The 115,343-nt window shown below is 71.9% G+C and carries 83 protein-coding genes and 1 rRNA gene (1 of these 84 running past the window's edge); 21 read left to right on the top strand and 63 right to left on the bottom strand.

Features of this window, described 5'->3' with window-relative positions; all coding sequences use genetic code 11:
- The 4 genes from ACFZBU_RS30750 to ACFZBU_RS30735 all read right to left on the bottom strand — a co-directional run.
- Positions 1-1,700 carry the 5' portion of a hypothetical protein gene (locus tag ACFZBU_RS30750; RefSeq protein ID WP_391586955.1) on the bottom strand. 520 nt of this gene lie to the left of the window's left edge, so 1,700 of the gene's 2,220 nt are visible here — the first part of the coding sequence; the start codon lies at positions 1,698-1,700; its stop codon lies beyond the left edge, outside the window.
- A gap of 37 nt (positions 1,701-1,737) precedes the next feature.
- Positions 1,738-2,577: a nucleic acid/nucleotide deaminase domain-containing protein gene (locus tag ACFZBU_RS30745; RefSeq protein WP_391586954.1), complete on the bottom strand. Its 840-nt coding sequence runs from the start codon at positions 2,575-2,577 to the stop codon at positions 1,738-1,740.
- 60 nt (positions 2,578-2,637) lie between these two features.
- Positions 2,638-3,222: an SUKH-4 family immunity protein gene (locus ACFZBU_RS30740; RefSeq protein ID WP_391586953.1), complete on the bottom strand. Its 585-nt coding sequence runs from the start codon at positions 3,220-3,222 to the stop codon at positions 2,638-2,640.
- A gap of 122 nt (positions 3,223-3,344) precedes the next feature.
- The gene (locus tag ACFZBU_RS30735) at positions 3,345-4,742 is read right to left on the bottom strand and encodes a hypothetical protein (protein ID WP_391586952.1); all 1,398 of its coding nucleotides are present in this window, start codon (positions 4,740-4,742) and stop codon (positions 3,345-3,347) included.
- Positions 4,743-5,212: 470 nt separating this feature from the next.
- Between ACFZBU_RS30735 and ACFZBU_RS30730 the strand changes: the two genes are divergently transcribed.
- The gene (locus ACFZBU_RS30730) at positions 5,213-5,638 is read left to right on the top strand and encodes a hypothetical protein (RefSeq protein WP_391586951.1); all 426 of its coding nucleotides are present in this window, start codon (positions 5,213-5,215) and stop codon (positions 5,636-5,638) included.
- A 358-nt stretch (positions 5,639-5,996) separates the two neighbouring features.
- Here ACFZBU_RS30730 and ACFZBU_RS30725 read toward each other — a convergent pair whose 3' ends face one another.
- The 3 genes from ACFZBU_RS30725 to ACFZBU_RS30715 form a co-directional block, all read right to left on the bottom strand.
- Positions 5,997-6,674 (bottom strand): hypothetical protein, encoded by a 678-nt coding sequence (locus ACFZBU_RS30725; RefSeq protein ID WP_391586950.1) that lies wholly within the window; start codon positions 6,672-6,674, stop codon positions 5,997-5,999.
- 166 nt (positions 6,675-6,840) lie between these two features.
- On the bottom strand, positions 6,841-7,704 hold the full coding sequence (locus tag ACFZBU_RS30720) for an SDR family oxidoreductase (protein ID WP_391586949.1): 864 nt from the start codon (positions 7,702-7,704) through the stop codon (positions 6,841-6,843).
- 86 nt (positions 7,705-7,790) lie between these two features.
- On the bottom strand, positions 7,791-9,281 hold the full coding sequence (locus tag ACFZBU_RS30715; protein WP_391586948.1) for an MFS transporter: 1,491 nt from the start codon (positions 9,279-9,281) through the stop codon (positions 7,791-7,793).
- Between the two features lie 151 nt (positions 9,282-9,432).
- Here ACFZBU_RS30715 and ACFZBU_RS30710 point away from each other — a divergent pair, with 151 nt between their 5' ends.
- Positions 9,433-10,170 (top strand): TetR/AcrR family transcriptional regulator, encoded by a 738-nt coding sequence (locus ACFZBU_RS30710; RefSeq protein WP_391586947.1) that lies wholly within the window; start codon positions 9,433-9,435, stop codon positions 10,168-10,170.
- A gap of 121 nt (positions 10,171-10,291) precedes the next feature.
- Complete coding sequence (locus ACFZBU_RS30705) at positions 10,292-11,023, top strand: TSUP family transporter (RefSeq protein WP_391586946.1); 732 nt, start codon at positions 10,292-10,294, stop codon at positions 11,021-11,023.
- Positions 11,024-11,042: 19 nt separating this feature from the next.
- Here the strand turns inward: ACFZBU_RS30705 and ACFZBU_RS30700 are convergent, their stop codons facing one another.
- Positions 11,043-11,375 (bottom strand): helix-turn-helix domain-containing protein, encoded by a 333-nt coding sequence (locus ACFZBU_RS30700; RefSeq protein ID WP_391586945.1) that lies wholly within the window; start codon positions 11,373-11,375, stop codon positions 11,043-11,045.
- A gap of 197 nt (positions 11,376-11,572) precedes the next feature.
- Between ACFZBU_RS30700 and ACFZBU_RS30695 the strand changes: the two genes are divergently transcribed.
- Positions 11,573-12,886, top strand: a complete 1,314-nt coding sequence (locus tag ACFZBU_RS30695) for a DUF445 domain-containing protein (RefSeq protein ID WP_391586944.1) — start codon at positions 11,573-11,575, stop codon at positions 12,884-12,886.
- A gap of 128 nt (positions 12,887-13,014) precedes the next feature.
- Here the strand turns inward: ACFZBU_RS30695 and ACFZBU_RS30690 are convergent, their stop codons facing one another.
- On the bottom strand, positions 13,015-14,619 hold the full coding sequence (locus ACFZBU_RS30690; protein ID WP_391586943.1) for an acyl-CoA synthetase: 1,605 nt from the start codon (positions 14,617-14,619) through the stop codon (positions 13,015-13,017).
- Positions 14,620-14,922: 303 nt separating this feature from the next.
- Here ACFZBU_RS30690 and ACFZBU_RS30685 point away from each other — a divergent pair, with 303 nt between their 5' ends.
- Complete coding sequence (locus ACFZBU_RS30685) at positions 14,923-16,569, top strand: protein kinase (protein ID WP_391586942.1); 1,647 nt, start codon at positions 14,923-14,925, stop codon at positions 16,567-16,569.
- Between the two features lie 92 nt (positions 16,570-16,661).
- On the opposite strand, the gene ACFZBU_RS30680 is transcribed toward ACFZBU_RS30685, so the two are convergent.
- The 5 genes from ACFZBU_RS30680 to ACFZBU_RS30660 all read right to left on the bottom strand — a co-directional run bounded on the left by ACFZBU_RS30680 (position 16,662) and on the right by ACFZBU_RS30660 (position 22,863).
- Complete coding sequence (locus ACFZBU_RS30680) at positions 16,662-17,462, bottom strand: crotonase/enoyl-CoA hydratase family protein (RefSeq protein WP_391586941.1); 801 nt, start codon at positions 17,460-17,462, stop codon at positions 16,662-16,664.
- Positions 17,463-17,539: 77 nt separating this feature from the next.
- Positions 17,540-18,667: an acyl-CoA dehydrogenase family protein gene (locus tag ACFZBU_RS30675; protein WP_391586940.1), complete on the bottom strand. Its 1,128-nt coding sequence runs from the start codon at positions 18,665-18,667 to the stop codon at positions 17,540-17,542.
- Positions 18,668-18,700: 33 nt separating this feature from the next.
- On the bottom strand, positions 18,701-19,891 hold the full coding sequence (locus ACFZBU_RS30670; protein ID WP_391586939.1) for an acyl-CoA dehydrogenase family protein: 1,191 nt from the start codon (positions 19,889-19,891) through the stop codon (positions 18,701-18,703).
- Positions 19,892-20,001: 110 nt separating this feature from the next.
- The gene (locus ACFZBU_RS30665) at positions 20,002-22,224 is read right to left on the bottom strand and encodes an acyl-CoA dehydrogenase (RefSeq protein ID WP_391586938.1); all 2,223 of its coding nucleotides are present in this window, start codon (positions 22,222-22,224) and stop codon (positions 20,002-20,004) included.
- 144 nt (positions 22,225-22,368) lie between these two features.
- Entirely contained in the window at positions 22,369-22,863 is a 495-nt protein-coding gene (locus tag ACFZBU_RS30660) for a pyridoxamine 5'-phosphate oxidase family protein (RefSeq protein ID WP_391586937.1), read from the bottom strand.
- Between the two features lie 154 nt (positions 22,864-23,017).
- On the opposite strand from ACFZBU_RS30660, the gene ACFZBU_RS30655 reads away from it, so the two are divergent.
- Positions 23,018-23,833, top strand: coding sequence for an SDR family NAD(P)-dependent oxidoreductase (locus tag ACFZBU_RS30655; protein ID WP_391586936.1), 816 nt, complete (start codon positions 23,018-23,020; stop codon positions 23,831-23,833).
- A gap of 310 nt (positions 23,834-24,143) precedes the next feature.
- A complete protein-coding gene (locus ACFZBU_RS30650) occupies positions 24,144-25,001 on the top strand; it encodes a 3-hydroxybutyryl-CoA dehydrogenase (protein ID WP_391586935.1) in 858 nt (285 codons plus the stop codon).
- Positions 25,002-25,095: 94 nt separating this feature from the next.
- Here ACFZBU_RS30650 and ACFZBU_RS30645 read toward each other — a convergent pair whose 3' ends face one another.
- Complete coding sequence (locus ACFZBU_RS30645; RefSeq protein ID WP_391586934.1) at positions 25,096-26,766, bottom strand: MDR family MFS transporter; 1,671 nt, start codon at positions 26,764-26,766, stop codon at positions 25,096-25,098.
- A gap of 226 nt (positions 26,767-26,992) precedes the next feature.
- Between ACFZBU_RS30645 and ACFZBU_RS30640 the strand changes: the two genes are divergently transcribed.
- Both ACFZBU_RS30640 and ACFZBU_RS30635 read left to right on the top strand, forming a co-directional pair.
- On the top strand, positions 26,993-27,181 hold the full coding sequence (locus ACFZBU_RS30640; RefSeq protein WP_391586933.1) for a LapA family protein: 189 nt from the start codon (positions 26,993-26,995) through the stop codon (positions 27,179-27,181).
- A 22-nt stretch (positions 27,182-27,203) separates the two neighbouring features.
- Complete coding sequence (locus ACFZBU_RS30635; protein ID WP_391586932.1) at positions 27,204-28,328, top strand: hypothetical protein; 1,125 nt, start codon at positions 27,204-27,206, stop codon at positions 28,326-28,328.
- A 196-nt stretch (positions 28,329-28,524) separates the two neighbouring features.
- On the opposite strand, the gene ACFZBU_RS30630 is transcribed toward ACFZBU_RS30635, so the two are convergent.
- Both ACFZBU_RS30630 and ACFZBU_RS30625 read right to left on the bottom strand, forming a co-directional pair.
- Entirely contained in the window at positions 28,525-30,411 is a 1,887-nt protein-coding gene (locus ACFZBU_RS30630) for an ABC transporter permease/substrate binding protein (RefSeq protein WP_391586931.1), read from the bottom strand.
- A complete protein-coding gene (locus ACFZBU_RS30625; RefSeq protein WP_391586930.1) occupies positions 30,404-31,789 on the bottom strand; it encodes a glycine betaine/L-proline ABC transporter ATP-binding protein in 1,386 nt (461 codons plus the stop codon). Before ACFZBU_RS30625 ends, ACFZBU_RS30630 begins: the two co-directional genes overlap by 8 nt.
- Before the next feature lie 600 nt (positions 31,790-32,389).
- On the opposite strand from ACFZBU_RS30625, the gene ACFZBU_RS30620 reads away from it, so the two are divergent.
- The 3 genes from ACFZBU_RS30620 to ACFZBU_RS30610 all read left to right on the top strand — a co-directional run bounded on the left by ACFZBU_RS30620 (position 32,390) and on the right by ACFZBU_RS30610 (position 35,125).
- Positions 32,390-33,169 (top strand): hypothetical protein, encoded by a 780-nt coding sequence (locus ACFZBU_RS30620; RefSeq protein ID WP_391586929.1) that lies wholly within the window; start codon positions 32,390-32,392, stop codon positions 33,167-33,169.
- A 109-nt stretch (positions 33,170-33,278) separates the two neighbouring features.
- Positions 33,279-34,580 carry an adenosylmethionine--8-amino-7-oxononanoate transaminase gene (gene bioA / locus ACFZBU_RS30615; protein ID WP_391586928.1) on the top strand — a complete coding sequence of 434 codons (1,302 nt, stop codon included), beginning with the start codon at positions 33,279-33,281 and terminating at the stop codon, positions 34,578-34,580.
- Between the two features lie 167 nt (positions 34,581-34,747).
- Entirely contained in the window at positions 34,748-35,125 is a 378-nt protein-coding gene (locus tag ACFZBU_RS30610; RefSeq protein WP_391586927.1) for a hypothetical protein, read from the top strand.
- Between the two features lie 87 nt (positions 35,126-35,212).
- Here ACFZBU_RS30610 and der read toward each other — a convergent pair whose 3' ends face one another.
- The 3 genes from der to cmk are packed head-to-tail and all read right to left on the bottom strand — an operon-like array spanning position 35,213 to position 38,075.
- Positions 35,213-36,682 (bottom strand): ribosome biogenesis GTPase Der, encoded by a 1,470-nt coding sequence (der, locus tag ACFZBU_RS30605; protein WP_391586926.1) that lies wholly within the window; start codon positions 36,680-36,682, stop codon positions 35,213-35,215.
- 44 nt (positions 36,683-36,726) lie between these two features.
- Positions 36,727-37,392, bottom strand: coding sequence for a lysophospholipid acyltransferase family protein (locus tag ACFZBU_RS30600; RefSeq protein ID WP_391586925.1), 666 nt, complete (start codon positions 37,390-37,392; stop codon positions 36,727-36,729).
- The gene (gene cmk / locus ACFZBU_RS30595; RefSeq protein ID WP_391586924.1) at positions 37,389-38,075 is read right to left on the bottom strand and encodes a (d)CMP kinase; all 687 of its coding nucleotides are present in this window, start codon (positions 38,073-38,075) and stop codon (positions 37,389-37,391) included. Before cmk ends, ACFZBU_RS30600 begins: the two co-directional genes overlap by 4 nt.
- Positions 38,076-38,244: 169 nt before the next feature.
- On the opposite strand from cmk, the gene ACFZBU_RS30590 reads away from it, so the two are divergent.
- A complete protein-coding gene (locus ACFZBU_RS30590; protein WP_391586923.1) occupies positions 38,245-39,330 on the top strand; it encodes a prephenate dehydrogenase in 1,086 nt (361 codons plus the stop codon).
- Positions 39,331-39,468: 138 nt separating this feature from the next.
- On the opposite strand, the gene ACFZBU_RS30585 is transcribed toward ACFZBU_RS30590, so the two are convergent.
- The 19 genes from ACFZBU_RS30585 to ACFZBU_RS30495 all read right to left on the bottom strand — a co-directional run bounded on the left by ACFZBU_RS30585 (position 39,469) and on the right by ACFZBU_RS30495 (position 75,698).
- Positions 39,469-41,562 (bottom strand): hypothetical protein, encoded by a 2,094-nt coding sequence (locus tag ACFZBU_RS30585; protein ID WP_391586922.1) that lies wholly within the window; start codon positions 41,560-41,562, stop codon positions 39,469-39,471.
- A gap of 22 nt (positions 41,563-41,584) precedes the next feature.
- Positions 41,585-43,492, bottom strand: a complete 1,908-nt coding sequence (locus ACFZBU_RS30580) for a hypothetical protein (protein ID WP_391586921.1) — start codon at positions 43,490-43,492, stop codon at positions 41,585-41,587.
- A gap of 1 nt (position 43,493) precedes the next feature.
- The gene (locus ACFZBU_RS30575) at positions 43,494-45,680 is read right to left on the bottom strand and encodes a hypothetical protein (RefSeq protein WP_391586920.1); all 2,187 of its coding nucleotides are present in this window, start codon (positions 45,678-45,680) and stop codon (positions 43,494-43,496) included.
- A gap of 25 nt (positions 45,681-45,705) precedes the next feature.
- The gene (locus ACFZBU_RS30570; RefSeq protein WP_391586919.1) at positions 45,706-46,773 is read right to left on the bottom strand and encodes a hypothetical protein; all 1,068 of its coding nucleotides are present in this window, start codon (positions 46,771-46,773) and stop codon (positions 45,706-45,708) included.
- Positions 46,770-49,214 carry a hypothetical protein gene (locus ACFZBU_RS30565; RefSeq protein ID WP_391586918.1) on the bottom strand — a complete coding sequence of 815 codons (2,445 nt, stop codon included), beginning with the start codon at positions 49,212-49,214 and terminating at the stop codon, positions 46,770-46,772. Before ACFZBU_RS30565 ends, ACFZBU_RS30570 begins: the two co-directional genes overlap by 4 nt.
- Positions 49,211-53,185: a tubulin-like doman-containing protein gene (locus tag ACFZBU_RS30560; protein WP_391586917.1), complete on the bottom strand. Its 3,975-nt coding sequence runs from the start codon at positions 53,183-53,185 to the stop codon at positions 49,211-49,213. Before ACFZBU_RS30560 ends, ACFZBU_RS30565 begins: the two co-directional genes overlap by 4 nt.
- 76 nt (positions 53,186-53,261) lie before the next feature.
- Entirely contained in the window at positions 53,262-55,577 is a 2,316-nt protein-coding gene (locus ACFZBU_RS30555) for a VWA domain-containing protein (RefSeq protein ID WP_391586916.1), read from the bottom strand.
- A 397-nt stretch (positions 55,578-55,974) separates the two neighbouring features.
- Positions 55,975-56,961 carry a pseudouridine synthase gene (locus ACFZBU_RS30550; RefSeq protein ID WP_391586915.1) on the bottom strand — a complete coding sequence of 329 codons (987 nt, stop codon included), beginning with the start codon at positions 56,959-56,961 and terminating at the stop codon, positions 55,975-55,977.
- Positions 56,961-57,791, bottom strand: coding sequence for an SMC-Scp complex subunit ScpB (scpB, locus tag ACFZBU_RS30545; RefSeq protein ID WP_391586914.1), 831 nt, complete (start codon positions 57,789-57,791; stop codon positions 56,961-56,963). The genes ACFZBU_RS30550 and scpB overlap by 1 nt, the downstream gene beginning before the upstream one ends.
- Positions 57,788-58,813: a segregation/condensation protein A gene (locus ACFZBU_RS30540; protein ID WP_391586913.1), complete on the bottom strand. Its 1,026-nt coding sequence runs from the start codon at positions 58,811-58,813 to the stop codon at positions 57,788-57,790. Before ACFZBU_RS30540 ends, scpB begins: the two co-directional genes overlap by 4 nt.
- A gap of 132 nt (positions 58,814-58,945) precedes the next feature.
- Complete coding sequence (locus tag ACFZBU_RS30535; protein ID WP_391586912.1) at positions 58,946-59,509, bottom strand: hypothetical protein; 564 nt, start codon at positions 59,507-59,509, stop codon at positions 58,946-58,948.
- Positions 59,494-60,468, bottom strand: a complete 975-nt coding sequence (locus ACFZBU_RS30530; protein ID WP_020555592.1) for a ParA family protein — start codon at positions 60,466-60,468, stop codon at positions 59,494-59,496. The genes ACFZBU_RS30535 and ACFZBU_RS30530 overlap by 16 nt, the downstream gene beginning before the upstream one ends.
- Before the next feature lie 354 nt (positions 60,469-60,822).
- Positions 60,823-61,719: a tyrosine recombinase gene (locus ACFZBU_RS30525; RefSeq protein WP_391586911.1), complete on the bottom strand. Its 897-nt coding sequence runs from the start codon at positions 61,717-61,719 to the stop codon at positions 60,823-60,825.
- Positions 61,720-61,934: 215 nt separating this feature from the next.
- Entirely contained in the window at positions 61,935-63,050 is a 1,116-nt protein-coding gene (gene ald, locus ACFZBU_RS30520) for an alanine dehydrogenase (protein WP_391586910.1), read from the bottom strand.
- A gap of 200 nt (positions 63,051-63,250) precedes the next feature.
- Entirely contained in the window at positions 63,251-65,371 is a 2,121-nt protein-coding gene (locus ACFZBU_RS30515; protein WP_391586909.1) for a tetratricopeptide repeat protein, read from the bottom strand.
- 191 nt (positions 65,372-65,562) lie between these two features.
- Positions 65,563-66,204: an NUDIX domain-containing protein gene (locus tag ACFZBU_RS30510; RefSeq protein ID WP_391586908.1), complete on the bottom strand. Its 642-nt coding sequence runs from the start codon at positions 66,202-66,204 to the stop codon at positions 65,563-65,565.
- A 117-nt stretch (positions 66,205-66,321) separates the two neighbouring features.
- On the bottom strand, positions 66,322-67,047 hold the full coding sequence (locus ACFZBU_RS30505) for a hypothetical protein (RefSeq protein ID WP_391586907.1): 726 nt from the start codon (positions 67,045-67,047) through the stop codon (positions 66,322-66,324).
- 93 nt (positions 67,048-67,140) lie between these two features.
- A complete protein-coding gene (locus ACFZBU_RS30500) occupies positions 67,141-74,895 on the bottom strand; it encodes an RHS repeat-associated core domain-containing protein (protein WP_391586906.1) in 7,755 nt (2,584 codons plus the stop codon).
- A gap of 338 nt (positions 74,896-75,233) precedes the next feature.
- Complete coding sequence (locus ACFZBU_RS30495; RefSeq protein WP_391586905.1) at positions 75,234-75,698, bottom strand: ATP-binding protein; 465 nt, start codon at positions 75,696-75,698, stop codon at positions 75,234-75,236.
- Positions 75,699-75,926: 228 nt separating this feature from the next.
- Between ACFZBU_RS30495 and ACFZBU_RS30490 the strand changes: the two genes are divergently transcribed.
- Positions 75,927-76,793, top strand: coding sequence for a helix-turn-helix domain-containing protein (locus tag ACFZBU_RS30490; protein ID WP_391586904.1), 867 nt, complete (start codon positions 75,927-75,929; stop codon positions 76,791-76,793).
- The gene (locus ACFZBU_RS30485; protein WP_391586903.1) at positions 76,783-76,962 is read left to right on the top strand and encodes a DUF397 domain-containing protein; all 180 of its coding nucleotides are present in this window, start codon (positions 76,783-76,785) and stop codon (positions 76,960-76,962) included. The genes ACFZBU_RS30490 and ACFZBU_RS30485 overlap by 11 nt, the downstream gene beginning before the upstream one ends.
- 113 nt (positions 76,963-77,075) lie before the next feature.
- Here the strand turns inward: ACFZBU_RS30485 and ACFZBU_RS30480 are convergent, their stop codons facing one another.
- On the bottom strand, positions 77,076-78,752 hold the full coding sequence (locus ACFZBU_RS30480; RefSeq protein WP_391587152.1) for a CTP synthase: 1,677 nt from the start codon (positions 78,750-78,752) through the stop codon (positions 77,076-77,078).
- Between the two features lie 637 nt (positions 78,753-79,389).
- Between ACFZBU_RS30480 and ACFZBU_RS30475 the strand changes: the two genes are divergently transcribed.
- Complete coding sequence (locus ACFZBU_RS30475) at positions 79,390-81,210, top strand: glycoside hydrolase family 15 protein (RefSeq protein ID WP_391586902.1); 1,821 nt, start codon at positions 79,390-79,392, stop codon at positions 81,208-81,210.
- Positions 81,211-81,591: 381 nt separating this feature from the next.
- Here the strand turns inward: ACFZBU_RS30475 and ACFZBU_RS30470 are convergent, their stop codons facing one another.
- The 6 genes from ACFZBU_RS30470 to ACFZBU_RS30445 form a co-directional block, all read right to left on the bottom strand.
- A complete protein-coding gene (locus ACFZBU_RS30470) occupies positions 81,592-82,725 on the bottom strand; it encodes a glycosyltransferase family 4 protein (RefSeq protein ID WP_391586901.1) in 1,134 nt (377 codons plus the stop codon).
- A complete protein-coding gene (locus ACFZBU_RS30465; RefSeq protein ID WP_391586900.1) occupies positions 82,709-84,595 on the bottom strand; it encodes a lipid II flippase MurJ in 1,887 nt (628 codons plus the stop codon). The genes ACFZBU_RS30470 and ACFZBU_RS30465 overlap by 17 nt, the downstream gene beginning before the upstream one ends.
- A 130-nt stretch (positions 84,596-84,725) precedes the next feature.
- Positions 84,726-85,661, bottom strand: coding sequence for a hypothetical protein (locus tag ACFZBU_RS30460; protein WP_391586899.1), 936 nt, complete (start codon positions 85,659-85,661; stop codon positions 84,726-84,728).
- Positions 85,658-86,815 carry a copper transporter gene (locus tag ACFZBU_RS30455; RefSeq protein ID WP_391586898.1) on the bottom strand — a complete coding sequence of 386 codons (1,158 nt, stop codon included), beginning with the start codon at positions 86,813-86,815 and terminating at the stop codon, positions 85,658-85,660. Before ACFZBU_RS30455 ends, ACFZBU_RS30460 begins: the two co-directional genes overlap by 4 nt.
- On the bottom strand, positions 86,812-87,987 hold the full coding sequence (steA, locus tag ACFZBU_RS30450; protein ID WP_391586897.1) for a putative cytokinetic ring protein SteA: 1,176 nt from the start codon (positions 87,985-87,987) through the stop codon (positions 86,812-86,814). Before steA ends, ACFZBU_RS30455 begins: the two co-directional genes overlap by 4 nt.
- Positions 87,988-88,323: 336 nt before the next feature.
- On the bottom strand, positions 88,324-88,998 hold the full coding sequence (locus ACFZBU_RS30445) for an antibiotic biosynthesis monooxygenase (RefSeq protein WP_391586896.1): 675 nt from the start codon (positions 88,996-88,998) through the stop codon (positions 88,324-88,326).
- 239 nt (positions 88,999-89,237) lie between these two features.
- Between ACFZBU_RS30445 and ACFZBU_RS30440 the strand changes: the two genes are divergently transcribed.
- Together ACFZBU_RS30440 and ACFZBU_RS30435 are read left to right on the top strand one after the other, a co-directional pair.
- Positions 89,238-89,645 (top strand): hypothetical protein, encoded by a 408-nt coding sequence (locus ACFZBU_RS30440; protein WP_391586895.1) that lies wholly within the window; start codon positions 89,238-89,240, stop codon positions 89,643-89,645.
- Between the two features lie 208 nt (positions 89,646-89,853).
- Entirely contained in the window at positions 89,854-90,648 is a 795-nt protein-coding gene (locus tag ACFZBU_RS30435) for a metal-dependent hydrolase (RefSeq protein ID WP_391586894.1), read from the top strand.
- A gap of 157 nt (positions 90,649-90,805) precedes the next feature.
- Here ACFZBU_RS30435 and ACFZBU_RS30430 read toward each other — a convergent pair whose 3' ends face one another.
- The 7 genes from ACFZBU_RS30430 to ACFZBU_RS30400 all read right to left on the bottom strand — a co-directional run bounded on the left by ACFZBU_RS30430 (position 90,806) and on the right by ACFZBU_RS30400 (position 99,552).
- Entirely contained in the window at positions 90,806-92,419 is a 1,614-nt protein-coding gene (locus ACFZBU_RS30430; RefSeq protein WP_391586893.1) for an FAD-dependent oxidoreductase, read from the bottom strand.
- 314 nt (positions 92,420-92,733) lie between these two features.
- A complete protein-coding gene (locus ACFZBU_RS30425; protein ID WP_391586892.1) occupies positions 92,734-93,810 on the bottom strand; it encodes a LacI family DNA-binding transcriptional regulator in 1,077 nt (358 codons plus the stop codon).
- A 145-nt stretch (positions 93,811-93,955) separates the two neighbouring features.
- Entirely contained in the window at positions 93,956-95,293 is a 1,338-nt protein-coding gene (locus ACFZBU_RS30420) for an enolase C-terminal domain-like protein (RefSeq protein ID WP_391586891.1), read from the bottom strand.
- Complete coding sequence (locus tag ACFZBU_RS30415) at positions 95,293-96,225, bottom strand: NAD-dependent epimerase/dehydratase family protein (RefSeq protein ID WP_391586890.1); 933 nt, start codon at positions 96,223-96,225, stop codon at positions 95,293-95,295. Before ACFZBU_RS30415 ends, ACFZBU_RS30420 begins: the two co-directional genes overlap by 1 nt.
- A complete protein-coding gene (locus ACFZBU_RS30410) occupies positions 96,222-97,100 on the bottom strand; it encodes a carbohydrate ABC transporter permease (protein ID WP_391586889.1) in 879 nt (292 codons plus the stop codon). The genes ACFZBU_RS30415 and ACFZBU_RS30410 overlap by 4 nt, the downstream gene beginning before the upstream one ends.
- Before the next feature lie 48 nt (positions 97,101-97,148).
- Positions 97,149-98,102, bottom strand: coding sequence for a carbohydrate ABC transporter permease (locus ACFZBU_RS30405; RefSeq protein WP_391586888.1), 954 nt, complete (start codon positions 98,100-98,102; stop codon positions 97,149-97,151).
- A 28-nt stretch (positions 98,103-98,130) separates the two neighbouring features.
- The gene (locus ACFZBU_RS30400) at positions 98,131-99,552 is read right to left on the bottom strand and encodes an extracellular solute-binding protein (RefSeq protein ID WP_391586887.1); all 1,422 of its coding nucleotides are present in this window, start codon (positions 99,550-99,552) and stop codon (positions 98,131-98,133) included.
- A gap of 318 nt (positions 99,553-99,870) precedes the next feature.
- Here ACFZBU_RS30400 and ACFZBU_RS30395 point away from each other — a divergent pair, with 318 nt between their 5' ends.
- The gene (locus ACFZBU_RS30395; protein ID WP_391586886.1) at positions 99,871-102,408 is read left to right on the top strand and encodes a hypothetical protein; all 2,538 of its coding nucleotides are present in this window, start codon (positions 99,871-99,873) and stop codon (positions 102,406-102,408) included.
- Between the two features lie 97 nt (positions 102,409-102,505).
- Here ACFZBU_RS30395 and ACFZBU_RS30390 read toward each other — a convergent pair whose 3' ends face one another.
- From ACFZBU_RS30390 to ACFZBU_RS30365, 6 genes are all read right to left on the bottom strand, one after another.
- Complete coding sequence (locus ACFZBU_RS30390) at positions 102,506-103,018, bottom strand: hypothetical protein (RefSeq protein WP_391586885.1); 513 nt, start codon at positions 103,016-103,018, stop codon at positions 102,506-102,508.
- Between the two features lie 664 nt (positions 103,019-103,682).
- The gene (recN, locus tag ACFZBU_RS30385; RefSeq protein ID WP_391587151.1) at positions 103,683-105,413 is read right to left on the bottom strand and encodes a DNA repair protein RecN; all 1,731 of its coding nucleotides are present in this window, start codon (positions 105,411-105,413) and stop codon (positions 103,683-103,685) included.
- 134 nt (positions 105,414-105,547) lie between these two features.
- Positions 105,548-106,435 (bottom strand): NAD kinase, encoded by an 888-nt coding sequence (locus tag ACFZBU_RS30380; RefSeq protein WP_020549773.1) that lies wholly within the window; start codon positions 106,433-106,435, stop codon positions 105,548-105,550.
- 73 nt (positions 106,436-106,508) lie between these two features.
- Positions 106,509-107,312: a TlyA family RNA methyltransferase gene (locus tag ACFZBU_RS30375; RefSeq protein ID WP_391586884.1), complete on the bottom strand. Its 804-nt coding sequence runs from the start codon at positions 107,310-107,312 to the stop codon at positions 106,509-106,511.
- A 113-nt stretch (positions 107,313-107,425) separates the two neighbouring features.
- Positions 107,426-107,701, bottom strand: coding sequence for a hypothetical protein (locus ACFZBU_RS30370; RefSeq protein WP_391586883.1), 276 nt, complete (start codon positions 107,699-107,701; stop codon positions 107,426-107,428).
- Positions 107,698-108,390, bottom strand: coding sequence for a histone (locus ACFZBU_RS30365; protein ID WP_391586882.1), 693 nt, complete (start codon positions 108,388-108,390; stop codon positions 107,698-107,700). Before ACFZBU_RS30365 ends, ACFZBU_RS30370 begins: the two co-directional genes overlap by 4 nt.
- A 302-nt stretch (positions 108,391-108,692) precedes the next feature.
- Between ACFZBU_RS30365 and ACFZBU_RS30360 the strand changes: the two genes are divergently transcribed.
- A complete protein-coding gene (locus ACFZBU_RS30360) occupies positions 108,693-109,034 on the top strand; it encodes an alkyl sulfatase C-terminal domain-containing protein (protein WP_391586881.1) in 342 nt (113 codons plus the stop codon).
- A gap of 78 nt (positions 109,035-109,112) precedes the next feature.
- Here ACFZBU_RS30360 and ACFZBU_RS30355 read toward each other — a convergent pair whose 3' ends face one another.
- Positions 109,113-110,138 (bottom strand): HAD-IIA family hydrolase, encoded by a 1,026-nt coding sequence (locus ACFZBU_RS30355; protein ID WP_391587150.1) that lies wholly within the window; start codon positions 110,136-110,138, stop codon positions 109,113-109,115.
- A 41-nt stretch (positions 110,139-110,179) separates the two neighbouring features.
- Positions 110,180-110,653: a tetratricopeptide repeat protein gene (locus ACFZBU_RS30350; protein ID WP_391586880.1), complete on the bottom strand. Its 474-nt coding sequence runs from the start codon at positions 110,651-110,653 to the stop codon at positions 110,180-110,182.
- Positions 110,654-110,756: 103 nt separating this feature from the next.
- Between ACFZBU_RS30350 and ACFZBU_RS30345 the strand changes: the two genes are divergently transcribed.
- Positions 110,757-112,016, top strand: a complete 1,260-nt coding sequence (locus ACFZBU_RS30345; RefSeq protein ID WP_391586879.1) for a DUF1015 family protein — start codon at positions 110,757-110,759, stop codon at positions 112,014-112,016.
- A 164-nt stretch (positions 112,017-112,180) separates the two neighbouring features.
- Here ACFZBU_RS30345 and ACFZBU_RS30340 read toward each other — a convergent pair whose 3' ends face one another.
- Together ACFZBU_RS30340 and rrf are read right to left on the bottom strand one after the other, a co-directional pair.
- A complete protein-coding gene (locus ACFZBU_RS30340; RefSeq protein ID WP_391586878.1) occupies positions 112,181-113,107 on the bottom strand; it encodes a hypothetical protein in 927 nt (308 codons plus the stop codon).
- Positions 113,108-115,256: 2,149 nt separating this feature from the next.
- A 5S ribosomal RNA gene (rrf, locus tag ACFZBU_RS30335) occupies positions 115,257-115,343 on the bottom strand; the annotation flags it as partial.

Below are 115,343 nucleotides of genomic sequence, written 5' to 3'. Positions count from 1 at the left end.
ACCAGACGTTGGAAGGCGGCCTCCAGCGCGCCGCGCGGGCCGTGGTAGGCGGCCTCCAGGACGTCCACGCCGCCCCACCGGTTCAGCGTGGTGACCCGGCCGCCGTAGGTGCTCGCGAGCGCGCGCAGCGGGACGGGCCCGGAGCCGGCGACGACGCGGCCGGCGATCGTGCCGTCGGCGCCGGCGACGGCACGGATCACGCCGGTGTCGTCCACGAGCAGCACCCGGCCGGCCAGGCCGCCGCGGCCTGCGGTCGCCGCCAGGACCGGGCCCGGCCAGCGGTCCGGGCGGTGTGCGTCGCCGTCGCCCCAGCGGGCCCACTCGGCCCGCCAGCCCGGCGCGGTGGATCGTTCGGCGAGCATGCGCGCGACGGCGTCGTCACGGCCGAGCCGGTGTACCGCGAGCAGCGCCGCGCGGGCCGCCGGCGCGGGTTCCCCGAGCAGCGTGCCGAACGCGCCGCGGAACGCGGCCTGGGCGGGCTGCTCCCACTGTCCGGTGGCCACCAGCGCGGTGGCCACCGTCTGCGGCCGGGCCAGCGCCTGCACGACCGGGTCGGCGGCGAGCGCCGCGGCGTCGCCGATCCGCACGCTGTGCGCCAGGATCGCCGAGATGCGCTCCTCGCCCGCGTCGTACAACCCCGCGAGGTCGGTGATGCCCGCGTCCGCCGCATGCCGCAGCGCGGCGTGCACCCGGGCCGGGCGGCCGGGGTCGGCGCCCTCCGGGCGTTGCCCGAGGACGAATGCGGCGAGCGGCCCGGCCGGCAGCGCCCACGTGTCGCCGCCCTCGAACACCGCGGGCAACACGCGCGTCGCGTGCTCGATCGTCGCGGCGGCGGACCGCGGGCCCGGCGTCGGGTACAGCGTGGTCAGCGCCCGCTCCCACTGGCGGGCCGGCAGCGGCAGGTCGAGCCCGGACAGGGCGGCCACGGCCGCGCGCACGTCCTCGGGCAGCGTCGCCCACCAGGCCCGGTGGATCCGCGCCGCCCGCTCCGGCAGGTCGCCCGGCACCCCGTCGCCCGGCGTCGCGGGCAGCCCTCCCCCGTCCACGCGGGCGGCCAGTCGGGCCAGGCCGGGGTGCGGAAAGGCGGCTTCGGCGCCGAACGGCGAGGCGGGGGGCGATCCGGTCGCGAGTTCGGTGTACCAGCGCTCGAACCGACCGGGGTGGGTCCAGCGGGGCTCGTCCAGGTCCAGCGTGGCGGGCGCGGCGACGCGGGTGAAGGCCGCCCGGGTGTCCGGCTGCGCGCACTCCACCAGGAGTCGCACGTGCGGCAGTTCGAGCAGCGGGTCGAGTAACTCGGCCACGATCCGGGCGCCTTCCCCGGGTGCGCCGGGTACGCCGGCGTGGTCCGGGTCGGCGACCGCGATCACCGTGCGCCGCGGGTCGAGCGCCACCGCGGCGATCAGTTGGCGGGGTGTGCGGGCCGCGACGCCCAGGTGGGCGGCCAGTTCGGCGACGACGCCGGGCACGGTGAGGGTGTGCGCCGGCACGAAGGCGTGCAGTCGGCGGGCGGGCGGCGTGTCGTCCGTACCGGTGGCGGCGTACAACCAGGCCAGCAGGTGCGACTTGCCCGCACCCGACGAGCCGCGGACCAGGCACAGCCGGGGCGACCGCTCGTCGTCCAGCCAGCCCAGCAGCGCACGGGCGGCCGGCTGTCGGCCGGCGCCCATGTGCGGCAGTCGATGCCCGTCGTTGTCGACCACGGTGTCCGTCCCCCGATTCGTGCCGCACGCTGCCCGGTCAGCGATGGTCGCCCTGCTCCGCGACGTGTGTCATCAGGGCCCGGACGCCGTCCTCGCGCGACTGCGCGCTCTCCCCGTAGCCGAAGCTGTGGGTGAACTCGGCGTGCGGAAACAGTCGGCCCATCCACAGCGCACAGTAGTGGCCCGGCATCAGGCAGGGCTCCAGCTCGCAGTACACCCGCAAAACGTCCTCGGCCGGCACACCCCCGGCCGACAGGCGGTACCACAGCAGTTCCTCGGGGTGCGGCAGTCCCGGGCGGGACACCTCGGTCACGATCTGCTTGTTCCCGTCCGCGTCCACGATCTCGAACGCGGCCGAACCGGCGATGTTCAGCGGGAGTCGCACATCGTCGAGCACCCTGGGCCACCACGCCTCGCGCTCGGCGAACGCGTCCGGGTCCAGCGCGAGCAGTTCCTCGCGCAGTTCGCGAAACAGCGGGAAGCCCTCGACCGGCTCGCCCACCGCGGCGATCCGGGGCAGTGCCTGATCGAGCGTCAGCAGCCCGGCGGCGAACGCCTCCACGCTGCTCGCCACGGGCATCTCCGGCAGGTCGACGCCCAGGAACAGGGCCCGCACCGACCCGTCGGCGGCGACGTAGAGCTCCGCGCCCTGATCGGTGCCGAGCCGGACCCGCTCGCGCACCGCGGGATCGGGCAGCGACTCCCCCACCGCGTCGGCGAACCCCCCGAGCGTCGGCGGGTGTTCGTCGTCCGCGCCGATGAAGTACGCGCCGACCTGCACGGGCATCGGCACACCGGCGAGCTGCGCCGAGTCGGAAAAGCGCAGTCCGTCCCGGCCGAAGCGTTGATGGAGGGCGGCGGAAAGGTCAGAGTTCATGGTGATTCGAGTATCCCTCTTTCGACGGCGGGCCCGAGGCGCGGCCGGACGGCCGTGCGGTCAGCGCAGCGGATACAGGCCGTCGACGTACGAACCGAAATAGGAAATCCACAGGTTTTCCCCGCGATACGGGATCGGATCGAGCGGCTCGATCCGATCCCGAATGGATTGTGCGACGCGGCGGTACTCCTCGTTGCCCGGGCCCGTACTCCCCGGTTCCGTGCGCGGGGTCCGCGTCCACAGGAGGTACAGCATCGTGCACAACGAGGAGAGGTCGCCGTTGATCTCGCAATACTCGGATCCGCCGTCCGCGAAGGCGTGGATCCGGCCGGTCTCCAGTTGGAGGAAGATGTACCACTGCTGAATTCCGCCCAGGACGAGCACCGGGCCGACACCGTCGAGTTCGGGCAGGTCGACCCCGTCGTCCGGGTCGCCGAGGTCGAGCAGGCGCGAAGGCTGCGCGCCGGGTTCGCCGGCCAGGGCCGGGGCCATCTGGAACAGCCCCTGCGGGATCCCCACGTCGCACAGGAAGTCCAGGTCCTCGACCCGCCCCGGGACCTCGGCGAGTTCGGCGCGCGAGGCGCGCACCACCCGGCCCTCGGGGAAGACCTCCAGCAGTCCGCGGCGGTCGATGTCGAAGATCATGAATCACTCCAGCTGTGTCCGGCGCTTCCGGCCCCTTCCCGGGCCTTCGAGCCGCCTGCCCGGGCCGTCGAACCGTCCGCCGCCGTTCCGGCGGGTTCGAACCTGCGGATGCCCACGGATGCCTACGGATACTGGTACGTGTATACACCGGCCAGCGGACCGGTGTTGCCCGCGGCATGCTGCTGCTGAAGGTCGTGCATGTACAGGTTGAAGGGGCCGTTGCGGTCCGCGCCGTCGAGCCGTCGCGAATCGAAGTCGGCGACGTGGCTCACCTCCAACGGAGCGTTTCGGCCGCTGCCGTTGAGATGCATGTCCACCCAGATGTCGCACCCGGCGCCACCGGTCTTCGGGAAGGGTTGGCACGGTGCCCGCTCGGTATACAGCCGAGTGACGTCGTTCTGCATGCCGTTGTGCACCATCGGCAGGCCGATGGCCCGCTCGGAATGGCCGCCGTTGTTGCCGCTGCTGCCCACCAGGATGAAATCGCCGCCGCGTCCGGAAGGATCCTGGTAATACAACGAGGCGTAGTTGTTGCCGCCGTAGTCGTTCTGCGCCCGACGCACGTCCTCGACGGCCTGGGACAGGTCCGTGGGCTGTTGCAGGGGCTGCGATTGCACCGGGGTGCGCGGCGTGGCATTCCCGGTGTTGTTCTGCTCTTCCTTCGCGTACTTGTCGTAGCGGCCCTTGCCGCCCGGCACCGGCACCCGTTTCGGCTTGCCACGCGGGGTGACCTCGGGATTTCCTTCCTTGTCGGTCTTGATGTTGACCTTTATCGTGCCGTCCGGATTCAGCACCCGGTCGATACCGGAATTGCCGCCCCCCGGTCGGGCCGGAACGAGTTTCCCGTTGACCAGTTGATGGACCCGGCCGTCCTCGTCGACGAAGTACACCGGTGTCCGGCCCTGCCCGGGCCGATTCTGTCCGGAGCCGCCCGGATTCCTGCCGTCGCCGGCGCCGGTCGGGCCGCCGTTGCCGCCGGGCTTCTTCGCGTCCGGGCCGCCGATCCGCGTCCCGAACCGCTTGAGGTTCGCCTCCTCGGTCGCGGTCGTGCGCTTGGCACCGGTACGCACGTTGCCGGCGGTCTTGGCCACTGCCTGCTGGAGCGCGCCGCCCGCCCGGGAGTGGCCGGTGGACAACGGCTCGAAGACCTTGCCGAAGGTCTGGCCGAGACTGTCCTTGTTCCAGAACGAGCCCTTGGCCTGGAGTACACCGGCCAACTTGGTGTGCGCGGCCTCGATCCGGGCGGCGGAGGCGTCGATGCCCCGGGCGCCCGACTCCACGTGTTCGGGCACGTGCTTGAACCCGTTGGCGCCCGTGGGCGGCGGACCGGCCGGCTTGCCGCCGGGGGCGCCGCCGTCCGTGCCCGGTGGGCCGCCGGGTTTGCCCGAGGTGTCGCCGGCGCCGGGCCGCTTGGGCGCCTTGGGTACGGCCGCCGGTGCGTCGCCCGGCTTCGATGCGCCGGGCGCGTCGTGCCCGCTGCCCGCATCGCCGCCCTTCGGACCCTTCTTGGTCTTGCTCATCGCCGATCGCCTCCCCGTGGGCCGTCGCGCGCGTTCGACGCCCCGGGAGGAGGCGGGCCCGACCCGCCGTGATGCGCACGTTCGCGGACGATCCATCGATCGGGCCGCCGCACGAACTACCCCCGTAGTGACCGAACGACGGTGTCAAACCTACGTTCGGTGTCCCGCGAGGCCAACCGGCTTCGAGTCAAGTAATGCAAAACGGAGGGAAGTTCGGGGGTTTCCCTCGCGTCGCGCAGGCCGGCCGGCACGGCCCCGCCCCGCGCGCGGCCCGGCCCGGGTGGTCGGGAGATACCCCGGACCCGACGCCACGCCCGCCCGGCGGCACCGTCGCGGACTGGACGCCGGGGGTGGACGGGTGACAGCGTCGGCGGCCCGGATCACCCGAGTTGCCGGAACCCGACCGCGACTCCCGGCACTCGATCGCGATCCCGGCGCGTCCGGGACCGTCCCCGAAGCGGAGGAAGCAGATGACCACGCCCGGTACGTCGGAACGGCCGTCCGAAGTCGTCCTGGAGCCGTTGCGACGCCATCTCCGGCATGCGTCGGGCGAGTTCTGGATCGGCCCGGGCTGGTACCACCTCGCCCTGCGCTGCCACGAGGCGCTGGTGGCGGAGTTCCCCGACTACGAACTGCTCGCCGTGAAACAGAAATGGGCAGCCCTGACCGTCCAGGCCTTCCCCCGACCGTGGACACCCAACCGGGCCGACTGGACATCGGCGGAGGCCACCCGACTTCGCGTCGTGACAGCCGAGTTCAATCGCCTTTCCCGAACCGTCTGCGAGAACTGCGGTCGCCCCGGCTCGCTCCGCACCACCCGATACCTGCACCTGACGCTGTGCGACGACTGCGAGACGTCGGTACCGCCCGGCGGACTTTGGCGGACCACGCCCTGACACTCCGGCTGGGCCGTGTCCGGTGGATCCTGGTGGATGAGGTCGCGTCGTCCGGTGCCGTGGCTCGGCGTGCCGGAGAAGCAGCCGCATGGTGGTTCCCTTCGGCTGTTTCTCCGGTGCGGCGAGACGAGCGCAGCGAGGAGCCCGAAGGGCGGATGCCAGGCGGCGCGGCCCCACCAGGATCCGCCGGACACGGCCTAGGCCCGCAGGTACCGTCTCGCCACGACCGCGGGCGCGGTGGCCGGCCACCGCGCCCGCGCCCGGCACGACTCCCGCCGTGCGGGCCTGGATTCGGCTCCGCGATGTCGTCCCGCGCCCTCTCGGCACCCGGTCGTCCCCGCCCGGCCCGAGCGCGTGGCTACAGGCGGTCGTACCAGCCCGGGTGGCTGTTGTGCAGGGCGGCCAGGGCCAGGACTATGCGGGCGTCGACCCGGCCGGGGGGTAGTTCGTAGGAGTCGGTCGTGCCGACGCTGCCCAGGTATTCGAAGACGCGGGTGCCGTCGTGGCGCCAGATCGTGCGCAGCGGCAGCCGCGGGGCCTTGCCGCCGAGCACGGCCACGGCCATCATCAGCCCCCACAGCGGAGACAGCGCCCACCACGCGATCCACCCGAACGTGGTGCCCTTGTGCGCGTGCAGTGTGGGGCCCTCGGCCGGGCGGATCGTCCAGGAGGTGCGGCGCAGCCGGCGGATGCTGCCCTGTTCGCGATGCACCGTGGCCAGGTGTTCGCCGGCCGGTCCGGTGATGCTGTAGACCGCGTAGTCGCCGGCGGTGGAGTACGTGCCCACCGCGGCGATCCGGTGCCGGCGTGCCCGGTCGGCCCACAGGGTCAGGTGGCGGGAGGGGGAACTGCCCATGCCGTCGGTGGGCGCGGCCTCGATGTAGGCGATGTCCTCGTAGTGCCGTTCACCCTGTGGGCGGACCCGGACGATCGGGCCGACCCACGTGTGTTCGGGAACGTCCCTGGCTTCATCAGCCTGGAGCGCGCGGCGTACCTCGATTGCGGCACCCGCGCCGGTGTGAAGCGCGACGGTCATGTGCGTCCAGAGTTCGGTAAACGGCCGGTCTGAACAGCAGGGTAGACAGCCTGGCGACTCCGTGGGGAGCGAGGGAGCGAGAAGCCCGCCACAGCACGGACCGACCGGCCGGCGAAGGCCGGTCCGGTCGGTCCGATGTCGTCATGTCCGGGTGATTGTCGGGGATTTACCCGCGCCGGCCCGAGTCGAGCGCGAAGTCCGCGCGGTGGTCGACGGCCCAGCTGCGGAAGCTGCGGCCGGGCTTGCCGGTGATCGCCTCGGTGGTGCCGGACAGCGGCTCCGGATCGACGGCGGACTCCCACAGATCCAGCAGTGCGTTCGCGTAGCCGGGGTCCATGTGGCGGGTCAGTCCGGCGAGCGCCTGGTCGCGGGTGACCTCGGTGAACGGCAGGTCGCGGCCCAGGACATCGGCCAGGATCGCGATCTGCTCGACGAAGGACATCGATTCGGGGCCGTTCAGGTCGAGCGTCTCGCCGAGGTGGTCTCCGGCCAGGAGCACCGCGGTCGCCACGTCGGCGATGTCGTCCTCGTGGATCGGGGCGATCTGGGCGTTCGGGTAGGGCAGTTGGATGCTTCCGGTGCCCATCAGCTGGTACTTCCAGCCGATCGAGTTGCCGGCGAACGCACCGGGGCGGAGCACCGTGTACGGGATTCCGGACTCGGCGACCGCGACCTCGACCGTGTGGTGGCCCGCCGCGAGCGGGTTGCTCTGCGGGTCGGGGGTGTTCGTCGAGGACGAGGACAGCAGCACGATGTGTCGGACGTCGGCGGCCTGGGCGGCCTTGACGAAGTCGGCGATGCCGGCGGCCTCGGCGTAGAGGAACACGCTGGTGATGCCCTGCAACACCGCGGCGGCGTTGTCGGGTTCGCGCAGCGAGAGGCGGACGGCTTCGACACCGGGAGTCGGTTCGAGTTCGGCCGGGTCGCTGCTCGCAATCCGGACGGACCGGCCGGCGGCGACAAGGCGGGCGATGACACCGCGCGCGACACTGCCGCGGGCTCCGGTGACGAGGATGGTCGTGCTGGTCATGGTGACTCGTTCCTTGCTGGTTCGGTGGTGTTGCCGGGGGTTCGGGAGATGCGGGGCGATCGGGCCTCGGCGCTTTGTGCGCGGGCTTACGCCTCGTGCGGCCGGGCGTGCCGAGGGAGCAGGAATACCAGGCCGCCGGCGAGCAGGCCGAGGCAGGCCACCGCAAGGGCGCCGAAGGCCATCGCGGAGGAGGCGCTGTGGTGTTCGGCGAGTTGGAAGAACAAGGTGGTGATGCCGGCCGCGCCGAGGGCACCGGCGAGTTGCTGCATCGCGGACAACGAGCCGGAGGCGCTGCCCAGTTCGTGCTCGGCGACACCGGCCAGGATCACGTCGAACAGGGGGGCGAAGACGGCGCCCATCCCGATACCGGCGACGAACAGCGGGGCGATCAGGGCGACGCTGGTGGTGTCCGAACCGTAGTGGGTGACCACGGCGGCGAGGGCGACCAGGCCGACCATGTGCACGCCGACGCCGATCAGAAGCAGGTTGCGGCCGAGCTTGGCCATCACCTGGAAGCCGGCGATGGAGGCGACCACGATGCCGACCGCGATCGGGGCGAGGGTGAGGCCGGCCCGGAGCGGGCCGTAGTGCAGGTGCAGTTGCACGAACAGGGACGTGATCAGCATGAATCCGGTGGTGCCGGCGAAGAACGCGAGGCCGAAGAGCATGCCGGACTTGTACGCGCGGTTGCGCAGCAGCGTGGCCTCGATCAGCGCGTGGGTGCTGCGGCGCTCACGCAGGATGAAACCGGCGAATGCGACGACACCGGCGGCGAGGCAACCGAACGACCACAGCGGCCAGTCGGCTTCGGGGCCCTGGATGAGCGGCAGGATGATCAGCGTGGAGGCGGCGGTCAGCAGCGCGGCGGCGGCGAGGTCGATCCGCACCGCGGGGTTCGGGTCGTCCCGGGGGATGTAGCGGAGGCCGCCGAGCACGGCGGCGAGGCCGAGCGGGACGTTCATCAGGAAGATCAGCCGCCAGCCGGTGCCGAACAGGTCGAGGTGGATGAGCGCGCCGGCCAGGATCGGGCCGCCGACGGCGGACAGGCCGAGCACCGGACCGAACGCGGCGAACGCCTTGCCGGTCTCGCCGGGCGGGAAGACCGACTTGAGGATGCCGAAGCCCTGCGGGATCAACAGGGCGCCGAAGGCCCCCTGGGCGATGCGGGCGGCGACGAGCAGTTCGGGCGAGGGGGACAGCGCACAGAGCAGGGACGCCGCGGCGAAGCCGCCGGCGCCCAGCAGGAACAATCGGCGTCTGCCCCAGCGGTCGCCGAGTCTGCCGCCGACCACGAGCAACACGCCGAACGCGAGCGTGTAGCCGGAGGCGAGCCACTGCAACAGCGAGGCACCGCCGCCGAGATCGTCCCGGACGGAGGGGCCGGCGACGTTGGTCACGGTGCTGTCGAGCAGGTCCATCACCTCGGCTACGAGCACGATCGCCAGGATCACCCAACGCCGGGCGTATGCGGCCGGGAGCGGGGTCTCGGCGGCGGCCGGCGCGGCCGGGTCGGCGGTCGGCTTCGGGGCGATGTCGTCGAGTGCGTCGGCGGTGGTGGACGCGGGTGCGGGGGTCATCGGTACTCCTCGGATCGGGGCCGCGCGGCCCCTGACGAGGCGATGGATGCGGCGGGGCGAGCGGTGTGTCGAGCTGCGTTCGCTACGAACGTCGTTCGTTACGAACAATGTACGTAGCGAACAGCGTTCCGTCAACGTCTATACTCGGGGCATGGCGAAATCACCCGGCGAACCACGCCCGTCCACCACTTCCGCACCGGTCAGTCGGCGGACCCGACCGGCCAAGGCAGCACTCAGCGCGGACGCACTCGTGTCCGCCGCGCTGGCGATCCTGGACGCCGACGGCCTGGACGCGGTGACCATGCGCCGGGTCGCGCAGGCGCTCGACACCGGCGCCGCCTCGCTCTATGTGTATGTGGCCAACCGCGACGAGCTGCTCGCGCTGATCTACGACCGGGTGCTCGGCGAGATCCCGCTGCCGACCGTGGCCGCGGTCGGCGAGCCGTTCCCGAACTGGCGCACGGAGCTGACCACGCTCATCCGCACGGCGATCACCGTGCTGGGCGGCCATCGCGGGATCGCGACCGTGGCGCTGGGCGACGTACCGACCGGTCCCAACGCGCTCGCGCTGGCCGAGGCGATCCTGGGACTGCTGGCCGGCGCGGGCATCGACGACCTGACCCGCTCCCTCGCACTGGATCTGATCAACCTGCACATCACCGCCGCGGCGGCCGAGGAGTCGGCGTACGCCGCCAAGGGCGCCGAGGGACAGACCGAGGAGAGCGCGGTCGCGGCAATGGACGAGGCGTTCGGGCGGTTGTCCGCTACGGACTACCCGCACCTGGTCTCGATGCGCGCGACGCTGACCGCGGGGTCCGGCGACGAACGCGACGCCTGGGGCATCGAGGTCCTGCTCAACGGCATCCTGGGCACCCCGGCCCGCGGCTGATCCGACGCCGGGCCGCCGCCGGCGCGGGCCGGATCCTACCCGGTTGGACCACGGCACCACCGACCGACGATCTCCGGTATAGCTGTCGGGTCGTCAGATCCCCCCGACCCGAGGATCACCCGTGTCCGATGCCTGGTCCCTCGCCCTGCTCATCGGCGGGATCGTCCTCCTGGGTTCCTCGGTGCAACGCCTCACCGGCATGGGCTTCGCGCTGGTCGCGGCGCCCGGCCTGGTGCTGCTGCTGGGACCGGCCCAGGGCGTGGTGCTGTGCAACGGCGGTTCGGGGGTGGTCAGTGCGATCGGGCTGGCCGCCTCGTGGCGCCGGGTCCGGCTCGCCGCGATGTTGCCGCTGGTGGTCGCGGCGGCGTGCACCGTGCCGCTCGGGTCCTGGGTGGCCACCCGACTGCCCGAGCCCTGGCTGCTGGTGGGCATCGGCGCGGCCGTCTGCCTGGCCGTCGGCTTCGTCATGCGCGGCGTCCGGATACCCGCCCTGCGCGCCCGCAGGGGCGCCGTGATGGCCGGCGCCGCGAGCGGCTTCATGAACTCCTCGGCGGGCGTCGGCGGCCCCGCGATGTCCCTGTACGCGCTCAACGCCGGTTGGACCGCCGCCGAGTTCGTGCCCAATGCACAGTTCTACGCCGTCGTCGTGAACGCCTTCTCCCTCGCCGCCAAGTCACCCCCACACCTGACCACCCCGGCCTGGGCCGCCGTCGTCACAGCCCTGCTCGCCGGCGCCGCGATCGGCCACTTCCTCGCCGCCCGCACCCCCGAACACCAGGCCAAACGCGCCGTCCAATGGCTGGCCCTCACCGGCGGCGCCACCACCCTGACCAAGGGCCTGTTGACCCTGTGACGCCGAATCGGCACGGGGCTCAGGCCACTTGAAAGGACACGTCGCCGATGTTCACGGTCACGTCGAGGCGACCGCCCAACGCAGCCGCGTACGAGCGCAGAGTCTCCAACTCCATGGCGTCGAGGTCCCCGGTCTCGATCTGGGAAAAAACGCGCGATTGCGACACGCCGAGCACGGCCGCCACCTCTGCCTGCGTCTTTCCCAACGCCTTGCGGAGTTCCTTCAGATGGAAACCGACGACGTAGGCGTCCAGGTCCGCCCGGGCGCGTGACCGCACGCCCGGGTCGGCGAGCGTGGGGTCGACCCGGTGGGCATCGGCCTTGACGTCCTGCCGGCGGCGTGCGGGACTCATGATCGCTCCTCCTTCCGCTCCTCGCGGTATCCCGAACCCTCCAACGGTTCGAGGAGGCCGGTTTCCCACGACAGCGGACAAATATGACCCCCGAGTTATATCCATCGCCTCCCACGAGTGCACACATGAGGAGAGCCACGTCGTCGTTGTGGTGTCGTGAGCACATCCGACGTGGGCAGATCATCAGAATGACGGTCATGGAAGATCTCGCCGAACCCGTGTCTCCCGCTCCACACCGTCCCGCCCCCGGCGGGGTGGTTCGCACCTCGGCGGAGGTGGAGAAACTTCGGGGCGTGCGGCGGATGAAGGTGATCGCCACCGGGTTCCTGGTGTTCGCGATCGTGTTGTACGTGCTCGCGCGGTGGGCCGAGGCGCGGGGGGCCGGGGCCTGGGCCGGATATGTGCAGGCCGCGGCGGAGGCCGGGATGGTCGGCGCGATGGCCGACTGGTTCGCGGTGACCGCGTTGTTCCGCCGACCGCTGGGGCTGCCGATTCCGCACACCGCGATCATCCCGACCCGCAAGGACGCGTTGGGGCGCAATCTCGGCGAGTTCGTCGGGGAGAACTTCCTCTCCGACGCCGTGGTGCGGCAGCGGCTGCGCCGGATGCACGTCTCCCGGCGGGCCGGCACCTGGCTGGCCGCCCCCGGGCACGCCGAGCGGGTCACCGACCAACTGGGCGTACTGGCCCGCGCGGCGCTGACCGTGCTGCGCGACGAGGACGTGCAGAGCGTGTTCGGGCAGGCGATCACCCGTCGGGTCTCCGCCCAGGCGGTGGCCCAGCCGATCGGCGAACTGCTCGACCGGCTGGTGCGCGACGGTGCACATCGGGGCCTGGTCGACCTGGTCGCGACGAAGGCGCACGACTGGCTGGAGCACCATCGCGAGGCCGTCCTGCGGGTGGTCGACGAGGAGTCCCCCGGTTGGTCGCCGCGCTTCCTGGATCGGCAGATCGCCAACAAGGTGCACCGCGAACTGGTGCGATTCGCGGGTGCGGTGCGGGACGACCCGGGGCATCCGGCCCGGGTCGCGGTGGACAACTTCCTCGCCGAGGTGGCCCGCGACCTCCAGCACGATCCGGCGATGATCGCCCAGATAGAGAGGCTGCGGGACCGCACCGTCGCGCACCCGGCGGTCCAGGAGTTGATCGCATCGGTGTGGGGCGCCGCCCGGGCGATGCTGGTCGAGGCCACCGAGGACCCGGACAGCGAACTGCGCAGCCGGGTCAACGCCGCCGTGCGCTCGCTGGCCGGCCGGCTGGCCGAGGACTCGCGCGTGCGGGGCAAGGCGGACCGCTGGATCGAGCAGGCCGCCGTGTACGTGGTGACCACCTACCGCGACGAGATCACCGCGCTGATCACCGACACCGTCGGCGCCTGGGATCCGAAGGAGACCAGCCGCAAGATCGAGATCAACGTCGGGCGCGACCTCCAGTTCATCCGGATCAACGGCACCGTCGTCGGCGCCCTGGTCGGCCTGCTGATCCACACCCTGACCCGGGTACTGAGCTGAGCCCGGGGCCGGTCGCCCACCCGGGCACCGCGCCGAACCCCGCACAGGCCCCACTCGCCCCGCCGGCCGACCCGCACCCGGGCGCCGACCCCGACCCCGACCCGGGCCCCCGGCACCGACCCACCCGCCTACCCGGACAGTTCCTCCGCCCGCGCCTTGGCCGCCCGCAGGTCCACCTTGCCCGCCGCCGTGCGCGGGATGGACTCGACGAAGTGGATGCGCTTGGGCGTCTTGTAGCCCGCGATCTGGGTGCGGGCGTGCGCCGTGATCGCCTCCGGCGCGGGCGCGGTGCCCTCGCGCACCACCACGAGCGCGGTGACGGCCTGTCCGAAGCGCGGGTCCGGGACGCCGACCACGACCGCGTCGAACACGTCCGCGTGCGACTTGAGCGCGCCCTCCACCTCGTCCGGATAGACCTTCTCGCCACCGGTGTTGATGGTCGCGCTGCCGCGCCCGAGCAGGATGATGCTGCCGTCCTTCTCCAGCTGCGCGAAGTCGCCCGGCAACACCCAGCGGCGCCCGGCCGCGTCCTTGACGAAGGTGGCCCGGGTCTTCTCCTCGTCGCCGTGATAGCCCAGCGGGATGTGCCCGCTGACCGCCAGTCGGCCGACGTCGCCGGAGCCCGGCTCGACCGGCATCAGGCGGTCGTCGAGCACGGTCGTGGTCGCCGACGAGGCGAACCGCGTGCCCGCGCCCGGCGCGCCGGTCTGCCGGGCCGCGGCGCCCGTCTCGGAGGCACCGAAGCTGTCGATCACGAAGACGCCGGCCTGTTCCAGGGCGGTGCGCACCGCGGTGCTCATCGGTGCCCCGCCGTTGCTGATCGCCTTGAGCGCGGACAGGTCGTAGGTGTCCGGGTTGGCCGCGAGCCAGTCCGCGAGCGGCCTGCCCATCCCGTCGCCGACCACCGCCATCGACAACGCCCGCTCCCGGGCCGCCAGCGCCATCACGGTGTCGGCGTCGAAGGCGCGCCCGGTCCACATCAGGAACGTGTTGCCCATGTAGAAGGTGTTCCACATCGACCACTGCCCGCCGCCGTGCATCATCGGCGCCAGGCCCAGCGTGGTCATCCCGGCCGACTCCCGCACCGTGTCCGCGAGTTCATCGGGCGTCTCCAGCCTGGGCCGAGCGCCGCGACCGGCCTGCAGGGCCGCGAAGAAGATGTCCTCGCCACGCCACAGCACACACTTGGGCATGCCCGTGGTCCCGCCGGTGTACAGGCCGTACAGGTCGTCCCCGCTGCGTGCGCCGAAGCCGCGTTCGGGCGAGGCCGCGGCGAGGGCGTCCTCGTAGGCCACCATGCCCTCGGCCGGTTCGGTCGAGCCGTCCTCCAGGATCAGCACATGCCGCAGCGCCGGGAAATCGGCCCGGATCGCCTGCGTCGCACCCGCGAACGAACGTTCGGCAATCACCGCGACCATGCCCGAGTTCTCGTACAGGTAGCGCAACTCCGCTTCGACATAGCGGTAGTTGATGTTGATCGGCACGGCCCGTGCCTTGTGACAGCCGATCATCGCCTCGACCCACTCGGCGCGGTTCCACGCGTGGATCCCGACGAAGTCGCCGGGCTCGATCCCGGCGTCGCGCAGGTGGTGTGCGACGCGGTTGGCCCGCTCGTCGAGTCCACGGTAGGTCAGTCGCACCTCGCCCGCGATCAGCGCGGTGCGGTCCGGAATCGCGTCCACCACGATCTCGAAGAGGTCGGCGAGGTTGAACGACGGGCTGACGGGCGTCATGGTCGGCTCCCACGGCGGATGAACGGGCGCTTCCGAAGCCGGATCCGAACACGGATCCGGTCCGGGTCGAAGCAGGGTCGAGTCAACTTACCCTTGACTCGATCAAAAGAATAGGTTCGCCATGATCCGGCAAAGCGCTGTCGGGGCCTCCCCGCCGGGCGGTACTTTCGCGCCGGGAAAGTCCCGAAATCACCGGCGGCTCCACGCCCGCGGTTCCGCACCGGCCCGCGCACCCGCACGCCCGCGAAGGCCCGCGAAGACCCGCGCGTCCAGGCACGCCACGCACCCGAATCCGGGGGAGACATGCGCGTTTTGGGGGGACGGTACGAACTGGCTCAGCCGGTCGGCCACGGCGGCATGGGCGTGGTCTGGCGCGGCGTCGACCGCGAACTCGGCCGCACCGTCGCGGTCAAGGTGCTGCCCGCCGAGCTGACCCGGCAGCAGGAGTTCCGGGACCGGTTCCGGCGCGAGGCCCGCACGGTCGCCGCGCTCTCGCACCCGGGCGTCGCCACGCTGTACGACGTCGGCGAGGACACCACGGACGGCGAACCGACGCCCTTCCTGGTGATGGAGTTCGTCGACGGTCGCACGCTGGCCGAGGCGCTGCACGAGGGCCCGCTGCCGATCGGCCGTACCGTGGCGATCGCCCGCGACGTGGCCGACGCGCTGGTGCACAGCCACGGCCACGGCGTCGTGCACCGCGACCTCAAGCCGGCCAACATCATGCTGACCTCGTCCGGCCGGGTGAAGGTGCTCGACTTCGGCATCGCCAAGGTGCTCGCGGAGACCACCACCCGGCTCACCGCGACCGGGATGACCGTGGGCACCCCCGCCTACCTGTCCCCGGAGCAGATCGAGGGCCGGGACGTGGACGCCCGCACCGACCTGTACTCGCTCGGCGCGCTGATCTACGAACTGCTCGCCGGCCGGCCTCCGTTCCTGGCCGACTCGCCGTTCGCGGTGATGCACCAGCACCTCTCCAAGCCGCCGACGCCGCCGTCCGCGATGCGCCCGCAGGTGCCCGAGGACCTGGACGCGCTGGTGCTGCGCCTGCTGGCCAAGCACCCCGACGACCGGTTCCCGACCGCGAGTCGGCTGCTCGCGGCGCTGGAGGACATCCGTGCCCGGTCGGCGTCGGGCGCACCCGCCCCCGACACCACCCGCAACCCGAACGTCGCCCGCCCGACCAGTCGTGCGACCGAACCGACCACCGAACCGACCCCGGTCCCGGTCCCGGTCACCGCCGGCGACCGAACGCCCGCGCCGCCTCCCCCGGCCCCGCCCGCACCGGGTCCGCCCCGAATGCCGGGCATCCCGCCGTCCGTCGGCTCGGCGCCGCAGCGGTCCGGCGGTGGGCCGTGGGCGATCCGGTTCCGACTCACCGGCGACGGCCTGCTCGCCGTCGCCGGCGGCGCGCTGCTGGCGGCCACGTGGTTGAGCGTGCGTCCGGACGGGTTCAAGGGCTTCAATCAACTGTGCCCGGCCGTGGCCGTGCTCGCCGCCGCCGCGCTGCTGTGGTCGGCCCGACTGGCCGTGCTGCTGGTGTGGGGGCCGCTCGCCGTGTTGGCCGCGGCACTGTTCTCGCCGCAGTACCGCCGCGCCTACCGACGACAGACCTTCACCGCCTACGGCGCCACCGACCACTGGAACGCGAGCGATCTCACCAGCCAGGAGTTCGCCGGCATCGCATCGTTCGCGCTGCTCGCGCTGATCTTCCTGGTCGCCTTCCTGCGTCGGCGGGACACCCCCGGCCTCTACATCGCGGCGTTCTGGCTGTTCGCGGCCCTGACCGGCTGGTCGTGCTCGTCGATGGGCGACGAGAACATGATGGTCGCCCTGTGGATCGTGCTCGGCGCGCTGGTCGCGGTCGAGCTCGCCCGGGAGATCCGGGGTCGGCGGGTGCCCGCGTCGGCGCCGAGATTGCCTCGGCATCCGATGCAACCCGGATGACCGCTCGTGCGTCGACATGATGAGGACCCGCCGGGGGATTGCCGTCCCTGACCCGGCGGGCCCGTTTCATGCCGAAGTCTTCCGATGGCACATCAGGTGCCCTTGAACTCCGGGGTCTTCTTCTCCGCGAAGGCTCGCGGACCGATCTTGGCGTCGTCGCTCATGAACACCCGCATGCCGATCTGCGACTCCAGCTTGAACGCATCTTCCTCGGTCAACTGGTCGGTTTCACGCAGAACGCGCAGGACTGCCTGAACGGCGATCGGACCATTGGCGGCGATCTGGTGGGCGATCTCCTTCGCCTTCTCCAGTGCGCCGCCATCCGGCACGACATGCCCGATCAAACCGAGCTCCTTGGCCTCGGGCGCCTTGATGTGGCGGCCCGTGAGCAGCAGGTCGGCGGCGACAGTGTACGGAATCTGACGGCGCAGGCGCACCGCCGACCCGCCGAGCGGGAACAGGCCCCAGCGGACCTCGGACACGCCGAAGCGCGCCGACTCGCCGGCCACCCGGATGTCGGTGGCCTGAAGGATCTCGGTGCCGCCCGCGATGGCGGGCCCCTCGATCGCGGCGATCAGGGGCTTGGTGAGGGTGAAGCCCTTGAGACACCACTTCATCACGGACATGTCCATGGCCGGCCTGCCTTCGCCGCCCTTGAACGCGTCGCCCGGCGCGCGCCGGCTCATCGCCTTCAGGTCGGCGCCCGCGCAGAACGCGCCGCCGGCGCCGGTGAGGATGGCGACCCGGATCTCCGGGTTGTCGTTGACCTCGTCCCAGGCGGCCTCCAGGATCTCGATCATCTCGCCGGTGACCGCGTTCCGGGCCTCCGGGCGGTTCATCGTGATGATCAGGACGTGACCGTCCCGCTCGACCAGGGCGTGGGGTTCGCTCATGTTCTGTTCGTCTCCAGGAATCACAGGGATGCGGCGCCGGCGCGGCCGGGCCGAAGGCGGGGTCGGGTCGGACGGGATCAGGCGAACTCGCCCGCGGCCGTGGCGGCGAAGCCGGCGCCGATCCGCAGCGCCTGCTCGGTCGCGCCGCCGAGCGAGAGTTCGAGCTGCTTGGCGTGGTTGAAGTAGCGGTGCACGAAGTGTTCCTCGGCCACGCCCATGCCGCCGTGCACGTGCACCGCCGCATGTGCCACGCGGTGTCCGCCGTCGGCCGCCCAGAACTTCGCGGTCGCGATCGCCTCGGCCGCGTCCAGTCCCTCGGCGACCCGCCAGGCGGCCTGCCACGTGGTCAGCCGGATGCCCTCGACATCGATGTACGCGTCGGCGAGCCGGTGGCCCACCGCCTGGAAGGAACCGATCGGGCGCTTGAACTGCACACGCTCGCTCGCGTACTTCGCGGTCTCGCGCATCGCCTTCTCGGTCACCCCGAGCTGGGTCGCGCACAGCGCCAGGGTGGCCCGGTCGCGCAGGTCGAGTGCCGCGTCGGGACCGCCGAGCGGCGTGCCCACGGCGTTGTCCAGGGTGACCAGCCCCGCGATCTCCTTGGCCGTGGTCAGCTGGGCCTCGATCCGCACCCCAGCGGCCTTCGGGTCGACCAGGAACACCCCGGCGTGGCCGTCCGCGTCCGCGGACACCAGGATCAGGTCGGCGACGGTCGCGGCCGGCACCCCGGTCTTGACCCCGTCGAGGTGCCAGACCCCGTCCGTGTGCACCGCCTTGGTGGCGGGCGCGGCACCGTCCCGGCCGAACGGCTCGGCGAGCGCGTAGGTCAGGATCCGCGAGCCGTCCACGGCACCCGGCAGCCAGGCCGCCTTCTGCTCGTCGGTGCCCAGCCGGTTCAGCATCGAGGCGGCCACCGCGATCGAGGGCCCGAACGGCACCGGGGCGAGCGTGCGGCCGATCTGTTCCAGGATCAGGCACTGCTCGAAGACGCCGTAGCCGGAGCCGCCGAACTCCTCCGGCAGTCCGATCCCGAGCAGGTTGGCCTTGGCCAGTTCCGCCCACAGGTCGCGGTCGAAGCGCGGCGCGCCCTCCTGCTCGACCCTCTTGTCCAGCGCGGTGAGCGCCTCGTGGGTGACCCGCTCGCCGAGGATCCGCCCCGCCAGGCCCACCAGGTCCTGCTGTTCTTCCGTGTAACCGAAGTCCATTTCACCTGTCCTTGTCAGCGTGGTGACGGCGGGTCAGCGGGGCGGTCGCGGCAGGCCGAGGCCCAGCATCGCGATCATGTCGCGCTGTACCTCGTTGGTGCCGCCACCGAAGGTGAGGATGAGCGCCGTGCGGTGCATCTTCTCCAGCCGGCCGCGCAGCACCGCGCCGGGCGAGTCCTGCTGGAGGTAGCCGTCCTCACCCATGCACTCCATCAGCAGCCGGTAGGCCTCGGTGGCGAACTCGGTGCCGAAGATCTTGGTCGCCGACGCGTCGGCGGGGCCGACCTTGGTGCCGTGGTCGACCGACCAGGCGATCTTCCAGTTGACCAGCTTGAGGAACTCGACCTTGGCGTGCACCCGGCCGAGGTTGGCCTGCACGTGCTCGCGGTCGATCACCCGCGAGCCGTCCGGCAGCACGGCCTGCTCCGCCCAGCGCCGGGTCTCGTGCAGCGCGAGCTGGATGGCCGCGGCCGAACACAGCGCCACCCGCTCGCGGTTGAGCTGACCGGTGATCAGCTTCCAACCGCCGTTGAGTTCGCCGACCATCGCCGACGCGGGCACCCGCACGTTCTCGTAGAAGGTCTGTGACGTGGTCTGGCCGCCCATGGTCTTGATCGGGGTCCACGAGAAGCCCTCGGCGTTCGTGGGCACCAGGAACATGGTCAGGCCCTTGTGCCGCGGCGCGTCGGGGTCGGTGCGCGCGGCCAGCCAGACGTAGTCCGCGACGTGGATCAGCGAGGTCCACATCTTCTGGCCGTTGATGATCCAGTCGTCGCCGTCCCGAACCGCCTTGGTGGTCAGCGCGGCCAGGTCGGTGCCCGCGCCCGGCTCGGAGTAGCCGATCGAGAAGTGCATGTCGCCGGCGAGGATCCTGGGCAGGAAGAAGTCGCGCTGCTCCTGCGTGCCGTACTCCATCAGCGTCGGGCCGACGGTGTTGATGGTCAACAACGGCACCGCCGCGCCGGCCAGGGTGGCCTCGTCGGTGAAGATCAGCTGTTCCAGCATCGTGCGGTCCTGGCCGCCGTACTCCTTGGGCCAGCCGATGCCCAACCAGCCGTCCTCGCCCATCTGCTTGATGACGCGGCAGTACGCGCCGTCCTTGCCCGTCAGGCTGGTCTCGCCCGCGGCCTGCTCGGCCCGGATCTCCGGGGTCATGATCCGCGCGAAGTACTCGCGCAGTTCCCGCCGCAGGTCCTCCTGCTCGGGTGTGTAGGTGATGTGCACGTGATCTCCCTGGTAGCCGTGGAAAGCACTGACAGCCGGTGGTCGATCGCCGGTTGCCGGGACGAAAAGCCGGTCGCCGGGGGCGCGGCGCGGGCGGGGCGCCGGCCGGATCAGCCTCTGGGCAGGCCCAGGATGCGTTCGGCGACGACGTTGAGCTGGATCTCCCGGGTGCCGCCGCCGAGCAGGACGGCCGGCAGCGAGAGGTAGGCGGTGAGCAGTTCGCCGCCGAGGTCGGCGTGGTGGGTGCCGGCCGCGCCGATCCGGTCAAGGCGTGCGGTGACCACGGCCCGCTGGTGCTCGGTGACCGCGAGCTTGAGCACGCTGGAGGCGGCGCCCGGGTTGAGCCCGGACAACTGCTGGAGCGTCGAGCGCAGGGTCAGCGCACGCAGCGCGAAGTGCTCCGCCGCGAAGGCCCCCAGCCGGCTCGCGAGCGCGCCGTCCGCCGCGGCGGCCTCGCCGATGTCGTCGAGCAGCCTGCCGAACGCCTGCATGCCCGGGCCGCCGGCGATCATCACCCGCTCGTTGGCCAGTGTGGTGCGGGCGATCCGCCAGCCCGCGTGCACCTCGCCGACCACCTGGTCGTCGGCCACGAACACGTCGTCGAGGTAGACCTCGTTGAACTCGGACTGGCCGTTGGACTGCTTGAGCGGGCGCACGTCGATGCCGGGCGTGGCCATGTCCACGATGAAGTAGGTGATGCCCTTGTGCTTGGCCGCGTCCGGATCGGTGCGGGCCAGGCAGATGCCGAAGTGGGCCTCGTGCGCCTTGGAGTTCCACACCTTCTGGCCGTTCAGCCGCCAGCCGCCGTCGACCTTCGTGGCACGGGTGCTCAGCGACGCCAGGTCGGAGCCGGCGCCCGGCTCGCTGAACAGCTGGCACCAGATGATCTCGCCGCGCAGCGTGGCCGGCACATAGGCGTCGCGCTGCGCGTCGGTGCCGTGCTCCATGATCGTGGGCAGCGCGAACTCGCCGATGATCGTGCTCGGTTGGGTCAGCCCGACGCGGGCGAACTCCTGCTGGATGACCACCTGTCGGGCCGGGCTCGCGGCGATGCCGTACGGCTTCGGGTAGTGCGGTGAGACGTAGCCGAGTTCGGCCAGGCGCCGCCGACGGGCGGGCTCGGCGAGGGCGTTCGCCTCGGCCAGGTGTGCGGCCACCTCGGCCCGGAAGGCGGCGATGTCGCCCTCGTCGAGTTCGAGGTCGAAGCGCCGGGTGGGGCCGCCGCCGACGCTCGCCAGTGCGGCACGGCCCAATTGTGCGGTCCACTCCCCCGACGGGCCCAGCCACTGGGCCAGGAAGACCGCGCGGCGCCAGTACAGGTGGATGTCGTGTTCCCAGGTGAAGCCGATGCCGCCGAGCATGGTGATGCAGTCGAGGGCGATCTCGCGGGCCGCCGGCAGGCAGACAACGGCGGCCTCGGCGGCGGCCAGGCGCAGTTGCTCGTCGGCGTCGGCGACGGTGTCGTCGGCGGCCCGGGCCCCGTCCCAGGCCGCGGCCGTGGCCAGTTGCAGCCGGGTGAACAGGGTGGCGGCCTTGTGCTTGATCGCCTGGAACGAGCCGACCGCGACGCCGAACTGCTCGCGAATCTTGACGTAGGCGAGCGCGGTCTCGAAGCACCAGCGGGCCACGCCGACCGCCTCGGCCGCGGCGAGCACGGCGGCCAGGTCGCGCACCTTGCCGGTGTCGATCCCGGCCAGCACCCGGGAGGCGGTGATCTCCAGCCCGCGCGTGCGCACCCGGGCGACGCCGCGGGCGAGGTCGACCGGGTCCAGCGGGAGCACCTCGACGGTCTCCTCGCCGGCGGGCTCGACCACGAACCAGATCTGCTCGTCCCGGTCGATGTCGGTGTCGATCCGCGCACCGAGCAGCAGGTGGGTCGCGCCGACCGCGCCCAGGACCGGTTCGGCGATGCCGTCGATCTCCCAGCCGACCCGGGTCCGGCGTGCGGTCAGGCTCGGCGCGACGGCGACCGCGCCGGTGGCGCCCTCGGCGAACAGCGGCAGCAGCGCCTTGCCGACCTCGGGGCCGCCGCAGCGGGCCAGGATGGTGCTGGTCAGCACGGTGGGCAGGTACGGGCCGGGCAGCAGACCACGGCCGGCCTCCTCCAGGGCGACGGCGAGTTCGAGCACGCCCGCGCCCGCGCCGCCGTGCTCCTCGGGCAGGTGCACGGCGGTCAGGCCCTGGCCGACCAGCGTGTCCCAGCAGTCCGGGAGCGCACCGGCGGCGAGTTCGTCGGAGGCTCGGCGGGTGGCCTCGATCGAGGCGTGGCGAGCGACGAAACCGGCGACCGATTCCGCGAACGCCCGGTGCTCGGTGGCGAATCCGATCGGCACTGTGTACTCCCTCACCAATACTTGTCTCGATCAAGTAAGCGGACAGGCTACCTGACTGGATCCGGCGTCGCCAGATCCGCGTCCGCGCGCGGTCGGCGGCCCGGATCGCGAACCGGCCGCCGGCGCGGGGGCCGGGGAAGGTGGTCAGCTCGGGCGCGTGGACGGCAGGCCGAGCTTGCGGTGGTCCCAGGACACGATCCGGTCCGGGACGACCTTGATCACCACGCGCTTGTTCAGCATCATCTCCACGGCCGGGCGCATCTCCTCGGTGTACGGCGCCGCGTAGCGACCGAACACGCTCACCCCCAGCTCCCAGATCCGCTCCGGCTCCTCGACCACCTCGGCCTTGCCGACGATGGACACACCGCGCAGTTCCTCGTAGTACTCGCCCGCCTCGACCAGGCACGTGATGGTCGGGTTGCGGCGCACGTTGAGCACCTTCTGCGCGCGGGCCTTGCTCTCCAGGGCGACCTCGCCCTCCAGGAAGCCGTACCACATGCCGATCGAGTGGATGCTGCCGTCGGCGTTGAGCGTGGACATGGTCATCGAGTGCCGCTCGGCCAGGAACGCGGCCACCTCCTCGTCCGTCATCCGGACCCGATCGCGCTGCTTGACGCCGTGGCCCATGTGCTCGCCCATGCCGAACTCCTTCGCTCTCGCCCACCGGGGATTTTTATTGCCTGGGTCAAACATTGCCACGCCGCGAGGACGATTGACAGACCGTCAGTTCCGCTGCCGACCAACTCCCGAACCATGATTGACAGTGCGTCAGGTCCTGCCTAGCGTCGGCGCCATGACCCGAAGCGACGACTCCGAGGTGCCCGACTACCCGGCCCGACTCCGGCTCGACGGACGCGGTGTCGTCGTGCTCGGCGCAGGCCAGGGCATCGGCCGACAGACCGCGCACGCGCTCGCCCAGTCCGGCGCGCGGGTGTTCGCGGTGGACCGCGAACCGGACCTGGCGAAGGACATCGCCGCGGAGGTCGACGGCATCGCCTGGTCCGGCGACGCCACCTCGCGCGCGGACGTGACCCGGCTGTGGGCCGACGTCCGGGCGCGGTTGGGTCGAGCGCACGCGATCGTCGACATCATCGGCATGAGCAGGTACGCCGACCTGCTCTCCACCACCGACGAGGACTGGACCTGGCATCAGGACATCGTGCTGCGACACGCGTTGCTCGCCCTGCAACTGGGCGGCGCGCACCTGGCCGCACACGGCGGCGGCGCGATCACCTTCGTGGCCTCGGTCTCCGGCCTGACCGGCGCCCCGATGCACGCGGCCTACGGGGCGGCCAAGGCGGGCCTGATCTCACTGGTCCGCTCGGCCGCGGTGGAACTGGGCCCCGCCGGCGTCCGGGTCAACGCGGTCGCCCCCGGCGTGGTCTGGACTCCTCGCGTCTCCGCCTACCTCGGCGAACCGGGCCGCGCCGCCAACGCGGCCAACGCCCCCCTGCGCGACGTGGCCCTACCCGCCGACATCGCCGGCCCCCTCCTCTTCCTCACCAGCGACCTCTCCCGCTACGTGAGCGGCCAGACCCTGACGGTGGACGGGGCGGTGAGCGCCAAGTTCCCCTATCCGCTGCCGGACATGGACGCGGCGCCGCACTGAGATCGGCACACACGACTCAGGCCCACGACACACCGCCGTACTTCCACGCACCGGGATCCGTGTGGGCCGAGGCTGTTGCCCTGCGGCACCGCCTCCGGGAGAAATCGCGGCACCGATGCGCCGGTGTTGCGGATCTCGTGACCTCGATCACTTCCGCCCGACACGATCTCGTACCGCTCCACGCGGATCATGATTTCGAGGCGATCGCCCGGCTCACCGGCCAACCCATCGAGTGGATCGACCACCGCCGACGCTCACCTGAGAGGATGCCGAGGAGGCTGACGGCAGCAAGTGGAGCGAGGAGTACGCGGTGTCCGATGTACGGCGTGTAGGGGTGGTAGGGGCCGGGCTGATGGGGTCCGGGATCATCGAGGTCTGTGCCAAGGCCGGGCTGGACGTGTTGGTGGCGGAGACGAGCAAGGCCGCGGCGGAGGCCGGGCAGGCTCGGGTGACCAAGTCGATCGATCGTGGGGTGAAGGCGGGCAAGCTCGCCGAGGCCGATCGGGACGCGGCGCTGGCCCGGATCACCTACACCACCGACCTGGGCGACTTCGCCGAGCGGGACATGGTGATCGAGGCCGTGGCCGAGCTCGAAGAGCTCAAGACGCAGATCTTCGCCACGCTGGACAAGGTCGTGGTGCGCGAGGACGCGATCCTGGCCTCGAACACGTCCTCGATTCCGATCATGAAACTCGGCATGGCCACGGCCCGGCCGCAGCAGGTCGTCGGCATCCACTTCTTCAACCCGGTGCCGGTGCAGAAGCTGGTCGAGCTGGTGCCCTCGCTGCTCACCGACGAGACGACGGCCGCCCGCGCGGAGGCGTTCGCGGGCGAGGTGCTGGGCAAGACGGTGATCCGCTCGCAGGACCGCGCCGGCTTCGTGGTCAACTCGCTGCTCGTGCCCTATCTGCTCTCCGCGATCCGGATGTTCGAGTCCGGCTTCGCCTCGGCGGAGGACATCGACAACGGCATGGTGCTCGGCTGCGCGCACCCGATGGGCCCGCTGCGGCTGACCGACCTGATCGGTCTGGACACGATCAAGGCGGTCGCGGACAGCCTCTACGACGAGTTCAAGGAGCAGCTGTACAGCTCGCCGCCGCTGCTGCTGCGCATGGTCGACGCGGGGCTGCTGGGCAAGAAGACCGGGCGCGGGTTCTACCAGTACTGAGTCCGGTACCGAGTCCGGCCGGTCCCGGGTCCGGACCCCGAACACGCCTCAGGGCGGTCCCCTGCGGGACCGCCCTGAGGCGTGTACGAGGAGGCTACGGCGTCCGCGCCCCGACCTTGTCGATCCGTACCGAGGCCGACTCCGCGGCAGACTCGGAGGCAATCGCCTCCGCGACCGCCGGCGCCCCCGGCTTCCCGGAGACCTCGGCACCCGCCGCGGGCGCCTGCGGTTCGGCCTTGGCCACCACCACCGCCTGCGCGGTCTGCAGCGGGACCTCCTTGATCAGCAGCACCGCGACCAGCGCGAGCAGGCCGAACGGGGCCGCGAACAGGAAGATGTCGCCGACCGCGTGGCCGTACGAGGCCTCCACGATGCCGCGCGCCGGCTCCGGCAGGTGGTGCACGTTCGGGATCCCGGCCCCGCCACCCGCACCGGACTTCAGCCCGGCGTCGGACAGGTAGCCGGTGACCTTGGTCGCCATCACCGCGCCCAGCGCCGAGACGCCGACCGCGCCGCCCAGGCTGCGGAAGAACGCGACGACCGAACTGGCCGCGCCCAGCTGGTGGATCGGCACCGCGTTCTGCACCGCGAGCACCAGGTTCTGCTGGAGCGCGCCGACGCCCATGCCGAGCAGGAACATGTACCCGCCGAGCACCCACAGGTCGGTGTCCGCGCGGGCGGTGCTCATCAGACCCAGGCCGATGGTCAGCGAGATGCCGCCCATCACCAGGTAGCGCTTCCAGAAGCCGGTCGCGGTGATCAGCTTGCCGACCACGGTCGAGGCGAGCACCAGGCCGCCGATCATCGGCAGCGTCATCAGACCGGAGACGGTCGGCGACTTGCCGCGCGCGATCTGGAAGTACTGGCTGAGGAAGACCGACGAGCCCATCATCGCCAGACCCACCGCGAGGCTGCCGAGCACGGCGAGCACGATGGTGCGCTCCTTGAACAACCACAGCGGGATGATCGGTTCCTTCGCCCGGCCCTCGACCCGGATCGCCAGTGCGATCAGCACCAGCGAACCGAGCACCATCGCCGCGGTCTGCCAGGAGATCCAGGCGTAGTTCTTGCCCGCGAGCGAGACCCACACCAGGAGCACCGAGACACCGGCGCTGATCAGCGTCGCGCCCAGGTAGTCGATGCTGACCTCACGCTTGACCACCGGAAGCTTGAGCGTCTTCTGCAGGATCACGATCGCGGCCACCGCGAACGGCACGCCGACGTAGAAGCACCAGCGCCAACCCAGCCACGGGGTGTCCACGATGACACCGCCGATCAGCGGGCCGCCGACGGTGGCGAGCGCGAACGTGGCGCCGAGGTACCCGCTGTACCGACCGCGCTCGCGCGGCGAGATCATCGCGGCCATGATCACCTGCGCGAGGGCGGTGAGGCCGCCGACGCCGACGCCCTGGATCACCCGGCAGCCGATCAGCATGCTCGTGTTCTGCGAGAGGCCGGCCAGCGCGGAGCCCGCGACGTAGATCACCAGGGCGAGCTGGACCAGCAGCTTCTTGCTGGTCAGGTCCGCGAGCTTGCCCCAGATCGGGGTGGTCGCGGTCATCGCCAGCAGCGTCGCGGTGACCACCCACGTGTACGAGGTCTGGCTGCCGTGCAGGTCGGAGATGATCCGCGGCAGCGCGTTGGACACGATCGTGGACGAGAGGATCGCCACGAACATGCCCAGGAGCAGCCCGGACAGGGCCTCCATGATCTGCCGATGCGACATCGGCTGCGCCGCCACCTCCGCGGCCGGTGCGTCGGTCATACCTTCCCCTTTGCTCTGCTTGCCTCGGATGCTCTGCGCCCGGACGCGGCTTCCCCACCCCCGACACTCGTTGCTTGGTACAACCATAGCGTCCTTTGTTGCTGCAAGCAACTTTCAAGGGATGGTCAAGTCGGCACGCCTCACCGTGATCGAGTGATCACGCAAATAGCATCACCGCACGGCGAAAACCCCTCGATCCGGCGCAGCGGGCGGCACCATCGGCGGCGTGTCCTACCGCACGATCGGCATCGCGGCGATCGTCGTCCCGGCCGTCCGGTTCGTGCCGGCCAACACCGATTCGGCGACGATCCGGTTCTGGATCCCGACCGTCGAAGCGCCGATCCGGATCGTTCCGGCCGGCACCTTCTCGGCGGGCGCGCCGACCGGCTGGTGGGTGAAGGGAAACCGCGCCTGAACGGCCCGATATCCTGGGCCGCATGCTTCGCTCCAGGCTGCGTCCGGCCGTATCCGTGGCGAGCCTGGTGACCGCCGGCGTGCTCGTCGCCGGTTGTTCGAGCACCGGTTCGCCGACCGCCGAGCCCACCTCGGTCACTCCCACCGGCTCGGGGACCACCCCGGTCGGCGCCACCGTGTGCGCCGGGATCCTGCCGACCTCGGCGGTGACCGCCGTACTGCCGGCGGCACCCGCGTTCACCAACAAGGACCATCTGCCGCTGGAGCACTACCCGGTGCTGCGCTGCCAGGTCTCCGCGGGTGATCAGTCCTTCATCGGCTCGGCGTACCTGTTCAACATGGCGGGCGCCGAGCGGGTGCAACTGCCCGGGTTGACCACGACCGGGTCCGCCCCGCTGGGCGACGAGACCAACGGTCTGTACGGCATGGCCGGTGCGGACGACGCGTGGCTCGTGCAGAACTGCAAGGTGCAGAACGTCGAGCAACCGGTGCCGATGCTCGTGCGCGCCCGGACGATCGGACCGGCCGGCGCGCCGGCTCCGCCGGACCGACGACAGCAGTTGGCCGATCTGGCCGTCGACCTCGCCAACGGCGTGGCCAAGGCGGCCGGGTGCGGTGCCGAGCCGACCCCGCGGCCCGGCAAGATCCAGCCCGCGGAAGAGCCGAAGCCGATCACCGACGCGCCCGTGTGCGGCATGCTCGAGCCCGCCGCGCTCGGCCCGCAGGCCGCCGGCGAACAGCGCGCCCGCTGGACCGCCTCCGCCACTCCCCCGGGGCCCGGCGCGATCCAGGGGTGCGATCTGTTCCTGGACGGCAAGCGGGTGTTGTCCTTCGCCATCGTGCACGGCTACCTGGCTCCCGGCGCGGAGATCCCGGGCGAACGCGCCGCCCTGTCCGAGCGGCTGCCCACCGGCGGCGTGCCCAACGACGCCCAGCTCGCGGGCACCGTCGAGGGCAAGGTGCTGGGCATGTGCAACAACCACACCGTCGCCTACCAGCTCAGCCGCCACAACGGCGAGGATCCCGCCGGTCTGACCCTGGGCCAACCCACCGAGACGTTCTTCAAGGCCTTCGCGAACGGCGCCTCGCGCTGGGGGTACAAGTGCGACCCCATCGCCCCGAACGCCGACTGGCAGATCCGCCGCTGACCGACGACGGGGCCGCCGCACGGTATGCGTGCGGCGGCCCCGTCGAGGACGCTCCCGGTCGTGTCGGTGACGCGCGCGGCACGCCTGCCGATCCGGCCGGATCGCGGCGCGGGCCCGTCCCTCACGAGGGTGACGCCCGGCCCGGCACGACCGAGTCGCACCAGGCCCGGGTCACCCACGTGAGGTAGACCGGCCGTCAGCGCACCTCCGCCGACTCCCGGGTCGGCGCCGGCAGCGACTGCGGTTGGGCCGTCTTGCCCTGTCCGCCGCCCTGTTCCGGCTTCGGCTGCTCCCCGCCCGCGGGCGGGAGGTCGGCCAGGAACTTCTTCTCGACGTCCGGGTTCTCCTTCAGGTAGGCCTTGACGCCCTCGGCGGCGGCGTTCGGCTTGCCCTCGAAGTCGACGAAGACCTTCTTCTCCAGCGGACCGAGCACCGAGTCGTCCAGCTTGAGGTTCTTCACCCAGGTGTTCACCTGGGGGAAGTCCTTCGCGAAGCCCTTGCGGCCGATCGAACTGATCCAACCCGGCGCGCCATAGGACTGCTTCGGGTCGGCCAGCGGCTTGATGTCGTACTTCGTGTACGCCCAGTGCGGGCGCCACATCGTCACCACGATCGGCTTGCCCGCCGCCATCTGCCGGTCCAACTCGGCGATCATCGCGGGTGTACTGCTCTTGACCAGGTCGAAGTCGAGCCCGTACTCCGGGATCAGCTTCTTCTCGGTCAGGTCCATGATGTTCGCGCCGGGCTCGATGCCGACGATCCGGCCGCCGAACTCCTTCTCGTGTCCCTTGAGATCCTCGACCGAGTTGTAGGGGAGGTTCTTCGGGACGGCGAGCTGCACGTCGACGTTGTTGTACCACTGCCCGATCTCTTCGAGCTTGGGCCCGTACTCGTCCATGTACTTCTTGTGCAGCGTGGGCAACCACGCGTCCAGGAAGAGGTCGATGTCGCCGCGCGCGATGCCCTGGAACAGCGGGCCCACGTCCAGTTGCTTGAGCGTCACGTCGTAGCCGCGCTTCTCCAACAACTGCTTGTACACGTTGGTGACCACGACGTCCTCCTCCCACGGGATCCAGCCGATCGTGATCTTCTTCCGACCGTTGTCCGTGGCGCCGAGTCCGAAGCCGCCCAGCAGGCCCGCGACGAGCGCGACCGCGACCACGCCACCGACCGCGACGACCGGGCGCGGACGCCAGTCCAGCAGCCACTTGGGCGTGAAGCCGTCGGCCGAACGCTCGGTCGCCGAGCGCTTGGCCCGGGCCTCGACCCGTTGTCCGGCCGCGCTGACCGTACGGTCCAGGTAGATCGCGAGCACGACCACCGCGACACCGGCCTCGACGCCCAGGCCCACGTTGTTGTTCGACAACGCGCCGAACACCTCGCTGCCCAGGCCGCCCGCGCCGACGATGCCGGCGGTGACCACCATCGACAGCGACAACATGATGACCTGGTTGACGCCGGCCATGATGGTCGGCAGCGCGAGCGGGAACTGGATGTCCTTGAGGATCTTCCACTCGCTCGTGCCGAACGCCTCACCGGCCTCGACCATCTCCGCGTCGACGCTGCGGATGCCCAGTTCGGTCATCCGCACGCCCGGCGGCAGCGCGAAGACCACGGTGGCCACGGCGCCCGGTACCGCACCGATACCGAAGAACGTGATCGCCGGGATCAGGTACACGAAGGCGGGCATCGTCTGCATGAAGTCCAGCACCGGCTTGACCACGGTGCCCACCGCACGGCTGCGCGCGGTCAGGATGCCCAGCGGGATCGCGATCAGCAGCGCGACCGCCGCCGAGACCAGCACCAGGGCCAACGTGGACATCGCCGGCTGCCACATGTCCAGGCCGTCGATGAGCAGGAAGCCCACCGCCGCGAGCAGCCCGAACAGCAGGCCCCGCACCGCCCAGCCGATCGCCGCGAACAGCACGACCACGGCCGGCAGCGGCGAGTCGGTCAGCCAGTCGGCGAGGTGGGTGATCGCGCCGCCCACCACGCTCTGGATGAAGTCGAACAACCACGAGAAGTGGTCGCGCATGAAGTCGACCAGGCTCTCCGCCCAGTCGCCCAGGTGAATCCTAGGCATCGTCACGCACCTCGCCCTCGGGCACGACCCGCTCGCCGGCCGGAGCCGGCACCCGCGGGTCGATCGGGGCGGGCCGCTCCGCGGCGCCGGCGGGTATCAGCTTCTCCGAAGGCCCCGCGGGCACCAGCATCTTGACGCTGCCCGTGTCGGTCACGCCGAGCGTGCCGCCCTCGGTGTCGCCCGATCCGCTCTGCGCGGCGTTGCCGAGCGCGGCCAGCAGGCTCACCCGGGGAATCACCCCGACCAGTCGCATCGCCTCGTCCACCACCGCGAGCGGCAACCTGCTCTCCGCACACGGCGTGAACAGCTCGGCGACCGGGGTCTGCGGGGTCACCGTGACCACGTCCAGGGTCGGATCGGGCCGGATGCTCCGGTCACCGATCCGCGCGGCCTCGGTGACCGCGGCGTCGGTGACCGCGCCCAGCAGTCGGCGGCCGTTCTCGCGCGAGTCCACCACGAATGCCGCCGTGGTCTGCGCCTCGCGCATCGTGCGCATCGCGACCCGGGGCCCCTCGCCGCACGTCACCGTGGCCCGCGAGTCCTCCATGATCGAACCGGCGGTCAGCACCCGGGTACGGTCCACGTCCGCGACGAAGGACGCCACGTAGTCGTTGGCGGGGTCGGTCAGGATGTCCTCGGCGGTGCCGATCTGGACCACCCGACCGTCGCGCATCACCGCGATCCGGTCACCGAGGCGCATCGCCTCGTTGAGGTCGTGCGTGATGAACACGATGGTCTTGTGCAGCTTCTCCTGGAGCTCCAGGAGTTGGTCCTGCATCTCGCGCCGGATCAGCGGGTCGAGCGCGCTGAACGACTCGTCCATCAGCAGGATGTCGGCGTCCGTGGCGAGCGCGCGGGCCAGGCCGACCCGCTGCTGCATGCCGCCGGACAACTCGCCCGGCGCGGACTCCTCCCAGCCGGCCAGGCCGACCAGGGCCAGTGCCTCGCGGGCTCGTCGATCGCGCTCGGCCGCCGGCACCCCCTGCACGGACAGCCCGTAACCGGCGTTCTCCAGCACCGTGCGATGCGGGAACAGCGCGAAGTGCTGGAAGACCATGCTGATCCGCCGGGCGCGCACGTCGCGCAACTCCTTGGCGGGCAACGAGGTCAGATCCCGGTCGTCGATGTAGACGGCGCCGGCGGTGGCGTCCAGGAGACCGTTGAGCATCCGCAGCAGCGTCGACTTGCCCGAACCGGACAGGCCCATCACCACGAAAATCTCGCCCTCCGCGACGTCGAACGAGACGTCGATGACGGCCGGGGTGGCATTGCTCTTGCGTACGTCGTCACGGCTCTCGCCGGCGCGGAGTCGCCGGACCGCATCGTCGGCGCGCCGGCCGAAAATCTTGTACAGGCCTTCGGCCCTGAGTCTGGACACGCATACCTCGTCATTAGGGCCGCGGGGGAACGGAACCGTTGACTTCGGTTCCGGGCCGGAGCACCGCCGTGATGAGGGCACCGGCGCCGCGGGCTGTGGATGCGGGGATACGGCCGCCGCAAAAACGTCACGGCAGCGGCGCACGTCCGGGGTCGAACGCCTTTTCCGGGGCAGGCCCGGAAAAAGTTGTATCCCGCATTTGTTACCGGGCGTGACTTGCCCGAGCTATTCCGATGAGAAACATATGGAGATTCTCATCTCACGAACGCGTTCGCATATGTCCGAATCAATCCATTGATCACCCGATTTCAAGCGGCCTTTCGGCCGTGATCCCGTGGTGATCATGACGTGATCACATCGACATATTCGTACCTCTCGGTCATCGAACGCGTACCCGACGCCGAAACGTCGACGTCCACCGTCGCACACGAACCCGCCATCGCCCGAATGGCCGTGGCGCGGCCGGGGCGCACATGCCCCATAGGGGTGACGTTCCCGCATTCTCCAGGTGACACAACGTCACCACGCGGTAACGTCCCGGCGCGAGAACGCAGACGGCGAACCCCACTGTTGCACGCCCCCCTACCGATGGAGCCTTCCGTGTCACGCTTGCTCGACGTCAGCCCCGAGGTCCGCGCCGAGATCGGCGACGACGAGGCCGCCCGCCTGGTGGCCGGGGAGACCGGCCCCCAGACCTACGCGTGCGCCTCGTGCCGCGGCGAGGGCGACACCACCTCCGTGGAGACCAGCGCGCTGTTGTACCTGGCCGAGGAGACCGCGGTGCTCGCGTTCGCGCACACGCGCTGCATCCCCTCGCAGGTGATCCCGGTGTCCGAGGCGGCGGTCGAACCGCTGCTCGCGGCGCAGGCCAATCCCGGGCTCGCGGTGCAGACGGTGGTGCCGGGCGGGCCGGTGCCGATCTCGATCACCGGCAGCATGGTGGTGTGCGCGGGCGTGACCTACGCGGCGCTGGTGGTCGAGCCGGGGGCGGCCGTGGCCCGCCCGGGCACCCCCGGTGCGCAGGACGAGTTCCTCTCGCTGCTCGGCGAGCGCGGGTTCGCACCGATCGCCACGCCGGACGAGACCCTGCCGCCGCTGCTCGGCGGCTGGTCGGTGCAGATGACCGACGGCTACCTGACCGCGGTGCTCTTCCCGGGCGCGGGTGGCCGGACCGAGGCGTGGTGGCAGGCGCAGACCCCGGCCGAGGTGCCCGAGGCATGGCTGAACGCCGCCAAGACGCACGGCGTGGTGCTCCTGTTCGCCGCCCCGGTGGGCACGATCGGCATCCACACCGGCAACGACGAGTTGGCCGCCGCGCTGAGCGAGGCGGGTCGGCGCAACCTGCTGGCCGCCGGGTCCGTGCCGGTCAGCGGCATCTGAACGAGCGTCGGCGCCTCGACCCGGCGGGGCGGCCGGGCGGGCGCCGCGGGCACGGGCGGAGGCGGCCGATTCCGGGCCGCCTCCCGCACTCCGATAGCGTGCCTGGCCTATGGAGCACTACGACGCGGCCTACGGCGACGAACTGGTTTCCCACGACCGGCGGCACATCTGGCACCCGTACGCGAGCACCGAGGGCGACGCGCCGCTGTTCCCCGTGGTCGGCGCCGAAGGGGTTCGGCTGCGGCTCGCCGACGGTCGCGAGCTCGTCGACGGGATGTCCTCGTGGTGGGCGGCGATCCACGGCTACAACCACCCCGTGCTGAACGCCGCCGCGCACGCGCAGGTGGACACGATGGCGCACGTGATGTTCGGCGGGCTGACCCATCCGCCGGCCGTGCGGCTCGCCCGGCGGCTGGTGGAGATCACCCCCGAGCCGCTGAACAAGGTCTTCTTCGCCGACTCCGGCTCGGTCGCCGTCGAGGTGGCGCTCAAGATGGCGCTGCAATACCAGCGAGGGCGCGGGCGGCCCGAACGCACCCGGCTGCTCACCGTACGCGGCGGGTATCACGGCGACACGTTCGGCGCGATGTCGGTGTGCGATCCGGTCGGCGGCATGCACCACCTGTTCTCCGGGGTGCTGCCGGCCCACCTGTTCGCGCCGATTCCACCGGCCGGGTTCGACACCGCGCTGCGCGCCGAGGACACCGCGGCGATCGAGGACCTGCTGGATCGGTACGGCTCGACGATCGCGGCCGTGGTCCTGGAGCCGATCGTGCAGGGCGCGGGCGGAATGCGCTTCCACTCCCCCGCGTATCTGCGCCGGATCCGGGAACTGTGCACGCGCTTCGGGGTGTTGCTGATCGCGGACGAGATCGCCACCGGCTTCGGCCGGACCGGCGCGTTGTTCGCGTGCGAACACGCGGGAATCGCACCGGACATCATGTGCCTGGGCAAGGCACTGACCGGCGGCTACCTGACCATGGCCGCAACACTGTGCACCGACGAGGTGGCCGAGACCATCTCGCGCGGCGAGGGCGGCGCATTCATGCACGGCCCCACGTTCATGGCCAATCCGCTCGCGGCGGCGATCGCCGGGGCGAGTGTGGACCTGCTCCTGTCCACCCCTTGGCGGGAACGCATAGCCGCCGTTTCCGAGGGCCTCCGCACCGGCCTGGCCCCGGCCCGCGACCTCCCCGGCGTGGTCGACGTCCGCGTCCTCGGCGCCATCGGCGTGATCGAACTCGCCGCCCCCGTGGACATGGCCGTCGTGCAACCCGCCTTCGTCGAACAGGGCGTCTGGATCCGCCCGTTCGGCAAACTCGTCTACACGATGCCGCCATACGTGATCACCCCGGAAGACCTGGGCACGGTCACTCGGGCCATGGTCGAGGTGGTCCGCACCCACACCTGATCCCCGCGGTGCCCACACATCGGGTCACCACGCCACGCCCCCACCCACGCCGCCCCGCCTCGCCGCAGCCGCGACCCCGGGCTACTCCACCTCGGCGCGCCCCCGCCCCACCCCAACGTCACTCGATATCCCCGCAACCGGCGGGCGTTCCGGTCGTTGGGCCTGGTGTGTTCAGTTTCGACGACTCCATCAGCAGCCGGGCCCTCGGCCATCCCGTAGTCGCCGTCGGGGCTCCCGCGGCGCCCACCCATGACGTTCTGACGCCGATCTACAACGCGCTGGAGACCGAGTGGCGGCGGATGTTCCGCGCCGTCCCGCACGAGCGCTCGAACGAGGACTTCGCGGCGAGCCGGCCGTCCTACGGCGCGCCCGCGGCGATCAGCCACTCGTACGCGCAGGATCCGCCGTTCCCGAACTTCTCGCTGCCCACCCAGGGCGGCTACACCACGTACGGCCGGCACCGCGGCGCCTCCCTGGTGCCCGCCCAGCCCGCACGCGTCCCCGGCCCGCATGTCCCCGGCGGGCACGGCCACCTGCCGCTCTAGTGCCGCGCCCGGGCCGGCGGGAAACGGCGGGAAACGCCGAGGAGGGCCCGGACGCCGGCGGCGTTCGGGCCCTCCTCGTGGGTACGGTCAGCGACCGGTCTTGTTGCGACCGCGCTTCTCCCTGACCTTCATCCGGATCTCGATCGGCGTGCCCGGGAAGCCGAACTCCTCGCGCAGCCGGCGCTCGATGAAGCGGCGGTAGCCGGCCTCCAGGAAGCCGCTGGTGAAGAGCACGAAGCGCGGCGGCTTGGTGCCCGCCTGGGTGCCGAACAGGATGCGCGGCTGCTTGCCCCCGCGGATCGGGTGCGGGTGGGAGGCCACCAGCGTGCCCAGGAACGCGTTCAGCTGGCCGGTGGGGATGCGCTTCTCCCAGCTGGCCAGCGCGGTCTCGATGGCCGGGACCAGCTTCTCCATGTGCCGGCCGGTCAGCGCCGAGACGTTCACCCGAGGCGCCCAGGTGACCTGGACCAGGTCCTGCTCGATCTCGCGTTCGAGGTAGTAGCGGCGCTCCTCGTCCATCAGGTCCCACTTGTTGTACGCGATCACGATCGCGCGCCCCGCCTCGACCGCGAGCGAGATGATCCGGGTGTCCTGCTCGGTCAGCCGCTCGCTGGCGTCGATCAGGATCACCCCGACCTCGGCCTTCTCCAGCGCCGCCGTGGTGCGCAGCGACGCGTAGAAGTCGGCGCCCTGGGTCAGGTGCACCCGCCGGCGGATGCCCGCGGTGTCGATGAACTTCCAGGTCTTGCCGCCGAGCTGGATCAGCTCGTCGACCGGGTCGCGCGTGGTGCCCGCGACCTTGTCCACGACCACCCGGTTCTCGCCGGCGACCTTGTTCAGCATGCTCGACTTGCCCACGTTCGGGCGGCCGAGCAGCGCGACCCGGCGCGGGCCGCCCTCCTGCACACCGAAGCGCTGCGCGGGGGCCTCCGGCAGGATCGCCAGCGCCGCGTCGAGCAGGTCGCCGCTGCCTCGGCCGTGCACGGCGGAGACGGGCCAGGGCTGACCCAGACCGAGCGACCACAGCGCGGCGGCGTCCGCCTCCTGCGCCATGTTGTCGACCTTGTTGGCGGCCAGCACGACCGGCTTGCCGGCCTTGCGCAGCACCCGGACGACGGCCTCGTCACTGTCGGTGGGGCCGACGATCGCGTCGACCACGAACATCACCGCGTCCGCCGAGTCGATCGCGTACTCGGCCTGGACCGCGACCGACAGGTCGATCCCGACCACGTCGCGTTCCCAGCCGCCGGTGTCGACCACGGTAAAGCGTCGGCCGTTCCAGGTGGCCTCGTAGTACACGCGGTCGCGGGTCACCCCGGGGGTGTCCTCCACGACCGCCTCGCGGCGCCCGATGATCCGGTTGACCAGCGTGGACTTGCCCACGTTGGGGCGACCCACGACGGCGAGCACCGGCAGCGGTCCACCGGACTCGTCACCGTGCTCGCCCCGGTCGGGGGTGTCCCCTTCCAGGTCGACCCATTCCTCGGGGTCGTAGCCCGCCTCCCACGCCTCCGGGTCGAAGGCGCCCTCGGTCGTGGCGTCGGCGTGCTGCTCCATGGGGGTGTTCCTCGTTCGGGTAGCGGTACGGGTGAAGATCGTGGTCAGCCGGCGCGGCCGGTCATCCGCTCGGCCTCGCGCAGGTGCGCGGTGAGCCGTTCGACGATGCGGTCGGACGCGGCCTGGACGGCCTTGCGGGTGGCCCGGCGGTCGGCGTTCTCGACCGCCTGGAAGGGCTTGCCGTAGACCACGTCGATCCGGGAGCGCAGACCCGGCAGTGCACCGATCGAGGATCCCCGCGCGCCGGTGCCGAGGCACGCCACCGGGACGATGGGTGCCCCGGAGCGCAATGCCAGATATGCAAGTCCATTGTGCACTGCCGAGAAGTCGGCCTGTCCCCGCGTGCCCTCCGGGAACACGCCGAGTGCGCCGCCGCCCGCCAGTACGTCGAGCGAATCGGTGATCATCTTGCGGTCGGCGACCCCACGCTGGACCGGGATGTGGCCGATCCCGCGCAACACCGGGCCCAGCGCGCCGGTGAACATCTCGCGCTTGACCAGCACCTGCGTGGGCCGCGGCGCGAACGCGAAGAGCATCGGCCCGTCGACGAAGTTGGCGTGGTTGCCCGCCAGGATCACCGGGCCGGCCATCGGCACGTGCCATGCGCCCAGCGCGCGCACCCGCCAGAAGCTGCGCAGCAGCGGTTCGCCGATGAAGTGCGCGGCCCCGGCGAGCGGGGGCTTCGAGGTGGTCCCGAAGGCCGCGGTCACCGCACGTGTTCCGCGACCAGGGCGAGCAGGTGGTCGACCACCTGGTCGCGGTTCAGCTCGGTGGTGTCCACCAGGATCGCGCCCTCGGCCATCCCCGCGGGCGCGACCGCGCGACCGGAGTCCAGCGCGTCCCGGCGGGCCAGGTCGGCCCGGGTCGCCTCGACGCTGGTGGCCTGCGTACCGGTCAGCTCGGCGTTGCGGCGTGCGGCGCGGGCCGCCTCGGATGCGGTCAGGTAGACCTTGACCGCCGCGTCGGGCGCGACCACGCTCGCGATGTCGCGGCCCTCGACCACGATGCCGCCGGCGCCGATCACGGCCCGCTGGAGGTCGACCAGGCGGGTGCGCACCTGCGGTACGGCGCTGACCGCGCTGACCGCCTTGGTCACCTCGTCGGTACGGATCGGGCCGGCCGCGTCCCGGCCGTCCACCGTGATGGTGGGCCCGTCCGGCGCGGTCCCGGAGACGATCTGCGGCTTGTCCGCGACGGCGGCCACGGCGGCGGGGTCGTGGATGTCGATGTCGTTGCCGAGCATCCACCACGTCATCGCCCGGTACATCGCACCCGTGTCCAGGTAGCGCAGGCCCAGCCGGGCGGCGACCGCGCGGGAGACGCTGGACTTTCCGGACCCTGACGGACCGTCGATGGCGACCACGACGGTCGCGAGCGGCGTACGGGCTTCCACGGTCGCCGACCTTTCGCTTGTTGCCGGCACGGGGGCCGTCACGGGTATTGCCGAACCGGGCGGCGCAGTCGAGGCCGCGGGGCGATAGGACACCGCCCGAGGGTACCGTCACGGATAGCCTTGATCGGTTCCCCCATTATTCCGTCACCCGCCCCTTGGAGTTCCCGTCGTGCGTACCGCCGCCGTGGTCGGCACCGGACTGATCGGTACATCCGTCGCGCTCGCGCTGACCGCCCGCGGGGTCACCGTGTATCTGCGCGACCGGGACAGCACCGCGGTACAGACGGCGGCGGCGATGGGCGCGGGCCTGGAGGCGACGCCGCCGGAGCCGGTGGACCTGGCGGTGCTCGCGGTGCCGCCGGGGCGGGTCGCCGAGACGCTGCGGCTGGTGCAGGCGGAGCGGCTCGCGCTCGGATACACCGACGTGGCCAGCGTCAAGGAGCAGCCGCTCCGGGAGATGGCGGAGCTGGGCTGCGACGCGAAGTGCTACATCGGCGGCCATCCGCTGGCCGGGCGCGAGCGCTCCGGGCCGCTGGCCGCGCGGGCCGACCTGTTCGACGGCCGGCCGTGGGTGCTCACCCCGTCGGCCGAGACCGACACCGAGACGCTGAACCGGGCGCTGGAGTTGGTGTCGTTGTGCCGCGCCGTGCCGGTGGTGATGGCGCCGCGCGATCACGACCACGCGGTCGCGCTCGTCTCGCACGCGCCGCACCTGGTGGCCGCGCTGATGGCCGCGCGCCTGGAGCACGCGCAGGACACCGACACCCGGCTCGCGGGCCAGGGGGTGCGGGACGTGACCCGGATCGCGGGCTCGGATCCGCGGTTGTGGATCGACATCCTGGGCGCCAACGCGAACGCGGTCGCGGACGTGCTGGCCGGGCTGGCGACCGACCTGGACACCGTGGTGGGCGCGTTGCGCTCGCTCGGCGCGGAGGACGAGGCCAAGCGCGAGCTGGGTTCGCGCGGCGTGGAGGCGCTGCTGCGGCGCGGCAACGCGGGGCACGGCCGGATCCCGGGCAAGCACGGGCAGCCGGCCGCCCGGTACGAGGCCGTCCCGGTCATCGTCCCCGACCGGCCGGGCGAGTTGGCCCGGCTGTTCGCCGACGTGGGCCGGGCCGAGGTCAACATCGAGGACATCCGGATCGACCACGCCCAGGGTCGTCCGGCCGGTCTGGTCGAGCTTCAGGTGGACCCGCGGCGGGCCGAGGCGCTGACGACGGCACTGCGGGCCGGCGGCTGGACCGTACAGCGCTGAACCCGGGGCCGCCCGCCGGTGCCGCCCGTCGACCCGGCGGGCGTCCCCGGTGCATGCGCGGCGGGTCCGCCCGGGCAGCCCGGGCGGCGGCGCCGACCGGCCTCGGCCGGCCCGTGCGGCCGGCGCCGCCCGGCGGGTTCAGCGCGGCGGGTTCTGCTCCGCCCAGCGGCGCCCGAGTTCGGTGCGGAAGTCCTCGCCCCATTGGGAGTTCAGCAGGATGTCCTCGATCAGCGGGTTCGGCGAGCGGTCCCGGCGGTCGGAGAGCACGCAGATCGCGATCTGGCGCAGCACACCCTTGGTGTCGGTCTTGGGTGCCAGCACCACCACGAGCAGCTGTTCGAGGAGCTTGCGGGTGCGTTTGTCGCCCGCGCCGGCCGCTTCGAGGCGGTCGCCGAACTGCTCTGCGTCCAGCAGGGTTTCGCGCATCGCCAGCAGGTCGCCCGGGTTCCAGGCCTCCGGCGCGAGCTGTCGGCGGCGCTGTTCCAGGCGCGTGGTCAGCCGGTCCGCGATCACCGGCAACACCCGCAGGTCGGCGAGCCGTAGCGCGACCGCGAGCGTGACGATGTTGTCGATACCCGCGACCTCGGTCTTGGCCGCGCCGCCGCCGAGCGCGCGTTCGCGCAGCGTGGGCTTGTCCGGGAGCCGCTTGACCGCGCGCCGTATCTTGTCCACCTCGGTGTCCGGGATGTCGTACTCGGCCCACGCGCTCCACGGCGCGTTCCCGGCGCTGGCGGGCAGCGCGCCCGGCGTCGGCGGGCTCCCCGTCGCGGCGCCGTGCGCACGCTCCGGGTCGGCGTCCGGTTCGGTGTCCGGGTCGTCCTCGGTGAGCGGCAGTGCGGGTATCGGCAGTTCGCCGCGCTCCTCCTCGAAGCCCGGCCAAGGCCCGGTGAAGGCGTCCTCGATCTCCTCGAACACCGCGCCGTCGTCGGCGTACCAGATCACGTCCGGGGTCTCGGTCGGCTCGGGCGGCTCGACCGCGCGCGCCGGCTCCGGCGGCGTCTTCGCGGCCACCGTCGGGCGGGGCACCCGTTCCTTCGCGGAGACCGTCGTCCGGGCCGGCTCCGCCGTGTACGGAAAGGCCGGCTCCTCCTCGGCGGCGCCGGCCACCGTGACCACCCGCGGCTCGCGCCCGACCCGCTCGCTCCGCTCGGCCCGCTCGACGCGATCGGTCCGCGCGACGCGCTCGGTCCGCTCTGTTCGCTCTGTTCGCGCCGTCGACTCGGCCCGGGCCGCGCGGGTCGGCGTCGGTGCGGCTTCCGCCGGCTCGGCGGCCGGCACCCGGGGCGCGGCGGTCCACCGGCCCAACCGGGTGCAGATCTCCCGCGACCGCTCCTCGGCCCGCTCGTGCGGGAGCCGGCGCAGGTCGAGCATGCCCTCCAGGAGTTGGTGCACGCCCGACCAGTCGGTGTCGATGTACCGGCTCACCAGCAGCGCCGCCGCGTGCGCGTGCACATCCGAACCCGCCTTGGGCTCGTCCCGGGCCAGCAGCCGATAGCGGCCCGCCCACGGCTGCGCGTCCCGCGGCCGGCGTGGCAGCACCACGAACCTCGGCTTGGCCGAGTGGTCCAACGTCTCGAACGTGGAGAACGTGAAGGCCCCCGGAACCAGCCGCGGCAGCAGATCGGAGAGCCCCCACAACACCGGCACCGGGTCGATCCCGACGTCCGCCTGCTGAAACGAGAAGAATCGGCTCGGATGCCGCAGCACCGCGGCCACCGCGACCTCCAGCAGGTGGGCCTGGTCACGGGCCCGCCCACGGAGCCGTTCGGCGTGCCCGTCGAGCGCCGCCTCCACGACGTCCCGGGCCAGCGGCGCCAGTCCGTAACCGCGCGGGATGTCCTCCAGGGCCGTCTCGCCCACCCACACCGCTTCCTGGGTGAGCACCAGCGCACGATGCGGGCCCAGGTCACGGCCCGGGTCCAGGAGCACACGCGCGTTGTTGCCCTCGACCACGTACTCGCGTCGGATCACCGCGGCGCCCCGACCGGTGTGCACCAGCGCGACACTGGTCACCGGCGCCCCCCGGTCGTCCACGTCGACCGCCACATGCTCACGCAAGTCGTCGTGCCAACCCAGGAGTTCGTCCCGGGACACCGACGAGGCGATCGGCCCCAGCCCACGCCCACCGAGCAGGCTCTCGTCCTGACGTCGGTAGACGATCTGCCGAAACCCGCCCGCGTCGGCAGCGACCGGCGGATGGTTCCCTCGCGGCTGCGCCGCCCGTGGCGTCATGGCTGGCTACGCTTCCGTCCTGTCATGGCGTGATACCGAGTTCCTCGAACAGCAGCCGGCCGCATTCGCGCTGGAGCAGCCCGTAGCAGTCGGTGGTGGACATCGCCCGCACCAGGATGCGTTGGTACGGCGTCCAGTCTCCGTCGAACGTGCGAAGTCGCATGACCGTGCCCGCCAGGCCGGCGACGAAGTGCGGAAAACGGTCGCTGTCCTGGGCGACCATCCGCGCCATCTTCTCCAACAGGATGTGCAGCAGTTCCTCCTCCACGTCGCACCCGGCGAGGACGGGTATGCCCTCGTGCAGTCGGCCGAGGATCTCGCCGTAGGCGCGCAGGGAGCGCCATTCGCGGCGGGGATTCGCGTACTCGCGATCGACCTCCACGGCCAGGCGCCAGATCACCGCTTCCAGCAGTGGCGGCTCGACGAGCAGCAGGGCCGCCGCGAGCGAGCCGGTGTCGGCGCGATCGATCGCCCTGCCGACCCTGGGCGTCTCCTGGCCGCCGTTCTCGGCCATCAGTTCGGCGGCCTGCCTGAGCGCCGTCAATCCGTCCCGGGTGGCCATCAGTTCGTCCCACACGTCCCAGTCCCACGTGCCCCGCGCGGAGCGGGCCGAAGTTTCCCGCGGCAGTCCGGGGCGGATCGGCTCGGTGGACGCCGGGCGGGCCGGCCCGGACACGGTGGGACCACTGCCGACCCGGCCGGTCCACGCCGCCAACCTGTCGCCCAGGTCCCCGGCCCCGGGGGCATCCCGCCCGGCCCGCGCGTGGCCACCCGCCCGATCCGGCCCGTCCGGATCGAAGTACCGGCCCGGTCCGCCTTGTTCGCATTGTTCGTCCTGCTCATCCTGCTCGTCGTGCTCCTGGGTGAACGTGTCCGTGTACTCGACCGTCCCCAGGTCCTGCGAATACCCCAGCTTCGACCACCCCACGACCGGGCTGTCCACCCCACCCGCCGGGTCGTCCCGGGACGTGCGGCCGGCCGTCGGCATCGGGGGCGTGGTCCGGCGGGCAGGGCCGACCACGTGTTCGGCGCGGTCCAGGTTCGACGCGTGGGTACCCACCGCGTCGTCGACTTCCCGCAGCGTGCCCAGCATTTCGTCCCACGACCACTCGCAATAGCGGCTCACCAGGATCCGCGCGGCCCGGCGGAACACGTCCTGTCCCGGTTCGGCGCGCGGGTCGATCCGGACCCGGTTGGCCGGCTCCGGGGTGTTGGGCCAGCGCGGCACCAGCACGAAGCTCGGTTTCATCGCCGCGTCGCTGGTCTCGTACGTGGAGAAGGTCCTCCCGCCCGGCGCCACCCACCGGGCCAGGTCGAACACCCCCCACAGCAGCGACACGACGTCTTCGCCGACATGCTCGGTGAGCAGCGTGAACTTGTGCCCCTCGTTGCGCATCACCGCCGCGAGCACGACCTCGACCAGTTCCGCGTTCTCCCGCGCCTGGGCGCGGATCGTCTCGTGCACGTCGGCGCGGTACGCCTCCGGGCGGATCGACGCCGTGCCCAGCGCGGCGTCGTCGCGCACGTCCGAGCTCGGGATCCCCGATCCGGTCAGCCCGCCGCCGTAGCGGTCGTGCAGCCACACCGCCGCCAGCATGGTGTGCGGCCGGATCATCCGCTCCGGGTCGAGCAGCACGTGTGCGTTGTTGCCGGGCCGGTTGCTGGCGTGTATGGCGGCCTCGCGCAGGATCAACGCATGCCGCTCCCCCGGCAGGTGCACCTGGCACATGCTCCAATCGGGGGTCTCCGGCAGCGAACGGTCCATCGAGACATGGCTGTTCAGGCCACGGTCCCACTCCTGGACCAGCTCGCGGTCGAGCGAGCCGGCGACCGGGCCCATGCCCTGCCGGCCGAACAGGTCCCCGTAGCTCCAGCGGTACACGACCTGATCCAGCGGATCCCGCTCGTCCGCTCCGGTCTCCCACGCCATCTCACACCCCCACGCGCTCGACCCCGGCCTGATCGAGCATGTCGCACATCGCCAGGATCGACACGACGGGTTCGAGAACACGACGCGGCCGGATGCCGCCGGGGAAGCGGCCGTCCCGATCGCGCGCACCGGTGGCCGACACGAAATGCATCGTGCAGCGCCGGAATTCCTCGAACGGGCTGAGCCAGGCCACCGCGTCGTGGGCGTACAAAAACGAGTACACGTCGCGGCTCTCGGCGGCCACCCGCGCCGGATCCACCCGACCGGGCCTGGGCGGGTGCGAGCCCAACCAGGCGTCCACGGGCGGCTCGAACCGGATCAGGTCGGACTTTGTCACCGCGACCGCGACCGGCTGGCCGAGCAACTCCGCGGTACGCGGCAGTCGGTCCATCACCGCGGCGAAGGTCCGGTCGCCCCGGCGGACACCGGGCGAGTCCTCGCCGTCGCCGGTCAGCCGGCGCAACTCGGGCAGGTCGACCGCGACCACCGGGTCCACCACGAACACGAACGCGTCCGCCGCGGCCAGGAACTGCATCTCGCGACCGCCCCTGGCCAGGTCCTCGCCGCTGACGTCGAAGAAGGCGATCGGCCGGGTCCGGCCGGCCGAGCGCAGCAGCAGCGCGTCGGCGAACTGGACGAGGTTGCCCTGGTGGTTGACCGTGGTCGCGAGCATGGTCCCGCGCTGGAGCGGATCGACCCGGTTGCGCAGGTAGTCCTGATGCTGGTCGGGATCCACCGGCGCGTGCGTCACGCCGTACGGACGCAATCCGCCGGCGTCGATCTCGGCGATCATCGCGGCGAGCAGGTGCGTCTTGCCGGAGAGGCCGTCACCGATCAGCCCGATCACCAGCGGCGGTTCGTGGATCAGGTAGTTGGTCGGCAGGTAGTGCTCGCGCTCCTCGTCCCCGGCCGGGTTGGGGCAGCGCATGAAGGTCGCGCGCAGCCGGTCGTGCCGCTTGACCGGGTCGGTGACCGTGCTCAGGTCCACCCGTTCGTAGCGCAGCCGGTCGTCGCGCTCGTAGAGGTCGTTCTCGTTCCACCGGATCAGGTCCAGGCAATAGGGACAGCGCACCTCGGGTCGATTCGGGTCGATGGGGCCGGTCGCCGGGCCGGCGACCGGTGGTGCGGTGGAGGGCGGCGTCCGCGGCGGCACGCGCGGCATCTCGCGGGTGCCCGGCTCCGGCGGCTCCGCTCGGGCCGCGCGCGGCTCGGGCCGTTCACGCGGCTCACGCGGCTGTTCACGCGGCTCGCGCGGCTCGCGCGGCTTGGCCCGGGCCTCCTGACGGGCGCCGAGCGCGTCCAGTCGGCTCCGGATCTCCTCGACCCGGGTGCCCTCGGGCAGCGTGTGCACCTCGGTGGGCACGTTGAGCAGCCGATGGAAGCCCGCCCACCCCTCGCCCACGTAGTACTTCACCATCCGCCGGGCGAGTTCGCGATGCGCGTCGAACGGCTCGTCGCGTCCGGTCAGATCGACCCGCACCCGGGTCCCGGGTCCGGCTCCGGGCACCCGGGGCAGGGTGACGAACCTGGGCGCGCCCTGGGGGTCGGGAGCCGTGTCGTCGACCTCGAAGGTGGAGAACGTCCACGGCCCCGGCAGCAGCGCGGTGAGCAGGTGTTGCAGGCCCCACAACAGCGCCGTGGCGTCCTCGGCGGTGGCCGGCAGCAGGGCCACCTTGGCCCGGGGCCCGCGCAGCACCGCGGCGGTGAACACCTCGAGCGGATCACCGAGCCGGCGGGCCCGCTCGTGCAGGTCGCCGGCGGCGAGTTCGAACGCCTCGGCCAGCCGCTCGTCCGCGAGCGGCTGGAGGCCGTACCCGGCCGGGGTCCGGTCCGGGTCCAGCGCGCCGGGGGCACGCGCCTCCAGCGCGCCCCACGCGATGGCGTCGAACGGCGCGATGCTGTCCCGGGGACCGACCAGGACGTGCGCGGAGTTGTTCAGCCGCTGCCGGCGAGCGTCCGCGGTGAACGCGCGGCGCACCAGGGCGACGCCCAGCGGGGTGTCGAGCAGACACACGCTGGAGGCCGGGCAGGCGGGGTCGCCGTAGTCCATCGTGACCGCGTCGGCCAGCCGGGTGCGGGTGTGCCAGCCGAAGAGTTCGTCGCGGCTCAGGGACGTGGCGACCGGGACGATGCCGCGGCGCCCGAGCAGCCCGTCGGGGTCCCAGCGGTACACGATCTGATGCAACATCAGCCGACCTCACCTGCCGTCGCGTTCAATTCGGTTGGTTCTTTCCGAAGAGCCGGAACCGACCCGGCCTCGGCTCGGACACCGGCGGATTCGCCGGTTTGGGCGGGATGCCGGCCGGCGGCGGGGCGAAGGCGGACCGCGGGCCGTCGGACGCGGCCGTCGGCGACGGCTGCCCCTCCAGCGGCATGCGCTGCCGTTTGCGCTGCAGGGCCGCCTCGTAGCCGCGCCGGCCCTCGGCGAGCGGGTCGTACTGGGCATGGCCGTGCACGTACGGGTCCGGTTCGGCGAGTCGGCGCAGCACCTCCGCCGCGCCCGGCCGGCGCTGCGCGTCCGGCTCGAACACGCCCTGGAACAGGTCGAGCAGTACGCCCTGGCTCTCCACGCCGACCGGGATCATGCCCTGGCGGACCGGGCGGGAGGTGGTGACGTGGTAGGCGACCTGCGCGGCCGACCACAGGTCGTCGCGCGGATCGGCGGGTCCGGGTCCGCGCAGTGGGCCCGGCGCGGCCCACAGCGCGGTGCCCAGGCTGCTGCGCGGCTCGCCCGCGAGGGCGGCGTGGTCGAAGTCGGCGATGTACAACCGGCGCTGCTCGCGCTGCCAGCGCACGCTGGTGGGGGTCAGGTCGCCGTGCACGACGCCGGCCGTCTCCAGGTGGCGGACGGTACGAAAGAGCGCCCGCCGAAAGGCGTCCTGCTCCTCGGTCAGCAGCTTGCCCACCACGTCCTCGGCAGGCGGGCAGGGCACCGCCTCCAGCAGCAGGAACGGCTCGACGCCGTCGAAGTCGTGCCCGGCGATACGGGCCAGCTCACGCGGATGGTCGGCCGGGCCGAACGTGCGCGCGAGCCGCAGCAGCACCCGGATCTCGGTCTCCAGGCCCGCCTCCGCGCCGACCCGGCGACGTGCGTCCAGTGGCCCCAGGCGCTTTTGCACGAACGTGCTGCCGTCCTCCACGTCCCGCACGTCGCGGATCCGAAAGGGTCGGCCGGGAGCGACCGGCCGGTCCGGGCCGAACTCGACGCGGCGTTCCACCGACCGGCCCTCGGGGTCGGTGTATCCGAGCTTCTCCTCCCGGGACTCGCCCACCGCGCTCACCGGGCCCGTCCGTCGTCGTGGCCGGCGGTCGATCCGCCCGCGTGGTCCGGGGCGCCGTCGGCGCTCTCCTCCCACATCCGGGCGTCGTCCACCGAGCCCGGCAGCAGCGGCAGCAGGCGCAGCACGCCGGCCATCCGGCCGGCGCCGGTCCACACCAGTTCGTGGTCCATGAGATGACCGTCGCCGCGCTCGCGCAGCGCCTCGCGGACCGCCGGGCGCACCCCGCGCGGCGCGAAACGCACACTGCGGATGTGGGTGGGGACGTGGTCGAGCAACATCAACTGGTCGGTCGCGCACAGCTGCAGCATGGACCGGTCCGCGGGCTGGGCGAGCAGCCCGGCGATCCGGTCCGCATCGCCGCCGGCCGCGTTCCCGACATGCGGGCGGTCCTGGGTGCGGCGGGCGAACGGCGGCGCGGCCTGGATCCCGTGGTGCGCGAGGTGGTCGGCGTACGAGCGCAACACGCGCCGCAGTTCGCGTTCCGTGCCCTGCCTCGATGCCTCCGCCGGGTCCCCTTCGAGCAGCGACCACATCGGTTCGAACGCGGCGTGCAGTCCGTCCACCAGGTCGCCGAGCACGACGTCGTACAGGCTCGGGCCGGCGCTCGGCGGCGGCGTCGAGGGCGGCGCGGGCCGACCGGGGGTCGGCGCGGTGGCGGTGCCGTAGCCGGTCGCGGCCGACTCGGGAGCCGCCGACTCGCCCACGAGCTGCCGCTCGATCGCGGTCGCGTTCTCGGCGAGGACCTTGGCGCTCTCCTCCAGCAGCGCGGCCAGCACGATCGCCCGGTCCACCGCCTCCCGACGCGGACCGGCCAGCGCCCAGTCGTTCCACACCGTGCGCACGAGCAGCGCGTGCAGTGCGTGCAGAGCCCGACCGGCCGCGCCGAGCGCCAGCGTGCGCTCCCAGCGCCGCACCCGCACCGTCCAGTCCACGCCGGGCAGCACGAGGAGCACCGCCAGGCCGAGCACGAGGGCCAACGGACCGACACCGGTCGGCGGCCCCCAGGCGCGCCCGGCGAGCAGCCCGCCGACCGCCCCGATCAGCGCGACCAGGCCGGCCGCCACGATCATCGACAACGCCTCGGCGGGCAACGTCGCGCCGCCCCCTCGATCGGGGCGGCGCAGCGCGATCAGGGTCGATCCGAACACCGCGAGCAGCACCGCGAGCACGGCGCCGAGCACCGCGAAGGCGGGCCACAGCGCGATCAGGAACGAGCCCGCCAACAGCCCGCCGACGACCCCGACATGCGCCGGACCGAGCGGGAAAGCGGCCGGGCGCAGGTAGTGCGCGAGGAAGCCGTCCGAGCAGGTCCGGTCCACCTCGTACGCCCGCGACGCGCCCGCGCCGGGGCTGATCCGGTCGGCCAACTCGCGCAGCCGCTCGGCCAGTCCGCGCAACCCCTCGGGTCGGTCGAAGGCGGCGGCGGTGCGCTCGCGCAGCGCGCCCGCCACCGAGGTGACGCTCAGTCCGGGCGGTTCGGGGATCACCACCCCGACCTGGTCCAGCCAGGCCCGTCCATCCGCGTCGAAGCCGGCCGCGCCCTGGCCCACGGTCTGCCGGACCAGGTCCCGATATTCGCCCAGCGCGGTCGCGGCATCGGTGATCCGGTCGTGGATCGGCGGTCCTTCGCGGCCGCCCGAGCCGTACAGCGCGAGCGGACCGGCCAGCACCGACAGGCTCCGTTGCGCGTGCCCGAAGCCCTGGTCGGCGTGCGCCCACCGGGCGCCGAGCGGGCTGTCGGCGCGCACACATTCGCGGACGCCGCCGGTGGCCGCGGCCAGTCCGGCGCCCTGGCCGTCGGCGAGGGCCGCGAGCGGCTCGGGCCACGGCTCGTCCACCCCGCCCTCGGCGCCGACCAGCCGCTGTGCCGCGCGGATCCGGGCCCGCTGTACCGCGTCGTCGCGGATCCGGTGCACGAACGCGTTCAGTCCCGGCGCGGCGATCGAGCGAGGCATCTCGGTCACGCCGGCCAGCACGTGGTCGAAGACCTCCGGTTCGGTGAGCACGTCCACCAGCGGCGCGAGCGCGTCCGCGTCGTCCGGCCGCAGGGTGGTGCCGGGCGCCCGGCCCGGCGCCCAGTCGGTGCCCCGGACGTCGCCGACCCACAGCGTGGCCGCGTCGCTGCCCACGAGTTGGCCCGGGCGGCGCAGGACGACCGAGCCGTCCACGGGCGAGCCGACCGCGACACACACGACCTTGATGTAGTCGCCGGCGAAGATGCGTTCGTACGCCCGCCGATGGGCGACCAGTTCGTCCACGGAGTCGAGCACCAGCACCCGGTCGGCGGCCACGTTCAGGGTGCCGGCGGGCACCCGGGTCCGCGCGTACGCGGTCTGCACGTCGGCGAACCGCCGGGCCGCCATGACCGCCTCGTACTCGGTGCGCAGGTCGACCACGACCACCAGCGGGCGCGGCACGCCCGCGTCGACGGAGTCGGTCACCAGCCACCTCCGGGCAGCTCGCGGTCGTCGTGTTCGTCCGGCAGCGGCAGGGTCCGGTCCAGGCCGTCCAGGCGCACCGTGCGGTCCGCGGGATCCGCGTCGCCGCGCCCGCCTTGGTCGCGCGGGTCGAACGGGCCGCGCGCGTCCCGGGCCCGATACGGGTCGTGCGGATCGTCCGCGCCCCGGGCGGGCGGCGGCACCCGGGTCTCGCGCGGCTCCCCCGGCTCGTACGGATCGTAGGGGTCGTACGGGTCGCGTCGGGGCCGCCGCTCGGCGGTCGGCGGCCGGGCCGGGCCGTCCCGATCGTCGCGGCCGCGGTCGCGCCGCTCGGGCGTGTCCGGGTTCGGCCGACGCGGGTCGCGAGTCTTGGGCAACTCGTGCGGGTCGCGCTCCCGTGGCCACTCCTGCGGATCACGCGGCGCGCGGTCCCGCCACTGCGGCGGACCGCCCGGCTCATGCTCGTCCCGCCGCTCCCGCGGGGCCCTCGGCTCCCTCGGCTCGCGGCCGTCCCGCCGATCCGGGTCGTCCTTGTCGAACACCGGACCGCGCGACTCGCGCCCGGTCCGCCGCTCCCACTCCCGGTCGTCGCGGTCGTCGTCCCGGTCGTCCCGGGTCTGCCGCGGCAGTCGCGGCTCCCGGCGCTCGGCCCGGTCCTCCGGCTCGTCCCGGTCGTCGCGCACCCGCTCGGCCGGCCGCCGCTCCCATCCCGAGTCGCGCTCGTCCCGCTCCCGCTCCCGCTCCCGATCCCGGTCCCGGTCCCGGTCCCGCGTTCCCTGACCGCGCAGGTCGCCGCCGAACCCGTCGTGACCCGAGATCGGATCGTCGTACTCCAGCTCGCGCAGCGAATCCCGGGTGCTGCTCTGGTGGGGGAAGGACAGGTCGAGTGCGGCGGGCAGGGTGACCTCCCACAGCCGCAGCAGTTCCTCCGCCCAGCCCCGACTGCGCTCCGGCAGCCGGTCGCGCAGTTCCTTGAGCACCCTGACCTGCCGCGGCGCGACCTCGTGCACGAAGTGCCGGTACAGCGGCGAGGGTTCGCGCACCCGCGAGCCCAGGCCCTCGGGGTAGGTGAGCATCAGCTGCTTGGCGAACTCCCGGCGCACCGCCGCGTCGTCGGTCAGCGTCCACTCCTCGTAGGCGCGCAGCAGGCTGCCCCACGAGGAGGCCCGGTCGAACGGGCGCAGCGGCAGCTTCATCACGGTCGGTCCGTGCGGCAGCCGGATGTCGATCACCTCGGGCGAGGACCGGTCCCCGCGCGCGACCTCGATCTGCCCGTTCCACATCGCGCACAGCAGCCGGTGCAGGATGTACGCCCGGTGTCCCTCGGTGGTGGCCAGCCAGTCGTAGGTGAAGCCCAGCCGCTGGCGCCACTTGAGGAAGTCGACCGGGTCCTGCCGGTCCAGCGAGCGCGACCATTGCGCGAGCACCTGGCGCACCTCGGGCACCTCGGTCAGGCTCATCGCACTGCGGAAGAGCACCACCACGATCGATTCCTGCTCGACCGCGCGGAACTCGATCTTGCGGGACGGCTCGTTGGGGATGTTCAACATGCGTTCCAGGTACTGCCGCACCTCCATGTCGTGCGAGGTGCCCGGGTGGGCGATCAGCACCTTGAGTTCGCCGCTGCCCTCGGGCGAGAAGCCGTTGGGCAACATGCCCGCGAGCTTTTGCACGAACTGTTCGAGGTCCTCCTCGCCCACCGCGGCGCCGCGTCGGGTCGCCGCGCGGGTGAGCAGGTCGCGCACCGGCGGCAGCAGCGGCTGCGCGTTGAGCTCGCCGGCCTGCACGAACAGGGTCTTGACCTGCTGCTTGATCTGGTCGCGCACGTAGGCGACGGCGACCGGGCCGCCCTCGCGCTCCTCGCCCAACTCGTAGGCGCGCTGCCAGATGCCCGCGCCGAGCAGCTTGCCGACGATCTGCGCGGCGCCGGCCGTCTCGGGCAGCCGCTCACGGTCCACGAAGCGGCGCAACACCTGGCGGTAGAACGACTCCAGGTTGCCCTGCGGCGGCAGCAGGTAGGAGACCCCGGAGCGCTGCCGGTACAACTCGCGGGTGGCCCGGCCGAAGTTCGCCTCCTCCTGGTCGCGGTGGTCGTTGAAGGCCTGCCCCAGGCCGTCCACGACGTGCCGCAGGTAGACCATCTTGCGGTCCCACACCTCGGCCTGACCGCCCCACTGGGCATGCCAGTTGCGCCGCGAGCGCCACTCGAACCACTGCTGCTGCGCGCTCAGCGCACGCTGCACCTCGGGGTCGCCCCACTTGGCCTTGACCACCCCGCCCGCGCGGTCCTTGATCGCGGGTATGTGCGGCGCGTTCACGGTGATCCCGGGCGGCGGCGTCGGCTCGGTGCTGCAGTGCGCGAGCAGCCCGGCCACCCCGGGCCGGTCCGTGTCGCTGTACAGCCGCCGGTCGCCGAAGAGCACCCGGCGGGCCCGGAACAGGTCGCCGTCGGACAGCAGTTGCCGAATCCCTCGGGCGTGGTTGAACTCCTCGGCCAACTGTGCGGTGTGCGCCCGCAGTTGGGCCTCCTGCTGGCGCAGCGCCTGCTCCATCGCCCGGGTCCGCGCGTTGAGCGCCTGCATGATGCCCGCCGCGCCCTTGGCCGGCGACGGGTCGGCGACGTGCGGCGGTGCGCACAACCACAGTTCGCCCAGACCGGACACCGACATGAAGGACTTGATCTGCTCCAGGTTGGCCTCGGAGGACACCCGCACGTCCGAGGTCAGGTCGCGCACGGCCTGGGCGAGCATCCGGCCGGCCACGATGTCGGCGAGTTCGTCCACCGGCACGGTCATCGAGGCGACCAGGCTGGTGGACACCCCGCACGCGCCGATCCCGCTCGGTGCCGGGATCTCGCGGCGGACCCCCTCGTTGATGAAACTGTCCGCGAACGACTGGTACAGGTCGCCCTGGATGACCGCGTTCTCCAACTCGGGCCCGCCCGGGTTGAGTCCGGTGCCGATCAGCGACATGACCAGGGAGACCACCGAGCGGTGCAGGTCCTCGCGCTCGATTCCGCTGGTGCGGCTGAACAGGAAGCCGGTCTGGACGGTGCCCGCCTTGAGCCGGGTGGACTCCAGGCCGGGATAGCGCACGGCCAGGTTGCCCGCCGGCGCGCCGAGCCCGGTGTCGAGTTCCTCCTGGGCGTACTGCCCGTTCTGGTCGTCGACCAGTTGGAACAGGTCCAGGAGCGCTCGGCCGGCGTTGAGCACCGCAGGGCGTCCGCCGCCGCGTTCCTCGTCGAAGGCGGACGGCATCAGCACCAGCGGGTAGATCTTGATGCCGTCGTAGCCCTGCGAGAAGGCCTCGCCGATCAGGTGCAGGTAGTCGTAGAAGATCCCGCACCCGGTGCCGCCGGCGATCGAGAAGGCGACGAACACGTCGCACGTGTTGCGGTTGTTCTGGCTGCCGCTGAGCGCCATCAGGTGGTCGTTGCCGTTGCTGATCAGGCCGACCGCACGACGCAACGGGTCCATCGCGGGCGCGAGTCCGTGCCGGAAGGTCTCGAACAGGGCCGCGCGCCCGACCGTGGGCAACTGCCCCGCGCCGCGCCGCAGCGGCGTCACCCGCGGCTCGCCCTCCCGGGCGGGCAACCACGGGATGGTCTCCTCCGCCGCGTTGATCCGCAGCGAACGGGCCACCTCGGGATAGGTGTTCAGCGGCGGCACCAGCTGGGTGGTCAGGTGTGCGTTGCGGTCCGCGGCGGCCCGGTGTGCGGGCGGCGCGGCCCGCAACCGCTGGCGCTGCAACTCGTTCTCGTTCAGGTCGGCGTAGACGAACTGGATGCAATTGGGCAGCTGGTACGGAGCCAGTTGGCCGCCGAGCCGCTGCATCAGGCCGGTGCCGTCGGCACCGCACAGTTCCTCGCGCAGCCGTCGTTCGAGTTCGGCTCCGATCAGACATCCGGTACCGCCCAGCCCCACGAACAGCATGGACTGGTGGATGGACATGCCCCTGCGGCCTTGCGCTGCCACGGGCCCTCCTCGAAAAGTGCGTGACGTGCGAGTTCAGGTGCCGGGACCCCGCATCCCGGCCGGTACCGCAACAGCACTAGCGCGGGGGGCCGTAGCCGAACGTGGTGTCGTCGGGGCCCGCGCCCGGCCCGGGATCCGCGGCGGGTCCCGAACCGTACGGGCCGTACGGGTTGTACGGCCGGTCGGATCCGTAGGCATCCTCGCCGTACGGCCGCGGGGGCGCGGTCGCGGGCGCGGCGGAGCCGTACGGGCCGTAGGGCTCACCCGACCCGGAACTCCCCCCGTCGGGCGGCCCGTTCCGGACCCGGTCGTCCGTGAAGCCGAGCGCGAGTCCGGGCTCGATCTCGGTCGGCCGACCGGTGTCCAGGTGCAGGTGTGCGCCGAGCGGCGTCTCCACGTCCATCGTGCCGGTCGCCGCGGTCCGCCGCACGATCCACGCGGTTCCGGGCTCGTGCTGGTACAGCGGAATCAACTGGGGCGGGAAGCCGGTGGTGTCCAACCGGAACCACATCGCCTCGGCGCGCTCGTCCAGCGGGCGGGTCTCCACGCCGATCGGCTGCCCGTCGCGGTACAGGCGCAGCGCGATCGGTCCGATCCGGCGTGCCCGCTTGCGCCGCTTGGCGAGGTAGCCGAGCAGCCCGAGCAGCAGTGCGATGAGCACGATGCCCCCGATCACCAGCCACAGGTACTCGTCCCAGAACCCGGGCGGCGGTTCGACGGTGACGGTGCGGGTGGTCTCGAAGAGCACCTTGTCGCCGTCACCGGTGTCCAGCACCCGGACCCGGCCGGTGTGGTCGCCCTTGGTGATGCCCTTGCCGAACGCGAGCTCGAAGCCGAACTCGTCGGACCCGGCCGTCACCCGCTGCTCGGCGCCGGTGATCCGCAGCCCGGTGCCGGCCGGGAAGTCGGCGACCACCCGCAGGGTGTGCGGCCTGGTGTCGTTCACCTTCCAGGACACGGTGCCGGCGACGCTGCCGCCGGGTTCGATGGTGCCGTCGCCCCACTTGATCTCGGCCGAGACCGCGGCCGGTCCCCCGCCGAGGGTGACCGTCTTGACCTCCCGGGTGCCGGCCACGCCCGGTGCGCTGATGGTGCCGGTGAAGCTGACCTGGCCGGTGATCCCGCCCGGGATCCGGTAGTCGCTGGAGAACTCGCCCTTGTCGCCGGGCCGGAGCGGGATGTCCGCCTTCAGACCCGGTCCCTCGACGTGTCCGGAGACGGTGACGCCCTTGAGCGCGGCCGGATCGGTCAGGTTCTTCTCCCGGGACTGCAGGAAGACGCTGAACTTGACCGGCTCGCCCGCGCTCGGCTGGGGCGGGTTGAGCTGGACGTAGGACTTGACCACGCCCTGCCACAGCGCGGCCGCGCTGACCGGCCCGGAGAAGCCGTCCGGCGCCTTGAGGTGGATCCGCCACTTGCCCGCCACGGGATCGGTGATCCGCAACGTCTCGGTCCGCGAGCCCTGCCCGCGCTGTTCGGTGCCGGGCGCGTTGTCGACCCGCTTGCCGTCCGGATCGAAGAACGTGGTCTCGATCCGCTCGTTGGCCTTCTGCACCTGGATGACCACGTCGGTGGCGATCGCCGGGATCGTCACGTTCAGGTCGGCCTCGCCGTTCACCTCGGTCGAGTCGGTCTGGGTGACACCGGCGCAGCGCGCGGTCCCGAACGCCTTGCGCAGGGTCTGCACGACCTCGCCGGAGTCCTTGACCGTGACCGCCGTGGGCTTGTCCTCGGGCCGTTGCGAGCACATCGACGGCGCGCCGCCGTCCGCCATCCGGGACAGTTGCGCCGCGTCGATCGCGCTGCCGAAACCCAGTGGCCAGATCTGTACGCCCGCCGCCTTGGCCTGGGCCAACGCGGCGGTCAGGCTCTTGTCCAGCTCGCCCGGGATCCGTGCGGCGTCGTTGCCGTAGCCCTCGCCGGGCGAGACCGCCATCGCGCCGTCGGTCAGCACGAACAGGACCCTGGGCTGCCCGGCGGGACTCGCCGCCAGCATGTTCACGCCCTGCCGGATCGCGGCCGGGATGTCGGTGTTGTTGCCCTCCTGGTCGGTGCGCGCGTGCAGCCTCTCGGCACACTTGGCCGCCGCCGGATCGGACACCGCGGTCATCGGGCAGACCACGTCCACCGCCGGTTTCACGCCGGCGCCGCTGCCGAAGCCGACCACCCCCACGCGCGAGTCGGGCGAGAGTTCGCCGATCGCGGCCAACGCCGCGGCGTCCTTCTCCCGGTCCAGGTCGGCACCCTTGAGACTGCCGGACTCGTCGACCAGGATCGCGTAGGAGATCGGCGCGACCTTGAGGCTCGGATCGCCCACCGTCGGGTCCGCCGCCCTGGCCGTGCCGGGCGTCAGCGCCAGTGCGAGCGCGCCGAGCAGAGCTGCGGTGGCCAACCGTCGTGGACGCCGTGTGGAGGGCGCCGGCCGTGGCGCTCCCCGGCGGACAGGCAGCACCAAAGTGGTGTCCCCCCTGCTGTCGGCCCCGCGGGCGCGAGGCACACCTCGGGTATTCGGCAACGTTCTAGCAGCAACGTGGGGGGTTGCGGGCACCGATCGCGATCACTGGCACACGCTCGGTTCCGAACCGTTATGCGGCCTGGGCCCGGGCACCCCCGTGCGGGCTTCCACGATGCACCATCGGGCAGTCCGACGGAACCGAATCGGCCGGATACGAACAACGGCCGCAGCGGTTCCACCCATAAGTGGAACCACTGCGGCCGTCAAGGCAGTTGGCTGCCGATGCCGAATGCGACGGGGTTGCCGCCCTGACACGCCCCTGGCGGTGTCCGGCCTACAGGTCGACCTGGCGGAAGAGCAGGCCGATCTCGTCGTTGGACAACCGGCGGGTGCGGCCCGGCTTCTGGTCGCCCAGCTGGATCGGACCGAACTGGGTGCGCACCAGCCGCTCGACCGGGAAGCCCAGCTCGGCCAGCATCCGCCGGACGATGTGCTTGCGGCCCTCGTGCAACACCACCTCGACGAGGAAGTTGTTGCCGACACTGTCCACGATCCGGAAGCTGTCGGCGCGCGCGACGCCGTCCTCCAGTTCGACCCCGGCCTTGAGCTTCTTGCCCAGGTCGCGCGGGATCGGGCCCTGGATCGAGGCGAGGTAGGTCTTGCGCACCTCGTACCGGGGGTGGGTGAGCCGGTTGGACAGTTCACCGTGGTTGGTGAGCAGGATCAGGCCCTCGGTCTCGGTGTCCAGCCGGCCGACGTGGAACAGGCGCTGCTCGAACTCGGTGATGTAGTCCGCGATGGTGAACCGGCCGTCCGGGTCGAACATGGTGGACACCACGCCGGTCGGCTTGTTGAACGCGATGTAGGTCTCCGCCGGGCGGGTCGGGATGCGCATCCCGTCGACCTTGATCTCCACCGTGTCCGGGTCGACCCGCTTGCCCTGCTCGGTGACCCGCTCGTCGTTGACCTGGACCCGGCCCGCCTCGATCAGGTTCTCGCAGTGCCGGCGGCTGCCGATGCCCGCGTCCGCCATCACCTTCTGAAGGCGGACGCCCTCCTGCTTCTCGCGCTCGTTGCGCTCGGTGGAGCGCATCGTGGTCGGACGGCGGTCCGGGCGACCGGTGCTCGCCGACGGGCGGCGGTCCTTGCCACCGGCCGCGCCCGACTTCGGCTGCCCACCCGCGCCGCCTCGACGATTGTCGTCGGCGACCCGGCGGGGCTGCGGAGTGTTGCTGCCGCGCCCGGTGCCCCCGCGCTTGTTCACCGAGCGTTCGTTGCCTCGGTCGTTGCCGCCGGAGCCTTGCCTGTTGGTGGGTGCCATCAAACTTCCGTTGTCGTCTCGCCGTCGTCGGGGTCGGCGTGCACCGCCCCGGTATCCCTCCCAGTATCCCCGGTCCGCGCAACCGGGGACGCCGCGCGGTACGGGAAGCCGTCCAAAGGCCCCTCGCCCTCCGCCTCCAGTGCCTCGATCTCGGGCAGGAAAGGGGCCAATTCCGGCAACTCGTCGAGCGAGCGCAGGCCCATCCGCTCCAGGAAGAACTCGGTGGTGCGGTAGAGCGTGGCCTGGGTCTCGTATTCGATGCCGTACTCCTCCACCAGCCCGCGGGCCAGCAGCGTGCGCATCACGCCGTCGCAGTTGACGCCGCGCACCGAGGAGATCCGACCGCGGCTGACCGGCTGGCGGTAGGCGACCACGGCGAGCGTCTCCAGCGCGGCCTGGGTCAGCTTGGACTGCTGCCCGTCCAGCACGAAGCGCTCGACGGCGGCGGCGTGCTCGGGGCGGCTGTAGAACCGCCAGCCGCCGGCCACCTCGCGCAGGTCGAAGCCACGCCCCTGGGCGGTGTACTCCAGCGCCAGCGTGCGCAGCGTGGCCAGCACGTCGGGAAGCGGGTGATCGAGCACCTCGGCGAGCAGATGTTCGGAGACCGGCTCCTGGACCACCATCAGGATGGCCTCCAGCGCGGCCGGGAGCGGACTGTCCGACACCGGCAGGGCGGGCGGTGGGGTCTTGCCCCGGGCGGCCCGCGGAGCGGGCACGGCGGCCTCGACGGGCGTCGCCCGCTCGGACCGCGGCGTCGGGGCGTGCCCGGCCGCCGGCTCCGGCCCGGTCTCGTCGGCCGGCTCGACCCGGAATCCCTCGTCGCCGCTCACGCGTCCTCCTCGCCCTCGCGCGGCACCGTGTCGAACTCGTCGAACTCGACACCGACCACCACGTCCTCGTCCGTCCCGGCCGTCCAGCGCACGGTCAGCTCACCCAGCGCCTCGACCTGGTCGAACCCCACTGCCAACTCCCGAAAGAGTTCGAGCAGCACCAGGAACCGGGCGATCACGTGCAGCGTGTCCGGCGCGTCCTGGGCCAGCTCGGCGAACGTCGCGCTGCCGGTGCGCCGCAGCCGCTCGACCACTATCGCCGCCTGCTCGCGCACGCTCACCCGCTGCACGTGGATGTGCTCGATCGAGACGATCCGCGGCGCCTTGGGGGTCATCGCCCTGGCCGCCAACCGGGCGAACCGGTCCAGGGACGTGGTGATCACCACCTCGGGCAGCAGGCCCCGGTAGCGCGGCTCCAGCGGCACCTCGCGCGGGTGACGGCGGGACTCCTCGGCCCAGCGGTCCTCCAGGATGCCCGCGATCTGCTTGTACGCCCGGTACTGGAGCAGCCGCGCGAACAATATGTCCCGGGCCTCCAGCAGGGCCAGGTCCTCCTCGTCCTCGACCTCGGCGACCGGCAGCAGCCGGGCCGTCTTCAGGTCGAGCAGGGTCGCCGCGATCAGCAGGAACTCGGTGGCCTGACCCAGGTCCCAGTCCGGGCCCTGGGCCCGGATGTAGGCGATGAACTCGTCGGTGACCCGGGACAGCGCAACCTCGGTGACATCCAGCTTGTGCTTGGCGATCAGGCCCAGGAGCAGATCGAACGGGCCCTCGAAGTTGGCCAGGTTGACCCGGAAGCCGGTGCCGTCGTCCGCCGGGAGCCCGAGGCCGGGAGCCGGGGCGGAGGCGGGCGCGAGGCTCGGGTCGGGGCCGGGCGCGGGAGCGGCCTGCGGGCCGGGCTGCGAAACCGGCTCCGGCACCGCCTGCGCAGCCGATGCGGGCGGCCCCTCGGCAGCGGCGGGCCGACCCGGGCCGCGCCCGAGCGTGCGTCGGGAGGAGGCGGGACCGTTGGTGTTGGACATGGTGCGCTCAATGGTGCGGGCCGCGACTGCGGGAAACGGCACGGACCCGCCGGGCGGTGGTCCGAATTGGGCCACTCAGGGGACCGGCGGGTCCGTCGAGACTTCGCGAAGCGGGGTTCGCTCGAATGTCGCTTAAGAGCCACGCAGGCGACGGACGAGAATGCTCGCCTCACCGCGCGCCTCCAGGTCGGCCAGGACCACCGCGACCGCCTCGCGCACTATCCGACCGCGGTCCACGGCCAGGCCGTAGTCGCCGCGCAGGCTGAGGCGTGCGTGTTCGAGGTCCATCAGTTCCTCGGCGGACACGTAGACCGTGATCTTCTCGTCGTGTCGCTCGCGCCCGCTCGGGCGGCGCTGCGCACGGGTACGGCGGTGTGCCGGGCGCGCGTTCGGGTCGACACCCGCGGCGGCGGCGGACATCGAGGACGCCCCCGACGGCGTGGGCGCCTCGCGGCGGCCGGGCACGGGATGTTGCACGGCGTGCTGTTCGGCCTCGCCGGGACCGCCGTCCGAACCGGACGACTCGTGTCGTTCGGTGCTGTCGGAACCTGCTCCGACCGGCGGGACCTGCGCGGGTACGGTGCTGCGCGGCTCTGCCGAATCCCCGCCGGCGCTCTGCTGCTGTTGCCGCAGCATGGCACCACCGGTGGTCCGGAACAGCTCGTCGGCACCCGGGAGACTCACTCGGCGCGACACCGGGCGAGCACCTCCCTGGCCAGTTGGCGATAGGCGGCTGCGCCCACCGAGTTGGAGGCGTACGTGGTGATCGGTTCGCCCGCGACGGTGGTCTCGGGGAACCTGACGGTGCGTCCGATCACGGTGTGGAAGACCTGGTCGCCGAACGCCTCGGTGACGCGGGCCAGCACCTCCCGGCCGTGCACGGTGCGCACGTCGTACATCGTCGCCAGGATGCCGTCGAGCACGAGGTCGGGGTTGAGCCGCTCGTGCACCTTCTCGATCGTCTCGGTCAGCAGCGCGACCCCGCGCAGTGCGAAGAACTCGCACTCCAGCGGCACGATGACGCTGTTCGCCGCGGTGAGCGCGTTGACCGTGAGCAGACCGAGCGAGGGCTGGCAGTCGATGATGATGTAGTCGTAGTCGTTGACCAGCGGCCGGATCGCGCGCGAGAGCGTGGTCTCCCGGGCCACCTCGGTGACCAGCTGCACCTCCGCCGCCGACAAGTCGATGTTGCTGGGCAGCAGGTCCATGCCGGGGATGATCGTCTTCAGCAGGACGTCGTCCGCGCTGAGATGACTTTCCATCAGCAGGTTGTAGACCGTGAGTTCGAGTTCCATGGGGTTGACGCCCAGGCCCACCGACAGTGCGCCCTGGGGGTCGAAGTCCACGAGCAGCACTCGTCGACCGTACTCGGCAAGCGCGGCACCCAGGTTGATGGTCGACGTGGTCTTGCCGACGCCGCCCTTCTGGTTGCACATCGCGATGATCTTCGCCGGGCCGTGTTCGCTCACGGGCGCCGGAATCGGGAAGTACGGGAGGGCGCGGCCGGTGGGGCCGACCCGCTCACGCCGTTGCGTGGCGGCGTCGGGGGCGAGAGTCGCGGCGTACTCCGGATCCGGTTCGTAGTCCGCGTCGGGGTCGAACGGTCCGCCACGCAGTTCCTCGGCGTAGCGCAACTCGTCGTCGTAGTAGTACATATCGTAGGCGTACTCGTGCGCGTCCGGACCATCGAGCCCGTCTTGCCCGGCCTGACCGGCCGGGGCCGTCTGGCCCGCCTGGACGGCGCTTTCCGTGCGCGTCCCCTGCTGGTCCTGCGGGCCGTCGGCGGGCCCGTAGGAAGAGGTAGTCGGCGCTGCACGGCCCGGCGCCGCCCCTGGCTGGGCACCCCCGGGAGCAAATGTCGACTCGTTCACAAGTCGTCTTACCTCCTTGCCGACCAGGTCATTTCTTGCTTCGTCAGCCTGAATCCTTGCCGACGGATCGCGACTCTATGGCGTTGCGGACGGTCGCAGCAAGGCGAACCGCCCGACGCATGCAACATGTGAGGCGATCTAGTCAAGCGCCCGAGGGTGGGATCCTGCGTACACCTGACGAGGTCCGTCGGGGGTTTCGCGCCCGTAGACCCGGGTCGTGGACACCGAGGAATGACCCAGGAGTTCCTGGACGACCCGGACATCGGCCCCACCGTCGAGCAAATGCGTGGCGAACGAACGCCGCAGCGTATGCGGGGAGATGGGGTCCGGCAGCGCCGCCCGCGCGGCGGCCTTCCTGAGCACGACCCAGCCGCTCTGCCGTGACAATCCGCCGCCTCGCGCGTTGAGAAAGACGGCGGTGCCGCCGCACCCGGCGGCGAGTTCGGGGCGGGCCCGGACCAGATACACATCGAGCGCGTCCAGGACGGACGCACCGAGCGGCACCACTCGCCGGCGACCACCCGGGCCGGCCAGGCGGATGGTCCGGGCGGCCAGGTCCAGGTCGTCCAGGTCCGCGCCGACGGCCTCCGACACCCGCGCGCCGGTGCCGTACAGCAGTTCGAGCAGCGCCCGGTCGCGCGGCCCGTACGGTCCGGCACCCGTCGAGGCGGCGGCGAACAACGCCTCGACCCGCTCGACCGACAGCGCATCGGTGCGGCGCGGCGGCGGCGCGCCCGGACGCACGTCGTGCGCGACGTCGACCGCGACGAACCCCTCGCGCAGCGCGAAGCGGTGCAGCCCGCGCACCGCGACCACGGCCCGGGCGACCGACGCCTCGGCCGGCCCCGCGGCCCGCAACCCGTCCACGAACGCGGTCACGTCCTCGCCCCGCACCTCCGCGAGTGCGCACACCCCGCGCGCATGCAGATAAGAGAGGTAACGTCGAAGATCCCGCCGATAGGCAAGCAGCGTGTTCCGCGCCACCCCACGCTCACCCGTCACATGGGCCAGATAGGCCCCGACCACCGCATCCACGGCCCCATTCTGCCCCCCAAAACACCACATGCCGCACACCCACGCCATTGGGGGTGTACGGCATGCAACGCCCTACGCAAACGCCGACCATCACGCCCGACCAAGCCGAGCCGGCCCGCCCGGCGCTCGAGAAGACCCGAGCCCCGCAGCCCTCACACCCGGGCAAGCCAACCCAGCCCGTCCGGGCCGTGAAGCCTAGCGCGTGAGGCCGACCGTCAGCCCAGGATGTCGTCCAACGACACAGCCGGCAGGCCAAGTGCCTCGCCGACCGCAGCGTTGGTGAGCAGGCCCTCGTGCGTCGACAGACCGAGCGCCAGCGCCCGGTCGGCCTTGGCCGCATCGCGCCAGCCCCGGTTCGCAAGCTGCACGATGTACGGCAGCGTCGCGTTGGTGAGCGCGTAGGTCGAGGTGTGCGGCACCGCGCCCGGCATGTTCGCGACGCAGTAGAAGATCGAGTTGTGCACCTTGTACACCGGGTCGTCGTGCGTCGTGGCGTGCGAGTCCTCGAAGCAGCCGCCCTGGTCGATCGCGATGTCGACGAGCACGGAGCCCGGCTTCATCCGCGACACCAGCTCGTTGGTGATCAGCTTCGGGGCCTTGGCGCCCGGGATCAGCACCGCGCCGATGACCAGGTCCGCGTCCAGCACGGCCTTCTCGATCTCGTACGTGTTCGACGCGACGGTCTGCAGGTGACCCTGGTAGATCCGGTCGGCGTCGCGCAGCGCCTGGATGTTGCGGTCCAGCAGCAGCACCTCGGCCTGCATGCCCAGGGCGATCGCCGCCGCGTTCATGCCCGAGACGCCGGCGCCGATCACGACGACCTTCGCGGCGTAGACACCGGAGACGCCACCCATCAGGGTGCCGCGACCGCCGCCCTGCGCCATCAGGTGGTACGAGCCGACCTGCGGCGCGAGCCGACCGGCCACCTCGGACATCGGAGCGAGCAGCGGCAGCGCGCCGTTGGGCAGCTGCACCGTCTCGTACGCGATGGACGTGGTGCCGGCGTTGAGCAGGGCCTCGGTGCACTCCTTACCCGCGGCGAGGTGCAGGTAGGTGAAGAGCGTCTGGTCCTTGCGCAGCCGTCCGAACTCCGACGCGATCGGCTCCTTGACCTTGAGGATCAGGTCGCCGGTCGCCCAGACGTCGTCCGCCGTGGGGAGTATGGTCGCCCCCGCGGCCACGTACTCCTCGTTCGGGATGGAGGAGCCGACGCCCGCGTCGTGCTCGATGTAGACCTCGTGACCGTTGCGCACGAGCTCGTGCACGCCGGCGGGCGTGATCGCCACGCGGTACTCGTGGTTCTTGACCTCGCGGGGGATACCGACCTTCACGGCTATCAAGTCCTGTCGACAGAGGGTTGGGCACCAGCGAGCCCGAGCATGCGAATGCACGCCGTACCTCGTGGTGTCCCTAGCTTAGTGCGGTTGGAACGCCCCGCCAACCTTACAAAGTGGCAGTGAGGGGGCTACCGCTTGTCTATTTCGTAGGTTGCGCCCGAGATAAGGGACGAGAGCGAGTACCCGCGGCGGCGCTATTCGTCACCCAGAAAGCGGCGAACCTCGTCCGCTTCGGGCGCGCCCGCGTCCACGAGCAGGGCCAATGCCTCCCGGCGGCGCGAGCGGGCGTCCCGCACGTCGCCAGCTTCGAGCGCCAGCTCGGCGCTCTGCAACAGGGCGAGTGCCTCCAGGCGCTCGTCGCCCGCCGCCCGAAACGCCTCCATCGCGTCCCGGTAGACCGCGAGCGCCTCCTGCGCACGCCCCGCCTCGCCGAGCACGGCGGCGATGTCGGTCAGCACCCGGCCGATGTCGGCGGGGTTGCCGATCCGGCGGCGCACCCCCAGTGCCGCCCGGTGGTCGCGGACCGACTGTTCGAATCGGCCCATCCGCGCGTGCAGCCGGCCCAGGTGGGACAACACCCGCGCCTGGCCGGCCGCGTCGCCGATGGTGCGGCGCAGCAGCAGCGAGCGGTCGTACCAGTCCGCGGCACGTTGCAGGTCGCCCAGGTCGGCGTAGGCGTTGCCGAGGTTGACCATCGCCCGGCCCTCGCCCGCCGGGTCGCCCAGTCCGCGGGAGACCTCCAGGGCCGCGCGGTAGCAGGACAGCGCCTCCTCCAGTTCCTGGCGCGCGACGTGCAGGTTGCCCAGATTGAGCAGGGCGACCGCCTCCTGCCGGCCGGAGCCGGCCCGGCGGGCGGTGGTCAGCGCGAGTTCGTGCAGTTCGCGCACGTCGCTCCAGTGCGCCCGGCGATCCAGCAGCCGGGTCAGCACCGAGACCAGCCGGCGGGTGGCCGCGTCCAGGCCGGCGGCTGCGGCGACCCGGGCGGCGGCCAGCAGTTCCGGCCGCTCGTCGCGCAACCACGCGCGGGCCTCGTCGGCGGACTCGAAGCGCACATCGGCACCCGGGTCCGGGCCGTCCGCGCCGACGATGATCCGCTCGGCCGAGCGGGCCAGCCGCACGTACCGGTCGAGCAGGCGCACCCGTGCGTTGCGCCGCTCGCCGGGCCGCTCCTCCGCGTCCAGGCGTTCCTGTACATAACCGCGCACCAGGTCGTGGAAGCGGAAGCGGCCGGGCACCGAACCCTGTTCCAACAGGTGCAGCTCGCGCAGCTCGATCAGCGACCGGGTGGCCGCGTCGGGTCCGCAGTCGGCGAGCGCGGCGGCGGCGTCCGCGCCGAACTCGCGCCCGGGCACCAGCGCGAGCAGCCGCAGCAGCCGCGCGGCGGAGGGCACCAGTTCGCGGTGGATCAGCGAGAAGCACGCCCGCACCGCGAGGTCGTCGCCGGCCTGCTCGCGCAACCGCAACCGCTCGGCCCGCAACCGGCGACCCACGTCGGCCATCGCGTAGCGCGGCCGGGCCCGCAACCAGGCGCCGGCCATCCGCAGCGCGGCCGGGTGGAAGTCGCACAGGGCGGCCAGTTCGTCCGCGGCACGCGGATCGCACGCGACCCGGGTATGTCCGGCCAGGTTGCCGAGCAGTTCGGCCGAGGCGCGCCCGTCCAGCATGTCCAGCGCACAGGTGCGCACGGCCGCGGCCCGGCCCAGGCCGGTGAGCGGGGACACCGAGGTGATCACCACGAGCGTGGTGGGGCTTTCCGGGAGCAGCGGGCGAAGCTGTGCCGTCCCGGTCACGTCCTCCAGCAGGATCAGGAAACGTTTCCCGTCCAGATGTTCCCGAAAGAGCCGGATCCGCTCCTCGTGCGCGGAGGGTATGGCCACCGTGCCCAGCGCGTACAACAACGACTCGAGCACGTCGCCGGGCGGGATCAGCTCACCGCGCGGCCCGGTGAGCCGGGCGTACAGCCGGCCGTCCGGGAAGTGCGGGGCCAGTCGGCGGGCGAGCCGGACGGCGAACTCGGTACGGCCCACGCCGACCGGTCCGGTGATCGCGACCACCCGGTCCCGGGGCAGCCACACCGTGCGGGTGGTGCCCGGATGCTCGGGGTCGGTCGGCGCCAGCTGCGCCGGGATCGCCGCGCCGGGTCCGGTCACCCAGCTGTAAAGGGTGTCGAGTTCGTCGGTGCGTCCGACGAAGTCGGGCCCTCCGGGCGGAAGTTGGTCCACGATCGCGGGCAACGCCTCGGCCGGCGCGCGCATTCCGGGGACCAACCCCTCGGCCGTCGCGCACCCGACCCCGGACTCCCCGGTCACCGCCACCGCAGACGCCCCCTGTCTCACCCACACCCATCGCGCAGATTACGGCCACGCACCGGCTCGGGAGGTCCGACTCGCCAACCCCGAAGCGCCAATTCCGCAGCCATGCGCCCCCGAGGCGACGAGGGGATGGGCACGGGGGTCCCCGGCCCACCGAGATCCACCGGACACGGCCCGGGCGCGACCGCAGCCCGTCAGTAGGGCCGAGCGGGCCAGGGCGCATCCGCCGGCCGGAGCGCGTCCAGCCCGTCCCCGGCCAACGCGGCCGAGAGCGCGAGGGCACCCGAAACCAGTATCGGGTTGTGCAGTTCGCCCGCGAGGATCCCGGCGAGCGCCTCGTCCAGCGGCAACCAGGCCAGTTCCATCCCGACCTCCTCGTGCTCGACCGCGAACCGCTCGGCCTGCGACTCGGCCAACCCGCGGGCGAGGAACACCCGGATCGCCTCGTCCGACGAACCGGGCGTCGTGTAGAGGTCCACCAGCACGTTCCAGGTGCGGGCTTCGTGGTGGGCCTCCTCGAACAACTCCCGTTGGGCGGCGTGCAGCGGGTTCTCCCCCGGCACGTCCAACAGTCCGGCCGGGATCTCCCACAACTTGTGCCGCACCGGGTGCCGATACTGGCGCAGCACCAACAGCCGGCCCTGCTCGTCCAGCGCCACCACACCCACCGACCCGGGATGTTCCAGGTAGTCGCGCCGCGCACTGCTGCCGTCCGGCATCTCGACCACGTCGCTGCGCATCGACCAGACCCGCCCCTTGAACGGCGTCTCGCTCTCCGCGACGGGCCACGCCTCGGCGGTGTCGACGATCCTCGCCCGAGTGCCCGGGTCGTTCACGATGCGCTCCCCTTCAACAGCCGCGGCCGAATACCGCCGTCCCGACGGGTCAGCCTAGGCCCTGTCCGGCGGATCTTGGCGGGGCCGCGCCGCCTGAACGACCCCTGCTGCTTCGCGTCATTCCCGACCCAATTCTTCTGCCAGCTCGCAGAGTCGGCGTAGCTGTCCCGCAGTCAGCTGCCGTACCTCCCACAGCAACGCTGCCGTGTCGACGATCACCGCCGACGGTCTGCGACTTGCGGTGGCCACTTGCACGCCGGTCAAGGATGCCAGGACGGCGACCGGAACGCCGAGCACGGCTGCAAAGCCGGTGAGAAGCTCGGCGTCGATCTCCCTGACGCCACGGCCCACCGCACCGATGGTCGCAGCCGACAGGCAGACGTCGGACATCAGATACATCACCTTGGCCGCAGAGGACCAACCCAGATTGCGGAGAGCAAGCATCCGCACGAGGAGAGAACCGAAACTCGGGGGGTATTGCTCGTAAGGGCGCTGTTTCCTGGGCGAGAGGGACTGCCGAATCTCGGGCAGGGACCGCACGCAGTCCCTCAGTTGCCGCCTGCCGGATGCGGGTAAGGGGAGGGCACGCTGCACCAATCGCGGGAGTTCGCGACCGGCCTCCTCGTCGAAGAGCAATTCGTCGTCCGGAATGGCCAGGCCCGCGATCAAGCGGAGGTCATGACTGTGCAGACCGAGTTGTTCCGCGAGCCGGCAAAGGAATTCTTCCGATGGCGGCTTCCCCTCGGCAGCAGAAGGCAAGTCATCCATGGAAAGTCCGGTGTCCTGGCCCCGCACAAGACGCGCCAAGAGAACGTCGGAGTTCGGATACGTCGGAAAATCCATTGCCACCGTCGCATGGGTAGAGATCTTCGTTCGGATGTATCAGGGTCGCCGGGGCGTCTCCACGAGACCGTCCGACAGTGGACATGTGCCGGTTCAACGGCCCGGCGGCCCAGGGTAGTAGTTCCAGACGTCGTCGGCGAAATCCCAACCATGCCGCCGGAAGGCTCTCCGGGTAACGTCCAACAACGGGGTGAACCCTGCGGAATTCGTCGGACGGTAATGCCCGGAGAAGTTGATGACCTCGGAGATGACACCGTTTGCGTCGACGTCGAACGTGCCCGCCATGAGCACCGGGCCACGGTCACCCAGGCTGGTGTGTCCGGCATCCGCATTGAGGGCCCACATCGATTCGTTCTCCATGGCTCGCAAGGAACCGTCCCGGCGAACGATGAAGTGATATTCCCCCGGGGCAAGGGGAGATCCCGCCGCCAGGCCCGCATCCGCTGGCAGGGTGCCTTGGTCGGTGTCGTCGACCCCCGCACGGAACGGCACCCAGACCTTGTCCCCGCAGCCTTGGCAGGCCGGGTCCGGGTTGCCGCAAGCGGTGCCGGCGCCGGTGACCCCCGTGCACCTGTCGAGCCGGGTATCGGGGTCGGCCGGGGAACTCGGCGGGTTCGCCGTGCGGCATTCCTGGATGGCGTCCGCGGTGAACGTACCCGAGCAGGTGCCGAGGCTTTGCAGCGCGCCGGTGCCGATGCCGTCGCCGCACGCGCTGACCGGGCCGCCCGCACCACAGGCTCCACTCGGTGGCGCCTGCATGGGCAGCGCCGGACCGGTCGCCGTTCTCGGGGTCTGGTCGACGGCCACGTCGACCGAGGTGTTCAGGTCGATGAGTCGGCGGGCGATCTGCTGCCACCAGTGCTGGGTGAGCCACGACGTGCCGGCCCAGGTCTGCGTGCCGTCCGACCAGTCGTTCCACTTGTGGGTGACCGTGAAGCGGTACCAGTCGGTGCGGGTGTAGGCGAACGTCGAGTCGAACCACTTGGTGGTGGACGAGACCGTGTTCGAGGTCCGGCCCGTGTGGCTCCCGATCACGCTCGGCGCCGCCGGCGGCGCGGGGGCCGTGTCGACCTGTTTGTCCTCACCCTTCTTCGGCCCGTCCTGTGGCCGGGCACCGCCTTCGGGCCCCGTCGTCTGCGGCGGCCTGCCCACCCGGGGAGCCTCCACCGGCGTGCCCGTGCCGTCGGCGTTGATCAGCACGCAGATCAGCACACCGGTGCCCAGCGCGACCAGGATGACCGCGCCGATGATCAACGCCTCGGGTGTCACGATCGCCGACACCGCGCCCCCGAGGCCGCGCAGCGCGACCCGCACGCCGTTGCGGAACACGGGGCTCTTCACGATGTTGGCGGCCTCGCGATAGGCGGTCCGGACCGACGAAGCCGCCCCGCTGCCCGCCGACCTCGCGAGTTGTTGTGCCTCGCGGCCCACCGCGTTGACCATCTCCCGCGCGTGCACGCCGTGCAGCGCCGCCGACGCGAGATGGCCCACATCGTGCAGGTCGAAGCCCAGGTCGATGCCCCAGAAATGGCCGCTGGGGTCCCACCTGCTGGTCGGGTTGCCCTCGGCATACGTGTAGCGGTTCGTCGACGCCGCGCCGCCGAACGGGACGGTGGCGGTGTCGCCCGACGCGAACGATCCCGTCTTCGGGTCGTACCAGCGAGCCTGCGCCTGGACCCGCCCGGTGCTCTCGTCGGTCCACGAACCCTGGAACCCCAGTGGCGACAACGCGCCGGTCGACGCGGTGACCCGGCCGAACGCGTCGAACGCGCGCGACCCGGCGACCGCGCCCGTGTTGCTGTCCGTCAGCGCCACGACGTCGTGGTGTGCATTGGCCAACACGCCGTACGTCGGTGCGGTGCCCGGGTCGGCGAGCGTCTTCGACGCGCCGCCGGCCGAGGTCGCGGCGAACGTCACGTCGGGGTCGCCGTTGCGTGCGCCCAACACGGTGCTGCCCGCCCGCGAGAACCACCATCGACCGTCGGTGGCCGGTTCCTTGTCGAATCCGGTGTAGCCGAAGGTGTGCCCCGAACCCGTGACCGGGTTCTGCTCACTCGTCAATCGGTCGAGCGCGTCGTAGGTGTACGTGGACGTGCCGTCGCCGATCAGTCGGGCAAACGCGTCGAAGGTCTGGTTGGTGCCGGCCACCGGTTTGCCGACGGTGTGGTTCGTCGTCGACGCGAGCGTGCCGGTGGGACGCCACGTGTAGTCGGTGGTGCCGCCCGCGGGGTCGGTTGCCTGGGTGATGCGATTGCGCTCGTCGTAGGTGAAGCTGCTGCCGCCGGTGGCCACGTGCCGGTCCGGGGTGCCCTCCCACTTCGTGGCCGCGGTGCGGTTGCCGACCGCGTCCCACGTGTAGTCGGTACCGGTTCCCGCGGCCGGGTCGTAGTCGCCGGTCAGCCGGCCGGCGAAGTCGTAGGTGTAGTCCTGCGACTTGGTGCCGGCGAGGTCTCCCTCGGTCTTGGTGCCGACGAGGTTGCCTTGCAGGTCCCAGCGGAACGACTGCTTGGCCGTGACGCCGCCCGCCGGGTTGCGCACGGTGTCGGTGTCGAGCCGACCAGCCGCGTCGTAGGTGTAGGCGCGGGTGGCAAGCGGCTTGATCCCGCGCTTCTGGTCCTCCCCCGTGATCCGGCCGGCGAGGTCGTGCGTGTAGCTGCGCCCGATGCCGGACATGGTGTCGTGCACGGTCGCCAAGTCGGATTTGTCGTAGCTCCAGCCCACGCCGTCCACGGCCGACGGGCCGACCCGGTTGGTCACCCGGCCGTCGTCGTCGTAGGCGTAGACGGTGCGCCCGACCGCGGGACCACTCGCCGTGGTGAGCAGACCGCGGTCGTCGTACTCGTACATCGTCGTGGCGTTGCCGCTCACCGTCCCGGTGATGCGACCGGCCGCGTCGTACGTGAAGGTGCGCTCCGCCGCCCGATCGGCTCCGGTTCCGCTGTCCCGCACGGTACGACCGAGCCGGTCGTACTCGAACCTGCGGACCACGCCGCCCGGTTCGACGGCGGTGGTGGTTCGCCCCGCCACGTCGTAGGACGTGCTCCACGTGCGGTCGGCCGGTGCCGGATGCGCGGCGGTGGCGGGCTCGGTGCGGGTGCTCGGCAGGTCCCACGCGTTGTATCCGGTGTAGGTCGAATGCCCGAGCGGGTCGGTCGTGCGGACCCGGTTGCCCGCCGGGTCGTAGCCGAACGTCGTGGTCAGGCCCGGCACGCTCGGATCGACCACGCCCTCGCGCAGCGAGGTGAGCCGACTCTCGGCGTCGTACGTCATGTACCGCGACGTCCACCCGGCGGTCCCGCCGCGGGGGATGTCCAGGCGGGTGACGTTCCCCACCGCGTCCCGCGTGTAGTTCTCCCCGCCGATCTGTGACCCGTCCGCGCCCGTGGCGACGTACAGGGACAGCGTCCCGTCGAAATCCCAACGATTCTCTCGGGAGCGTCCCACCGGGTCGATCGTCTTCGTCGGCCTGCCGACACCGTCGTACTCGTAGGTGGTCGGGCCGTGGCCGGCGACGGTCTCGGTCAATGTCTCGCCGGCGGCGTTGTAGGCGTAGCGGGTGGACTGGGTCCCGGTGGGTGAGGTGACCTCCAGGAGTCGGCCGAGGTCGTCGTAGCGATAGGTGGTGACGAACTGCTTGACCGTTCCGCCGAATCCGCGCTGCGTCACGGCGGACGTCAGCATGCGATCCATGCCGTCGTACGTCCACAACTTCTGTGCGCCCAGCGAATCGCGCTGCGAGAGCACGTTGCCGGCGTCGTCGTGCACCGTCGTCACCACATACGGAGCGGCCTGGTCCGCGGCCGGGGGCAGGGTGACCCGGAACGGGCGGTTGCGGTTGTCGTACTCGGTCCGGGTGACCTGGCCGGACCGGTCCTGATAGGCGGTGGGGTTGCCCACGTCGTCGTACCACCAGGACTCGGACGGCAGCACCGTGGACCCGTCCGGGTTGGTGACCTGCGGGTGCACGACCTTGGTGCGTCGGCCCAGCGGGTCGTACACGGCGGTGGTCACCCGGCCGAGGGCGTCCCGGTTGTGGGTGAGTTCGCCGAACGTGTTGTAGCCGCGGGTGTCCACCGGGCGGTCCGGGTGGGCGGCACCGCCGGCGCCGTCCTCGACCGGGATCGGCGGACCGGTGGTCGTGCTCAGCCGACCGAGCGCGTCGTACGCCTGATCCGTGGTGAACCGTGCGTCGGGCGGATCGGTCGAGCCGATCGGCGGGGTGCCGCGCGGATCCGTGGTCGCCAGCACCCGGCCGGCCGTGTCCCGGCGGAAGGTGGTCACGAATCCCGCATCCGAGGGTGCCCGCCGGGACCGCACGGCGGTGGCCGTCAACCGGCCACGCGTGTCGTAGACGTGGGTGGTGCGATCGAACTCCTCACGGCCGTCCGAACGAGCGGTCCGGAGCAGCATCCCCGCCTTGCTGTAGGCGGTCGTGGTGACCCGGTCGAGCCCGCCCGGGTCGATCGTCGTACTGACGTTGCGGTTGGCCTCGTCGTAGCCGAATGCCGTCACCGCCTTGGTGGTTCCGCCGCCATGGACGTCGGTGAGCACGTTGCCGACCCGGTCGTAGGTGAAGGTGCGCAGGGGTATGTCACGGCTCTGATTGCTCACCGGGTCGCGAAAGGCGGCGAACGTCTCGGTCAGGCGCAGGTCGTCGGCCGTATAGCCGTAGGTGACCCAGCGATTCATCGCATCGCCCAGGAAGATCAGTCGCCCGGCGGGGTCGTATGCGCGCACCTCGATCCGCACGGGGCGTTGGGCGCTCGTGCCCGGCTCGGTGTACTTGCGCAGCCACGTCTCGGACAGCCTGCCGAACGCGTCGTACGTGAAGGAGTAGGTGTTGGTGTTCGGCTCCGTGCTGGTGAGCACTTCGCCCATCCGCCCATACGTGATGTTGCCGACGGTCTGCCCCTGTCGCAGTTCCTCCGTCCGACGACCCCGAACGTCGTACTTGTAGGCGGTGACCCGGGCCACGTCGCCTCCGGACGCGATCGGCGTCAGGTCGGTGTCGCGGCGCTCGATCAGGTTGCCGTCGTCGTCGTAGGCGTTGACGACGCGCCTTTGGTGGCGGACCCCGGAGATCGGGTTGGTGACGGCGGCGTCGGTGACCGTCGCGACCCGACCGACGGTGTCATAGGTGTACACGGTCTCGACGTTGTCGACGACGCGGCGCAACATCTGGCCCAGGTCGTCGTAGAAGGCGTCGGTGACCTCACCGCTCGGCGAGATGGAGCGGGTCTGATCGCCGAACCGGTTGTACTCGTAGCGCGTCACGCGCCCGTCCGGGTCGGTGACGCTGCGGACCAGGCCACATGGTTGCAGTGAACCCAGGGGGGCCCCGAGGTCGTTCACGACGAGTGGTCGGGGCTCGGGGTTCACGCAGGTGTAGGTGCGTTTGGTGACGCCGCCGTCCGCCGCGGTGCTCGACGCCACAAGGCCGACGAACTCGTTGCCGGAGTCGGCGGTTTCGTACGTGTACGAGGTCTTGTGCCCGTTCGCGTCCCGGGTGCCGACGAGCCGGCCGTTCCATGGGTCGTGGGGCAGCCCGAGGTGGTGGACGAGGTGCGTGTTGACGATCGTGTTGGCGTCGCGATACGTGTTGTGGTCGGTGGCGCGTCCGCCGCTCCAGTAGGTCTCGGTGACGTTGCCGTTCTCGTCCATCGTGGACGACGGCCGGCCGAAGGCGTCGTAGCCCCAGATCTTGGTCGTGGACGGCGTCGGGTTCTCGCCCGTCCACCGGTACCACAGCGAGGCTCGGGCATCGAATTCGTACTGGGTGATGAGCCCGTTCGGTTCGTGGACCTTGACGACCAGTGCGCCGTTGACCGATCGGCCCGGCCCACGCACGTAGCTCCACACCGCGCCGTCCGCGAACGTCACCGACCCGACGTAGTCGCCGAGGTAGTCGATCCGGGTCCCGGTGCCCGGCCGGCTTCCCTCCACGTTCGCCATGCGAGCGATGTTGTAAGGGGGTTGGGGGTACAGGTACCGGTAGGACCGGCACGCGTTCGTCGTGTCGCAGGTGCCGGTCAGGTAGCCGTTCCGGTAGCTGTACGTACGCCACCGAGCGGTCTGCGACGGGCCGTCGGGTCCGGTCGCCACCCAGCCGATGTCGCCGTCGACCCAGCCGAAGTACAACGTGCGCGACCACGCCTCGAAGCCCTCGCGGATCGAGGCGGGGCGGCCCTGCGCGTCGTAGGCGAGGAACTGGGCCTGCCCGCTCGCGCCGACGATCGTGGTGAGCTTGCCGTTCGCGTTGAAGATGTACCTGGTGCCATCCTCCATCTGCAGTTCGTTCGGCCCGAAGACCTGGGCGCTGCTCGCCTCGCCGTACGCCGCGACGTATCCCCCGTCCGGGTTGCGGCCGTAGCGGACCTGGCGGCCGTCGGGGTAGGTGATCCGCACCGAACCGTCGATCTCGGTGAAGGAGCGCATGTCCAGTACGGACGACCAGCCCTGGCCGAACGCCCCGTGCACCGGGTTCGCGCTGTTGTAGATCCGTTCGATCTGCAACGGCAGGCCGCGCCCGGGAAGCGCGAGGTCGGTCTCACGGCGCGTGTAGTTGCCGCGGAACAGGCCGACGCCGGCCGCGTCGATCGAGGTGGGGTCGACGCCCAGGCGGCTGAGCCCTTCGACCGGTTGCACGATGGTGGTCAGGCTCGCCTGTCCGCTCCATGGAGTGGTCGCGACGGCGTCTCGCACCCGCACCCGCCAGAAATACGTGGTGTTCCACAGGATCCAGTCCGATGGCGGGGTCCAGTGATGGGACAGCGAGAAGCTTTGTGTGGGTGTGCCGACGCGGATCCAGCCGCTGTCCCGACATTGCGATCCGCTCGGCCCGCCCTGCGCGCACAGTTCGTACTCGATGTCGATCGGCTGGGTGTCGTCGCCGAAGACACCGATGTAGAACGAGGTGTCCAGGGTCGACTGGGTGGTGCCGTCGGTCGGTGTGTAGGCGCGGGCCGAGGGGGGCTGGTGGGGAAGGTTGATGTGCCAGGCCGTGGACCCCGGCACCCCGTGTTCGGTGAACCACGAGACTCCGTCGAGCAGATCCCACACGATGAGGAAACCCCCGGCGGGCAACTGCTCGACCGCGGCACTCATCTGGAGCCAGTGCCCGGGCTCCAGGGCAATCGGCAGCGCGGTGGAGAGGCCGACGAAGTTGTACAGGCTCCCATTGGCCCGGTAGACGTGGTAGGAGAGCCGAACGCGCCCGTTGGCGGGCCAGGTGAAGTTCGAGTCGTTGGTGATGGTCACCCACGCGTAGCCGCGTTGCGCGTATGTCGGATCCACCGAGAACGCCGAGGGGCTCGCGTATCGCGCGCCGTACGTGTCGCCTGCGGCGAGCGCACCGGTAGTCGGGGCCGCGGCTTCGGTCGCCGGCGGCGCCTTGCCCGGCGCCGGCGCCTTCTCCTGGGCCGGGTCGGCGCGCGGGAGGTCCCCGTTCGCCCCGTCCTTGGCGTGCGGCAACTCGTCCAGTCGCAGCCCCTTCTCGACGCGGGGCGGACGGGCGATGTCGAGGTGGTCCGGGTTCGGCTCGTCCACCACCGCGCCCCGGCGCTCCAGCGCGCTCTCGTTGGCGCGCATCGCGTCGCTCATCGCGGTCGGAGCCGACGGGGCCGCCGGCGGGCTCTCCCGTTCCGCGACCGCCCGCTTGAGCCGCTCGCGACCCTCGTACAGGGCGTCTCCCGGCTTCGCCTCGACCCGGGTGTTCGGTATCGGCGGCGGCGCGGTCGGCGGAACCGAAACCACGCCCGGGGGCAGCGGGCCGGACCGCGCCGGTGCGGACCGATCCTCGGCGGTCGCGGCCCACGAGGACAACAACCCGGACAGCAGGGCCAGAATCACGACCCCGACCAGACCCACTCGTGCGCGAATCCCCATCGCCGACCCCCACGTGCAACGGCGGAGGCCGCGCTCCCCGGGTGCGGGCATCGCGACGTCCGGACCTCCCCGGCCCCCACACGCCGCAGGCGACGCGGATCCGATCCTGACGACCTGTCACCGACAACCACCATGGTTGGCGAAGGCATTCACCACGCGTTTCCCCGTCGGACGGCACACGTTCGGGCACCCCGCGGACATCAGGGACCTTCGGGACCATCCACCGCCCGGGTCTTCGCGCCATCGAAGTCGAATGGGCTCACCACCGACGAGCTGCACCCATCCGCCGCCGCGGGTGGCCGTCATGATGCCTCCGAAGGCCGATCAAGCACCGCAGCACGCACATCGAACGCAGCGCCGAACAGGCCGCCCTCACCCACGCCTTCCGCAGCCGACGGCACCCGGAGCCGCGCCGCGACCAACTTCCCGCCGGCGGCCCGCATCCAGGTGAACCCGTCGGCAAGCCCGAGCACGATCGCCAGCCCACGCCCACACTCGACGTCGGGGTCGGAGTCGGCGGCCCGAATCCGCGGACAGGGCATGGGGTCGTAGTCCCAGACCGCCATCTCGAACTCCCGCCGCTGCCACGTGAGAATCAGCCGACACTCCTGCGGCGCACTCACCTGCGGCCGCGCGTGCACGACGGAGTTGGTGACCAACTCGGACACGATCAGCAGCGCCTCGGCTCGGACCCGCTCCGGGAAGCCATGCCCTATGCAGAAGTCCCGGGCGAGACCACGAGCCGTCTTGACGGAGTGGACGGACAACGGAAGATCGAACTTCTGGGCACACGGCTGCACGGCAGCTCCCGAGATGTGACACCGAGGGTGTGATGGGTCCGTCCAGAGGACGACAGCGAAATCACGCCTTGCATGCACGCGGATGCAGCAAGTAGCACTCCTCCACGGCTCCGCTTCGCATGAGAATTGTCAATCAGAACAAGAATTCTCACGACAGCCGACCTGCGTCGCTCTTCCGGCGGCAGACTGGGCGACATGGCCCTATCCAGCCCTCGACACGTCAAGCTCGGGCAAGAGCTGCGCCGCCTCCGGGTGGCCGCGAAGCTGTCCATGGTCGACGTACACAGCGAAGTCGACATGTCAGTCGCGACGTTCAGTCGCCTCGAACTCGGCAAGAAGAAGGACATCGACGAACAAACCGTCTGGGTGCTGCTACGCAGATACGACGCAAGCGACGATGACACCCGGGCCGTGCTCGCCCTCTGGGAATCCTGCCGCCAGGAGGTCGAACAGTGGTGGGACGCCTACGGCGACACGGTGTCCAGCGCCTACGCCGAATTCATCCGCGCCGAGCACACCGCGATCGAATGCCAGACGTTCACGCCTCTCGGCCTCCCGGGGCTGACGCAGACAGAGCGTTACGCGAGGGCTCTCACCGCCCAGACCGACGGTGGCGGCGAGGAGCGCACCGCCATCTTCACGGAGGTGCGGTTGCTACGCCAGAAACGTCTATACGCCGACCCGCCCTTGCAGATGACCGCGTTCATCACCGAAGCGGCTCTCCGCATCGACGTCGGCGGCGAGCGGGTGATGCGTGAACAGCTTCAACACCTTCTGGTACTGGCCGAGTTGCCCAACGTCCACCTCGTCGTGATCCCTTTCGGATCCGCTGCCGTCGCCATCCTGGGATCCGGGTTCACGAAGTTCGACTACCCCGACGAAGAGCCGAGCGTGATCATCAACGCCGGTGCCGCAGGCCCCTTTCCGGCAACGGACGAGCCGTCCTATATTCAGCGCGGCCAACGACTGATCGACAGACTGATGGGCGCGGGACTCACCCCGGGAGAATCCGTCGCCATGATCCGGCAATACGTCACGAAGTGGAGTGACCGTGAGTTCTGAAGCACGTCTGGCGTGGAGGAAGAGCCGCCACAGCACCCAGGACAGTGACTGCGTCGAGGTCGCGCCCGATCGCGACGTCGTTCGCGCGCGGGACTCGAAGGTGGCCGCGGGCCCGGTGCTGGGCTTCGGCGAGGCGCCCTGGGCGCGCTTTGTGAGTGCATTGAAGTAGCGGCCGTCCCGACCCGACAACCCGAGGAGCCACCCGCCCCGATGATCGGGCGGGTGGCTCCTCGGCGTCGGTCTATCGGCCCGGTGACCTGTCGGTCGGGTGCCGGCGATGCGTCAGGAGGTGGTCTCCGGGACGCGGTGCTCGCCCTTGATGCGGCTGACCGCGGCCGCGACCAGGCCCGCGAAGAGCGGGTGCGGGCGGGTCGGGCGGGACTTCAGTTCCGGGTGGGCCTGGGTGGCGATGAAGTACGGGTGCTGCTCGCGCGGCAGTTCCACGTACTCCACCAGGCGGCCGTCGGGCGAGAGGCCGGAGAAGACCAGGCCGGTCTGCTCCAACTGCCCGCGGTACGCGTTGTTGACCTCGTAGCGGTGCCGGTGCCGCTCCTCGGACTGCGCCGCGCCGTACACCTCGCGGGCGATCGAGCCCTCGGCCAGGTCGGCCGTGTACAGGCCGAGCCGCATCGTGCCGCCCAGGTCGCCCTGGCCCGCGACGATGTCGAGCTGGTCGGCCATGGTCGCCACCACCGGGTGCGCGGCCTCGGGGTCGAATTCGAGCGAGTTCGCCCCGGCCAGGCCCGCCAGGTTGCGCGCGGCCTCGATCACCATGCACTGCAGGCCCAGACAGATGCCCAGGGTCGGGATCCGGTGCTCGCGGGCGTACGCGATCGCCTGCACCTTGCCCTCGACGCCGCGGTCGCCGAATCCGCCGGGAATCAGCACCGCGTCACAGTCGCCGAGCTCGCGCGCCGCGCCCTCGGGCGTCGCGGTGTTGTCCGACGTCACCCACTTGATCCGAGTCCGCACGTTGTTCGCGAAACCGCCCGCGCGGATCGCCTCGGTGACCGAGAGGTAGGCGTCGGGCAGGTCGATGTACTTGCCGACCAGCGCGACGGTGACCTCGCGCTCGGGCTGGTGCACCCGGCGCAGCAGGTCGTCCCACTGGGTCCAGTCCACGTCCCGGAAGTTCAGCCCGAGCCGGCGCACCACGTACGCGTCCAGGCCCTCGGAGTGCAGGACCTTGGGGATGTCGTAGATCGACGGGGCGTCGATGGCCGCGACCACGGCCTCCTCGTCCACGTCGCACATCAGCGAGATCTTGCGCTTGATGTCCTGCGGCACGGCCCGGTCCGCCCGCAGCACGATCGCGTCCGGCTGGATGCCGATGCTGCGCAGCGCGGCGACCGAGTGCTGGGTCGGCTTGGTCTTCAGCTCGCCCGAGGGGCCGATGTACGGCAGCAGCGAGACGTGCAGGAAGAACACGTTGTCCCGGCCGACCTCGTGCCGGACCTGGCGGATGGATTCGAGGAAGGGCAGCGACTCGATGTCGCCGACGGTGCCGCCGACCTCGGTGATCACGATGTCCACGTCGTCCACGGCCATGGCCCGGATCCGCGACTTGATCTCGTTGGTGATGTGCGGGATGACCTGCACGGTGTCACCGAGGTACTCGCCGCGACGCTCCTTGGCGATGACCGTCGAGTAGACCTGACCGGTCGTCACGTTGGCCGAGCCGTGCAGGTCGACGTCGAGGAAACGCTCGTAGTGGCCGACGTCCAGGTCGGTCTCGGCGCCGTCGTTGGTGACGAACACCTCGCCGTGCTGGAACGGGTTCATCGTCCCGGGGTCGACGTTCAGGTAGGGGTCGAGCTTTTGCATCGTGACCCGCAGGCCGCGCGCCTTGAGGAGCGCTCCGAGGCTCGACGCGGTGAGCCCCTTGCCGAGCGAGGAGGCGACGCCTCCGGTGACGAAAAGGTGCTTCGCCTGCCGGGTGCGACTGGGCGTCTGAGGCACTGCCAAGGAGGGGCTCCCGTGGTTGCGATCGAGGGGATTTCGAAGGGGACGCTGCTGGGCCGATGCGGGCCCGGAACAGTCCCACCAAGTCCACGGGATACCAGCCTAACAGCGTCCGGGGTCGAGGTCCCGCACCCGGTGCGGAACAACTGCGACACCATACGGCGATTGCCCAGAGTGACAACGCACGGGAGATTCCGGGCACATGCCGTCGGATCGGCCGAGTCGGATTCGACACAGAGTCAACGATCGGGTCGGCGAAAGCAGGCACGTTTCAGCGCCCGCGGCGCACTATGCTACGCAGGCGGTGCACGAGCCTCTCTCCGTTCGCCGACACCTGCGCGCAGCGGAAACCACGCGCGCGACGGGTGCGCGTCCCCCGGATCCCGACGGGACGACATTTCGGGAGCACCGGTCGATTCGACCACCGATGGGGCGGTCGATCACGCGCGCGTGGTGCACTCTGGAATGAATCGATCAACCGTCGATCAGAACACGTCGATCGGCGAGCGCGGTACGCACACGAACACAGCACGTGCGAGCCAAGGCTCGTGCGGGCCGGCCCCTCAGCCGAACCCGGTACGCACGACGGGACGACCGGCACCATCAGGACGACCAGGAACGGAAAGCGTTGCCCGTGACCAGCCGCATCGAGGACTACGCCCTCATCGGGGACATGCAGACCGCCGCTCTCGTGGGCCGCGACGGTTCCATGGATTGGCTCTGCCTCCCCCGCTTCGATTCCCCCGCCGTGTTCGCGGGCCTGCTCGGCAGCGAGGAACACGGCTCATGGCGGGTCGCGCCGCTCTCCGGCGGTCCCGCGACACGCCGCCGGTATCGCGGCGACTCGCTGATCCTCGAATCGGAATGGGAGACCCCGCGGGGGACCGTTCGAGTGATCGATTTCATGCCTCCGGCGGACGCACTGGTCGGCGCGCCGGTCGTGGTGCGGATCGTGGAGGGCGTATCGGGCCGGGTTCCGGTCCGCTCGGAGCTGCGCATGCGGTTCCACTACGGCAAGGTCGTGCCGTGGGTGCGCCGCGAGGCGGACGGGCGCACCGTCGCGGTGGCCGGCCCGGACGCGGTGTGGTTCGCCAGTGACACCGAGACCTACGGGCGCGGGTTGACCACCTACTCGGACGTCACCCTCGGCGAGGGTGACCGGGTCACCTTCACCCTCACGTGGCACCCCTCGCACGTCGAGGGCCCGCTGCCCACCGACGCGCTCGCGGCCCTCGCCGACACCGAGGCGTTCTGGACCGACTGGATGACCCGCTGCACCTACCGGGGCCCGTGGCGCGAGCCGGTGGTGCGCTCGCTGATCACGCTCAAGGCGCTCACCTACGCGCCGACCGGCGGGATCGTCGCGGCGCCCACCACGTCGCTGCCCGAGGACGTGGGCGGGGTGCGCAACTGGGACTACCGCTACACGTGGCTGCGGGACGCGGCGATGACCCTGGGCGCGCTGCTCAAGACCGGCTTCGTGGACGAGGCCAAGGCCTGGCGCGAGTGGCTGCTGCGGGCGGTCGCGGGCGACCCGGAGAACCTGCAGATCATGTACGGCGTGGGCGGCGAGCGCCGACTGACCGAGTACGAGGCGACCTGGCTGCCGGGCTACGAGGGCTCGCACCCGGTCCGGATCGGCAACGCCGCCGCCGAGCAGTTCCAGCTCGACGTCTACGGCGAGGTGGTCGACGCGCTGCACCTGGGCCGGGTCTCCGGCATGGAGGGCAACGACCACGCACACGCGCTCCAGCTCAAGCTGATGGACTACATGGAGCAGCACTGGCGCGACCCGGACGAGGGCATCTGGGAGGTCCGCGGACCGCGCCGGCACTTCGTGCACTCCAAGGTGATGGCCTGGGTCGCGGTGGACCGCACCATCAAGATGCTGGTGGACGAGCCGATGGACTCGGACACCGGGAAGATGCTCGAACACCTCAAGGGGGTGCGCGAGGAGATCCACCGCGAGGTGTGCGCGTACGGGTACGACGCGGACCGCAACACCTTCACCCAGTACTACGGCTCGACCGAGTTGGACGCGTCGCTGCTGCTGATCCCGCAGGTGGGCTTCCTTCCGCCGGAGGACAAGCGGGTGATCGGCACGATCGAGGCGATCCAGCGCGAGTTGACCGAGGACGGCTTCGTCCGCCGCTACCCCACCAACGGCACCAGCGTCGGCCTGGACGGCCTGCCGGGCGACGAAGGCGCCTTCCTGGCCTGCTCGTTCTGGCTCGCCGACGACCTGGCGATGATCGGCCGGGTGGAGGAGGCACGCGAGCTGTTCGAACGCCTCCTCGCGCTGCGCAACGACCTGGGCCTGCTCGCCGAGGAGTGGGACCCGCGGCTCCAGCGCCAGGTGGGCAACTTCCCGCAGGCGTTCAGCCACGTGCCGCTGATCGACACGGCCCTGCGGCTGACCGCGACGATGCGCACCGAGGCGGCCGAGCAGGACTGATCGCGGCGACGCGGCGCGGGCCGGGTCTCGCGGCAACGGGCGGCGTCGCGGCGACGGGACATCGCGCGGGCGGGAGGCGCGGGCGGGGCGGGTTCGGTGGGCGCGCTGTGCAGGTGTGCGCACCGGTTTCGGGGGTCTCCCGACACCGTGAACCGCGAACGTTCCACGACCACGGCGACGGGCGGCGAGCCGATCGGCTCGCCGCCCGTCGCGTCGTCTGCCGCCGCCGGCGCGGGCCGGCGTCCGGCGGGCTGCCCGCCACGATCACGCTCGCGCCGGGCGAGCCGCCGGGCCGCCGAGCCCGGGCCACCCGCCGCCACGACCGGCCGGATGAGGAAGCGGGTGTGGTGGCGCGTGCGGGCCCCACGAGGGGGCCCGGCGTCACACCGGGCCGAGTTCCTCGTAGATGCTCAGGACCTGGGCGATGGTCTCCCGCTCGTCGGGCCAGGTCGCGGCCTGGGTCCGGCCCGCCTCGACGAGTTCGGCGCGCCGGTCGGGGTCGGCGAGCAGGTCGCGAACCGCCGCGGCGAGCTCGTCCGGCCGACCGGGCGGGACCAGTACCGCCGCGTCGCCGACCAGTTCCGGGATGCCGCCGACGTGCGTGGCGACCAGTGCCACGCCGGTGCGCAGTGCCTCCTGGGCGACCAGCGCCCGGGCCTCCCAACGGCTGGGCAGGACCGCGAGATCGGCGGCACCGAGCAGGTCGGCCACGTCCGCGCGATGGCCCAGCAGGCGAACCGGCAACGACTCGGCGTCGATCCGGTCCCGGAGCGCTTCCCGCAGCGGCCCGTCTCCGGCGATCACGAGCAGCGGCACCGGTTGTTCGTCCAGCCACTGCCGCGCGGCGTCCAGGAGCACCGGGTAGTCCTTCTGCGGGGCCAACCTGCCCACGGCCACCAGCAGCGGCCGGTCGCCCGCGTCGAACTCCGCCCGTACCGCGGCCCGGTCCCGCTCGGCCGGCGGCAGCGGCGGGGCCGATACCGGCCCGAGCCGGGCATCCCGCGCGCCGATCCGCCTGGCCCGGTCGACCAGATCGGTCGAGGCGCCCAGGACGACGTCCGCGGCGCGTACCGCCCGGCCCTCCAGCACCCGGGTCAGCGCACCCTTCGCGCCGCCGACCAGGACGGCGTTGTGCAGGGTGAGCACCAGCGGCCTGCGCCGTACCCGATGCCGGCCGAGGGCGTTGCCCGCCGCCAATCCGGCGCGCAGTCCGTGCGCGTGCACCACGTGCGCGGGCGCGCAGGCCGCGCGCAGCTCACGCAGCGCCGCCCGATCGGTGGGCCGGGGGGCCGAGCCGATCTCGACCGCCCGAAATCGCGCGCCGGTGCCCGCGAAGTCGAAATGCTCCTCGGTCGAAGCCGGGCCGCACACGGTCACCGCGACCCCGCGCCCGACCAGGCCGGCGGCCAGCGAGCGCACGTGCGCGCCGATCCCGCCGGTGGACGTGGCCAGGACAAGGACGGCCCGCAGCCGGGCCGGCTCGGTGCGCTCTCGCGACTCAGTCGTCGTGTCCACGTCGCTGCTCCCCTTCCGATTCGGCCGCCCGCCGCCCGCGCAGCGTGGCCCTGACAGCCTCGCCGACGGTCACGGATACGACTCCCGCGAACACCAGGGTGCCCACGATGGCGGCAACCGCCGCGATGATCAACGTGAAGACGATGCCGCCGGTCCCGAATGCCCGCGACGCCCCGAACCCGGCCGCCCCGCCGGCGAACGCGGCCACCACCGCCCAGGCCGCCGGCTTGGCCATCGTCGCGCCGGCCAGTGCCCGCGGGCCGGCCGTCCGGACCACGGCATAGGCCAGCAGCGCCCCGGCCACGGTCATCCCGATCGAGTTGCCCAGGCCGAGCGCGGCCACCGTCCAGCGAGCGGGCAGCGCGAAGGCGAGCGCGACGTCGGCGACCACGACCACCCCCCATCCGGCCACCACACAACCGGCGGCGGCGCGACCGTGGCCGGAGGCGTTCAGCGCGCGGCCCAGGTGCGCGATCAGCGCGTACCCGATCAGTCCCGGCGCGAACGCGGCCAGCGCCCAGGCCATTTGCTCGGGCTCGGTGGAGCCGGCCATGAACAGCGCGAAGAACCGCCCCAGCGGCGCGGCGGCGGCCAGCAGCAGCGCGGTGCCCGCCGCGCCGACCAGGAGCACGGTGCGGGTGGTCGCGGCGACCGCGTCCGCGAACGCGTCCCGGTCGCCGTCGTGCGCGTGCGCGCTCAGGCGCGGGAAGGCGGCGGTGGCGATCGGCACCGCGAGCACCGCGTACGGGAGCAGGTAGACCATCCACGTGGTCTGGTAGACGACCAGTGATCCGTGCGTGCCGCGCCCGTTGGCGAGCAGGATCACCGCGATCGTCGCGGCCTGCTGGGCGATCAGCGTCGCGACGCCGGCCAGCGCGAGGGTGCGTACCCGGTGGGCCACACCGTCCGGGAAGCGCAGCGTGGGGCGCAGCCGCAGGCCGGTCGAGCGCAGCGGCACGACGGTGACCAGCGCGAGGGCCAGGACGCCGGCGGTGGTGCCGAGCGACAGGGTCAGTTCGGCGCCCCGCGGCAGGGTGGCCATGTTGTCCAAGTCGACGTCGTACCGGTTCGCGAAGAGTAGGTAGCTGCCGGCCACGACCAGGCTGGACACGAGCGGCGCGAGCGTCCCGGCCAGGAACCGGTGATGGGCCTGGAGGATGCCGCCGGCGACCACGGCGATCCCGTACAGCAGCACCTGCGGCACGAACACGAGCAACATCCGCGACGCGACGTCCGCTACTCCGGGGCCGTCCGCCTTGCCGGCCAACAACAGTTCGGCGATCGGGCGGGCGAGCAGCGCGCCGAGCAGCACGATCGGGGTCAGCACCAGGACGACCCAGGTCAGCAGCGCGGACGCGATCCGCCCGGCGTCCTCGCGCGCACCCTTGGCCACCGGCCCGGCCAGCACCGGCACCACCACGCTCGCCAGCGCCCCGCCGGCGACGATCTCGAAGACGATGTTGGGCACCGAGTTGACCGTGCTGTACGCAGTGCCCAGGACGGTGTCGCCCACCGTCCCGGAGAACACCAACTGCCGCCCGAACCCGGCCAGCCGGGCGAACACGGTGACCACGGCCATCAACGCGGCGGCACCGGCGATGCCCCGGACGACACCACGGGCCCGGGTGGCGCCGGGGGATGCGGCGTCGGGCCCGGTGCCGGGGGGCGCGGCCCGGGAGCCGGTCGCGCCCGGCGCCGCGTCGGGGCCGGTCTCCGCGGGCAGGGCGTCGCGGGACGCACGGGAGCCGGTCCCGACGGGCGCGGCGGCGGATCCGGCGTCGAGGGGCGCGCCCGCGGACCCGGTCTCGGCGGGCGTGCCGTCCGCCTCGCTGCCGTTCGATCGGCGCGGGCCGCCTCGTGTGGCCGTCACCCGTCGACCGGACCAGTCGGAAGCGAAGGGTCGATCGGGTCGGTAGGTGCGGCCCGCCGGCTCGGCACGCCTCGCGTACCGCTCGTCGGCCCACCCCGTCGCGCGCCCACGGGCCATCGGTCGTTGCCGGTCATGCCGGTGCGACGGCTCCCTCGGCGGCCGGCCGGCCGGGTGCCGGGGTCGCGGCGGGCGGACGGCGGCCGAGCATGTCGATCGTGTTCAGCGGCCGGTTGCCGGCGATGACCTTGGTGAAGCTGACCTTCTCGCTGGCCGCGGTGAACGCGCCGAGTACGAGCACCTTGGCCAACAGCCCCTTGCGCCCGGAGCCGGCCGCGAGGGCCACGCCCAGGGCCGCGCCCAGCGCGTTCGCGCCCGCGTCGCCGAGCATCGACTTCTCGGCCAGGTCCTCGGGCAGCAGCGCCGCCGCCGCGCCGACCGGGGCCGCCGCGAGGGCCGCCGCCGGGCCGCCCCGGAGCAGCCGCGGCGCGCCCGCGATCAGGACCGCCTTGGCCGCGCGACCCGGCCGCAGGTCGAACAGGTTGATCAGGTTGGCCGTACCCGCGACCACCACGCCCGCGAGCAGCTTGTCCAGCGGCCGCCGCTGCACGAGCGCGCCCGCCGCGAGGCCGGCCACGCCGAGTCCGACGATCTTGACGCCACCGCTGGTCAGTTCGCCCTTGGCGAGCGCACCGAGGTGGCCCTTGAACCCGCGCCGATCGCTCGACCCGGCCATGTCGTCGTACGTGCCGAACCCGGCCCCCGCGACCGCCGCCAGCACGCCGGCCGCCCGCCACCGACCGGGCACCCCCGGAGCGCACGCGGCGGCGACGGTCGCGCCGACCGCGGTCGCGGGCCCTTCGAGCAGGGTCAGCACCTCGCCGCGGTGGTTGCGCCGCTCCCACAGCGCGGCCTCGCCCGGCGGGCGGCGGGTCAGCGCGGCATACGCGGCTCGGGCCGCACCGGTCGCGGCCAGCGCGGTCGCCAGGCGGCCCGGCCGGCAGCGCCGAGCCGCGACCGGGGCCCCGGCACGGTCCGCGACACGGGCGGGGGCAGCGGCCTTCGTCACGACGTCTCCTTCTTCGGCAGCTCCGGCAACGGACCGTCGGTGGTGCCCGTCGTCCCGTATTGGCCGGAAGTGCCCTGCTTGTCCTCGACCACCAGGGACCACACGACCGCGACCTGACCCACGGGCGTGTCGGCGGTGTCCACGGTGGAAACGGCCTTGGCGGTTTGATCGTTACGGCGCAGCGCCCAGATCACGCCGTTCTCCTGCGCGGCGGACGCGGCACCGGCCATGACCGTACCGTCGTCGCCGGTGTCCAGGGCGCGCGCGAGCGAAAGATGAATGTTGTTGATCCGACCCGGATCGTCCCCGCCGGTGGCCCCGGACGGCGCGACGATCACGACCAGGTCGGCGCCGGTGGCGGGGTTGTCCTTGACGTCGACGAAGCCGGCCTCCTTGAGCTTGGTCAAGGTCTCGGTCGCGGCCTGCGTGTTGTGCGTCGCGGGGGTGGTGGTGCCGTTGTTCTGGTTGGTGTTCTGACCGGGTGTGCCCTGTCCCGGGGTGCCCTGCCCCGGCGTCTGGCCGCTCGGCGGGGCGGACGTGGTCCCGGCACCGGTCGGCGGCGTGCCCGACGCGGGCGTGCCGGTGGGCGGCGTGCCGGCCGGCGTACCGCTCGCGGGCGGCTGGGTCGAGGACCCGCCGGGCGTACCGGTCTGCGCCGGCGGCAGCGTCTCGGTGATCGCGCCCGCCAGCACCCGCGCCGCCCGATCGGTCGCCGACCCGGTCGGGAAGGCGGCGGCGTTGGCGCCGAGCGCGGTGACCAGTTCGGTCTCGCGCTTGGGGTCGGTCCACGCGCCCTTGATCCCCACCTGGCCGGTGACCGTCGCGGACGCGCTGTCGAGCAGCTTGACCATGCTGTCGGTCAGCTTGGTGTCCGCGCCGGGCAGCGCGACCACGACCGCCTTGTGGCCGGCGAGCTTGCCCTTGACCAGCTCGGGCCCGACGGTGTTCATGATGCCGTTCAGGTACCGGGTACCGGCGTTTGCCCGATCGAGTTCGCGACGCAGCCCTTCGTTGTTCCGGGCCAGGTCCTGGACCTGCGTGTCGAGCCCGGTGACGGCTGCCTCCTTGAGGAAGGACGCGCCGAGTACGAGCCCGACCGACAGGGCCAGGAAGACCGCGATGATGGAGACGACGTGATATCTGAAGTCGATCAACTGAACAGTCCCTGGAGCCAGTAGACGAAGGCGTCCCACTGTGCCCCGAACACGTGGAAGTACGCGCGCCCGAGCGGGGTGACCCGCACGGTGACCGCGATGGTGACCAGCGCGGCGAGGCACAACATGAGCAGCGAAGTCGTGGAGATACGGCTGCGGTACAGACGGCTGACGCCCTTGGCGTCCACGAGCTTGCCGCCCACCCGCAGCCGCGTGAGGAAGGTGCTCGCCATGCCGGCCCGGCCCTTGTCCAGGAACTCGACGAGCGTGAGGTGCGTACCGACCGCGACGATCAGGCTCGCCCCGCCGTCGTCGGCGAGCAGCATCGCGATGTCCTCGCTGGTCCCGGTGGCGGGAAAGGCGATCCCGTCCACACCGAGCTCGTCGAGGCGTTCCATCCCGGGGGCGCGCCCGTCGCGGTACGCGTGCACGATGATCTCCGCGCCGCAGCGCAGCGCCTGATCGGACACCGAGTCCATGTCGCCGACGATCATGTCGGGCTTGTAGCCGGCCTGAAGCAGCGCGTCGGCGCCGCCGTCCACGCCGATCATCACCGGGCGATACTCGCGGATGTACGGCCGCAGCGCGGCGATGTCCTCGCGGTAGTGGTAGCCGCGGACCACGATGAGCACCTGACGGCCGTCGATCCGGGTCCGGATCTCGGGGACGCCGACGCCGTCGAGGAGCAGTTCGCGCTCCTCGCGGATGTACTTGAGGGTGTTCTCGGCGAACGCCTCGATCTGCTCGGACAGCCCGGCCCGGGCCTTCTCCATCGCCGCCGCGACCGATTCCGCGTCGAGCAGGGTGCCGACGGCGATCGGGTCGTCGCCGCGATAGAGCACGTTGTCCTCGACCCGGACCAGCTCGCCCTCGCGGATCCGGTCGAGCACGCTCCCGCCGACGGCGTCCAGGAGCGGTACGCCTGCCTCCACGAGCAGCTGCGGCCCGATGTTGGGGTAGCGCCCGCTGATGCTCTCGGCGGCGTTGACGACGGCGGCCGGTCGGCACTTGACCAGCGCCTCGGCGGCGACCCGGTCGAGGTCGCCGTGGTTGATGATGGCGATGTCCCCGGGCCGAAGCCGCTTGGTGAGGTCCTTGGTACGCCGATCGACCCGGGCAAACGAACCGGTGACCTCGGTATGCCGTCGACGACGAAGCGCGGGAATCCTCACCGGCGCAATCCTGCCATGCGCGATATTTCTCGGCGGCCTCCGGCCGCTCCCGGAAACGGCCCTTCGGGCCCGGTACGGCGGCTCCACCGCTCTCCTCGCAAGCTCGTCGATCCCCGGTCGACGATCGAGTCGTGGGCGCTGACGCGCCGGGAGGGCGCCGAATCCGCAGCAGCCCAGGGCTGAGGGACGGTCGAGACCGCGAGGGCGACCCGGCCGACGTGGCCTGCGTCACGACACGAGACGCCGGCGAAATCGCAGCGCGGCTGTTACATGGCGCCAAGGGCGCGGTGAAGCGGAACGCGGTGGGGGTGGGGGCGGGCCGACGGCTGGGGGTGGTCACGCGTCGGGTCGGGACGGGCGGCGCAGGCTCTTGCGCAGGTGGTACGAACGAGTGCCGAGGTGCCGCACGCCCGGAGGCAGGACGTCGACCGGCTCGGCGGCGGCCGGGAACGCGGTGTACGCCTGTTCGTCGGTCCACTCGGTGTAGGCCATTCCCCGGGTGCCGTCCAGGTCGATGTGCACATGAGTGGCGATGCGGCCCGGGACCTGCTCGCGCACCGCTGTCCCGAGCACGAGTTCGGCCCACTCGCGAGCGGCCTGTGCGTCGTCCGCCGCGATGTCTTCGATCACGATCAAGACGGCCGGTGCCGGGAGGGCGGGATGGATCGCGCTGCCGGCCAGGCGATAGCGGATCACGCCCGGACGCTCGATGCCGGGTACCACCTCGTCGATGCCGCGAACCAGCTTCGGGCGCGCGGTCCGGACGAAGGCCCGGTGCTCGTCGTCACTGGTCCACTGGGCGTAGTTCAGCACACGCTCACCGTCGGTGCTCACGAAACAGTTGAGGGTGAGAAACCCGGTGGGCCACGGAACGCCCTCCCACTCGGCGATGGTCGCGTCCACTGCGGCGCGCTGACGCTCCGGCGTATGCACGATCCAGGGGCTGACCAGGATCGTGCCCACATCGGATCGACGGACCCGGGGCAGCGGGTGGTAGGGGGAAGTGGTCACGGAAACTCCTCGACCTCGACGCCAGGATCCGCACCACCCTGCGACTTGAAGCGCGCTTGAGGTCAACCCCGGGCCGGGTAACGAGCCGGGTGCCGGGCGGCGCCAAAACAGCCGGGGCGGGCACCGGCGGGACCGCTTTCGAAGCCCGGTGCGGGCGCGGCCTGTCGGCGCCGGCCGGTACTTTCCGTACACCTGAACGGCGCCGAGGGACGCACCCGCAATCGAGAGGCGTGGAAGCCGTGTCCATGTGGTTGACGCTGGTGAAGATCGAGCCCGCACTGCCGAATGAAGCACGGGAAAGTTCCGATCCGGTGGGCGAGTTGCGCAATGCCCGCGGGCGGGACGACGCGCACGGCGAGGACTACCGCGTCCTCTGTGGCATCGCCGAGGGCCGGGCCGAAGTCGAGGAGGGCACGGCCGCATGGATGAACGTGTATCCGGCCTTGGCCCGGGCGATCGGCAACGGATGCGCGGCCGTGGAGGCGTCCGGCCCGGGCCGCGGGGCGCCCTTCGTCCTGACTCCGGAGGAGGTCGCGCACGTCGCCGCAGGTCTCGCCGACGAAGGCTGGACCCGCTTCCTGGAGATCGCCCGCTTCTACGTCGTCGCCGCCGCCGAGGGCAGGGCCGTCGTCGGGGAAGTGACATAGGGCGGAAGGCGAGGCGGGGTCGACCGACACCCGTCGACGCGCAGGTGTGCCTCTGCCGATCCGAGCGAGAGGTCGTGCTCTTCACGGTTCGGCGCACCAAACGCCGCGGTTCGCCGCGGTGTTCACCGCTGCCGTGATCATCAGCGCTAAGCTGCGGCCACTGTGCGGGCTCGGGGTTCGCCCGGGTTCACCAGAGGAGCACGACCACATGATGGGGCCGGCCCATTCCCTGTCCGGAGCATGCGCGTGGATGGCCGCCGGTGCCGCCGCGGATGCCTATGGCCGACCGATGCCCTGGCCCGTCCTGGTGGTCGGCGGACTGATCTGCGCGGGCGCCGCGCTCGGCCCGGACCTGGATCACAAGGCCGCCACCGTCTCCCGCTCGTTCGGGCCGATATCCCTGATCCTGTGCGGCCTGGTCGACGCCCTGGCCACCGCCACCTACCGGGCCACCCGCAAGAAGGGCGATCCCCGCCGCAACGGCGGCCACCGCACGCTCACCCACACCTGGGTCTGGGCCCTGCTCGTCGGCGTGGGCGCGTCCGCGATCTGCGCCTACGGCGGCCGTTGGGGCGTATTGGGCGTGCTGTTCGTCCACATGGTGCTCGCCATCGAGGGCCTGCTGTGGCGCCAGGCCCGCCTGCACAGCGACATCCTGGTCTGGCTGCTCGGCGGTACGAGCACCTGGATGCTCGTCGAGATCCTGAACCGGCCCGGGAACGGCTCGAATTGGTTCTTCACCGAGCCGGGTCGGGAGTACTGGTGGGTCGGCCTCCCGATCGCGCTCGGCGCGCTCACCCACTGCATCGGCGACGCGCTCACCGTTTCCGGCTGCCCGATCCTGTGGCCCATACCGATCGGCCGCAAGCGCTGGTACCCCCTGGGCCCACCCAAGTCCATGCGCTTCCGTGCCGGGGCCAAGGTCGAGGTCAAGGTCCTGATGCCACTCTTCATGGCCGCCGGCGGCCTGGGCGCCGTCGGCGCGCTCGGCTACCTCGGCTGACCCTTCCTCCGTGGGAAGGCCGACCCGACACCCGCCGCCCGCCGCGTCCGGCACACCGAACCCGGGCAGCCGGGCACTGCCCGGGCGTCCCGACGGACCGGTCCGCCCCGGGGGTGAGCCTCGGGGGGCGGACCCGGCCTGCTCGGCGGCCGAACGATCAATACCCCGCCGGCGCCGGCCAGTGGCGCTCCACCCCGATCGCCTCCAACTCCGCGGCGAACTCGTCGAACAACGCCGCGTCTTCCCGGACCGCATGCGGCTCGACGCCCCGCTCGAGGCAGTAGGCCGCAAGGTGGCCGACCACCTCGCCGATGTTCCATTCCACCGGGTGCAGCCGATAGCAGCCGTTGGAGATGTGCGTCGTACCGATGTTCTTCGCGGCCGGCAGCAGGTTGCGCATCCGGATCGGCAGGAGCGCGCCGAGCGGGATCTCGAACGGCACGCTGGCCACGTCGATGTAGTTGTCGCCGCCGGTCGAGGGGTGCAGGTCGATCCGATAGGCGCCCACGCCCACCGAGTCCGGGAAGTGGTGGATCCCGTGCGTGCCCAGGATGTCCCGGGAGACGTGGTGTTCGGTCACCGTGGTCACCGCGCGGATCCGCCGCGACTCGCGCACGTACGCGGACTTGGCCAGCCCGTCCGCGGTACCGACCACGTCGTGCCGCAGCCGCAGTCCCGGATACCCGGTGCCGCCGTCCGGCCGCGGCGCCTCGGTCTGGAGCCAGTACAGCACCGACAACGACAGCTGCTTGGCCTCGCGATGCGCGGCGGCGGCCTCGTCCGCGCCCACTTCGATGATCGGCCGCAGCCAATAGTCGTTCAGCGGCCAATTCACCAGCGTGATGTCCGAGTCCACCGCGCCCGGCTCGAACAGCCCCTTGGCCAGGATCCGGCGGAACAACCACAGGTCGTCGCCGCCCGCGTTGGCGCTCTGGTCGGCGTTCACCGCGAGCGGGTCACCGGTCGGCCGCGGGTCGAACGTACGCACCTCCGGTTCCAGGGTGCGCGGATCCGGCGCGCGGAAGCCGAGCAGCGGGCCGGGCCAGAAGTCCGGCCGGTACGACCGCCAGAACTCGTAGTCGGAGGGCCTGTCGATCACGTGGTTCTCGCCCTCGTGGTACGACACGGCGAAGCAGTAGGTGATGCCCTGCATGTTCAACGGCTCGTGCCGCGCGGGCGCGTTCGGCTCGTCGTGCTCGTCCCGGGACTCCGCGCCGGTGACGTACTCGGCCTTGGCCAGCGGGAGCAACTCGCCGGTCTCGGTCGCGTCCAGCACGTACGCCGCGCTGATCGTGTGCGACTCCTCCGTGCGCACGCCCCACAGGGTGACCGCGCGGACCCGGTCGCCGTCCGCGAACACCTCGGCGGGCACGTGCTCCAGAAGTATCCGCAGCCGACCGGACGCCAGGTGCGGCGCGAGCAGCGCCTGCAACACGGCCAGCGCGGCCCGCGGTTCGTGGCACAGCTTGCTCACAAAGCCGGCGCCGGGGTTCAGTTCGCGCCGGGCCCGGGCCGCGCCGGTCAGCGGATACCAGGTCCGGTAGTGGTCGCGGATCGCGGTGCGCAGTTCGCGATAGCTCGCCGGGGCGCCGTAGCTCTCGATCCAGGGATGCTCGTCCGGCGGCACCGCCTGCGCGGTGAGTTGGCCGCCGATCCAGTCGGTCTCCTCCGTCAGTACGACCGTTCGGCCCGCACGGCACGCGGCCAGCGCGGCGGCGACTCCGCCGAGCCCGCCGCCGACGATGAGGACCTCGGTGCTGATTTCGGACATGGTGAAGCCTTCCGTGAACGCGGTGATGGTGGGACGTACTACGGAGCTGGGCCGCATGGCGGCACGGGCAGCCCGACCCTCGGTCGCGGCCGGGTGACGTGGTTCGAACCGATGAAGCCGGTGGAACGGAATCCGGCCTGTGGCCCCCGGAACAATGACGAGCCACGAAGCCGGGCAAGTCGCGCCGAAACCTGGGAAGTCGTTGCGGCCCGCCGCACATCATGCCGAAGCACAATGAATCGAGGCAGGAAAGCAGGAGCCGGCGGCGAACGATCGACCCCTCGGCCGGCCGCCGGTCGGCCGTCAGGCCGGTCTCACCGCACCGCCCCCGCCGTCTGCCCCGGCACCGCCTCGCAACTCATCAACTGGTGCCTCGCCAGGTTCGGATCCCCCGCGATCAGGCCGGTGAGCAGGCGGACCGCCGCCGCGCCCATCTCCCGTCGCGGGACCGAGAAGCCGGACAGGAACGCCGGCCCGGGCACGGCGTGTTCGGGTGCGCCCAAGGTGGCCAGCGACAGGTCCTCGGGAAACCGGTAGCCGGCCTTCGAGGCAGCGGCCAGCACCGCCCGATGCGCGGCGTCGGTGTCGGTCGCCTCGGTGACGATCGCGGTGACGCCCTGCTCGTACCAGCCCCGCAACCGCTCGGCGGTCAGGTCCGAGCCGTCCGTGCGCACCACGGTGGACGGCTCGACCGGCAGGCCGCACTCGGCCATGCCGCGGCGGAACCCCGCCTCGCGGTCGACCGCGCTGATCGCGTCGTCGAGTTCGCGGACGTAGAGGATCCGGTGGTGGCCCAGCTCGGCCAGGTGACGTACGACCTCCGCCGTCGCCGTCACGTAGTCCGCGCCGACGTACGGGAGTCGGTCGCCGAAGTCGTCGTGCCGGCCCAGATAGACCACCGGCAGGTCGGTGGCCAGCAGCCGGTCCATCTCCCGGATCGGCAGATGCCGACCCATGAACAGGCAGCCGTCCGCCAGCCGGACCCGGTTGAGCACCTCGGCGTGCGGCCGTTCGCCGGTCACGCTCGAAGCGATGAACATCAACAGGTCGTAGCCCTGGGCGGCGGACTCCTGCTCGATGCCGACCAGGAACGGGTGGTAGGCGTGCGACATTTCGGTGGGAAAGGTCGCGGTGAACGTGTACAGGCCGAGCAGGTTGTTCTGGCCGGCCGCGAGTCGCTTCGCTATCGGGTCGGGCATGTAGCCGAGTTGCTCGGCGGCGGCCATCACCTTGCGTCGGGTCTCGTCGGCGATCCCGACCGCCGCCGAACCGCCGCTGAGGATCAGGGACACCGTCGGCTGCGAGACGCCGGCCAGGCGGGCGATGTCCGCCTGGCGGGGCCGGTTCGCCCGGGAACCAGCCGGCCGCCCGGGCCCGCCGATCGGCTTCATGTACTCCTCCAAATACCTGACAACAGGATCCTAATGCGCATCAGATCTATCGATCCAGTATATCCGGTCACGGTGCGTAATCCATCGGGCTCGACGGACGCCGCCGAACGCCCCGCACCCGTCGAGTCCATCGCGCCCACCCGCCTCACGGTGCCTCCAGCCCGCCGTCCGGCCGCCGTACCCGGGCGGCCCACCGTTCGTGCAGGTGGGTCCGCGGTGGATACCTCGCCGCCATCGCCTCGTCCAGGTCGATGCCCCAACCGGGCCGATCCGAAGGGGTGATGTAGCCGCCCACCGTGCGCAGTGTGCCGGGAAACACCTCGTGCACCCGCTCGGGGTAGACGTGCTGTTCCTGGATGCCGAACGCCGCGCTGGTCACATCCAGCGTGACGTTGACCGCCGCGCCCACCGGCGACACGTCCGGCGGTCCGTGCCACGCGGTCCGTACGCCGGTCAGCTCGCACAGCGTGGCCAGCTTCCGGGCCGGCGTCAGCCCGCCCACCGCCGAGACGTGCACCCGCAGGTAGTCGACTCCGCCGGAGGTGATCAGACGCGTCGCATCGGTCATCGAGGTGAGCAACTCCCCCGACGCGATCGGCATCGGCGCGGCGGCACGCACCTCGGGCAACCGGTCGAAGTGCTCCGGTGCCAGCGGGTCCTCCAGGAAGAACAGCCGGTACGGCTCCAGCGAACGGGCCAGTCCCACCGCCTCCTTCGGGGTGAGCCGGTTGTGCGCGTCGTGCAGCAGCCCGAGTTCCTCGCCGAGCACCTCGCGGGCGCGCTCGAACAGGCGCGGCGCGGTGCGCAGATAGTGGCCGACGTCCCAGCCGTCCGGGTACGGGGCGCCCGGGTGGCCGCCCGGCGTACCGTCGGCGCCATAGGTGCCCAACCCGGGCCCACCGCTCTGCAACCGCACGTAGCGATAGCCCTGTTCGGCCAGCGCGGCCACCCGCTCGATCGACTCCTCGATGTCGCCGCCGCGGGCGCCGGTGTACACCGCCGCGCCGCCGCGCACCCGACCGCCGAGCAACTCGTAGACCGGCACGCCCAGTCGTTTGCCGGCGATGTCCCACAGCGCCTGGTCGATCCCGGACAGCGCGTTGTTGTGCACCGGGCCGCCGCGCCAGTAGGAGGAGAAGTGCAACATCCGGAAGATGTCCTCGATGTCACCCGGATGCCGACCGATCACCATCGGCGCGAGGTGCTCCTCGACGGCCGAGACGACCGCGTGGAAGCGCTGGGTGAAGGTGGCGCAGCCGAGCCCGTACAGCCCCGGCTCGGACGTGTCGATCCGCACCACGACGAGCGGAACGCCCCCGGGCGCGGTGACGATCGCCCGCACCGCGGTGATGCGCAAGGCGTCCCGGGCCGGCCAGGGAGCCTGCGTCTCGGGCATCGCCGCAGGCCCGGCCGGACCGGCCGGCGGCGTGAGCGCCGCCGCCGAGGCCGCGCGATCGGCCGGTGTCGTCTCGGACGTGGTCATCAGGGTCGCTCCTGGGGGTACGGATGCCGGGCGGTGAAGCCGAGAAGCCGCCGCGCGGGGGTCAGGTCGATCGGGACCGAACGGGCCGGGAACACCGCACGGCAGGGCACGTCCGGGAGATGCGCGGCGAGCAGGTCGCCGGTGGACGCCGCCATCAGGGTGTCCGGCGCCGCCACGAACAACACCGGCGCACCCGTCACCCCGGGCGCGGTCAGGCCCAGTACGCACGCCCGTGCCGCGTCCCGCAGGTCGAGGTAGCTCCACACCTCCGGCGCGCCGAGCGCCGGATTCCCGGCCAACCGCGCGGCGTGCCCGGCCAGTCGGTCCGGGTCGCCGAGGAACGGGAGGCGCAGCGCCACCGCCGTCATCCCGTGCCGCCGGTGCATCATCGCGGCGGTGGCCTCGTCGACCTGCTTGGACAGCGCGTACGGATCCTCGATGCGCGGCGGCAACGCGGTGTCCAGGGGCAGGTACGCCGGCTGCGGCCGAGGCGTGGAGCGGGCGAACGGCAGGCCGGTCACCGACAGGCTGCTCGCCAGCACCGCACGCCGCACCCCCGCCCGCCCCGCCTCGTTCAGCACCACGAACGTGGCCTGCGTATTCGTGGCGAACACCACCTCGGGCGCGGCCACTTCGGGCGAGGCGAGCGCGGCCAGGTGGATCACCGCATCGACCCCGTCGAGCGCATCCGCCACGGCCCCGGGGTCGCGCGCGTCACCGACCACCACCCGGTCGGCCCGCAACTGCCCGACATCCTCGGCCGCGGACGCGGCGACCAGGGCGGTCATCGGCACGCCCCGATCGGCCAGTTCGGCCGACACGGCGGTCCCCAGCCGCCCCGCGGCCCCGGTCACCAGGACCCGGGTCATCCGAGTCTCGGCGGCAACGGCGCCGAAGCCACGCTCCTCGTCGTCCGTGCGAACCCCGCTCATTTGAGCCCCGTGAAGGCGATCCCGCGCACGATCTGCCGCTGGAAGACCAGGAACACCACGACCGGCGGGATGATCGCGATCAGCATGCCCGCGATCAGCAGGCTCTGGTCCGAGGTGTCCGCGAGTCGCGGCAACGCCACCGCCAGCGGCTGCTTGTCCGTGTCGGTGATGGCGATCATCGGCCAGAGGAAGTCCTTCCAGGCGTTCATCACCGCCAGCAGCGACACCACGGCCAGGATCGGCCGGGACATGGGCAGCACGATACGGGTGAGGATCCGCCACGGACCGGCGCCGTCCAGGCGGGCCGCCTCCAGGAGTTCCTTGGGAATGCCGTCGAAGAACTGCTTCATCAGCAGCACGTTGAAGGCGTGCGCACCGGCCGGCAGCCAGACCGCCATCGGCGTGTTCGCGATCGAACCGCCGGTCGGCGGCAGGTCCTGGATGGTCAGGTAGAGCGAGACCATCGACACCGTGCCCGGCAGGAACAACGTGGCCAGCACCGCGGCGTAGACGTACTTCCCGTAGAACGGCCGCAGCACGGACAGCGCGTAGGCGCCGGTCACCGCGACGAACAACTGCACGAACCACGAACCGCCCACCAGCACCACGGTGTTCATCAGATAGCGGCCGAGGTCCAGGCTCGTCCACGCGGTGGAGATGTTCGACCAGTGCGCCTCCTCCGGCCACAGCGCCAGCGGGTGCCGCAGGGACTCCTGGGTGGAGGAGATCGAGCCCTTGAACACCCAGTAGACGGGCCCCGCGCCCTCGATCACCAGCGCCGCGATCAGCAACAGCTGCGTGGTACCCAGGCCGATCCGGGTGAGCGGGCGGCGGCGTTCCGCCTCGGACATCACGCCCCTGGTGCCGGTACTCATTTCTTCTCCCTGACACCGGTACTCATCGTGTCCCCCTGACGCCGGTACTCATTTGGTCCCCCATGTGCGGGTGAGCCGCAGATAGATCGCCGACAGGACCGCGAGCACCGCGGCCAGGCTCACGCTCAGCGCGGCGGCGCTGCCGTAGTCGCCGCCGACGAACGCGTAGCGGTAGATGAGCAGCAGCACGGTGACCGTGGAATCCTCCGGGCCGCCGTCGGTGAGCACGAACGGCTCGGTGAAGACCTGGAAGGTGTTGATCACCTGGAGCAGCATCATGATCAACAGAATCGAGCGCATGTGCGGCAACGTGACATGCCACAACCGGCGCCGGACCGAGGCTCCGTCCAGTTCGGCGGCCTCGTACAACTCGGTCGGCACACTCGCGAGCGCGGCCAGATAGATCAGCACCGCACCGCCCGCACCCGCCCAGGTCGCCTCCACCACCAGGCTCGTCATCGCGGTGTCGGCGGACTGCAACCACGGGTACGGGCCCAGGCCGACCTTGCCGAGCACCTCGTTGAACAATCCCGTGTCCGGGTCGTAGAACCACTTCCACATCAGCACCGCCACCACCGGCGGCACCGCCACCGGCAGGTAGACCAGCACCCTCATCAGCCCGCCGCCGCGCCGCAGTTCGGACATCAGCACGGCCAGGAACAGCGGCAGCGGGAAACCGATCAGCAGTGCCAGGCCGGTGAACACCACGGTGTTCCACACCGCCGTGCCGAGCAGCGGATCGTCGAGCAGGGTCCGGTAGTTCTGCAGGCCGACCCAGGTCGCCGGCTCGACCAGGTTGGTCTGCTGGAAGCTGAGCATCAGGCTGCGGATGATCGGCCACCAGGAGAACAGGCCGAACACCAGCACGGTCGGCAGCAGGAACAGCGCGGGCACCACATGTCGGGAGCCGCCGCGCAGACGGTTCGCCCCCGGAGGGCGCTTCCCAGTGGGCGCCGGTGCGACGGCCGGCGGGATCTCCCGGGGAATGGTCGGCGTACTCACGGCGCGACCTCGCCGCGCCGCCGGCCGCTCACTGTGCCTGCGCCTTCTCGAAGGCCGGCCCCAACCGGTCGGCCGCCTTGGCCAACTCGTCGTGCGGGTCGGCGTCCTTGCGGGTCAACACGGCCTGCACCACGGTGTCCAGCGCCCCGTACAGGTCCTGCGCGGCAACGGGCGGCTCCACCTGGTAGTCCAGCTTGCCCACGCCGGTGACGTAGGGCGCGAAATTCGCGGCCGGGATGTTGGCGTGCTTGTTGATCGCCGTGTTGACCGGGTCGGACACCGCGGCGGAGTAGAACGGCAGTGTGGGCAGGCCGACCGCCAGCTTGTCCGCGGCCTGGGCGAGCGCGAGTTCCTCGGCCGCGGCCGGGTCGTAGGCGGGCTTGAGGTAGAAGTAGTCGATCCACTTCACCGCCGCGGCCCGCTGCGCCGGCGTGGCCTTGGCGCTGACCACGGCCATCAGGCCGCCGAGCAGGGTGGCGCGGCCACCGTTCTGCTGCGGGAGGGCGGCCATGCCGAAGTCGGCGGGCTTGCCGGAGTACTGGGTGATGTAGCGGTTGTAGCTGTTGACGGTGCTGATCATCATGCCGATCTTGCCCGCGGCGAAGTCGCGTTCGGCGTCCTGCTGGGTACGCAGGTGGTTGTTGCCCATCGAGTCGTCCTGCCAGCGCATCGCGGACAGTTGCCCGAGCGCTTTCTCGGCCGGGCCGTCGAGCAGCGACGGCGCGTACTTGTCGCCGACCTTCTTCTCCATCGAGCCGCCGTAGGCGTAGGTCATCGCGGTCAGGATCCAGCCGCCGGTGTTCTTGACCGTCATCTGGGTGTAGCCGGTGGCGCCGGTGGCGGAGATCTTCTTGGCGGCGGTGCGCACCTCGTCCCACGTGGCGGGCGGCTTGTCCGGGTCCAGGCCGGCCTTGGTGAACAGGTCGCGGTTGTAGACCAGGCCGAGCGCGTACTCGGTGACCGGCAGTCCGTAGACCTTGCCGTCGGCGGCGGTGGCCGGGGCCAGCGCGCGCGGATCCAGGTCGCCCGAGTGCGGCAGGCTCTTGACCTCGGCACTCAGGTCGGTGATCTGCTTGCGCGCGATCAGGCCGGGCGGTTCGGTCAGCGGCACGGTCAGCACCGTCTCGGCGCTGCCGCCGGCCAGCCGGGCGGCGAACGTGCGCGCGTCCCACTGGGTGTCGGTCGGCTTGAGCTTGATGTTCGGGTTGGCCTTCTCGAACGCCGCGACCGCGTCCAGGAATTGTTGCCGCGTCTTGGGTGCCGTGGTCGCGGGCATGCCCGCGACGGTGATCGTGGTCCTGCCGGAGGAGCCGGCGCCGCCGGCCTTGCCGGACTCGCCGGACGAACAACCGGCCGTGCCGGCGACGAGGGCGAGCGCGAGCGCCCCGGCCCCTGCCACCGCCCGACGGCGCCGACGCCGGTGCGTGCTGACCGGGACTGACTCGGCCACGGATACCTCCCTGGATCCTGATGCTGCGGTCGGACGTTGCTACGGAAGTTGCGGAAGTAGCCGCGGCTGTTGCCATGGCTGTCGGCAGTGGATCCGGAGGTGCTCCGGAAGTGCCTGCCATTCCGGACGCCGATCTGCGTCCGAGTGCGATGAGGTCGTATCTAATTCGCATTAGGAAGATGTGTCAAGAGCGTGGCCGACAGGTTGCGCGACCCGGCGAATCAGACATACGGCGGCCTTGACTCGCGTCGAGGATCGGAGTACACCTTCGCTCTAATCCGCATTAGGTGAACCCTGTCGCTCGGGAAAGGGATCCTCATGTCCGCCCACCGCACGCCCGACGACCACGCCGACGACCGGGCCGGTGACCAGCCGGGTGACCAGGCCGACGTCCACACCGCGCGCCGATCCGAGGACCGCACCGACGGCCGGCGCGGCGCCCACGCCGCCGCCGCCCCCTCCGCCGCCACCCGGCCGGGCCGTCCCGGATCCGACGCCGGTCTGCGTCGACGCGGCTTCCTGGCCGGGGCGGTCGCGGTCGGCGCGGTCGGCGCGGCGCTGCCCGGAACCGCCGTCGCGGCCGGCCAGGCCGCCCCGGTGACCGTCTCCGCACCGGGCATCAGCCTGACCGCGGGCGCCGACGGCTACGTCTCGGTCCGCGACGGCGCCGGTGTCGAACGAATCCGGCTGACCCGATTCATGGCCAAGGACACCGTGGCCGGCATCCAGCAGACCACCGGCGGCACGCCGTCGGCGATCACGCTCGCGGACGGCAGACCGGCGATCCGGGTCGAGTACACGCTGCCCGCCGCCGCGAACGGGATCACCGTCCGAGGCACCTTCGACGTCACCCCGCACCGCGCGCATCTGCGCTGGGAGGTGGGCGGCTCGACCGGGCTGATCCCGGCCGGCTTCATGTTCGGGCGCACCGTGCTCGCGCCCACCGCGCCGGAGAGCCTGGTCGCGCTGACCACGTGGAACCGGGACGCGGGCGGCGGCATCCCGTACGAGACCAACGCCGGCGTGGTCTACCGGGAGACCTGGGCCGACACGAACGCGTACTTCCGGCTCGCCGGCACCACCCCCGCCTGGACCAACGCGACCTGGATCCACGCCCCCGGCACCGCGACCACCGGCGGCGCGGTGACCGAGGCCGATCTCGTGCTCGGCTCGATGCGGCCCGCGGCGGCCGGCACCACCGGATCGTCCCGCCCGCTGGGCGTCGAGGTGTGGACCGACCGGCCGTTCTCCCTGTGGGACCAGGGCGGCGTCCCGATGCCGCTGCACGCCGAGGTCGCCAACGGCGGCACCGCCGACCGGACCGTACGGCTGTCCTGGTGGGCGCGCGACTTCGACGGCCGGGTGCTGGGCAGCGGCGCGGTCACCGGCACGATCGCGGCCGGCGGCACCTGGACCCAGACCTTCACCGTCACCTCGCCACCGCAGGGCATCGTGTTCACCGAGGTGAGCGCGACGTCCGGGACGGACGAGGCGTTCGCCCGGACCAACCTCGCGGTGTTGCCCCCGTTCACGTACCAGGCGGGCGCCGACAGCATGTTCGGCATCGCCAACTACCCGTGGCTGCTCGAGCCGGACACCCCCGCCGTACTGGGCCTGATGCGGCGGCTCGGCATCAAGCGGGTGCGGATCTCCTACGACGGCGGCCCGGGCCTGCCGCCGGCCACGCTGGACGCGGCCGGCCTCGCGCACAACATCGAACTGGCCGGCATCCCGCTCGGCGGCACCACCGCCCAGGTCGCCGCGTGGGCGGACACCAATACGGCCAAGGCGATCGCGGCCGACGCGGACTGGTTCGAGGTGGCCAACGAGATCAACAAACCGTGGATGAGCGGGCAGACCGCGTCCGCCTACGTGCGCGACGGCCTGCACCCGGTGCGCGATCGGCTGGCGGCGGCCGGGGCCCGGACCAAGGTGCTCAATGCCGGCCTGGCCGGGATGGATTACGTGTGGACCAAGAACTTCCGCGACGCGGGCGGCTGGGACCTGATCGACGGCTTCGCCTTCCATCCGGGCCGGGGCAACTTCACCCCCGATTACGCCCCGGCGCCCGCCGACTGGACGATGGGTGATCACGGCACGTACTGGAACTTCCTCGGCGGCCTGCACAAGGCCCGCGAGGTGATCGCCGAGTACGGGGCCAAGGAGCTGTGGCTGACCGAGGCGTACGCGTGCACCAAGCCGAACAGCTGGTGGCACGACACCTATCGGCATGCCGCGGAGAACGTGCTGCTGACCCTGGCGTTGGCCAAGGCCGAGGGGGTGCGCTGCGTGAACTGGTACCAGCTGCACGACAGCGTGCTGGGCAAGCCGCAGTGGGCCGACCCGGCCAACTCCGAGTACCACTACGGCCTGATGCACCGCGACCTCGGCGCCAAGCCGTCGGCACTGGCCTACGCGACGGCGGCCCGAGTGTTGGACCGGGCGGTGTTCGTCCGCCGGTTGACCATGGCCGACCCGGACCTGCACGGCCTGCTGTTCTCCTCGCCGCAGGGGCCGATCTCGATCCTGTGGAGCCGCAAGGACGGCTACGTGCTCAACCCCGACCACCCGGGCGACTCGGGCTGGTTCGCCGCACCGGAACCGTGGGTGGACGGGTGGCGGACGAAGACATCGCTGACGGTTGCGGCGGCGCCCGCGACCGCCGCCTCAACGGCGAAGCGGCCGGTGCGGGAACATCACGGCGGAGGACGAGACGCCGCGGCAACGGTCCGCGAGGTGGACTGCATCGGGCGCGAGCGGTTGTTGACGCCGGTGCACGGGCGAGTGGAACTGCGCCTGGACGGCGCACCTCGCATCTACTACGGCCTGACGGACACCCCGGACGCGACCTGCTGAGCCTGCCGGCCGGGCTGATCGGCGCCCGTCGGATGGCCCGGCCGGGTGAAGCGGGGCGGCGGCGGACTCGGGGCCGCCGCCCCGGTCCGGGGTCGGATCAGTTGTAGGTCAGGGGCGGGGTGAGCGGGGTGCGGGTGACGCAGTACCAGCTGGGCCACGACCCGCCCGGGAACAGCACCCGCAGGCTCCAGTTGCTCGGGGACGGCGGAGTGCCGGTGAGCACCGCGTTCAGCGGTTGGCCGGGCGAGATGGTGCCGCTGACCTTCGGGATCGCGCCGAGGTTGAGCACCGGCGAGGACGCCGGGTAGGGCGGGTTGATCGCGCCGTCGTAGACGACGCCGCCACTGGGCCCGTTGAAGAGCACGGTGGTGTTGATCGAGTTGGCGGGGAAGCCGATCGGGATCGTCCGGGCGATGCTCACCTTCAGCACACCGCCACCGGTGGAGTACGTCACCTTCGCGGTGAACGCTCCACCCCTGGTGTCCACGCAGTTGTACGGGGACGTCGACGGCCCGCCGGCGGAGGCGCTGCCGACGAATGCGGTCAGGGCGGCGAGTGCGCCGGCGGTGGCGAGCGCAGCGAACTTGGCTGACCTGGCGCGTTTGGACATACCTGTCTCCTGGGTTGGTTTCTGGGCTGGACCCGAACCGTGCGGAGGAGCAGAAGTACACCGGGTGCGACACCCGTCACGCGGGACCCAGTAGAGCAACCCGAGCCCCGGCCGACAAGCAGACAGAACGACATGGCGCGATTTGGCAAGTGGGGCGGGCGGCGGTCGGGGCGCACGGCGTGGGGCGCTCGTCATCGGCCGCAATCGCGGGGGCTGCGGGGCCGGGCGGCCGGGTCGGGGGCGCTGACGCGCCGAACCGCAGCCCGACTCGGGGGCCCCGGAGAAGCCCGATCCCCCATCGCAGCCAATCCACCCGACGGCGGGCGGCGACACCGAAAGCACGATGGCGGAACACCCGCCTCGGCTACGAAGCCTCGGCGGCGTCGCAGGTGTCGACGCGCCACGACCCGGCCGAAACGCGCGGCCACCCCGCGGCCCCGCGATCCGGAGAAAGCCCGACTCCAGACCGCAGCCAACTCGACGCGGCCCACCACGCCGGGGCCTCGGGGTCGGAGCAGGTCGTCTCGGTGCCTGTGAAACCGCAGCCTCCGCGCCGAACGCGAGGGGTGGAGCGGGTGGGTGCACAACCCGGCCGACCGAGACACGACCCCGACGCCCCCGCCCAACCCCCGAATCCCATCAGGGCCATGTGGCCACGAGCATGTCAGTCTTCGCGTTTGGCCCCCGCGGCCGTGGCCAGGAGTTCCTCCGCGTGGGCTCGGCCCAGTTCGGAGTCCTCCAGGCCGGCCAACATGCGGGAGAGTTCGCGGACGCGGGCGGCGTCGTCGAGGGAGACCACGCCGGAGCGGGTGACCGTGCCGTCGCTGGACTTTTCGACCACCAGGTGGCGGTCCGCGAAGGCCGCGACCTGGGGGAGGTGGGTCACCACGATCACCTGGGCCACCCGGGCCAGGCGGGCAAGGCGGCGGCCGACCTCGACCGCGGCCTTGCCGCCGACGCCCTGGTCGACCTCGTCGAAGACGAAGGTGGGGACCGGGTCGGCGCCGGCGAAGACCACCTCGACCGCGAGCATCACGCGAGAGAGTTCACCGCCGGAGGCGCCCTTGGCCAGGGGGCGTGGCGGTGCGCCCGGGTGCGGGGACAGTTGCAGTTCGACCTCGTCCACACCCGTCGGGCCGTAGGCCAGGACACGATCGCCCACCGGCAGGCCGTCCGGGTCGTCCACGCCGGAGATCGCCACGCCCACGCGCGCGTACGGCATCGCCAGCGCGGTCAGCTCGCCGGTGACCGCCGCCGCGAAGCGCTCCGCCGCGGCGTGCCGGGCCGCCGACACCTCGCTCGCCAGCGTCGCCAACTCGCCCCGCAGCGCGTCCCGTTCGGCGGTCAGCTCCTCGGTGCGGTCGTCGTCGCCGTCCAGCTCGGCCAAGCGCGCGGCCGAGCGCTCGGCCCAGGCCAGCACCTCGTCGATCGACTCGCCGTACTTGCGGGTCAACGCGGACAGCGCCGCCCGCCGCTCCTCCGCCGCCGCGAGCCGGACCGGGTCCGCGTCCACGCCGGCCGCATAGGACGCCAGCTCGCCCGCCACGTCGGACACCAGATACCCGACCTCGCCGAGCCGATCGGCCAACGCCGCGAGCGCCGGGTCGTGTGCGCGTACCGCCTCCACCGCGCGGTGTGCGGCGCCCAGCAGCGTCGAGGCGTCCACCGCGTCCGTACCGGTCTCCGGGTCGCCCAGCAGCGCCTCGTGCGCCGTGGTCGCCGCGGTACGCAGCGCGTCGGCGTGGCCCAGTCGCAGGGTTTCCGCGGCGAGTTCGGCATCCTCGCCCGGCTGCGGCACGACCTGCTCGATCTCGGTCAGGCCGAATCGCAACAGATCGGCCTCCTGCGCGCGTTCGCGCGCCCGGGTGGTGATCTCGGTCAGTTCCGCGCTCACCTCGCGCAGCCGTCGGTAGACCCCGCCGTACGCCTTCAACGGCACCGACACCGCCTCGCCGGCATACCGGTCCAGCGCGCCGCGCTGCCGGGCCGGGCGCAGCAGCCGCTGCTGGTCGGTCTGGCCGTGCACCGCGATCAGGTCGTCGGCCAGGTCGGTCAGCAGCCCGATCGGCGCCGCCCGCCCGCCCACGTGCGCGCGCGAGCGACCCTCGGCCGAGACGGTCCGCGCCAGGAGCAGTTCGCCGTCGTCCACCTCGGCGCCCGCCTCGGCGGCCCGACGCCCCGCGGGCGAGTCCGCCGGCACGCTGAGCCGACCCTCCACCAGGGCCTTCCCCGTCCCGTTGCGCACCAGCCCGGCATCGGCTCGCCCACCGAACAGCAAGCCCAGTCCGGTCACCACCATCGTCTTGCCGGCGCCGGTCTCGCCCGTGACCACGGTGAAGCCCGGCGCGAGCTCGACTACGGCGTCTTCGATGACACCCAGACCCTGTATCCGCATCTCTTCGAGCACGGGACGACACTACGAGGTCGTGGGGACTCCGCGCGAAGAACGCAGTTCAACGGCGTGTGTCCACAATGTGTTCAGCACACCATCGCACGACCGCGACGCCGATCCGGAGCCCGTGCGGCGGCCTACTTGCGCCCGCGCCATCCCTTGACCGGCAACGCGAACTTGGCCACCAGTCGATCCGTGAACGGCGCCCGGTGCAACCGCGCCAACCGCACCGGCTGGGTCCCGCGCCGCACCTCCACCCGCGCGCCCGCGGGCAGCTGTACGGTCCGCCGACCGTCGCACCACAGCGCACCGGGCGGCGTCTCCGCGGCCAGTTCGAGCGCGAGCACCGAGTTCGGCGAGACCACCACCGGACGCGCGAACAGCGCGTGCGCGCTGATCGGCACCATGATCAGCGCCTCCACCTCGGGCCACACGATCGGCCCGCCACCGGAGAACGCGTACGCGGTCGAGCCGGTCGGCGTCGCGCACACCACCCCGTCGCAGCCCCAACGGGACAGCGGCCGGCCGTCCACCTCGGCGACCAGTTCGAGCATGCGCTCGCGCGAGGCCTTCTCGATCGCGGCCTCGTTCAGCGCCCAGTTGGTGTGCACGATCTCGCCGTTGACCCGGACCACCACGTCGAGTGTCATCCGCTCCTCGACGTCGTAGTCGCGCGTCACGACCCGCTCCACCACGTCGTTGAGGTCCTCGCGCTCGGCCTCGGCCAGGAAGCCGACCCGGCCCAGATTGACCCCGAGCATCGGCACCGCCGCATCGCGCACCAACTCCGCGCCGCGCAGCAGCGTGCCGTCGCCGCCGAGCACGATCGCCAACTCGCAACCCTTGGCCGCGTCCGGCTCCACGGACACCACGACCGCGCCCGGCAGGGCCAGGTCGTCCGCCTCGTGTTCGAGCACCCGCACGCCCAGGCCGGCCGCGATCAGCCGTTCCACCACCAGCCGTGCGCTCCGCAGTGCCGCAGGTCGGCCGGTGTGCGTCACCACCAGTACCGTGCGATCACTCATGCCCGTATCCCCTCGTCCGCATCAGATCGACCGCAGCCGTACCCGTACGCCGTGACGCTATCGTGCACGCCGCTCACCGAGGCCCCTCGGCGACCGCCCGATCGACGTCCGCGGGGTCCAGATCCGGCGCACCGGCCCGCATCCACAGGAAGTACTCGACGTTGCCCGACGGTCCCGGCAGCGGCGACGCGGTCACCCCGAGCACACCCAGGCCCGTCTTGGCGGCCTGCTCCGCCACCGTACGCACCGCCTCGGCCCGCAGCGCGGGATCGCGCACCACCCCACCCGCGCCGAGCCGCTCGCGCCCGACCTCGAACTGCGGCTTGACCATCATCACCAGATCCGCGTCCGGCGCCGAACAGCGCACCAGCGCGGGCAGCACCAGCCCGAGCGAGATGAAGGACAGGTCCCCCACCACGAGGTCGGCCGCCGGCCCCACCTGATCCGGCGTCAGCTCACGCACGTTGGTCCGGTCCCGCACCGTCACCCGGTCGTCGCTGCGCAGCACCCAGGCCAGCTGCCCGTAGCCCACGTCCACCGCGACCACGTGCGCCGCACCCGCGCGCAGCAGCACGTCGGTGAAGCCGCCGGTGGAGGCGCCCGCGTCGATGCAGCGCCGCCCCTCGACGGTGAGGCCGAGCGGGGTGAACGCGGCGAGCGCGCCGGCGAGCTTGTGCCCGCCGCGCGAGACGTAGTCCGGATCACCCTCGTCGGCCGCGACCACCACGGCCGCTCCCGCGTCGACCTGGGTGGCGGCCTTGGTCGCGGTCTGGCCGCCCACCGTCACCCGCCCGGCCGCGATCAGTTCGCTCGCGTGGTCCCGGGAGCGAGCGAGTCCCCTGCGCACCAGCTCGGCGTCGAGCCTGCGTCGTGCCACCGGTCGTGCCTGCCGTTCCTTGGTTGTGCCGAAGTCGTCGACGAGGACCCGCCCCGCATGTGTGCGTCCCTCGCCCGGCGTCGTGGATCCGGACCCACCGATCCGGTCTCGCCCTACCGGTCCAGTTCCGCCAGGGTGTCCCGCAATCCTCGGTGCACATCCTCGTACACCGACCCGTGCGCCTCGGTGGGCAGGTCACCCACACGGCTCAGGGTGGCGAGTACCGCGTCCACATGCGCGTCGCCGGAGGGCGCGGGCGGTTCGACGTCGAGCGGCCCGATCACCGGGATCGCCGACGGCACGCCGACCTCCTCGGGCGCACCGCCGCCCGCGCTCGGCGCCGGATCCGCGCTCGCCTCGCCGGCCTCCTCGGTCACGCTCGAACTCACGACTGCCCGTCCGCGTCCGCGGTCGGCGCGGTGGGCTTGCGGATGGCCTTCTTGGCCGGCGCCGCCTTCTTCGTGGCGGCGGTGCCGTTCGTCTTGCGGGCGGGCTTGCGCGCAGCGGCCGCAGGCGCCGACGCCGCAGCAGGCCGGGACGCGGGAGTCTTCTTCGCGGCGGCCTTCTTCGCGGCCGGCGGCTTCGCGGCAGCCTTCTTCGCGGCGGGCGCCTCGGCGTCGACGGCCGGCCGGGCGATCGGCGCAGCCGCCGGCGCACCGGCGCGCGACGCGGCAGGCGGCGTGGCCGGCCGGCCCGCCGACCCCGCACCCGGACCCGCCGGACGCGCCGTGCGCGGCGTGGACGCGCGCGCCAGCCGGTGCTCCAGGTCGGTCACCCGGCTCTTCAACCGAGCGATCTCCTCCTCGGCCTTGACCAGGTCCTTGGTCCACGGCTTCGACCGGGACAACGCCTTGTCCACCTCGCCGCGCACCACACCCACGAGCAGGTCCCGGTTCGCCTTGCCGGTCTCGTACAGCTCCTCGGCGACCTGCTGCACGTACTGCGGCAACGCCTGGGCCTGATCGGGCACCTGCTCCAGGTCCAGACCGCTGCGCTCGACCAGGGCCTTGGCCACCTCGGTGACCCGCTGCCGGGTCATCTCGGTCAGGCCACTGGCGATCTGAAGGTAACTGCGCACGACATCTCGCATAAACGGCACCCGCCTTCCTGCTCGGGCCGCCCGTATGCGTGCCTGTGCGGCGATACGAACGGCGATGATCGGTCTGCTCCGACGCTACCCTCTCCACCGGCGCAGGGCCGGAAGCAACGACATGCCACACCCACGAACAACGGCGAACCCCCGACCCGGACCGGCGACCGCCGCCGGCACGGGGCCGGCCGGAACCCGCGACGGGCGACGCGAGGGCGACCGGCACCGGCATCGCCCAACCGCCGGTGGGGTACGGTCGCCAACCGGATCCCACGGAAGGAACGCCGCACATGGCCACCGTCGAAGAGTGCCGCAGGGCCCTCGAGGAACTGTCCGCCAAAATGGGCCGCGCCGAGGGCGACACCCGCAAGGCCGCACAGCTCGACCGCAGCCTCAGCTGCCGCGTCACCGACCTCGACGTCACCTTCTCCGGGCAACTGCGCGACGGCGCACTGCACGACATCGACACCGAACCACGCTCCGACAAGGCGCAGATCCGCCTCACCATGACCGGCGACGACCTGGTCGCACTCGTCGCCGGCGACCTCGACTTCGCCGCCGCGTGGGCCAAGGGCCGGGTCAAGCTGGAAGCCTCGCTCAAGGACCTGCTGGTCCTGCGCAAACTGCTCTGAGCACACCGGATCCCAGAACGCGCCGGCACCGCGGGCAACCCGCCCGACCCGGCCGGCCCCACATCCGCCCCCGCGCCGCTACCAGCCCAGGCGCGCCGCGACACCCTCGGTGTCCACCGGCGCATCCGCCGCCCACGCCGCCGCACACGCCGCCCGCAGTCCGTCGATGCGTTCGCCCGAACCCTCCACCGCCAACGCACCCTCGGCCACCCGCGCCGACCAGCCGCCGCACACCCAGGCGTCACCTTCGTGCCGGGCCGTCACCGGCGCGGCCAACAACGCCCGCAGGTCCTCCGCCACGAAGGTCGGCCGCTGCCCCGCCCCGGCCGCGAGCAGCGCCTGCGCCGTGGTCACCCCGGTGAGCACCAACAGGCTGTCCACATCCCCGTTGCACGCACCCTCGATGTCGGTGTCCAACCGATCGCCCACCACCAGCGGCCGACGCGCGCCGGTCCGCAGGATCGTCTCCCGATGCAGCGGCAACTCGGGCTTGCCCGCGACCACCGGCTCGACCCCCGTCGCCGCCCGCACCACACCGACGAGCGCACCGTTGCCCGGCGCGATCCCGCGCTCGGTCGGAATCGTCACATCGGCATTCGAGGCCACCCAGAACACCCCGCGCGCCACCGCGTACGAAGCCTCCGTCAACGCCTGCCACCCCACGTCGGCCGCGAACCCCTGCACCACCGCGGCCGGCTCCTCGTCCGCCGAACGCACCGGCCGCAGCCCGTGCTCGCGCAACGCGACCTCCAGTCCCTCACCCCCGACCACCAGCACCGCCGCGCCCTCGGGCACCCGCTCGGCCACCACCCGCGCCGCCGCCTGCGCCGAGGTCACCACGTCCTCCGGCTGCGCCGCGACGCCCAGCTCGACCAGATGCTCGGCCACCGCCTTGGGCGGACGCGACGCGTTGTTCGTGACGAACGCGAGCCCCATCCCGCGCCGGCGCGCCTCGCCCAACACCTCCACCGCGTGCGGAACGGCACGCGCACCGGTGTACACGACACCGTCCAGGTCGAGCAGCGCGACGTCGTACGCCCGCGCCAACTCACCCGCATCCGCGGCCCCGTCCGAACCGCCCGTCGCCGCCGATGCCGATCCGATCGGCGATCCGTCCGTCGATCCGGCTGCCGAGGTCTGCTCGCTCACGCGTCGTCACTCCTGTCGTCCATGTCCCCGCCGTCCTTGCCGATCGTCCCGTACGCACCCGCCCGCGCGCGCAACGTGGCCCGCGCCTGGACCAGCGCCGTCCGGTAGTGCTTGGTCTCCGGCCGCATCGCCACCGCGAGCGCCAGATGCTCCACCGCGGTCTCGAAGTCGCCGAGCCGCGAGGCGGACAGTCCCCAGCCGAACTGCGCATAGTCGTCCGCCGGATCCGACTCGGCCACCGCGCGAAAGTGCCGCAGCGCCTCGTCGTGTCTGCCCGAGTCGAACCACGCCCGCGCCAACGCCTCACGCACACTGCGCGATTCCGGCGCCGCGTCCGCCGCCCGCGCCAGCAACTGCGCGGCGGCGGCCGGATTACCCGACGCGAGCAGCTGCACCCCTCGTCGATACCAGTCGTACACATCGCCCGAGGGCGCACCGTTCACCCCGTCGGCTCCCTGAGCCATCGCCATGATGCCCTCCCGCACCTCGACCACGCGCCGGTCACCAAAATCCGGCAACCGCCGACATCGGATGTCCTGATCTTGCCCGGGCTCGGGCCCGTAACATTCGGCCATGGACGACGCAGTGCCGAACGGGCTCGATCTGGCCCCCTTCCGCGGGCTTCGCTACGACCCGGAACGCGTCGGGGACGTCGCGTCGGTGACCTCGCCACCGTACGACGTGGTCGAGCCCGGCGGCGTGCCCGCGCTGGAGGACGCCGACCCGCACAACATCGTGCGACTGGTCCTCCCGCGCAGCGCCGTGCACGCGGGCAGCACCCTGCGCACCTGGTTGGCCGAGGGCGCTCTGCGCCCCGACCCACTGCCCTCGTTGTACGTATACGAACAGCGCGATCACAACTCGATCCAGCGCGGTCTGATCGGCGCGCTCTCGCTCGACTCCGCCGTCCTGCCGCACGAGGACGTGATGCCCGGCCCGGTCGCCGACCGGGCGGCACTGATGAGCGAACTGTCGGCCAACCCCGAGCCGATCCTGCTGGTGTACACCGGCGGCGGGCGCGCCTCGGACATAGTCGAACAGACCACCCACCAGCCGCCCCTGGTGGGCCTGCGCACGCCGGACGGCATACGCCACCGCTTGTGGGGGCTCACCGATCGCCACGCGCTCGCCGGGATCCGCGCGGACCTCGCGCATCGCAAGGCCCTGATCGCCGACGGCCACCACCGCTGGGCCGCCTACGCCAGGATGCGCGAGCGGGCCCACGCGGACGGCCGCGGCGACGGCCCCTGGGACCGCGGCCTGGTCCTGCTCGTGGACACCGTGCGCCACCCGCTGCGGGTCGGCGCGATCCACCGTGTACTGCCCAAGCTGCGTCCGGCCGACGCCCTCGACGCCCTGGCCACCTACGGCGACGCAGGCGCCGGCGCGTTCCTGGCCCGTCCCCTCGACGGCACCCTGCCCGCCGCCCTGTGGGCACTGGACCAGGCCGTCGGCCCGGCCTTCCTGCTCGTCGGCGACCGCCGCTTCCACCTGCTCACCGGCCCCGACCCGGATCTGCTCGACATCGCGATCCGCGCCGACCGCCCGCGCACGTGGCGCTGCCTCGACGCCACCGTCCTGCACGCGGCCCTGCTCGACCACGTCTGGCACGTCCCCGACAACTGGGACAACATCACCTACGTCCACGACGCGGCCGCCGCCGTCCGCCAGGCCAACCAGACCGGCGGAACCGCGATCCTGCTGCGCCCCACCGACGAACGGGTCGTCCGCGAACTCGCCGAGCAGGACGTCCGCATGCCCCGGAAGTCCACATCCTTCGGCCCGAAGCCGGCCACGGGACTGGTGCTGCGGAGCCTGGACCTCCAGGAGTAGTGACGGGCCGGGGGCGACGGCGGGACGGGGTGCGACCTCTTCCGGTCGCATACGATCACGGACGTTCGCCTCCCACCCCCGTAACGCAGAAAAGGGCCCGGCACGAATGTGCCGGGCCCTTCCCCGCATCGCCTCACCGCCACCGACCTCGGGGCGGCGCCGAATCAGTCCTTCGCGTCGACGACGGGCTCGGCCTCGTCGGCCTCGTCGGCCTCGTCGGCGCTGTCCGCCTCGGCGTCCGCGGCGTCGACGGCCTCGGGAGCGTCGTCGTCCTCGTCGTCCGCGTCGTCTTCGACCCGGTCCTCGTCGCCGTCGAAGTCCTCGTCCTCATCCGGGGCATCCTCGGCGTCCGCAACCGCGTCCGCCGCCGAGTCCTCGATGTGGTTCTCGTCCTCGTCGTCCTCCGCGTCCGGGTCGAGCGCGTCGGTGAAGTCGAGGCCGTCGAGTTCGGCGACCCGCTCGGCTGCGCCGGTCTCGCCGGTGGTGTCCGCCTCGGCGGCCCGACCGAACCAGTCGCGCGCCTCGTCGTCCCGGCCTACTGCCGCCAACGCGTCGGCATACGCGAACCGCAGGCGCGCCACCCAGGGGTTGGTCGACGCCGAGTTCAGCTCCGGCACCTGCAACGTGACCACGGCCGCGTCGAGCTGGTCCAGGTCGCGACGCGCACCGGCCGCGACGATCCGCAGCTCGATCTGCGCGGCCTTGTCCAGTTCCTTGACCTCGTCCGCGCCCGCCATCTGCAGCGCCCGCTCCGGACGGCCCAGCCCGCGCTCGCAGTCGGCCATCACGGCCCAGTGCTCGCTCGAACCGGTCATCCGCCGCGCCGCACGCAGCTCGGACAGCGCCTCCGCATACGCACCGGCCATGTACGCCGCGATCCCGGCCGCCTCCCGCACCGCGGCGACGCGCGACGCGAGCCGCAGCGCGACCTTGGCGTACTTGTAGGCCAGCTCCGGGTCCTCGTCGACCGTACGGCCGATCATCACCAGGTTGCGCGCGACCTCGTCCGCGAGGGTCTTGGGCAGTCCACGCAGCTCCTGGCGCGCTTCCGCACCGAGCTCCTCGGCCTGCACGTCCTCGGGGATGAACATCCGCTCGACCGGCACGTAGCCGGGCTCGTCCCGCCGATCGAACGAGGGACGCGACCCCCCGCGGTCGTCACGGTTGCCATACGACGGACGGCTGTTGCCCCGATCCCGGTCCCCGAACGAGGGACGCCCACCACGGTCGTCCCGGTTGAACGGGGGACGCGAGCCTCCACGGTCACCACGGTCGCCGTACGACGGACGCGACCCACCACGATCATCGCGGCCGGGCCGGTCGGAGCGCTCCGGACGGTCCGAGCGGAACGGTGCACGCGCGCCACCGCCGGAACGGTCGTCCCGGTTGAACGCGGGACGCGAGCCACCACGGTCGTCCCGGTTGAACGGCGGACGCCCGGCACCACCACGGTCGTCCCGACCGCCACTCGCCGGACGACCCGAACCCCGGTCGTCCCGACGCGGCGCCGGACGACGCTCGTGGAACGGCTGCCGCGCGCCGGGCTGACCGTTGTAGGTCGGCCGGCTGCTGGCGCCGTCCTTGTAGTCACGGTCCCCGAACTCCCGCTCCTCACGAGCGGGCCGGTCGGAGCGCTCGGGCCGGTCGGAGCGATACGGCGGACGCGAGCCACCGGCGCCACCACGGTCGTCCCGGTTGAACGACGGGCGACGGTCTCCGCCCCGCTCCTCGCGGAACCCGGGCCGGTCGTCACGACCGGCCGAAGGCCGACGATCCCCACCACGGTCGTCGCGGTTGAAGGGAGGACGCGAGCCGGCGCGGTCGTCCCGGTTGCCGTACGACGGGCGCGAGCCACCACGGTCGTCGCGCGCCGGCCGATCCGCACGCAACGGCAGCCGCCCACCGGCGCCGCCACGGTCGTCGCGGTTGCCGAACGAGGGGCGCGAGCCACCACGGTCGTCGCGAGCGGGCCGGTCGGAACGCTCCGGACGATCCGAGCGGTACGGCGGACGCGAGCCACCACCGGAACGGTCGTCCCGGTTGAACGACGGGCGACGGTCCCCGCCCCGCTCCTCGCGGAACCCGGGCCGGTCGTCACGACCGGCCGAAGGCCGACGATCCCCACCACGGTCGTCACGATTGAACGCGGGACGCGAACCGCCACGGTCGTCGCGGTTGCCGTACGACGGACGCGAGCCACCACGGTCGTCCCGGTTGAAGGGAGGACGCGAGCCACCGTCGCGGTCCTCGCGGCTCGGCCGCGAGATCGCGTGGTCGCCACGTGCCCCGTAGGACGTACGCGACTGGCCGCGGTCACGCTCGGGACCATCCGCCCGGAAGGGCGCACGCGAGCCATCACGGTCGTCGCGAGCGGGCCGGTCGGAACGCTCCGGGCGGTCCGAGCGGTACGGCGGACGCGAGCCGCCGCCGGAGCGGTCGTCCCGGTTGAAGGGGGGGCGCGAAGCGCCACCACGGTCGTCCCGACCACCGGACTGCGGACGCCCGGCGCCTCGGTCGTCACGGTTGAACGCAGGACGCGAGCCGCCACGGTCGTCCCGGTTGCCGTACGAGGGGCGCGAGCCGCCACGGTCGTCCCGGTTGCCGTACGACGGACGCGAGCCGCCGCGGTCGTCGCGGTTGCCGAACGAGGGGCGCGAGCCGCCACGGTCGTCGCGAGCGGGCCGGTCGGAACGCTCCGGGCGGTCCGAGCGGTACGGCGGACGCGAGCCACCACCGGAACGGTCGTCCCGGTTGAAGGGGGGGCGCGAAGCGCCACCACGGTCGTCCCGACCACCGGACTGCGGACGGCCACCGGACTGGGGCCGACCGGCGCCCGCACCACGGCTACCGCCGCGGTCGTCACGATTGAACGGAGGACGCGAACCGCCACGGTCGTCACGGCCGCCCTGATCACGACCACCGGAAGCCGGACGGCCACCGCGATCGTCACGGTTGAACGGCCGGCGATCACCACCGCCACCGCCCCCCGAGTACTGCGATCCACTGGGACGGCGACTCGGCCGTCCCTCGGAGGGGGGATTGGACATGGGATTTGCTCCTCGTGATCGTCGTACGGGTACGCAGTCGCCTGTGGCTCGACCACCATTGTCCCGTATGACGAACGAAGTCGGCGCACCCGACAGTGGCCATGAACCCCTGTGAACAGGGGTCGCCACGGTAAATAAATCCGGATAAAAAAATAAGGGGCCCCACCGGGGTGGGGCCCCTTACTCACGTAGATTCCGGCGGCGTCCTACTCTCCCACACCCCTTCGAGTGCAGTACCATCGGCGCTGGAGAGCTTAGCTTCCGGGTTCGGAATGAGACC

The organism is Embleya sp. NPDC008237 (assembly GCF_042956465.1).
Classification (GTDB): Bacteria; Actinomycetota; Actinomycetes; order Streptomycetales; family Streptomycetaceae; genus Embleya.
This window is presented reverse-complemented; position numbering and strand designations above follow the sequence as displayed.

Coding starts and splice junctions, on each gene's coding strand:
- ACFZBU_RS30710 (WP_391586947.1), top strand. CDS start 9,433: ATGGCGAAATCACCCGGCGAACCACGCCCGTCCACCACTTCCGCACCG.
- bioA (WP_391586928.1), top strand. CDS start 33,279: ATGGAGCACTACGACGCGGCCTACGGCGACGAACTGGTTTCCCACGAC.
- ACFZBU_RS30505 (WP_391586907.1), bottom strand. CDS start 67,047: ATGGATTTTCCGACGTATCCGAACTCCGACGTTCTCTTGGCGCGTCTT.
- ACFZBU_RS30675 (WP_391586940.1), bottom strand. CDS start 18,667: ATGGACTTCGGTTACACGGAAGAACAGCAGGACCTGGTGGGCCTGGCG.
- ACFZBU_RS30725 (WP_391586950.1), bottom strand. CDS start 6,674: ATGACCGTCGCGCTTCACACCGGCGCGGGTGCCGCAATCGAGGTACGC.
- ACFZBU_RS30340 (WP_391586878.1), bottom strand. CDS start 113,107: ATGTTCATCCCCGAGGACGTGCAGGCCGAGGAGCTCGGTGCGGAAGCG.
- der (WP_391586926.1), bottom strand. CDS start 36,682: ATGGAGCAGCACGCCGACGCCACGACCGAGGGCGCCTTCGACCCGGAG.
- ACFZBU_RS30540 (WP_391586913.1), bottom strand. CDS start 58,813: ATGTCCAACACCAACGGTCCCGCCTCCTCCCGACGCACGCTCGGGCGC.
- ACFZBU_RS30685 (WP_391586942.1), top strand. CDS start 14,923: ATGCGCGTTTTGGGGGGACGGTACGAACTGGCTCAGCCGGTCGGCCAC.
- ACFZBU_RS30490 (WP_391586904.1), top strand. CDS start 75,927: ATGGCCCTATCCAGCCCTCGACACGTCAAGCTCGGGCAAGAGCTGCGC.
- ACFZBU_RS30430 (WP_391586893.1), bottom strand. CDS start 92,419: ATGTCCGAAATCAGCACCGAGGTCCTCATCGTCGGCGGCGGGCTCGGC.
- ACFZBU_RS30700 (WP_391586945.1), bottom strand. CDS start 11,375: ATGAGTCCCGCACGCCGCCGGCAGGACGTCAAGGCCGATGCCCACCGG.
- ACFZBU_RS30635 (WP_391586932.1), top strand. CDS start 27,204: ATGCTTCGCTCCAGGCTGCGTCCGGCCGTATCCGTGGCGAGCCTGGTG.
- ACFZBU_RS30435 (WP_391586894.1), top strand. CDS start 89,854: ATGATGGGGCCGGCCCATTCCCTGTCCGGAGCATGCGCGTGGATGGCC.
- ACFZBU_RS30380 (WP_020549773.1), bottom strand. CDS start 106,435: ATGAGTGATCGCACGGTACTGGTGGTGACGCACACCGGCCGACCTGCG.
- ACFZBU_RS30735 (WP_391586952.1), bottom strand. CDS start 4,742: ATGAGCAAGACCAAGAAGGGTCCGAAGGGCGGCGATGCGGGCAGCGGG.
- ACFZBU_RS30690 (WP_391586943.1), bottom strand. CDS start 14,619: ATGACGCCCGTCAGCCCGTCGTTCAACCTCGCCGACCTCTTCGAGATC.
- ACFZBU_RS30660 (WP_391586937.1), bottom strand. CDS start 22,863: ATGGGCGAGCACATGGGCCACGGCGTCAAGCAGCGCGATCGGGTCCGG.
- ACFZBU_RS30745 (WP_391586954.1), bottom strand. CDS start 2,577: ATGAACTCTGACCTTTCCGCCGCCCTCCATCAACGCTTCGGCCGGGAC.
- ACFZBU_RS30410 (WP_391586889.1), bottom strand. CDS start 97,100: ATGAGTACCGGCACCAGGGGCGTGATGTCCGAGGCGGAACGCCGCCGC.
- ACFZBU_RS30680 (WP_391586941.1), bottom strand. CDS start 17,462: ATGAGCGAACCCCACGCCCTGGTCGAGCGGGACGGTCACGTCCTGATC.
- ACFZBU_RS30395 (WP_391586886.1), top strand. CDS start 99,871: ATGTCCGCCCACCGCACGCCCGACGACCACGCCGACGACCGGGCCGGT.
- ACFZBU_RS30645 (WP_391586934.1), bottom strand. CDS start 26,766: ATGACCGACGCACCGGCCGCGGAGGTGGCGGCGCAGCCGATGTCGCAT.
- recN (WP_391587151.1), bottom strand. CDS start 105,413: ATGCGGATACAGGGTCTGGGTGTCATCGAAGACGCCGTAGTCGAGCTC.
- ACFZBU_RS30630 (WP_391586931.1), bottom strand. CDS start 30,411: ATGCCTAGGATTCACCTGGGCGACTGGGCGGAGAGCCTGGTCGACTTC.
- ACFZBU_RS30350 (WP_391586880.1), bottom strand. CDS start 110,653: ATGGCGATGGCTCAGGGAGCCGACGGGGTGAACGGTGCGCCCTCGGGC.
- ACFZBU_RS30550 (WP_391586915.1), bottom strand. CDS start 56,961: ATGGCACCCACCAACAGGCAAGGCTCCGGCGGCAACGACCGAGGCAAC.
- ACFZBU_RS30715 (WP_391586948.1), bottom strand. CDS start 9,281: ATGACCCCCGCACCCGCGTCCACCACCGCCGACGCACTCGACGACATC.
- ACFZBU_RS30655 (WP_391586936.1), top strand. CDS start 23,018: ATGACCCGAAGCGACGACTCCGAGGTGCCCGACTACCCGGCCCGACTC.
- ACFZBU_RS30425 (WP_391586892.1), bottom strand. CDS start 93,810: ATGAAGCCGATCGGCGGGCCCGGGCGGCCGGCTGGTTCCCGGGCGAAC.
- ACFZBU_RS30530 (WP_020555592.1), bottom strand. CDS start 60,468: ATGTACTACTACGACGACGAGTTGCGCTACGCCGAGGAACTGCGTGGC.
- ACFZBU_RS30415 (WP_391586890.1), bottom strand. CDS start 96,225: ATGAGCGGGGTTCGCACGGACGACGAGGAGCGTGGCTTCGGCGCCGTT.
- ACFZBU_RS30360 (WP_391586881.1), top strand. CDS start 108,693: ATGGCCACCGTCGAAGAGTGCCGCAGGGCCCTCGAGGAACTGTCCGCC.
- ACFZBU_RS30585 (WP_391586922.1), bottom strand. CDS start 41,562: ATGACGCCACGGGCGGCGCAGCCGCGAGGGAACCATCCGCCGGTCGCT.
- ACFZBU_RS30575 (WP_391586920.1), bottom strand. CDS start 45,680: ATGTTGCATCAGATCGTGTACCGCTGGGACCCCGACGGGCTGCTCGGG.
- ACFZBU_RS30730 (WP_391586951.1), top strand. CDS start 5,213: ATGACCACGCCCGGTACGTCGGAACGGCCGTCCGAAGTCGTCCTGGAG.
- ACFZBU_RS30740 (WP_391586953.1), bottom strand. CDS start 3,222: ATGATCTTCGACATCGACCGCCGCGGACTGCTGGAGGTCTTCCCCGAG.
- ACFZBU_RS30345 (WP_391586879.1), top strand. CDS start 110,757: ATGGACGACGCAGTGCCGAACGGGCTCGATCTGGCCCCCTTCCGCGGG.
- ACFZBU_RS30695 (WP_391586944.1), top strand. CDS start 11,573: ATGGAAGATCTCGCCGAACCCGTGTCTCCCGCTCCACACCGTCCCGCC.
- ACFZBU_RS30720 (WP_391586949.1), bottom strand. CDS start 7,704: ATGACCAGCACGACCATCCTCGTCACCGGAGCCCGCGGCAGTGTCGCG.
- ACFZBU_RS30580 (WP_391586921.1), bottom strand. CDS start 43,492: ATGGCGTGGGAGACCGGAGCGGACGAGCGGGATCCGCTGGATCAGGTC.
- ACFZBU_RS30420 (WP_391586891.1), bottom strand. CDS start 95,293: ATGACCACGTCCGAGACGACACCGGCCGATCGCGCGGCCTCGGCGGCG.
- ACFZBU_RS30390 (WP_391586885.1), bottom strand. CDS start 103,018: ATGTCCAAACGCGCCAGGTCAGCCAAGTTCGCTGCGCTCGCCACCGCC.